The organism is Paraburkholderia sp. BGA-UO-ETr-F21 (genome assembly GCF_059567925.1).
Genome location: NZ_JCAQOY010000007.1, coordinates 1 through 113232, shown reverse-complemented (window position 1 = coordinate 113232; position 113232 = coordinate 1). Strand labels below are relative to the sequence as shown.

Here is a 113232-nt window from a genome sequence, read left to right as displayed (position 1 = left end):
TGGCCACCGTCCTCCTCATTCATCGTGATGCCGAGCAGGCCCTGCTCGGCCATCTGCCTCGCCACGTCGAACGCGAAACCGGGCTCATGCGCGCGGCGCAATGCGCCTTCGGCGAGTGTGTCTTTCGCGAACCGGCCCACAGCATCGGCAAACGCCCGCTGTTCCTCGTTTAACTGGAAATCCATGTCCCCTCTCTCCGTACAGACAAATAGTTTCGCAACCAGATTGATTCGGCTCATTATTTCAAGGTCCGCATTGACGCACTACTTCGCATACGGTACGTTGCCGTGAGTTTTTGGAACATCGACGTCATGACACGCACCATCCCGCCGCTCAATCCGCTTCACGTGTTCGAAACCGTCGCACGACTCGGCAGCCTGACGAAGGCCGCCGCCGAACTGTGCGTCACGCACTCGGCGGTCAGCCGCCAGCTCTCGACGATCGAGCAATATCTGGGCGTCGTGCTGTTCGATCGCGAGCCGCGCGGCGTGCGGCTCACAGCGGTCGGCGCGACGTATTACAAGGCCATCGGTCCGGCATTCGCGTCGATTGCCGCCGCCACCGAAAACATCGTCGGGCGCGCCGAGGACGAACCGCTGCGATTGAGCGTGTACAGCACGTTTGCGGCGAAGTGGCTGCTGCGGCGGCTGCACCGCTTCGAAGTCCTGCATCCGGCAATTCCAGTGGAAATCAGCACCACAGTCTCGCCAATCAACTTCAACGAAGTCGAGGTCGATGCCGCGATCCAGTTCGGCGATGGGCACTGGGAAGGCATCGACAAACATCATCTGTTCGACGACGTGATCGAACCAGTGTGCAGCCCCGCGCTGCTGCGCAAGGGCGCGCCGCTGCGCTCGATCGACGATCTCGCGCATCACCGGCTGCTGCAGTCGCGCTACCGCCGACGCGACTGGTTCGACTGGCTGAGGGAGGTGGGCAGGAGCGACCTCGAAAGCCTAGTCAAGCGGCAGCGCGGCGGTTTCCAGAATTCGCTGCTCGCGTACCAGGCGGCGATCGAAGGGCTCGGTATCGCGATGGGGCAAGTGCGCCTGCTCGCGAGCGACCTCGCGGCCGGCACGCTGGTCCGGCCGTTCGGGATGCCCGTGCATCGCGAACTCGCGTATTACCTGCTCGTCCCGGAGAATCGCCGGCGGTCGAGCCGGATCGACGCGTTCCGCGTGTGGCTGCTCGACGAGATCACGGCGATCCCGGACATCCTGTGACGCGCCCGCTAGACGAGCGGACGCAGGGTCGCGAGTTGCAACGCCTCGACGGACGCCAGCTCGTCGACGTGCCATAGCCTGTCGAGCAACACGTTCGCCGCCGCATCGCCGATGATCGGTGACGCCAGCTCGATAAACTTGTCGTTCAGCTCGGCGTCGCTGAGCGGCGCCTCCGGATCGCCGCGCCGATAAGGTGCGAACGCGCCGACCTTGCGACCGTCCGCGAGCGTCACCTCGACGCGCGCAGCGCGCATCTTCGGAAACGCGGCGGTCAATTCTCGATCGGCAACCAGCTCGACCTTGCTGAGCAACGCGCGAACATGGTCATCGCGAAGACGTTCCGGCTCGAACGCGCTCAGACGCACCGAACCGTAGACGGCGGCATGACTCAGCACGTAAGGCAGACTGAAGCGTGCTTCGAATGCTGACTGCGGATCGGCAATACCTGCCACGTCGAGCGCCGCCGCATAGGTGTGAACCGTTATCCGGCGAATCTCGCTGGCCGCGAAACCGTGCTCCTTCTGCGTGTCAAGCAACGCGTCGATCGCGGCGAATGTGTGGCCGCAACAACCATGACACTTTTGCGTGATGCGCGTGATGTTGAACTGTTCCTCCAGCCCGTCGGTCACGCCGAGCCAGTCGGGCGACGCGCACAGCGCAGCGCCGAATCCCGCGTCGCCTTCGAGAATGTCGGCGACGCCCGTCACGCCGGCCGCCGCGCCCAGGGCAGACGTCACGCCGACCCACGCGGCGTGCCCGGCGTGCAGCGCCTTCGTCATCGCGTCGGAGCGGAACGCCTGCTGCAAACCGGACGCAAAAGTTGCGGCCGTCGCCATTGCATGCAGCGCGGTCTCTGCAGCGCCGGGGTCGGCGAGCACCGCGCCCGCGCACGCTGCGCCGAAGCAGCCGACCGTGCCGGTCGTATGAAAGTACCGATAATGCGCGGGCTGCACTGCCGCGCCAATTCGCGTCGACACCTCGTAGCCCGCCGTGATCGCCTTCAACAGCGCTGCGCCGCTGGCCCCGCGATCCTCCGCGAGCGCGAGGGCGGCAGCCACCGTCGGGCAGCCGGGGTGATAAACCGCATCTCGAAAAATATCGTCGAACTCCACGGCATGAGACGCGCTGCCGTTGATCCACGCGGCCGTCGGCGCGAATGCGGTCGTCTGCATCGCCGGCAGGCTCGAACGCCCGTGCCCCAGTTCGGCAGCATGGGCCCGCCGCAACTGGAGCGCCGGCGCTGCGACCGTGCCGGGCAGCAACGCGGCGAACCAGTCGATCAGCGCGCGCTTCGCGGCGTGCTGCGCGTCCTGCGGCAGCGCAATCTTGCCCTGACGGGCGACGTAGTCAGCAAATCGGTCGAGCAGCATGAACAACACCTCTACGGTTGCGAACCGGTGCGGCGCGCGACGCGCCGCACGGTCCGGTTATGAACGCAATGGCGACACCCTGTCGAGAAAACGCGCGACGTTCTCGTTGAACCATTGCGGCACCTCGAACTGCAGCCAGTGCGCAGCCGGATGACGATGCACCTCGTTGCCCGCGCGCAGCGACTGCGCCCACTGCGCGCGGTCGTCCAGTTCGTGAAGCTGATGCGGATCGCGCGTGCCCAGTACGAGCCACAGCGGCGCCAAGGCACCCGCAAGCAATCCGCGCGTCGGATGGGTTCTCGAGATCGGGCGCGTGGCGGCGCACGTCGCAAGCACATGCCGCTCCATCAGCGCATTCAGGCCCAGCACCCAGCGCGCCGGGTCGGACAGCATGATCTCCTTCATCGATATCTCGATGCCGCGCGCGAGGCCGTGCTCGCGCGCCTCCGCCGCCGCGCGGGCCTGGATATTGGTCAGCAGCGGGGAAACCGGGCCCATGCCCGCCGGATTCACGATCGCGAGCGAGCGCACACGGGAAGGCGCGCGATTCGCCATCCACGCCGCGACGCACGCACCGAACGAAAACGCGACGATATCCACCTGCTCGATGCGAAGCCCGTCGAGCAACGCGAACAGTTCATCGGCGAACCCTTGCAGCGACGACATCGCCGTCGATGCGGACGACTCGCCGAAGCCCGGCAGATCCGGCGCGATCACACGCCGCGTGCGTGCGAGCGCTTCGACGTTCTCGATCCAGTGATACCAGCCGCCGTGGCCGCCATGTATCAGCAGGACCGCAGGGCCGCTGCCCACATCGACATAACTGACCCGGCTCTCGCGTGCCTGAGCGACCTTTGCGCGTGCGGCCAGACGGGCGAATTGTTCGTCGATCATAGATTGCTTCGCAACAGGTCGGCGTCGAGCAACTTGCCGCGCGTTTCCTTCATCAGCAGAAAGGTCACGAGACTGATCGCGGAACCCACGCACACGTAGATGAGAAACAGGTCCTCCTGATGGCGGCCCTGCAGCCACGTCATCAGATAGGGCGTAGTGCCGCCGAGCAGTGCAACGACCAGGTTGAACGGCAATCCGATGCCGAGCGAACGGATCTCCGCGCCGAAAATCTCGGCCATGACCGCGGGCGCGATCGCAGTGTACAGCGCGTACAGCACCATTCCGAACAGTTCGACGAGCGCGATCGACCAGAACGTGTTCCCGACCGACAGCACGACCGGGTACAGGAAGAACGTATACGCCGCGGCCGCCACGATCAGTTGCGGACGCCGTCCGAAACGGTCGGACAACATGCCGAACAGCGGGTGAACCACCGTGAACGCAATGAGGCTCATCGTACTGGCGGCATACGCGACGGACGGCACCGCACCGGCCCGATGGATCGCATAGACGGGAACATAGACGATGAACAGGTAAAACGCGAATGCGCCGAGGATACTCGTGCCGATCAGCGTCCACGTCTGCCTCGCGTACTGCGTGAACAGTACCTTGAGCGAACCATTGCGCGTCGAACCGCTCGCTGCGCTGCGCCGGAATGCTTCGGTCTCCTCGACGCGCGTACGCAGCCAGTATGCGAAGAGGCCCATCAGCGCGCCGATCACGAACGGAATCCGCCAGCCGAATGAGGCCATCTGCTCGTGCGTCAGCGATTGCGACAGCATCCAGGTGAGACCGGAAGCGCCGATCAGGCCGATGCCGGTGCCGAAGAACAGGAAACTCCCATGCAGGCCACGGCGGTTCGGCGGCGCCGTTTCCGCGAGAAACGAGCAGGCGGCCGCAAATTCGCCGCCGACCGACAGGCCTTGCAGCAGGCGCGCAACCGTCGCGACGATGGGCGCGCCAACGCCGATCGCCGCATAGGTCGGCACGACCGCGAGCAGCAGCGAACCGAGCGCCATCAGGATGACCGAAATCGTCAACGCGGCCCGTCGCCCATAGCGATCCGCGAATACGCCGAGCAGCCAGCCGCCGGCCGGCCGCATCACGAAGCCGAGGGCGTAGACACCGAATGCAGCCAGCAACGCCGAACGCTGGTCGGTAGACGGAAACAGTTGCGGACCGAAGAAAATCGCGAGGTTCGCGTAGATCGAGAAATCGAACCATTCGATCGCGTGCCCGATGCAGCCCGCGACACGTGTAAGCAAGACCGGTGACGGGTGTGTCGAGCCAGACGATAGCGTCGATACGACGTTCGACATAGTGTCTCCTGCTGTCATTTGAATGCCTGCGCAATATCCGGAACCGGCAGCGCTTGGGACGGTCTGCTTGGTACGACTCGATATTTCGCGGTCAGTTTGCCAGAGCAACGACGCAACGAGGACTTCCGATTAAGCACGTCGATATTCGAAAAACTCACACCGCACGCGCGGTACTCAGAGATGGATCGTCGACCCGACTCGTAACCTTCCTACCAATAGGTTAAGGCTACGCTGAAGAACCTGCGGTTCTGTGACATCCGAGTTCGCTGCTAAGTGAGATGATAAAAAGTGACTCAATTGCATCGATTCATAGGCGTTTAAGTTCGAATTCACCGCGCTTAAGCCCATTTTAGGCGGTCTCCTAGACCTTCGGACGGAGTTGCCCCATCAGTCGCGAGCGACTCATGTAAAGATTGGCCAGCGCCAGAGCAGCGAAAGCCCGATTGGCATTTTTCGCAAGTCCGCGATAGCGAACTTTGCCAAATCCCCAAAGCCGCTTCACCACCGCAAATACATGGGCGCGATCAAATCTGAAGTGCAACACCTTCCTCGTGTAAGGTGCGCACATGCAAAAAAGAAGAACGTATCAACAGCTTCAGCCTGAAGAGCGCATGACCATTGCAAGCATGAAGCAGCAGGGTTCGAGTGTTCGGGCCATGGCCCGAACACTCGGGCGCCCGGCATCAACTGTGAGCCGCGAGCTGACCAGAAACACTTGTTCTGCCGTGGGCTATGCGTCTGCGCCGGCGCAGTCGCTCAGCACGAGCCGACGCGAGGCTGCGCGCCNTACGAGATTGCGGCAACCAGCTTCAAACGGCCCGACGAACTTACGGTACAGCAACTCGCTGACCGGCTGGGTATCAGTACACACATGGTGTATTACTGGATCGGGCGCCAGGTTGTCCAGGCCCGCAAGCTCGATGGACGCGGTCCTTGGTGGATCACGCTCAATCGCACCAAAGAACAGCAACTGCGGCGTTGGATACGCACTTCAGGGCATCTTCAGCGCTAACATTCCAACACTCAACTGGCAGAGGTGCATTATGAAATCACCGTCGGTATCGCGGTAGGTCAGTCCATTCAGAAACCGTCGACAATGCCCGTGCCCGCGCCGGCCTGGGATAGCCGGCCCGACTGCAAGGTGTGCATGGATGTGGATGTGCCGGGCATGCTGGCGCTATACGAGCGCACCATTTGCGGCACGTTTTAAGCGGGCGGCTGTCGTACAGTCGACACACCCAGCGCATGCGCGGCATGGCGCGGATTGATCCGACATAAGCCGCTGTGCAATGCAACACGCTGCGCACCGGCAATCGTGGCCGATGTCGATCTTCAATCTTTGCTACATTTCTGCACACGCGCTGCATAAGCGTCCCTGAAGCCCTCGCTCATCGGCGCGGCGCGCGTGACCGAAATCTATCAAGAGGCCAAAGATGCGAATTCTAGTAGTAGGGGCGGGCGCCGTGGGCGGCTATTTCGGTGGTCGTCTCGCCGCGGCGGGCCAGGACGTGACCTTCCTCGTGCGCCCTGGCCGGGCGGAAAAGCTCAAGCGCGACGGACTCGTCATCAGGAGCGTGCGGGGTGATCTCACGCTGCGCGACCCGCAAACCATTCTCGCCGGTGTGAGCGCCGAGCCGTTCGATCTGGTCCTGCTGAGTTGCAAAGCCTACAGTCTGGACGACGCCATCGATTCCTTCGCGCCGCTCGTCGGCGAGTCGACGCTGATTCTGCCGATGCTCAACGGCATGCGCCATATCGAAGTGCTCAACGAAAAATTCGGCGCCGCGCGCGTGCTGGGCGGTCAATGCGTGATCGCCGCCACGCTCAATGCCGAGCAGCACATCGTGCATCTGAACGACATTCATGCGGTCACCTTCGGCGAACAGGGCGGCGGCACGTCGGAACGTGTCGCGGCGATCGCCGAGGCAATGGGCGGCGCGAATTTCGACGCGGTGGTCAGCGACAATATTTTGCTGCGCATGTGGGAGAAGTGGGTGTTCCTCGCCACATTGGCGGCCAGCACGTGCTTGCTGCGCGGATCGGTCGGCGATATTCTGGCTGCGCCGGACGGCAAACGCGTCATCGAAAATCTGCTGGGCGAGGCCCGCGCCGTGGCCGAACACAACGGTTTCACGATGGGCCCCGACTTCGACGCTCGCGCCACGCAGACGCTCTTCACGCCTTCGCCGCTCACCGCTTCAATGCTGCGAGATGTGGAAAATCACTCGCATACCGAGGCGGATCACATTCTCGGCGATCTGATTTCGCGCGGCGGCGACGCGCAAAAGGGCGAACACGGCTTATCGCTGCTGCGCATTGCCTATAGTCACCTGAAGACGTATGAAGCGAGGCAGACCCGCACGTCCTGAATGAAGCCGCGGCGCGAGACCTGGCAGGCACGGCCATAACAGCCTAAATATCTGAGGTGAAGCATGCCGAGTCCAACAGGATCAGTCCCCGCGCTGAGTGCCGCGTCGGCCACGATCTTCTCGATCGGGATCGTGTTTCTCGGCTACTGGGGCATGTATGAACCGACCGCGTGGCGAGTCGCCGACATCTTCGTGTTCGCGTCCGCGCTAATCGGCTTTGCTTGTCTCGGGCTCGTGCCGTGGGTCGCGACGAGTCCGGTCGAACCCGAAACCAGCGACAGGCGGGTGCGCATTGCGCGGCATCTGTTTCTCGCCGGTGTGGTGGCGATCTGGCTGGCGGTGGCGACATCGGTGATTTTCTAACGCCGCACTTCTACGAATCCATAAAGAACGCGCGCCTTGCAGGTCTGCAAGGCGCGCGTTTTCGTTGCCGTTTCAACAGACCGGCTTAGCGTTCGATCTGCCGGTTCCAGCGCGTGTCCCACTGTGCGCGGTGCGCGTTGATCGTGTCCCAATCCACCACTGTCACCTTGCGCACCAGATCTTCGACGTTGCCGAGGCTTTGCTGCATGGGCGGCGTCATCTTCGCGAGACGGTTGGTGGGAATCTGACGGCCGGCCTCGGCGGCTTTGGTTTGGGCCGGCGCGGAGAGCAGGAATTGCGCGAGCTTCTGCGCCAGTTGCGGATCCGGGTTGTTGTTGACCACGCACAGGTCGACTAGCAGCAACACCGGACCTTCCTTCGGATTCACATAGCCGACCGGAATGCCCTTGTCGGCCAGATCGCCCACGGCGGTCGGCGTCAGCGGGAACAAGCCCGCTTCACCGGTCTGGACCATTTCGGAGATCTTCGCCGAATTCGGCACATACTCGACCACGTTCGGTCCCACCGTGCTCGCCCACTTGGTGAAGCCCGGCTCCACGTTCTGCTCGCTGCCGCCCATCAGGCGGTTGATGGCGAGAAAGCCGTGCAGGCCGAAAGTGCTGCTCGAGGCCGACTGGAACACGACCTTGCCCTTGTATTTCGGATCGGCGAAATCCATCCACGAGGTCGGCGGCGCCCAGCCTTTTTCCGCAAACAGCTTCTTGTTGTAGGCGATCCCGGTCATGCCGAGCTGCACGCCCGCGCCCATGTCGTCCTTCATGCGCGCGAACGGATAGAGTTCCTTGAGCACTGGCGAGTCGTCGAGCTTCTTGCACACGCCCATGCTGACCGCGCGCGCCATCACGCCGTCGTCGAGAAACACCACGTGGATCTGCGGGCTGGCCTTGTTGGCCAGCAGCTTGGCGAGAATGTCCGACGACGTGCCCGGCACCACGACCACTTTCACGTTGTTGGCTTTCTCGAAGTCGGGCAGCACCTGACTCGTATAGGCCTTTTCCATCGGCCCGCCGTTCATGCCGATATAGATCGTTTTCGTTTGCGACCACGCCGGCGCGGCCGCGCCGAATGCACACAATGCGGCCAGCGCCGCGAGCGTCTTGAACAGTTTCATTGATGGGCTCCAGGGGTTCACTAAACGTTGACTTGGGCGACCGCAGAGGTCGCAACAGCAGAAAAGCGGCCAATCGAAAAAGCGTCGAGCGGCGTGGCGGTGGCGCCGTCGATGACGAGATCGGCGAGCACTTCGCCGACGCCCGGCGCGAGCAGAAAGCCGCCGCCTGAAAAACCGAACGCATGCAACAAGCGCGGCACGGTGCGGCTCGCACCGATGATCGGATTGCTATCGGGCGTTTCGCCTTCCACACCGCTCCACGTGCGGATCAGCAACGCCTCGCGCAATGCCGGGAGCAGCGCGCACGCATCACGCATCACGGCGCGCGTGGTTTCCGTCGACGGCTGGCCATACTCGCCGTCGCCATGTCCGCGTCCGCCGCCGATCACGCAATTGCCGCGCGCCACCTGCCGCGCGTAGATGCCGCCGCCATACACGCCCAGGTTGTGCGTGATGAAGAGCGGCAAAGGCTCGGTGACCCACATGTTCGGGTAGATCGGTTTCATCGGCACGGTCTCGCCGAAAAAGCCCGCAACGGTATTCGCCCATGCGCCAGCCGAGTTGATGAGCCAGTCGGCGCTGATGCGCATCTCGCCGGCGCGCAATTGAAAGCGCGTGCCGTCGTGATGAATGTCGGTGAGTTCGGTGTGTTCGCGCACGTCCGCGCCCGCGGCCCGCGCGGCCCGCGCGAATGCGGGCGAAACCAGGCGCGGATTCGCGTGACCGTCCGTCGCGCACAGCGAACCGCCAATGGCCGATGCGCCGAGCCATGGATAGCGCTGGCGGAACGCCGCACCGCTGATCAACTGCGCGTGCAGTCCGTAGTCGCGCGCCATCTCGGCCCATGTTTGCAGCGCATCGAGCGCGCTTTCGCTACGGGCGAGCCGCAAATGGCCCGACACCGTGAATTCGCCGTCGATGCCGATCAACTCCGGCAAGCGGTCCCAGATACGCCGCGCGCGGATCGCGAGCGGCATCTGTTCAACCGGGCGCCCTTGGCAGCGTACGCCGCCGTAGTTCACGCCGCTCGCCTGCGCGCCGCAATAGCGCCGCTCGAACAGGCCCACGCGCAGCCCGCGCTGCGCCAGCGCCAAAGCCGCCGATGAACCGACGAGGCCGCCGCCCGCGATCGCGACGTCGTAGTGCAGGGTGTCACTCATCGCGCGCCTCCACGGGAATGTCAGCGACGTCGTCGGCATACATGGCCGGCGAGAGCGGAATGGGTTTGACGGGTGGCTGGCTGCGCAAGCGGCCTACCGCTTCGAGGGGTTTGCCGGTTTCCTCGGAGAGCAGGGTGAGCGCGGCTTCGCCGCACATGCGCCCCTGACAGCGACCCATGCCGACGCGCGTGAGTGCCTTCAGCCGGTTGATCTCATTCGCTTCGCCGCCGCGGATGCAGCGCCGTAAAGTGCCCGCATCGATTTCTTCGCAGCGGCACACGGTCATGTCGTCGGGCCATTGCGACGCGCATTTCGCCGGTGGCGCGAAAGCCGTTTCGATGCCCTCGCGGAATACCGCGATACGTTTCAGACTGCGTTCGATCGATGCGGCGTCGGGCATGCCCGGTCCCCGTGGATGCGCGATGCCGAGATCGTCGAGCAGCGCCAGCGCTGCGCGGCGGCCGGCGAGTTCGGCGGCGTCCGCACCGGCGATGCCCGCGCCGTCGCCGGCGAGATAGAGGCCGCGCACGGAACTGCGTCCCGCCGCGTCCACTTCAGGGAGCCAGCAACGGTTGGTCGCGTCGAAACGGAAGCGGCAGCCCGCGAGATCCGCGAGTTGCGTTTCGGGCTTCAGGCCGAAGCTGACGCCGACCGCATCGCATGCGATTGTCTCGGTTGCCGAACCGTTACGTGCTGCGCGCCATTCGAGCGACTCCACACCATCCACACCGCGAATGCCGAGCAGTCTCACATCGCGCTCGATGCGCACGCCGCGCGTTTTCAGCCAGCCGACGTAGTACAGGCCTTTGGCGAAAGTGGACGGCAGGCGCGCGAGTTTCGGCGCCGCGGCGATCTGCTGCGCAAGCGGACTCGTGTCGAGCACCGCCACGACGTGCGCGCCTGCCTTCACGTACTGGTACGCGACGAGATACAGCAGCGGCCCGGTGCCGGCCAGCACGACGCGTCGGCCGATCGCGCAGCCTTGTGCCTTCAATGCGACCTGGGCCGCGCCCAGCGTATAGACGCCGGGCAGCGTCCAGCCCGGCACCGGCAGCACGCGGTCCGCCGCACCGCTCGCGATGATCAGATGAGAGAACGGCACGCGAAGCTCGCGTCCTGCATGCAGGGTATCGAGGTGGCCCGCTTCGCATGCCCACGCGAGCGTGTCGGGACGATAGTCGAGATGGGGCAGCAGCGCGGCCATGGTCGAATGCAAGGCGTCGGCCTTGTGCGCTTCGAAACCGTAGAGCGTTTTTTTCGAGCGCTCGAATCCGCCGTTGGCGGGCGGCTGCCGGTAGATCTGGCCGCCCCAGCGCGCGTTTTCGTCGATCACGATTGGCTTCACGCCGGCCGCGACCAGCGTCTCAGCGGCGCGCACGCCCGCCGGCCCGGCGCCGACGATCACGATGCGGCGTTCGTCGTTCATCGGGCGTCTCCGTTCGCGTCCGCAGCGCTGGTCTCGATAGCGACGCTGCGCGTGAGCACCCGCATGCCCTCGGTGACGAGCGTCGAGCACGCGCGCACGCGCTTGCCGTCTTCGGTACGCATCCAGCAGTCCTGGCATGCGCCGATCAGACAGAAACCCGCGCGCGGCGCGCCGCTGAATTCGCTTTCGCGCACGCGGCGTTGCTGCATCAGCACGGCCGTCAACAGCGTATCGCCTTGCAGTGCGGTGACTTCGCAGCCGTCGATAAAGAAGTGCAGCGGCTCACGCCGCGTTTCCGCAACGCGGATGAATTGCGGCTCGCAGCGCTCTGCGGCGGCATGAGTGGATGGCAAGGTGGACGGCATGAGAGCGTGGTCGGAAGAAGACATCAGTGCTGGCCGATCAGAATGCGGTTCAGGCCATACACGCGGTCGAGCAGCAGCATCGCGCCGCCGGTAATGAAGATCACCAGCGCGGAGACGGAGGCCATCATCGGGTCGATGGATTCGGTGGCGTACATGTACATGCGCACCGGCAGCGTGACGGTTTGCGGCGAGGTGACGAAGATCGACATCGTCAATTCGTCGAAGCTGTTGATGAAGGCCAGCAGCCAGCCGCCGGTAATGCCCGGCAGGATCATCGGGAAAGTGATGCGGCGAAACGTGGTCCATGCATCGGCGCCGAGCGAGTGCGCGGCGTGTTCGACGCTGCGGTCCAGTCCGCTCACCGAAGCCAGCACGAGCCGCATGACAAACGGCGTGATGATGATCATGTGCGCGAGCACGAGCCAGGCGAACGAGCCGGTCGCGCCGATCAGCGCGAAAAAGCGCAGCAGGGCGATGCCGAGCACGAGACCGGGAATCACGAGCGGCGACAGCAACAGGCCGTTGAGAAATCCGCGGCCCGGAAAGCGCGCGCGGCCGATGGCGAGCGCGGCGGGCAGCGCCACGATCAGCGACAACGTGGCCGAAGCGAACGCCAGTTTCAGGCTGTTAAAAAAAGCGCCGATGAAATCCGGGTAATTGAGGATCGCGCGAAACCAGCGCAGCGAGACGCCGTGCGTGGGCAGCGTGAGCGTTTCGTCGGGCGTGAAGGCGACCAGCACGACGATCACGAGCGGCGCGAGCACGAACGCAATCACGAGCGTGTGGAAAATCAGCGCAATAGGGCCGTTCTTTCTCATGATGTTTTCACTGAGTGAGCTGATAGGTGCGCTGATGAATTAGCCGAGGCTTCTGGTGTACTTACGTTCGAGAACGCGGTAGTACGTGAGCATCACGATCAGATTCGCGACCAGCAGGAGCAGCGCGATGGTCGCGCCGAGCGGCCAGTTCAGCGAGCCGAGGAATTCGTCGTAGACGGCGGTGGCGGCAACTTTCAGGCGCCGTCCGCCGAGCAGGCCGGGAATCGCGAAGGCGCTCGCCGACAAACCGAACACCATCAGGCTGCCCGACAGAATGCCCGGCGTGAGTTGCGGCAGCACGATACGGCGCAACGTGGTGGCGGGCGACGCCATCAGCGAAAGCGCGGCGTTTTCCGTTTGCGGATCGAGCTTCTGCAACGCAGTCCATACCGGAATCACCATGAAAGGCAGCATGACGTGCACGAGTGCAATGACAATCGCGAAGGTGGTGTATTCGAGCTTGTAGGGCCCGAGTCCGATGAGGCCGAACGCCTGATTCACGAGTCCGTTGGTGTTGAGCAGCATGCTCCAGCCGAAGGCCCGCACCACCACCGATACCAGCAGCGGCGCAAGTATCACCAGCAGGAACATCGAGCGATAAGGATCGCGCATGCGCGACAGAACGTAGGCCTCGGGCGTGCCGATCACGACGCACAGCAGCGTGACCAGAAACGCAATGCCGAACGTGCGCAGAAAGATGGTGTGGTAATACGACGAGCTCAGTACTTCCGCGTAATTGCCGAACTGAAATGCGGCTATGGGCCCGCTGGCCGGATCGAAGCGATAGAAGGTCAGCACCAGCGTCATCAGCAGCGGCACCAGCACGAGCGCCACGAACAGCAGAAATGCCGGCGCGCACATCAGCCACAATGGCAAAAAAGCATGCCATGACGCACGGCGTCCTCTCCCGGATTTCACGTCGCGGTTGTCGGTTGCGGGCAGCGTACTAGCCATGATGCGCGTCCCGTTGAACGAAGCGAATCGCGTCGCTGTTCCAATCCACGCCGACCGTCGCGCCTTCCGCCAGCGGCTCCGTGCCTTCGTTCTGGCAGCACACCAGCACTTCGCCGAGCCGGCTGTCCAGCCGGTACAACCACTGGCTGCCGAGGAAAAAGCGACTCGTCACGGTTGCCGGCACACGTCCCGCGTTCGGCGCGCACAGCCGCAGTTTTTCCGGACGGATGCACAAGGTCACCGCGTCGCCGACACCCACCACGCGCTCGCGCGCCGGCAACTGCGCCATGTGCCCCGTTTCCGCCAGGTCGTGGCCGAGGTCGATGCGGATCGCGTCGCCCTCGCGCGCCACGACCGTGCCCGGCAGCATGTTGGCCTTGCCGATGAACTGCGAGACAAAGCGATTCTCGGGGCGCTCGTACGCTTCGTACGGCGTGTCGATCTGCGTGATGCGGCCGGCTTCCATCACCACGACGCGATCGCTGATCGACAACGCCTCGGATTGATCGTGCGTCACCATGATGGTGGTCGTGCCGATCTTGCGTTGAATGCCGCGCAGTTCGAATTGCATGTCTTCGCGCAGCTTGGCGTCGAGATTCGACATCGGTTCGTCGAGCAGCAGCACGGGCGGCGCGATTACGATGGCACGCGCAATCGCCACACGCTGCCGTTGACCGCCGGAGAGTTCGCGCGGAAAGCGATGCGCGAGCGCGTCGAGGCGCACCAGCGCCAGCGCTTCACGGATGCGCTCCTTGCGCTCGGCCTTGTCGATGTTGCGCATTTCCAGCCCGAAGCCGACGTTCTCGGCGACGCTCATGTGCGGAAACAGCGCGTAGCTCTGGAACACAATGCCGAGGCCACGCTTGTTCGGTTTCATGTGCGTGATGTCGTGGCCGTCCAGCGTGATGCGGCCGCGCGTCGTTTCGACGAAGCCCGCGATCATCTGCAACGTGGTGGTCTTGCCGCAGCCGGACGGCCCGAGCAGCGAAACGAACTCGCCTTTTTCCACCGACAGGTTCACGTCCGCAACGGCGTGCAGTTCGCCGAACGATTTCGTGACGTCGGTAAGTGTGAGGAACGACATGATCTGACCTTTGGATGGTTCGACACCGGTTCAATCGACTACTGCCTCGATGACGCCGACTCTAGCCAGCCAAATTACGGTCAGTCAATTTCAAATTCCGTTTGGCGGTATAAGATTCATAAAAATTCCATTAGACGGAATGTATTTGTGGGAAGCGGATGGAACTGTTCCGCTCCATGGCGTCCGGAAAATCCCTATGAATCATGTGTGGGCTCGCGTGCGACGGGAAAGCGTGCGGGATTCCACATGCGGGTAAAACGCTTTATAGTGTTCCGGTCAATGAAATAATCGAGAGCCATGAAGATGAATGCTGCCGCCAAACGTGATACCGATACCGCAGCAGAGGCGGGCGCAGCGCCCGGCCCCGGCATGCTGGAACGCGCGTTCGCGGTGATCCGCGCCTTGTCCGAAGCTCAACCCGATGGCGGTCGCGTCACGCGACTGGCGAAAGCGGTCGGTCTGACGCAGGGCACCGTGCACCGCATCCTGCATGCGTTGATCGCGGAGGGCATCGTCGAACAGGACGAAAGCTCCAAGCTGTACCGGCTGAGCGTGGATTTTTTCGCGCTCGCGGCGCAGGCTGGCAATCCGAGCGGCATGCGCACGCTGTGCCGTCCCGCGTTGTTGCGGTTGTGCGCCAGTCTCGGCGACACGATCTTTCTGCTCGTCAAGAGCAGCTTCGACGCGGTGTGTCTCGACATTTGCGAAGGGCCGTTTCCGATCCGTTCGTTCACCGGCGATATTGGCGGGCGTGTGGCGCTAGGTGTCGGGCAGGGCAGTCTGGCGATTCTCGCGTTTTTGCCGGAGGCGGAGCGTGAGGAGATCATCCGCTTCAACGTGCCGCGAATTCGTGGCTACGGCGTGCTCGACGAAGTCTATTTGCGCACCGAGATCGAACGCGTGCGTCAGTTGGGCTACGCGGGGCGCAATAGCGGCGTGCTCGACGGCATGGCGGGCGTGGCGGTGCCGATTCTGGATCGCACCGGCGTGGCGGTGGCGGCGTTGAGCGTCGGCACGCTGGCCGCGCGCCTGGGCGACGACCGCTTGCCGATGGTGGTCGAACTGCTGCGGCGGCAGGCCGATGCGATCGGCCCGCAAACCAATCCGTTCGATGTCGCGTTGCGCAGGCCGATGCATGGCTTGTCGCGCGCCATGACCACCGAACGGATCACGGGATAAGCGCAGGCGAAGCAGCAGGCGTCACGCTCAAGCCACGAGCGTGACGCCCTTTGCGGCAGCGCGAAAACCCGCGCCGCCAGTTGCTGCTGAAAACCGCTTAGAACACCTTCACCGGCACGTTCACGACCAGCCGGTATTCCATGTTGTTGCCATCCGAGTAGTGGTACTGACTGTTGTGCCACATCGCGATGAACGTGACCTTCGTATCCTTGAAGCGCCCGCTTTGCAGCGTATAGCTCGGAATGAAACCGAACTCGTGATGGTGGCCGTGCACCGGCTCGCCGTTCTTCCAGTAGAGATCATGCAGTGGCGCCGACGGCGAAGCATTCTCCGCCGCACCCGCGGATGCGTCCGCGCCCCAGCCGTATTGCCCCCAGAACATCGCCTTGAGTCCCGGCACACCGGCGTACTTGCCGTCGAACGTATAGCGCAATTGCAGCGACTGTTCGTGCGGCGCGTTGTAGTCCACGTCCATCGAGTTGGTCAGGTAAATGCCGTTGGTCTCGTTGACGTAGTCGAAGAACTGGTCGCCGAGCACCTGCTGGTAACCGAGCAGCAGCGCATGCGGGCCGTGCTGCGCGGAAACCGACACGCTGTAGGCGTTGCTGTTGATGTGCCCCTGACGTGACGCGCCGGTGTCGTGCGTCGAGTAGATGTTCGCGAGCCCGCTCCACTTGATGGTGGTCGGATCGCCGAACGACTGCGCGACCGAGCCGTAGTACTGGCGCCAGACGTCGTCGGCCTGATCGACATACAGGGCCATTTCGCCGTTCTTCGCGTAGTGCCAGGTGCCGCCCACATACGTGAGGCGATCGATCCGCGTGCCGCCATACGAGGTGGTGAGATTGGTCAGGTTCGTGTGGCCGCGCGCGTCGACTTTCGTGAAGCTGCCGGCCTCGAGCGTGGTGTGCACGAGATCGTTGCTGACCATGGAAACGCCGAGGAAGGTCGGCGGCAGCGCGCGATTGTCGTGTGGTTCGAGGAACGGGTTGGTGACGATCTGCAGACCATACTTCACGACCGTTTCCGAAATGCGCCCCTTGATGTCGTACATGCCGGGGTAGGCCCACGCGAGTTGTTCCGAACCGCCGCCGTCCTTACCCACGTGCACCATGTTGCCCGCGCCGTTGCCGCCGTCGAGCTTGAGCGCGCCGAACAGCGAGGCATCCACACCGAAGCCGACCAGTCCTTGCGTGTAGCCGGATTCATAGTTGGCCTGCACGCCCTGAACCCACGCGTGACGGTAGAGGGTGTCAGGTGCCTGGAAGTAGTCGGAGTAATTACGAAACAGCAGATTCAGATGGCTGTCGGCGATAAAACCTTTGCTCGCCGCCTGGCTAGACAGCGGTGCGGGTGGCGTGACCGACTGATTGGCTTCGGCGTTGACGATGGCGTTGGTGGTGTCCGGTTGGTCGTTACGCACCTGGCCGCCCTGGTCCGCGCGGCGCTTGCCGGATGGACTGCTTTGCGCGACCGAGGGCTCCGGTGCATGTTGTGTCGGGGACGACAACGTTTGCGCGAGCGTTTGAGCTTTAGACGTTTCGGAGGTGGGCTCCGAAACGCCGTCGTCGGCATACGCGTTCGCGGCGAGAGTCAACGCGGGAAGCGTGAATGCGCAGTAGAAGAAAGTTGCTGTTCCGGTTTTTTTTGACCGGTTTTTTGATCGGGTATCTTTCATGGAATACGTCTCTGATTATTGTGGTGAACCTTTGGCCGGCGCTTAGCCAGTCCAAACGAATCGCTCAGTCCTGCTGATGACAGGACGAGCGAATCCAACGGCGCGACGGCCCGCCGCGTCGGAGAATACGGTTTTGACTTCTTGGGTTTTCTGCTCTAGCGGTGTTCCAGCGGCGCTTCCTTCGGGACGTCCCCCACGCGAATGCATGCGACGCGTGTCGCTTTGGCGCCGTGTGTGACAGGCTGCGGAATCTCCCGCGCGCAGGCTTCGATCGCATCCGGGCAGCGCGTGCGAAACGCGCAACCGGACGGCGGACTGAGCGGCGAGGCAATCTCGCCGCGTAACAGCAGATGACGGCGCGCGCGCTCCACCACTGGATCGGGGACCGGCACGGCAGAGAGCAATGCCCGCGTGTACGGATGACGTGGCGTGCCGTACACCTCGCGCTTGTCGCCAAACTCCATCACTCGTCCCAGATACATCACCAGCACGCGGTGGCTGATCGCTTTGACAACGGCCAGATCGTGCGCGACGAACAGCAGGGAGAGCGACAGTTCGCGTTGCAGATCACGCAGCAGGTTGACGATCTGCGCCTGGATCGACACGTCGAGCGCGGATACCGGCTCGTCGCAGATCACCAGTTGCGGCTCGCCGATCAGCGCGCGCGCAATGCCTACGCGCTGGCACTGGCCGCCGGAAAACTCGTGCGGATAACGGCGCAGATGCTGGGCGTTGAGGCCGACGCGTTCGAGCATGGTCAGCACGCGGCGTTGCACGTCGGCGCGCGCAATGTCCTGGCCGTGCGTCGTCAATGGTTCGGCGACGATCTGTTCGATCGTCATGCGCGGATCGAGCGAAGCGAGCGGGTCCTGGAAAATCATCTGCACGTCGCGGCGCAAACGCGACGTATCGCGTTGCGCGCCGGCCACAACGGTTTCGTCGCCGAGCCAGCGCACGCTGCCGCTCGCCACGGGAGCGAGCCCGATGATCGCGCGCGCAAGCGTGGATTTGCCGCAACCCGATTCGCCGACGAGCCCCACGGTTTCGCCGCGCCGCACGGTAAATGACACGCCATCCACCGCCCGCAGCGTCGCTTTGCCGGACCACGGAAAGCCGCCGCGCGGCACGCCGAATTGCACCTTGAGATTGTCGACGCGCAAGAGCGTTGCCGCGTCCTGATTTGCAGGAGGAGTGGTGTTCATACGTGTTGGGCCTCGAGAATTTCCGCTACCGGCCGATGGCACGCGCGCAGGGCGTCGGCGTGACCTTCCGCGGAAGTGAGACGCGGGCGCGACTCACGGCAGCGATCGGTGCAATATCCGCAGCGCGGCGCGAATGCGCAGCCCGCGCCGACTTCGCCGGGCAGCGGCGGATTGCCGGGGATGGTTTGCAGGGGGCGCTCGTCGTCATCGTCGGTCAGGCGCGGCAGCGCGTTCAGCAGCCCGAGCGTGTACGGATGCGTCGGCGCGGCGAACAGCGCGGCGGCGCTCGCCTGCTCGACGGTCTGGCCGGCGTACATCACCATCACGTCGTCGCACAAACCGGCCACCACGCCCATGTCGTGCGTGATCAGAATGATCGCCGTGCCGCGTTCCTGATTCAGTTCGCGCAAGAGTTCGATGATCTGCGCCTGCACGGTCACGTCGAGCGCGGTGGTCGGCTCGTCGGCGATCAGGATTTCGGGCTCGGAGAGCAGCGCCATCGCGATCATCACGCGCTGGCGCATGCCGCCGGAAAACTCGTGCGGATACATGTTGATGCGCCGCGCGGCGTCGGGAATGCGCACCGATTCCAGCGTTTCAATCGCGCGGCGGCGCGCTTCGCGGCGCGACATTTTGCGGTGCAGTTGCAACGTCTCGGTCATTTGCCGTTCGATCGTCAGGAACGGATTGAGCGAGGTCATCGGGTCCTGAAAGATCATGCCGATGCGGTCGCCGCGAATCCGGTTCAAGGCCGCTTCGTTCATGGTCAGCAGGTTTTCGCCGCGATAGGTCGCGGCGCCCGACACCTTGCCGTTGCCGGCCAGGAGGCCCAGCAGCGCCATCACGGTCTGGCTCTTGCCGGAGCCGGATTCGCCGACGATACCGAGCGTGCGGCCCGCCTCCAGCGAAAACGACACGCCTTGCACCGCGTCGACGGGTGCGCCTTCGCGGCGCGTAAAGCGCACGCTGAGGTCTTTGACTTCGAGTAGCGGCATGTCAACGGTCCTTCGGATCGAATGCGTCGCGCAAGCCATCGCCGACGAAATTCACGCAATACAGCGTCACGCACAGCATCACGGCGGGGCACAGCAGCAGCCAGGGCATCGATTCGAGCTTCTGCGCGCCGTCCTGAATCAGCACGCCCCAACTCGTCATCGGCTCCTGCACGCCGAGGCCGAGAAACGACAGCACCGATTCCGTCAGCACGATGTTCGGCACCGTCACGCTCGCATACACCACGACCACGCCGAACAGATTCGGCACGATATGGCGCGCGATGATCGAACGCGAACTCACGCCGATCGCCTTCGCGGCGTCGATGAATTCGCGCGAGCGCAGCGACAGCGTCTGGCCGCGCACCACGCGCGCCATGTCGAGCCACGAAAACGCGCTGATGGTGAGCACGACCAGATAGAACGCGCGGCCGAACATGGTCATCATCAGAATCGCGATCAGCATGTAGGGGATCGCGTACATCATGTCGACGATCCGCATCATCACCGCGTCGACGCGTCCGCCCAGATAACCCGCGGTCGCGCCATACGCGACGCCGATCAGCCCCGACACCAGCGTGCCGAGCAGGCCGACTTCGAGCGACACGCGCCCGCCTTGCAGCGTGCGCGCGAGCAGATCGCGGCCGAGTTCGTCGGTGCCGAACCAGTGCATGTTCTGCAGCGTGGGCGGCAGGCTGATCGCGCTCCAGTCGCTATCGATCGGATTATTCGGCAACAGCCACGGACCGGCCACGCAGGCGATCACGATCAGCATCAGCAGCACGAAACTGGCGAAGGCGGCGCGATTGCGCACGAAGCGCCACGTGGCGGTGGCGAGCGGGCCGCGCGAACGCGGCGCCCTTGCTATGGCCGCGAGCGGATCGAGCGCCGCGGCAGTCGATTGAAGAGAGCGGGGCATGGATCAGTACCGGATGCGCGGATCGAGCCACGCATAGGCGAGGTCGACCAGCAGATTGAACAGCACGGCGATAGCGGTCGTCAGCACGACGAGGCCGAGCACGAGGGTGTAGTCGCGATTGATCGCACCATTGACGACAAGCTGGCCGAGGCCCGGCAGCGCGAACACCGATTCGGTGACCACCGCCGCGGTGATCGACGAGATGCAGATCGAACCGAGCAGCGAGACGACCGGCATCAGCGCCGGCTTCATCGCGTGGCGCAACACGATCGTGCGGCCCGGCAAACCTTTGGCGCGCGCCGTGCGGATGAAGTTGCCCGACAGCACTTCGATCATGCTGCCGCGCATCACGCGGGCAATCGCGGCGACGTTGATGATGGTGAGCAGCACGATCGGCAGCACGCGATAGCGCCATTCGCCTTCGCCCCAGCCGCCGGCCGGCAGCCAGCCGTGCCCTTCGGAGGTCTTCAGCAGGATCGCGAAGATCCACACGAGCACCGGGCCGAGCACGAAAGGCGGCACCACGTTGCCGATATTGCCGAGCACCATCACGAAGTGATCGACGAAGCGGTCGCGCCGCACCGCGGCCACCGTGCCGAGCGCGACGCCGATCACGAGCGCGATCGGCACCGAGACGCCGCCCACGCCGAGGCTCACCGGCAACGCTTTCCACACCAGATCGTTGACGGTCCAGTCGGCATAGCGGAACGACGGCCCGAGATCGCCGTGCAGCAGCGAGCCGAGATAGTGGAGGTACTGCAACCACAACGGTTCGTCGAGGTGGTACTTGGCGTTGAGGTTCGCGAGGACGGCCGCCGAGAGTTGCTTCTCGGTGTCGAACGGTCCGCCCGGGGTGAGATGCAGCAGCAGATAGCACGCGGTGATCACGGCGAGAATCGTCGGGATCGCCCAGAGCGTGCGGCGCAGCGTATAGGCCAGCATGACGGTGCTCCCGCGCTTAGTGCTTGATCAGATACATGTCTTGCGTGGCGCGCTGGTCGACGTAGTTGGTCGACGTGTAGCCGCCCACATACGGTTTCACCAGCCGGTCCGCCGAGTACTGGAAGAGCGGCACCAGCGGATAGTCGTTCATCGCCAGATCGTGCGCCTGCGTGAGCAGAGCGGTGCGCTTCGCGTCGTCGAGCTGCTGGTTGGCCTGATCGACCAGCTTGTCGACTTGCGGGTTGCAGTAGCGCTGATCGTTCTGCACGCTGTTGCAGCGGATCAGATCGAAATACGACATGGCGTCGTTGTAGTCGACGAACCAGCCGTCGCGCGAGGCCTGCACCTTGCCGTCGTGGCGCTGCTTGAGCAGCACCTTGTATTCGACGTTTTCGAGCTTGGCGTTCACGCCGAGCTTGGTGCGCCATTCGGAAGTCGCGAACAGCGCGACTTTCTTGTGCAGGTCGTTGGTGTTGTAGGTGAGCGTGAACGTGAGCGGCTTGGCGTCCGAATAGCCCGCCTGCTTCAGCAGATTGCGGGCATAGTCCACGCGCTTGGGCATCGGCCAGGTGGACCACTCAGGCTTGAAAACGGCCGCGCCTTGCGTGCCCTTGGAAATCAGGCCGTACATGGGCAGTTCGCCGTCCGCGGTGAGGCGCTGGGTCAGCAGGTCGCGATCGAGCACCATCGAGAGGGCCTGGCGCACGCGCTTGTCCTTGAACAGCGGGTCGTCGTTGTTGAGGCTGTAGTAATAGGTGGCGATCTGCAGGCCGGTTTTCAGTTCGGAGCCGAACTGCTTGCTCACCTGCGCATAGATGCCCGAGGGGACTGAATACGTATAGTCGAACTGACCGGCCTGATACATGCGCATGGCCGTTTCGTCGTTTTCAATCGGCAGGTAGGTCACTTTCGTGATCACGACCTTGCTGGCGTCCCAGTACGTCTTGCTCTTCGTGCCCACCAGGCGGTTGCTCGGCTGCCAGTCTGTCAGCGTATAAGGTCCGTTGCCGACGAAGTTGCCCGGCCGGGTCCAGTCGCCGCCGAACTTCGTCACGACATCACGGTTGACCGGCGCCATGGTCGGCATGGCGGCCAGTTGCGGGAAGAAGGCGGCGGGAACTTCGGTGGTGACTTCGAGCGTGTACGGATCGACGGCGCGCGCCGCGAGGCTCGTGAGCGGCGCCTTGCCGGCGAGAATCGCCTTGGCGTTCTTCACGAATTCGACCAGCACGGTGTACTTCGAGCCGGTTTTCGGATCGAGCACGCGCTGCCATGCGTAGATGAAGTCCGCCGCCGTGACCGGCTGACCGTTGCTCCAGCGCGCATCGTGGCGCAGCTTGAACACCCACGTGTCCGGCCCGGTGCGCGTCCACGATTGCGCAACGCCCGGCACCACCGCGCCGGCTGCGTCGATGCGCGTCAGGCCTTCGAACAGGTCGAGCGCGATCGTGTTGCCGGTCCACGATTCGATATGCGCGGGGTCGAGCGATTCGGTTTCAGCCGGCACCTGGCGGGTGATTTCCTGGCTCGCGGCGAGCGTGACGCCGGCAGGTACGTTGACAGCAAAAGCGGACGGGGCAAACGAGAGGACGAGCGCGGTCAGCGCCGTCGCGTAGACGAACGGGGTTTTCATCGATTGAGATCGCAGGAAAGGTCGGGAGAGAAACGCGCTGGCGCCAGGGCCGGCGGGAACGGCTGCAAGCCCGTTTGCTTGCTGAAGCTGTACCTCACATAAACCGCCGCGAGCCACTCGCGATATTCATAAGCATTGCCGAGCGAAGCGGTCGCTCCGAACGCCAGTTGCGGCGCCAGTTGATATTCGCCCACGGCGCTGAGCGAATACGACACGCCGGTCTTGCTTTGGCCCGGATACTGCGCGCCGCTCTGCACACTGGTGCCGATCGAGTCCGCGTTGTTCGCTGCCGTACTCTGGCGGTTGGAACCGTCGTTGAGCGGGAAGTAATTCGACGCGTCCTCACGGTAATGCTGCACGCCGATCGAACCCTTCACGTCGTAGGTGAACGCGCCGTTGCGCCCGGTCCATTCGATCGGCAAGTTCAGGATCACGTATTGTTGCGGGCTGAAGTAGCCGCCCTGGCCGTACGTGAAGTACGACAGATTCTTGTTGTAGCCCATCAGCGTCGTATTCACACCGATCGTGAGCGTCTGATCGGCGTCTTTCAGCAGACGCGTGTAGACGCCGCCGCCGCCTTTGATGGCGGTATTGCTCGGCACGTTGTTGCCATCGTAGTACTGAAAGGAACCGTTTACGTACAGGCCGTTCGTGCCGTCGTCCCAGGCGAGGCTGGCGAGTCCGCCATTCGAGGTGACGCCGCCCCATTCGAGCCCGGAGCCGGAGTCGCGCGCGCCGGCGTAGGACAAGAGGCTGTCGGTCACCGCGCGGCGCGCGACGGCGAGCGAATACGACACCTTGTCGGTGATGACGCCGTTGTATTGGGCGCCGCCCACGATGTTCGTCTCGCGGAAACCGATCGGCGTCACGCCGATATCGCCGCTGAGGCTGCGGCCTTCGTAGCCGACCGACAGGCCCACGCCATTCGCCGTCTGGCTGCCGTACGTGTTGTTGCCCGCCTGGGCGGCTGTTTTGGATGCATCGCTCGATAGCCCCGAGCCGAAGCGCGCGAGCGTCGACACATTGGCGGCTGCGCTGCCGGCGTCGAGCGTGACAGGCGTTGCCGTGACGACGATATGGCCGTTGCCCGCCTTGATGCGCCCCTGAACGGGCGCTTCGATGTCGGTGAGGTTGGACAGGCCGTCCTCGCCTGTGCGGTTACGGAACACGATGCCGCCCGATATCGTGCTCGACTGCTCGCGGTTGACCTGCGCCAGTTCTTCCGCGACGCCGAGCGTTTGCGCGTTCGCCACGTTCGACGGCGCATAAGCGTTGCCATTGCCCGCGCCGTTCGCGCCGGGCTGCGCCGGGTAGTACGGCTGCGCATAACCGGTTGGCGGCTGCGGAATGTATGGTTGCTGTTGCTGCTGCGCGTAATAGCCCTGATTCGTGTAAGCCTGCTGCTGCGGCGGATACGGCTGATAAGGTTGCTGCGCGTAGGCCTGCTGTTGCTGTTGGGGATACGCCGGCTGGCCGTAGTAGGGCTGCTGCTGTTGCTGCGGATAGCCTTGCTGTTGTCCGTACGGCGCCTGCGCGTAGGCGGGCGCGTTACGGGTATTCTTCGACGCGCTTTGCTTCTTGCTGGTCCCGCGTTTCGTGCTTGTACCCGTGCCCGGCGCGCCATAAGGTTGCGCCTGCATTGAACCGGCGTTGGCCTGCGCTTCGCGCGCGGCCGGCGACATCGGCCACGGCGTGGCCGCATAACCATCCGGCGCGCCGTATTGCGGCTGCTGCGCGTAAGGCGCCTGCTGCGGATAACCCGGGTTGTACTGCTGCGGCGCCTGCTGCATCTGTGGCGCTTGCGCCTGCGTCGGCTGCTGGCCTTGACCCGGATAAGGCTGCAACGGCGCGCCCGACTGGCTCGACCCGTAGGCTTCCTGACCATAGCCGCCCGAGTTGCCACCCGACCCGCCGGCCGGACGCGGCGCGTTGTACGGAAGCGTGGCGGGCGCCGAGCCAGGCGCATAAGGCTGCGCGGGCGACGTATAAGGCGCGACGTAAGGCGCGGGTTGCGTAGGCGGCGGATAGTTCGGCACGGTCTGTGTCGGCAAGGAAGACTGCGAATACGGAAGCGCTGAGCGCGCGGCGTTGTAGCTGCCGCCGGCGAACGCGGCGTTGTCGGCGTCGGTCGCCGTGACGGTGGCGGTCTTGCCCTCGAAGGGATTGGTGCCCGGCAGCGGCGTCGCGCCGATCCGCCGCATCGCCACTTCCCAGCCGCGCGGCACGTTGCTCGCCGGGTTGCGCGGGGCGTTGGCCATCAGCGGCGTGTTGGCGGCCACGAGCGAACGTTGCAGATAAGTCGACGCGAGCGACAGCTTGCCTTCTGCGCGATACATGCGGCCGACGGTGGCCAGCACGGCAGGATCGCCTGGTGCCGCGTTCAAGGCCTGCTTCGCGAGCGACTCGGCGTAGCTGAACTGCTTTGCGCCGGCCGCGGCGGAAATAGTCGCTTGCAGCAGATTCAGATCGTCGGGCTTGCGTTGCAGCGCGACGCGATAGCTCGCGACCGCATTGCGGTCGTCGCCGGCACTCGAATAAAGGCGGCCGAGCGCGGCTTGCAGATCGGGATTGTCGGGCATGGCCGCGAGCCACGGCGCGATCACGTCGTAGGCACTGGCCAGGTCGCCGCGCTGACGCACCGCGTCGCACTGCTTGATGACGATGCCGAGATTCAGGTTGCCGAAGTCGGTGCGTTGCTGCGGCGTCAACTGCATCGCGGCGAGCCGGCGCATCACCATGCCGAGTTCGGCTTCCTGCGGCGTGGCCGACAGAATGCCCGCGTATTGCAGCAGCAAATCGGTGTTGCCGGGCGCCGCGTTCATGGCGGCGCGCACGAGTCCGAGCGCGCGGTTTGGGTCGCCGGCCTGGCTGTAAGCGGCGGCGATCACGCCGATCAGTTCGGCACTGTTGCCCGCGACCGGCTCCGCGGCCCGCAGCGTGGCGAGCGCCTGTTGCGTCTGGCCGCTGCGCGCCATGCGCGTAGCGAGATCGGCCTGTTGATGCACCCACAAGCGGTGCTGCAAGGTCGTCATCGCGTCGGTGCGCTGCGCGGCCGGAATGCGCTCGAGTTGCGCGAGACCGGCCGACCAGTCCTGCGTTTCCGCTGACAGCAACGCGCTCGCGTAGAGCGCATCGGTCATGTCGGGATGCGCGGCGAGCAGGCCGTCCATCATGCTGCGCGCGTTGGCGACCGCGCCCTGGCGCACGTAGATGCGCGCGAGGTCGAGCCGCAGCCACGGGTCGTCGGGCGTATTCAGCAGCGCGTCTTCGAAGAGGCTGCGCGCGTTGCCGAGATCGCCGCGCGCTTCGGCGGCGCGCGCTTGCGCAGCCTGCGCTTCGCCACGCAGACGGTTGATGCCGCCGGCCTTCGATTGCTGTTCGGCGTTCAGCTGATTGGCGAACTGCAGCGCCTCGTCGCCGCGGCCTTGCGCGGCGAGCGCGCCGACGAGGCCGCGCACCGCGTCCGGGTTGTCGGCCTGACGGCGCAGCGCCATCCGGTAGGCCTGCTCCGCGCCGACTGGGTCGCCGTTGGCGAGCAGCATTTCGCCGAGCAGGACCTGCGCGGTGACATCCGACGGATTCAGCGCGATTGCGCGCTCGAACAGCGACTTCGCCTTCGCGAACTCGCCGTTGCTGCGCGCGCCGATCGCGTCGCTCGTATAGGTCCAGTAGCTCGCGCTGTCGAGCGCGGTTTTCCAGCGCGCCGGATTGCCATTGCGCGACGCACGCTCCAAATAATTGCGGGCTTCGGCGAAACGCTCCTGCTTCAATGCGACGATGCCCATGCCGCCGAGCGCGTCGGTGTCGTTCGGGCTCGTGGCGAGCACCGAGGAGAACTTCGTGCGCGCCGTGGTCACGTCGTTGCGATCGAGCGCCGCGAAACCGTCGGCGATCGTGCGGCCGCGCGCGTCGACGGCGGCGTTTTCCTGCGAGCGCGCACGGGCCGCGCTGTCCTGCTGAACCATCGAATCGAAGCGCGCCTTGACGGCGGCGTCGTCGGTCGCGGTTTGCAGATAGGCTTGATAGAGGGGGGCGTCGGAGGGCCGCGCGTCGAGCCACAACAGCGCCTGGCGCCAGCTCTTTTTCGCCGACGCGCCGACCGTGCTGTCGCCCGCCAGCTTTTGCAGCCGCGCGATACCGTCGCGGCGCGTCACGTCGCGATAGGTCAGATGCTGCGCGTAGGCGAGGGCGTAACGCGGATCGTCGGGGTTGTCGCGCGCGAGCTGTTCGAGACCGCGGCGCGCCTGATCCCAGCCTTGCGGCGTGGCCGAGAGCGCCTGGTAATACTCGAGTTGCAATTCGGGCGTGGCCGGTTTGCCGGTCAGCGCGCGCTGATATTCCTGCACGGCGCTCGCGCTCTGACCGCTTTGCGCGAGCCGCCGCGCGTCGTTCACGGTCTGGTCGCGCAGGCTCGATTCACCCAGGCGCCGGCCGAGCTCATCCAGATTCGGATAGTTCGGCGCGGCCGCCTTCAGGCGCGCGAGATATTGCTGTGCGCCCGCGCCGTCCTTGCGGTCGGCGAGCACCATGCCCATGCCGAATAGCGCATCGGGCTGCTTGGGGTCGATGCGCAGCACCTTCAGCCATGCCTGCTCGGCGAGGTCGCCACGCTGATGCGACTGCCAGTACTTGCCCTGATCGATCAGCACGTTCAACGGATCTTTCGACGCCTGCGCGAGAGCGTCGGGCGAAACCGTCGCCACGCAGCAGACGGCGGTGAGGCTGAGCGCGAAGCGCAATGACAACGCGAGGGCGCTCAATCGCATGCGTTTCTCCAACTCGGCACAAGACGTCCGGCTTCGTCGAAACGATAGCGGCCGTCGATGAAACCCGTGCCGAACAAGCCCAGCACACGATCGTAGTAAACCGGTTCGCGGCCCGGCACGGCGGCCTCGAGCGCGGCGAGATGCGTGCGCGCGAGGCCGAGCCCGTGCTCGTCGCCGAGCCCCTTGAAATACGGCGCGAGCGCACCCCAGTAGCTGAGCGGTCCTTCGCCGCTCGCCGCGCCGGTGGTCGATGAGACCTTCTCGGGCGGAATGCCCGTTTGCGCGACGCGCGCGCGCATGCCGCCGAGCGCCGCGAGCCACGGTTTGGCGAGCGGATCGGCCGGCGAGGCGAGACCGGCCCACAGATAGACGCGAATCGCGTCGTAGCTGCCGGTGTCGCCGTTTTTCGGATCCACCACGAACTGGCCGTTCTGCCAGGCCGCCCAGTCGGGCGCGAAGCCTTGCGGCGCGGTGGTCTTGACGAGCTTGTATGCACTCTCGGCGAGCTTGCCCCACGGGCCGTTCGGCATCTCGTGCGCGAGCGCGCGCAGCACCGGCAGCGGCAGATAGCTCGGATTCAGGCGCGTCACCCCGCCGTTTTTGAAGCCTTGAGGCCCGGGCAGCAGCATCGGCCCGACACCCGGCAACGTGGTCATTTCCTGACGCGCGATCTGCGCGGCGAGCGCCTCGCCCAATTGCGTATAACCCGCTTCATGCCACAGGCGGCCCGCTTGCAGCAGATCGTAGGCGATCCACAAGTCGGAGTCCGAGGCGGAATTCGGATCGAGCACGCCGTACGAGCCGTCCGCTTTTTTGCCCCATTGCCACGACGGCAGCCGCATGTTTTGCGTGTCGAACTGATTGCCCGCGAGATTGGTGCGGGTCCAGCCGAGCAGGCGGTCGAAGGTGGCGCGGTCGTTGGCGACCAGCGCGAAGAAGAGTGCGTACGACTGGCCTTCGGAGGTGGTTTGCTGGGTCGGCGTGGAGTAGTCGATCACGCGGCCGTCGGCCTGCACGAAGCGTTCGACGAACGCGCGATAACCGCTCCAGTCGCCGCACGCGCCGGGTGCGGCGGTGCTCTGCGCCACTTTCACGATATTGCCGAAACTCGCCGACGCCGCCAGCCCGAGCGTCAGCGCGAGGCCGATTGTCTTGTTGATTCGAACCCGCATATCAATCCTATTAGTCCTTCAGGCGGCGCGCGGCGATCGAGCGCAGCGTCCGGTAGAACAGGCCCGCGATGATCAGCGCGGCGAGCACGCCGCCCAGCATCAACAGCAACGGATGCGACGACAGCGCCCAGCGCAGATACTCCTGCGGCGACAGGTGGCCGACGTAATACGCTTCGCCGTTCGAGGTGATGGTGACGGTGCGGCCGTGGATCACGGCCATCGCGCCTTGAATCTGCGGCAGCACGTCGGCGTCGAGCAGCGCCGCGGACAGGTCCGCGTCCGACTGCCCGGCCGCGCTCACCAGTGCGACGGCGCTGCGGTTCTTCTGCAGCGGCGATTCGAAACCGGTCAGCAGCGCGTCGCCGTTCGAACTCACCAGCGTCAGATCGGCGCGCGCGGGTGTGCGCTCGACGCCGCGTTCGCCATGCCACCAGTCCTCGAGTTTGAAGGCGATGTCGGAGAGCTGGAAGGTGCGCGAGTCGCCGTCGCTGGAGAACGGCATCGACTTCGCCCAGCGCTGCAACAGCGGTTGCTTGCCCGGCGCGCCGAAAATCAGCAGGTCCTTGTTGGCGAACTTGTCGGCGTCGTCGGCGGTGCCGACCGTCACGCCGTTCACCGGATAGCCGGTGGAGGTGCCCATCCGGCCCATGGTCAGCAGGTACAGGCTGTAGTCGCTCGAATCGGCGTCGTTCGGCAGGATCACGGCGGTCTCGGAGAGGTCCGCCATGCGCGTGAAAGGGAAACCGCTATTGGCGAACGCGGCCAGATCGGGCAGCGCCATGTAGTGCGGGAACGACGAGAGGTCGATCGTCGAGTTCGGGTCGATCGCGCCGACCACGTTGTCGAGCAGACGCCCATGGCATTCGCCGGTATTCGGAATGTCGTAGTAGAAGTGCAGGCGCACCTGCGCGCGCGGCGTCAGCAGCAGCGGCGGAATATGCACGGTGCGGCGCGCTTCGGCAGTCTTGTCCGGCAACACGCGGCCGAAGTAATGGCTCAGCTCGAACACCGAGGCGGATTCGGCCGGAATCGGCAGCGCCTGCACGAAGCCGTTGTTCACGCTCACGTTCAGCGAAGAACGATCGCGCAGCGGACGTACCGTGTAGCGGTAGCGCAGATCAATCGGCGCGCCCTTGGTGTGCCACATGAACAGATCGGGCGGCACGCGCAGATTCACGTGCACGGCGTCGGCGTCGTAGCCGGACACGGTCAGATCGCGCGGATCGGCAAGTTCGCCGAAATGCACCGGACGGTTGGTGGGCAGCCAGTTCGGCGCGTCGTACGGCGCGCGTGGCGTGAGTTCGTTCAGCTGCGTGATCGTCGCGCTCTGGCCGGTCAAGGTGTTCTGGCCAATGCCGAGCGACTTCGCGGCGGTTTTCAGTTCGGCCTCGGTGCGCCCGAGCACGAGCAGCAGCTTGCCGCGCGCCGGCGCTTCGCGATCGACCACGGCGATGGTCGGGCCGGAAATCGCCGGAATCGTGATGCCGGCCGGACGTTGATCCGAGGTGGCGAACACCACAGCGTTGCCCGACAGCGGCGCGTTGTCCAGTTGCGCCGGAAACACCGCGCCGCGATAGCCGGCGAGCGCGCCGAACCACGACGCCACGATGCCGCCCGCTTCGAGCGTGGCGTTACCCGGCTTTTGCGGGAACACGAACGGCAACTCGAGACGGCGCACGTCGCGGCGGTCGAAGAACGGCTGCGGCAACGCCGCCAGATCCGGCTTGCTGGCGAGCGACGCATACGTCAGATCGAGTGAACTCGCATTGCTGACGGTCGCCCACAGCGAGGAGTTGGCGGGGTCTTCGCAACTCGTCGTGTAATGGCCGATCAACTGCACGTTCAGGTGGTTGAACTCGGTGATGAAGCGCGGATCGATCGAGACATCGCGCGCCACCAGCATACCGGCCTGTTCGTGCGGCACGGGCAGGGTGGCGGCGACTTCGCCGTTCACCAGCACCTTGAGCTGCGAGATATTCGCGAGCAGCGCGGGCGAGTAGCTGTAGACCAGATGCAGGACCGCGCCCGTCACCACTTCGTCGCCGCGCACGGAGAACGCCACGCCGTTCTGGCCGTCGGTGCCGCGCAGTTGCAGCGGGTCGAGCGCGCCGAGGTCGGCGAAGGTCAGCGTTTGACGGCGGCCGCCCGGCACCAGCGTGCCCGGCTCGGCGGTGGTCGGCGTTTTGATGCCCAACGCTTTCACCGACGACGCGGCAAGCGCCGGCGTCGGCGTGGCCAGTTGAGCCTGCGCGATCGTGTTCGGATCGTAGGGCACCGCGGCACTCGGCGCGGGCACGCTACCGACACCGGTCGCGACCGCAGCAGCCGGAGCAGCGGACGTGGCCGGCGCGCCATGCACGGTGCCAGCCGCGCTCTGAATCGCGCCGGCCGAACTGGCGCCCGCAGCCGCCACGACTTCGGCCGCTGACGCGAGCGGCGCGGCGAATGCCGTCTGCAACGCGAGCCAGCATGCGAGGCCGCGCATCAGCCGATGCGAGCCGGGGCGTCCGATGCGGCGCGTCTGCAATCCAGTCCCACTGCGCTCGTGAATCGAGCGTTCGATGTTGCCCTTCGCCATCCTGTTGCGCATAGATCAGTCTTTGGTTTTTAGCTTCTTGACGTCCACTGGACGGCTTTTCATCGAACTGCGGAGGTCGGCATAGAGATGCTCGAACAGACCCGCGATGCCGCGGGCGCCGACCGTCAGCACATGCGACAGGCCGCGCAGGGGCGTGTCCTGCTGCCGTCCTTCCGCCCAGCCGGTCCAGGCGTCGGCACGTGCAAAGGTGGTCTTGACGAACTCGTATTCCTGTTCGCGCGTCATCGCCGAGAAGCGCAGACCCACGCGGCCCGGGGCGGTGAAGCCGACCGTGGCGGGGAATGCATATTCCTCGTCGCCGCGAAACAGCGACACGGTCACGCGCTCGTGCATCGGCACCTGGATCGCGGCGGGCAGCGCCACGCCGACGCCGCCTTCCGAGTAGTCGATGGTTTCGCAGGCAAGCGTGCGGCCGGTCGAGAATTTGAGCATCACGGGCATCTGCATCGCCACGCGGTGCACCGCGCGAATCTGCTTGCGCTCGCTCGCGGCGGCCACGCTCGCGCCGAGAATCAGCATGTTGTAGGTGGTCCAGCCGAGATTGAGGATCGTGGTCTGCACCACGCTGCGAATGTGCCAGTTGTAATAGATATGCACGATGCCCACGCAGAAGCCGATCAGGTTCAGCAACAGCAGGAACAGATACGGGCGCGAGATGGCCCAGTCGAAGTAGTTCTTCTCGATCTGGCCGCCCTTGGCCGTCACGTTGAACTTGCCGAGCTTCGGATTGATCAGCGCAAGCAGGGTCGGCGCGGTGATGTAGGAGGCCAGCACCGATTCGTACACTTCGGCCCAGAACGAATGGCGAAACGAGCGCTGCATGCGCGAGTTGGTGATGCTCGCGTGCATCATGTGCGGCAGCGCGTAGATCGCGATCGTGCCGGCCGCGGCTTCGATCACGTGCGCGTTGAAGAACAGATACGACAGCGGCGCGGTCAGGAACACCAGGCGCGGGATGCCGTAGAAGAAGTGCATCATCGCGTTCAGATAGCATAACCGCTGGCCGAACTTGAGGCCCTTGCCGGTGAGCGGATTGTCGATCCGGAAAATCTGCGTCATGCCGCGGGCCCAGCGAATCCGCTGGCCGATGTGGCCGGAAAGACTTTCCGTGGCGAGCCCCGCGGCTTGCGGAATCGCCAGATACGCGGTGGTGTAGCCGAGGCGGTGCAGCTTGAGGGCGGTGTGCGCGTCTTCGGTCACGGTTTCGACCGCGATGCCGCCGATCTCCTCGACCATGGTCCGACGCAGCAGCGCGCACGAGCCGCAGAAGAACGTGGCGTTCCACAGATCGTTGCCGTCCTGCACGAGGCCATAGAACAGCTCGCCTTCGTTCGGCACCTTGCGGAAGGTGCCGAGATTGCGCTCGAATGGGTCGGCTGAGAAGAAATGGTGCGGCGTTTGCAGCATTGACAGCAGCTTGTCGCGCAGAAACCAGCCGAGGCCGATCTGCAGGAACGAGCGGGTCGGAATGTGATCGCAGTCGAAGATCGCGAGGTATTCGCCGCTGGTGATCTTCAATGCTTCGTTAATGTTGCCGGCCTTGGCGTGGCGATTGTGCGTGCGAATGGTCCAGTTGACGCCGACCTCTTCGCAGAACGCCTTGAACTCGGGGCGGCGGCCGTCGTCGAGCACGTGGATCGAGATCTTCTCGGCCGGATAGTCGAGTGCGAGCGCGGCGTAGATGGTCGGCTTCACCACCGAGAGCGGCTCGTTATAGGTCGGAATGAAGACATCGACGCTCGGCCATTCGGCGCGCGAGGCGGGTAGCGGCATCGGCGTGCGCTTGAGCGGCCAGGCGGTCTGAAAGTAGCCGAGCAGCAGCACGATGGTCGAATAGACTTCAGCCGACACCAGCAGCAGACCCCAGGCGGCGTCGAGCGGATGTTCCCAGTAGGTGGTCGCGGTCAGCCGCCAGTACATATAGCGGCCTGAAGTCACCACCGACAGCATGATCATCACCATCGTCGCGTAGCGGCCTTGCAGACGGCGGAACATGAGGGCGGTGACGAAGCAGCAGGTCGCGAACGTCAACTGTTCGTAGAACGCGAGCGGCACGGTGAACACGAAGTACAGCATCACCAGCGCGAACAGCGTGACGAGTCCCGTGACGATGCGGCTGTTCCAGAAGCGCGCGTCGACGAAACGCTCGAGCCGCGACGGTTCCGCGGGCTCGAGACCCTGCGACGGTGTCGTGCTCATGCGACGTTCCTCGGCGAGACGGCGATCGCGTCGATGGCCGCCATGAGCCACGTGCCGCACGCGCGGAAATCGGCGGCCGCCTGGCTGAGCGGATCGTAGTGAATCAACGTGGTGTCGCACGCGAGCGCTTCGCTCACGCCTTCGTCCAGATGGATCACGCCCGGGAACAGCTTGGCGCCGAGCATCTGGCGCAGCACCTTGAGGACGTCTTTGGTCAGCTGGCGCGACTGGTCGATCTGGTTGATCACGTAGCCGTCGCCGCCGAACTCGGCGCGTGGCGCCGCGTAGGTTGCGATCAGCCGCTCCATCTGCGGAATCGCGGCGTACGAGGCGGCGTCGGCGAGCACCACGTTCAGCGCGAAGGTGGCCGCGCACAAGGCCGTGCGCACATACGCCGACGAACCCGGCGGCGTGTCGATGATCACGATGTCGGACGCTTCGAGGTGCAGGTTCTGCAGCGACTGCGCGAGCCAGCGCGGCTCCTGGTCGATATACGCTTCGAAGCGGCGGCGGTCGTCTTCGAGCACCGCGCCGTAAGGCAGCACGGTCACGCCGTCCACGCCGTCGAACATCACGCTCTGCCACGGGTCGCCCGTCAGCGTGGCGCGCGACAAACCGTCGATGCTGTCGAGCGGCACGCCGAAGTGCAGGCGCAGCGCGTTCTGCGGGTCGAGGTCGAGCGCGATCACACGCCGGCCGCTCGCGGCCAGCACGGAAGCGAGGTTGGCGGCGAGGGTGGTCTTGCCGACCCCGCCTTTGGCGGACACCACCGCGATAACTTTCATGAGCGACGAGGGCCGTTGACCAGCCACGAGTTGGAGGTGCGGGGCGCAGCGGCAGACGTAGCGCTGGAGGGAGCGGCGGCCGTTTGAGCGGGGACCCCGCGCAGACGGTCGAAGATGCCTTGCAGGGGCGCGGACTCGCCGCTGGCCGCGTCGGGTTGCGGCGGCGTGGGTTCGGGTTCCGGCGCGAAAAGCTTGCCGAGGATCGACGCAGCTTGTTGCGTCGGCGCGGCGGGTGCGGTTGCTGCCGGCAGCGTCGATGGTGCTGATGGTGCTAACGGCGCGCTCGTGTAAGCGCGCACCGGTGCCGGAGCGTGTGCCCAACTGGGGGCGACGGACGGAATCGTTTGCGCGATCGGTGTGCGCAAGGCGATGACGGGAGGCACGGAAGCGGGGAGTGCGGAAGCAGGTGCAGCAGAAACCGGAGCCGCAGAAACCGGAGCTACAGAAACCGGAGCCGCGGAAACCGGAGCCACAGAAACCGGAGCCACGAACGCGGCCGGCGATGCTTGCGCAGCCACCGTGCCCACTCGCGCAGCGCCGGCCACCGCCAGCGGCGCCGCATCATCTTTCGACTCGAGTTCGCCAAAGCGTGACGCGCCTCTCTGCGTGCTAGCCGGAGCGGCCACGGCTACCGGCGGAATATCCCGCCGATGCGATCGCGTGAATAACGGCGCTTTGGCGCGCGTCACGGACGCTGCATCTTTTGGCGTGGTGTCCTGACGATCGACAGCCACCGGTGACGCGGCCACCGGTGACTGAGGCTTGGCCTCGCGACGCTGCCCGATTGCGGGAATCGTCGGTTGGGTCAGATCGAGCGTGACTAATAGTGGCCAACGGGTGCGCGCCGAGCGCGCCTCGTTTTCGCGGCCGATTTCCTGGTACGCGTTGGCGTCGCCGCCAAAATGATCGAAAAGTTTCTCGATGTCGCTCGATGAACTCATAGTGCCGCCGTCTTGTTCATGACTAGCCTTGCCCCGATCCCAACTTGTGTTCGCGGCGCTATAACACGGGACTGCCTGTCCCGCCACTTCACGCGCACCGGTCTGGCGCGTTTCTCTACTGCCTGCTGTTGCCTGGTGTTGCTCGGTCTTGCCTGTGCTGCTTCGCCTGTTCGCTACGCGCTCGCAGCAACCACATCGCGGTGCGCCGCCCATCCCATTCAAACAGGATGACGGCCAAGACGAAATTCGATCGCGGTGTCCTCGCTATACCCACTCGTTTGCGCCACCGACAAACCTTGCGCGCCCAACGCACTCAACCAGGTCTGATAGACGCCTTCGAGAAACGCCGGCGTCCATGCGAGCGCATTGCCACCGAACGCCGGCAACGGCGCGCAGTAGTGAACGATGCGCAGCGACTCGGGTTCGTCCGCCAATTCGACGTAGCCCCAGTCCATCTCATGCCAGTACAGGTTCAAGGTGCGCGCGAGTTCGGCGGTCGAGTCGCAGGCGGGCAGCGGATGCGCCGCCGCGAACCGGGTGCCGACGCGATGCATCAGTTGGCGCAGTTCGTCGCGACCGATCTGCGCTTCGAACTCGCTTGCCAACGCGGTGAGCATGCCGCGCCACTGCGGCGAGATTTGGCGTTCCAGCAGGTAATCGAGAATTGGAACCATGTTTTCCGGGAAATGGCCGTTGCTTCGAGCCGCTTGAAATCGGCCGCTCACGGCCGAGCGCAAAGAAAAGTGTTATCGGGAAATCGCGTATTGCATCCGGCCTAGGTTACTTTTCTCGGGCTGTCTAGCCCGTTCACCACACTCCGAAGCAGTCTACTTAAGACATTAAGATTTAACCACTCTCCATTCGTCTGCGTATACGCGGATTCACTTACGATGGATGCAGATCAACGGGTAAAACTTGCTGCTTGAAACGGTGATTTGCCGAGCGGCCAAGGACGCCCGGTAAGAACGCGTCCGTGATGTTTGCATTAACGGCTTGTCTCACCGCTTATTTGAGCTGTTTCGTTTCGTCGTAAATGCAACGTTTCGCGCCTCGTGCGTCTTCGCCGAACTGATCTCACCGGCAATCTTCCCAAATCTTTCCATTTGCTTTCACACTCCAGGTTTTGCCCGCGCCCGTTAAGCTTGCGGACTTGCATCTCGCTGCGTGCGCCAAGGTCGTGAGTGGCACCCCCAGTGGCACCTCGTTACGATGCCGTTCGATTCATTCGTTGCAAATGTTCAATCCACTTAGCATTCTTCTCGTTACCATTCTGTCGGGGGTCATGGCAATCGCCGTGCTCGGATCGTTGTGGCGCGCTGCAATTCCCGGTGTCGGCTACTGGCTGTCGGCCAACGCCGCAGCGATCGTCGCGCTGCTCGCTTTCGCCTTGCAAGGGCATGCGCATGCGTCGCAGTGGCTGACCCTGGTCGCGTCCAACGTCCTGATGGCGGCTTCGCTGCTGCTGGTGCTGGAAGGTTGCCTGCGCTTTTTGGGGCGGCGCACGCGCCCCTGGCCGGCCTACCTCGGCCTCGTCGCGGTGCTGTTCGGCATTTCGTACTGGACCTTCGCCGCGCCGAACTTCAACGCGCGTGTCGCGGTGGTGTCGGCGTATCACGCGAGCCTTTGCGTCGCACTCGCCGTCCTCATGCTGCGTGGGCGTCCTTCGAACCGGCCGCGCTACAGCTATTACTTTGTCGCCGGGGCGGCGCTGCTCCTGGTTGCCGCGCATACCGCGCGCGGGTTCATGTATGGCCTCGGCTGGATGACGCAGGCCAGCCTGCTGCAGGTCTCGCCGTCCAACGTCCTGTTTCTCGCGCTCGGCATTCTGGCGTCGCCGTGCCTTTCGATCGGCGTCGTGATGCTCGCGCACGACCGCCTCGCGGAACGGCTCGAACGGCTCGCCAATATCGATGACCTGACCGGCGCGCTGTCGCGCCGCGCGTTTCTGGCGGCCGGCGACGCGCTGCTGGACGCGTCGCGGCGAAGCCGTTCGCCGTTGGCGATGGCGATCATTGACATCGACTCCTTCAAGGCCGTCAACGACAAACACGGTCACGCGACCGGCGACCAGGTGCTGAGCCACTTCGCCACGTTCATTGCACGCAACCTGCGGACGGGCGACGTGTTCGGCCGGCTGGGCGGCGAGGAATTCGGCGTGCTGTGCCCGGCCACCAGCGCTGCCGAGGCGGTGAGCCTGCTGGACCGGTTGCGGGCCGGCCTCGCCGCCACCGCGCCGCACGAGCGGCCGTGCGGGCTGCGCTACACGTTCAGTGTCGGCGTGGACCGGCTTCGGGGTGACGAGTCGCTCGCCCAGTTGATGGCGCGGGCCGATGGCGCGCTGTACGCCGCCAAGGCGTCGGGCCGCGATCGGGTGATGACCGCGTAGGGCGTAACGGGCCGGGGCCAGGATGAAGAATTTGCGGCGCTTTGTGTGCAAGGCATAAATATTTGTCAGATGTAAGCCGATAACCAATGGCAGAGTGATCGGAACCAGGCTGATGCCCATCAATACGCTTTCCACGTCGACGCACCACCCGTCCGATGCCGGTCTACGCGATCGCTTCCACCGGCGCTCGCTCGAGCACCAGCGTCCGCTTGCCACCGTGATCATGGCGTTTACGGTGGTCGCGTTCCTGTGCTTCATCGGAGCGCGCAATCTGGTCGATGGCCCGGCTGCGCCGCTCGCGTACCGGCTTGCGTGCGCGCTGCTGCTCGCATTTCTCGTGCTGGCGATTCCGCGTGCGAACTCGAGCTGGGTATTCGGCCTGATAGGTGTCGCTTACTCACAGGTATTGGTGGCGGGCCTCGCCATGAACATCGCCGGTGTCGCGCAACCGCTGTTGTGGGCGCTGCCGGCGATGGTCGTGATACCTGTCTGCGCCGCGCCGCTGTGGCTCACGCCCACGCATTACATCGCCGGCACCGCGCTTTTCTATGCGACGGCGGTCACGCTATTGTTCGGCGAGCCGCTTGCGCATGATGTCGGAGTCGTGGTGTGGATGTGGATGGCCGCGCTCGCCGCGCCGGCTTCCGCCGTGTTTCACTTCGGCTTTTACCGGTTTCGCCGCAACCACTTTCTGCTCGAAAGCCAGCTCGCCCAACTCGCGGCGACCGACCCGCTGACCGGCCTGCAAAACCGCCGTGCCTTCGTCACGCAGGCTGAACGGCGTCTCGACACCCTCGCGCCGGGGACGCGGGTCAGCGCGATCTTTCTCGATATCGACAACTTCAAATCCCTGAACGACCGCTTCGGCCATGCGGTCGGCGACCACGCGCTTTATCAGGTTGCCCAGGCGCTGATGGAAGAGGCCTCCGCGGACGACAGCGTGAGCCGGATCGGCGGCGAGGAATTCGCGCTGCTGCTGCGCGACGGGCTGACCGGCGCGCTGCATCTGGCCGAACGGCTGCGTCTGGCGATTGCCGCGCTCGAGCGGCCGGACGGCCGTCTGACCGCGAGCTTCGGCGTAGCCGAGCATCGCGGCGGCGAAACCATCATGATGCTGCTCGATCGCGCCGACGAAGCCCTGCTGCGCGCCAAGCACTCCGGCAGAAACCGCGTGTGCGCCGAGCGCGCGCTGCCGCGCGACGCGCTGCACCGGCTTGGCGAGGACGCAGTGGGCGAGGGTGGGGCGGCGGTCCGGCGGCATCGATGGGAGGATTACTACCTCACCTCGCATTTCCAGCCGCTCTACAGCCTGTCGCATCAGAAGCAGGTGGGCTTCGAGGCCTTGCTGCGCGGCGAGCAGGGCGACGGCACGCTGGTGCCGCCCGCGGTGCTGTTCGCGCCGAGGCCTTCCAGCGACGAAGGCGCGCTCGACCGTGCGAGTCACGCCGTGCATCTGGCCAATGCGCGCGGATCGCTGCCCGACGACGCGTGGCTCTTCCTCAACATTCTGCCGGCCACGTTCATCGCCGAAGGTTATGCGGATCAACTGGCGAAGATCGTGCGGGGCGTGGGGCTCGAACCTGAACGGGTGATTCTGGAGATTCTCGAGTCGCACGGCGGCAGCGTCGACGACATGTCGCGGGCGGCGGCGTTGTACCGCGAATACGGCTTTCTGATCGCCGTCGACGATTTTGGCGCGGGTCAGTCGAATCTCGACCGGTTGTTCAGAATCCGCCCTGACCTGGTCAAGCTCGACGGCGAACTGATTCGCGCGACGAGCCACGGCACCGAGCAGCCGATTCTGCCGAAGCTCGTTTCGCTGCTGCATCAGGCGGGCATGCTGGTGGTTGTCGAAGGCGTGGAGACCACCGAGGAACTGATTCTCGCCGTGGAATCGAATGTGGATTTCGCGCAGGGTTATCTGCTGGGCCGGCCGGCTGCGGAAATTGCGCGGCCGGAGTCGGTGCATCGGCGCATCGACGAGGCTTTCGACGTCATCGCGCATGGCCGCGCGCATCGGCATGCGTTGTTCGAATCCGAAGTGGAGCCTTACCGGGCCGCCTTGCGCGTCGCCGCCGATGCACTGCTGGCCGGCGTGGCCATGGAAGAGGCGTTCGCCTCGCTGGCCAGGTTCGAGCGGTGCATCAGCTGTTTCATTCTCGACGACTCGGGCAGGCAGGTCGGTCTGGAAGTGCCGGGGCCGGCCTCGCGCAGTGACGGCGCCTCGCTGCACCCCGTGGCGAATCCGCGCGATGCACGCTGGGACCATCGCCCGTATTTCCGCAATGCGGTGCTGTTGCCGGGCGTGGCGGTTGCCAGTAATCCTTATCTTTCGCTCGCGAGCGGCAGGCCGTGTATCGCGGTGACGCTGGCGTTGCAGTTCGCTGCCGGGCGCTCCGTGATCGGCGTGGAGCTGGATTGGTCGGCACTGGGGTTGCCGTGGCCTGCGAGGGAGTAGCGCGTATTCTCCCGCCGCGGGCCAGCGCGTTTGCGACCCGCGGACTCGCTCAATACCCGCCCTTTGGCGATGCCGGCGTCGCCGTCGTCTTTTTATACGACGCCGCCAGATCCGCCGCGGCGCGGCTCAGCAACCCTGTGTCGGTGCCAACGGCGACGAAGGTGGCGCCTGCGGCGAGATAATCGGCGGCTATCGCCGGATCGGGGGCGAGCACGCCTGCCGCCTTGCCCGCGTTTCGCACGGTACGGATGCCGTTACGAATCGCTTCGCGCACGCTGGCATCGCCGGGCTGGCCCAGCAGGCCCATGGACGCGCTCAGGTCCGCCGGACCAAAGAACACGCCGTCGACCCCATCCACGGCCGCAATCGCCGGCAAATTCTCCATGCCCTGCACGGTTTCCACCTGCACCAGCACGCACAATTCGTCTGCCGCAGTGTTCAGGTAATCCGGTATCCGGTTCCAGCGTGATGCGCGCGCCAACGCACTGCCCACGCCGCGAATGCCTTGCGGCGGATAGCGGGTGGCCGCGACTGCTTCGGTGGCCTGCTCGGCCGTGTCGATCATCGGCAGCAGGAGCGTTTGGGCGCCAATGTCGAGCAACTGCTTGATCAACGCCGTGTCGCTGCGCACCGGACGCACCACCGGATGCGAGGCATACGCGGCCACCGCCTGCAATTGGGCCAGCGTGCTGCGCACGTCGTTCGGCGCATGCTCGTTGTCGATCAGCAGCCAGTCGAAACCGGCGGTGGCCAGCAGCTCGGTGACGTAGGCGTCGGCGAGCGCGGCCCACAGGCCGAATTGCGGTTTGCCTTCGGCGAGGGCGCGCTTGAAAGGGTTTTGCGGTGTGGGCATGTCGTTATCAACTCAAACGAACTGAAATGGACTCAAACGAAGTTCAGGCCGATTCCGCCCAACGGGCCGTAGTCGACGTGAAACGTGTCGCCCGCGCGCGCGGCGATCGGGCTGGTGAACGAACCGCTCAGGATCACGTCGTTCGCGTTGAGCATTTCGTCGTATGGGGCGATTTTGTTGGCGAGCCACGCCACGCCGGTGGCCGGATGATTCAAAACCGCGGCCGCCAATCCGCTTTCTTCCACCGCGCCGTTCCTGTAAAGCAACGCGCCGACCCAACGCAGATCGACATCCATTGGACGCACGGGGCGGCCGCCCAACACGATGCCCGCATTCGCCGCGAAGTCCGAGATCGTGTCGTAGACCTTGCGCGGCGCTTTGGTGTCGCGGTCGAACTGTTCGATGCGCGCGTCGATGATCTCCACGGCCGGCGTCACGTAAGCGGTCGCGTCCAGCACATCGAACAGCGTCACACCAGGGCCCTTCAACGGCTTGCTCAATATGAACGCCAGTTCCACTTCCACGCGCGGCGCGATGAAGCGGTCCGCGCGAATATCCTGGCCATTCTCGATGAACATGCTGTCGAGCAACGGCGCGTAGTCCGGTTCGTCGATCTGCGAGGAACGCTGCATGGCGCGTGAAGTGAGGCCGATTTTGCGGCCTTTGATCACGTGGCCTTCGGCGAGTTTGAGTTTCACCCACTCGCGCTGGATCGCGTAACCGTCCTGCACCGTCATCTGCGGATAAGCGGCGGAGAAGTGACGCAGTTGAGTACGCGTTTTCTCGGCATGGTCGAGTTGCGCCGCGAGGTCGCGGATAGTCTGTTCGTCTAGCATGGTGAAGTCTCGATGAGGCGCTATTCAGCCTTCAGGCGTGCGTGCAGGTTGTTGTGTTTCCACGTGCCGGCTTCGCTGAACTCATTGATCTCCAGCGACAACGCGAGGCCGTGCTGTTCGAATTCAGCGGCGAAGTGCTGTTTGATCAACGCGAACAAAGCGTCGCCGGTGGCCTTTTTCACGGCTTCGGAGCGGCCCGCGCCAATCTTCAGGTTCGCATGCAGGAAGGCCGCGTCGGCGCGCCCGTCGGCGATGCAGTACTGTTCGCAGCGCAAGGCGCGCACGCGAATGCCGCCGAGCGGATAGACCCGCTGTTCGTTCTCGCGCTGCGTGTCGAGGCTATGCGCGAGCGCGTTGCACAGTTGGCCGATGCTTGCTTGATCGGCGAGATTGGCGCTGTATTCGAGTGTGAGATGCGGCATGGCGGGCTCCTTCTTGGCAACTCAGGCGGGCAGCGGCGTAACCGGGAAAATCGCGTTGATCTGGCCGGTGCCCGAACTGCCGAAGTACGGCGTGACGACTTCCACTTTGCCGTCGTAGCGATCCCAGCCGAGCGCGCCGAGCAGCATGGCGGTGTCGTGCATGCCGCCTTCGCCCCAGCATTTCTCGTTGTAGAGCGGCAACATCTCGCAGAAGGTCTTCCAGTCGCCGGCTTCCCACAACTCGACCACCTTGCGGTCCATCAGTTCGAGAAACGGATTCCACACCTTGTGCATGAACTGCTCCGCCGTACCGTTGTTGGCGAAGTGGTGGCTGAGCGACCCGCTTGCCAGAATCGCGACGGTGCCGTCGTAACGCTCCTCGATCGCCTTGCGCACCGCGAGGCCGAAACGCGCGCTCGTGGCGAGGTCGTGCCACACGCACCAGCCCGCTACCGATATGGCCTTGAAATGCTGATCCGCATTCATGTAGCGCATCGGCACCAGCGTGCCGTATTCGAGTCCGAGTGTGGTTTCGCTATGCGCGCGGCTCTTCACGCCCATTTCATTGGCGACTTCCGCGATCAGATTGCCGAGTTCGACGTTGCCCGGACACGCATACGGCATGTTCTTGATGAAATGCGGCAGTTCATTGCTCGTGTAGACGCCCTCGAACTTCGGCGCGCAATTGATGTGGTATTCGCTGTTCACGAGCCAATGCACATCGAACACGACGAAGGTATCCACACCCAGTTCGCGGCAACGCCGGCCGATTTCATGATGGCCGTCGATCGCCGGCTGCCGGCAGCCCTTATGGGGACCGTCGAGTTCGGACAGATATAACGACGGGACGTGCGTCACTTTTGCTGCCAATGCGAGCTTGCCCATCAAACCCCCCAGCGCGGAATGTGATGCGAGCCGAGCGATACGCAGACGTTCTTCGGTTCGAGGAACACTTCGTAGCTCCAGGTGCCGCCTTCGCGACCCACGCCGGATGCCTTGGTGCCGCCGAACGGCTGGCGCAGATCACGCACGTTCTGGCTATTGACGAAGCACATGCCGGCTTCGACAGCGGCGGCGACGCGCAGCGCGCGGCCCGTGTTCTCGGTCCAGATGTAGCTCGACAGACCATAGGAGATGTCGTTAGCGAGCTTGATCGCGTCGGCTTCGTCGTCGAACGGAATCAGGCAGGCGACCGGGCCGAAGATTTCTTCCTGCGCGATGCGCATGCGGTTGTCGACATCGACGAATACGGTGGGTTGCACGAAATTTCCTTTGCGCATGGCGTCGGGCAACTCAGGCATGGCGAGGCCGCCGCAGGCGAGCGTCGCGCCTTCTTTCGGGCCCAGTTCGATATAGCTGCGCACCTTCGCCAGATGGCCCTGGCTGATCATGGGGCCGACAATGGTGCTCTCGGATAGCGGATCGCCCACGGTCAAACGCTTCGCCCGCTCGATGAAACGCTCGGCAAAACGTGCATAGATGGAGCGCTGCACGAGAATGCGCGAACCCGCCGTGCAGCGTTCGCCGTTGTTCGAGAAGATCATGAACACGGCGGCGTCCAGCGCGCGCTCGAAATCGGCGTCGTCGAAAATCACGAACGGCGACTTGCCGCCGAGTTCCATGGAGAACTTCTTCAGCCCCGCGGTTTGCACGATGCGGTTGCCGGTTGCCGTCGATCCGGTGAACGACACGGCATGCACGTCCGGATGCGCCACGAGCGGCTCGCCGGTTTCCTTGCCGAAGCCGTGCACCACATTCAGCACGCCGGCTGGAATGCCGGCTTCGAGTGCGAGGTTGCCGAGCATCGAGGCCGTGAGCGGCGACAGTTCGCTCATCTTCAACACCGCCGTATTGCCGAACGCGAGGCAGGGCGCGACTTTCCATGTCGCGGTCATGAACGGCACGTTCCACGGCGAGATCAGCGCGCAGACGCCGACCGGATGAAACAGCGTGTAGTTCAGATGCGTATCGGTCGGATACGTATGGCCGTCCACGCGCGTGCACATCTCGGCGAAGTAGCTGAAGTTGTCGGCGGCGCGTGGCACGAGTTGCTTGCGCGTCTGCGAGATGGTCTGGCCGGTGTCTTTGGTTTCCGTTTCCGAGATCTCCGGCACATGCTTCGCGATCAGTTCTCCGAGCTTGCGGACCAGTTTCGCGCGTTCCGCGGCGGGCTTGCCGGCCCATGCGGGAAACGCGTTTTTCGCGGCGCGCACGGCGGCGTCGATTTCTTCCGCACCGCCCCGGGCCACCTCTGCGAGCACGTCTTGCGTGGCCGGGTTGACGGTCTCGAAGTAGTCTTTTGCGGCGCTGGCTTTACCGTCGATCAGGTGTTCGATTCGCATTGGCTTGTCCCCTGTAAAGCTGTCGATCAGGCGCGGTTGAAGTCCGCGTCGGATGCGATCGTATTGACGAGACGGCCAAGGCCGTCGATTTCGCAGACCACTTCGTCGCCCGCATTGACGTTGACAATGCCTTCCGGCGTGCCGGTCAGGATCACGTCGCCGGGCGCGAGGGTCATGAAGCTGCTCAGGTATTCGATCAGCGCCGGAATATCGGTGACGAGATCGCGCGTGTTGCCGTGTTGCTGGCGCGTGCCGTTCACGAACGTGCGCAACTCCAGTTGCGTGACGTCTTCGACATCCGCGGCGTCGACGAACCAGGGGCCCAGCACCGTGCCGCCGTCGCGATTTTTCACGCGCAGGTTGGGGCGGTAGTAGTTTTCCAGGTAGTCGCGAATTGCGTAGTCGTTGGCGATCATGTAGCCGGCCACATGCTGCATGGCGTGCTCGCGCGTGACATTGCGCGCGGTTTGCCCGATGACGACAGCGAGTTCGCACTCGTAGTGCATGAAGGTGACGTCTGCAGGGCGGCGCGTCGTGCCGCGATGACCGAGCACCGTGCCCGGTCCCTTGAGAAACACGAGCGGCTCTTCCTGTTTGCTGAACTGCAATTCCTTTGCATGCTCGGCGTAGTTCAAACCGAGCGCGAAGATCGTGCCGACTTCGATCGGCGCAAGCCAGACCACTTCGTCTTCGCGACGCACGCGGCCATCGGCGAGACGCACGCCATGGGCATGAGGATAAGCTTCGTGAATCGCGCCTGCATACGCAACGCGGCCGCGCATCATGGCTGTTCTCCCCGTTGTGCTCCGGCGGCGACGAACGACACCGTGAGCGGCGGCATTGCACCGATCGACATGGTGGCCGTGTCGCCGATATGCGCGACCCGCGAACCGTGCGGCACGCCGAGCGTGATGACGTCGCCCGCGCTGAGTGTCATGAAGTCGGTCACGTCCGCGAGCAACTGCGCCACGTTGCGCACCGACGACGCAGTGTTCGCACTGAAACTCGCGCCATGGTTAAGCGAAACGTTGATCGGCAACGCGTCGGGCGTCGGTATATGACGCGCTGCAACCACAGCAGGTCCGACGACGCAGAAGCCGTCGCGCGCCCGGAATCGCACCGACGGCCGGTACACGCTCGTATGCGGCACGCTGAGATCGGCGACCAGCGTGTAGCCGGCAATGTAGTGCCATGCCTGTTCCGCGCTAACGCGTGTTGCAGTGCGGCCGATCACGATGCCGAGCGACGCGCCGACTTCCACGCCCAACGCATTGTCCGGCACGACGACACGCGCGCGATGCCCGGCAAGCGTGTTGCGCGGCTTCAGATAGAGCACCGGCGCTTTGGGCGGCGCTTTATAGGGGGCGGCGTGCATCGCATCGCCCAACGCCGCGAGCGCGGCACGGTCGTTGAGCAAGGTTGCGTAGACAGCGCCGCCAACCGGCGCGCGGCACGCCATGCCGCGTGCGAGCAGCGCGGCCGCGGCGCTGGCATCCACATCGCGGGGCAGCGCCTCGCCTTCGGGATGCAGCAGGTGATCGGCAAGTGCAAACATATTCGACCTGTCTCTTGGCAAAAACACTAACATGTTAGTAGTATTGCGCTTGATATGATCCACGGTCAATAGCCTGTCGGCTGATCGCGGGTTTTCCCTTAAGTTTCGACGGCTGTTCTTTATCCTCTTCCACTATGTCCGCTTCCGCCTCGACCCGAGTTCTGCACCGCAACCTGCCAATGTTGCTGCTGCGCGCCAGAGAAAAGATGATGGAGCGTTTTCGCCCATTGATTACCGCGCATGGATTGACCGAACAGCAGTGGCGCGTGATTCGCGCGCTGAATGAACACGGTCCGATGGAACCGCGCCACATCTCCGATATCTGCACGATTTCGAGCCCGAGCATGGCCGGCGTGCTCGCGCGCATGGAGAGCATGGAACTGGTGACCAAGGAGCGCTTCGCGGAAGATCAGCGGCGCGTGCTGGTCTCGCTGACGGATACGAGCCGCGAACTGGTGCGCGTGATTTCCAAGGATCTCGAGGCGCATTACCGCGAGCTGGAGCGCAAGGTGGGACCGGAGATCGTCGAGCGCGTGTATCGCGCCGTGGACGATCTGCTGGCCGGTCTGGAGGAAGAGGACGAGTGAAGTAGCGGTTCAGCGGCTCGGCGGGCGAGCCGCGCGCGGGTTTTACCAGCCCTGAAAGCGTCTCCATTCCACGCTGTCGCCGTCCGGCGTAACCGCGTGGTACTCGGGAAACTGCGCGCCGGTCGCACACGCGTGATTCGGCAGGATGCGCAGTTTCATGCCGATCGGAAAGCGTTGCGTGATGTCGCCTGCGGTGTGAGGGGTCTCTCCAGTCGGGGAAAGAATGCCGTGTTCCTGATTGGCGCCGCTGATCAGATAGCCGGGCAGCGGCGTGCCGTTCAAGAGACACGGCTGGCCATAACCGAAATCGTGCGATTGCTTCGACGTGCCGCGATCGCGGCTCATCGCCATCCAGCCCGCGTCGAGAATGGCCCAGCCCTTGTCCTCCTGATGACCGATCACGGTGGCGAGCACGCTGAGCGCGATGTCGTCGAGCGCGCACACACCGACGTTGTGCATGACCAGATCGAACAGCACGTACACGCCGGCGCGCACTTCCGTGACGCCGTCCAGTTGCGTGGCGGCAAGCGCGGTCGGCGTCGAGCCGACACTCACCGCCGGGCATGCAATGCCGGCTTCGCGCAGCCGCTGCGCGGCGCGCACGCAGCCCGCGCGCTCCTGTTCCGCCAGCGCCGCTAGCGCCTCGGGCGTGTCGAGTTCGTAGCTGGAGCCGGCATGGGTCATCACGCCGCCTACCTTGACGCCGTTCTCATGGAGAATGCGGCCGACCTCAAGCAAGCTGTCCTGTTCCGGCGTGATGCCTGAGCGGTGGCCGTCCGTGTCTACTTCGATCCAGACCTCGAAGGTTTCGCCGTGCTGGTCGCCGAAGGCGGCAATGGCGGCAGCCGCAGTCGGATTGTCCACCACGAGCTTCAGATCGCACCCCTGGCGGCGCAGCGCGAGCGCTCGCGGCAACTTGGAAGGCGCCATGCTGACGGCGTAAAGAATGTCGCTGACACCCGCGGCAAAGAAAGCCTCCGCCTCCTTCAAGGTTGAAACGGTGATGCCGCGCGCGCCCGCTGCGATCTGTGCACGGACCACGTCGATGCATTTGGTGGTCTTCACGTGCGGACGAAACGCAACGCCGAGCGTGTTCATATGCCCCTGCATCCGCGCGATGTTCTTCTGCATTCGCGCAATGTCGATCAACGCGGCTGGGGTTTCGATCTGGTCGAGTTTCATGCTTTCACCGGGAAAATGGAGTCATGCAAGGTCATGCTGGTTCGCGCCGAAGCGCGCGAGCCACGGGACGAGCGAGTCGAGCGTCGGCGCTTCGATCTCGGGCGGCTGCGCACCGCTGACGAGCGGCAGGCCGACGCGGTTGTGCCAGTACGTGCGCAAGCCGACGGCGGCCGTGCCGAACATGTCGTAGCTGGAACCGGCTACGAATGCGGCTTCGTGCGCCGCCATGCCCAATTTATTCAGCGCGAGGCGGTAGGGCAGCGGGTCGGGTTTATACATGCCGGCTTCTTCGGCGGTGACGATGGCGTCCCAGCGAACCGGCAGCAGGTTGGCGGCTTGCGTGCCGAGGCGCGCGGAACAGTTGGTGACGATGGCCAGCTTGCAGTGCGGCTCAAGCGTTTGCAACGCGTCGAGGGCGCCGCTCCAGGGCGTAAGCGTCAGCCAGTCCGCCTCGAGCGCGAGCGCGGCGGATTCGGGCAGGCCGACTTGCGCGGCGGCTTCGCGCACCAGTTGTTCATACGCAATGTAGCGGCCACAGCCGTAGGTCAGGCGCAGATACGCGGCGCGCCATGCGCGGCCCGCCTGTTCGGAGCCGGCGGCGCGATTCCATGAGGTCCAGGAGTCGAGCAGGGCGGTCAGGAGGTCGAACAGGATCGCTTTGGGATAGGCGGCGGGCGCGGAAGCGAGAGTCATGATCTAACCGGTAAGAAACGGTGAGCTGATTATAAAGTTTGATCCACGTGGCGACGTTCAAATAGGCTAACTCATAGATTCAGTCAGACTGAATGCTTCATGCGTGACTTCGCTCGATCGGAGCGCGACACTCATCGCCGCCAGGGCGGCTGCGGCCTGAACCTGCTCTGCAAATACTGCATGAAATGGCGGGTGCGCGCCGGCAGCCCCGTCCGCTGATGCGTGAGCGCGATGACGTCGGCAGCGGGCGCTTTCCATTCCGGCAGCAAACGGATGAGCCTGCCCTTGGCAAGGTCGTCGGCCACGTCCCATTCGGAACGCAGGATCACGCCGCGGGCTTCGCATGCCCATTGGCGGATCACGTCGCCGTCGTTGCAACTCAGGTGGGCGGATACGCGCACGCTGCGACGCGTGCGGCCTTTGCTGAACTGCCACAGCGAGACGTCCTCGTTATTCTCGCGCAGCACGATGCAGGGCAGTTTGCTCAAATCGTCCGGAGAGTCCGGCGTGCCCATCCTCTTGATCAATGCCGGCGCGGCGCAGACGAAACGCGCATTCGGCGCAATCGTGTAGCCGACCAGGTTCGACACCGGCAACTCGCCGATATGCACGACGATATCGAAACGGTCGGTTGTCTCGGTCAACGGGCGGTCGGAGAGCGTGAGCGCGATGTCGACATCCGGATGTTGCTGTTGAAACTCGGCAATCGCGGGTGCGAGGTGCCGCCGTCCGAACCCCAGCGGCGCGTTGATTCTCAGCGTGCCGACGAGCCCGCCGCGGCGCATCTGCAAATCCTCGAACAGCGCGTCGAATTGCTGGACGAGCTCGGCGCCGCGTTCGCATAGCAACGTGCCTTCTTCCGTGAATTGCAGGCGGCGCGCGGAGCGGTTCACCAGTTGCGCGCCCAGTTTCTTTTCGAGTTGCTGAAGGCGCTGGGTGACCGCGGAGGGCGACAACCCCAGCTTTCGCGCCGCGGCGATCAGGCTGCCGTTTTCGCGCAGTGTCAACAGGAAACGGATATCGGCCGAGTCGTTCATGGCAGCAACGTTTGAGTTCGCAAATCTGGCAGCTTAAAGTGTTTGAATGCGCGCTTCCAGTTGGACTTGCGCATGCGCCGGCGAGTGCAGCCTGGTTTGCAAGGTAAAGTGACGCTTCTGTCACCCGGTAGGCGGCACGAGCCGCTAAAGTGCGCGTTTGCGCCGATTTCCGGTTACTTTCATTTGAAGAGAAGTCCAAATGCCGTTGTCCAATGGGCCGTCGAATGGCCTGTCAATCGATGCCGCGCAGAACAGCGCCTTGAAACAGGCGGTGTTTCTGCACACGGGCTGGCGTAGTGCGGGAACGTGGGTCTGGTCGCGTCTGCGCGAACTCGAGACCGTGACTGCCTTCTATGAACCGCTCAGCAATGTGCTCGCGGACCTGAGCCTCGCCGACGTTTCCGCGTCGCGTCCCACGCTGACTTCCGGGCACCCGCCGCTTGCCGCGCCGTACTTTGAAGAATACCGGCCATTTTTGCAGGAGAGTACCCGCGGTGTGGCCGGATACCGGAGGGGCTTCAGTCTCGATCGTTTTGCAAGCGAGCCGGACGCGGCGTTTGCCCCTATGCAAGCCTATTTGCACAATCTGTGCGAGCGCACCATCGAACAGAGCCGTGTGCCGGTTTTAAAGTTTTGCCGTTCGTCAGGCCGTCTGCCCTGGCTGAAGCAGGCTTTTCCGCGGGCCATGCACGTGGGCGTGTTGCGCAATCCGGCGTCGCAGTTCGCATCGGGATGGTTGCTCAGCCGGCAATGGAGCAATCCGTTTTTCGTGGCTGCGCCGTTTCGTGTGCTGGGGCTGAATCAGACGGATCCGCTGGTAAAGCAGGCTATCGAAATCTGCGGCGTGAGTTTGCCGCCTGCCGCGCCCACTTCGGAAGACGCTTATGCAGCGGCGTGCGAGCACTATGCGCGCACGGCTGAAGGCAATAACGCGTATCGGGCATTCGTCGCGTTGTGGATTCTTTGTGCGTTGCGCATGGCAGACGGGGTCGATCTGCTGCTCGACATCGACCGGCTTGGGGCCTCGCGCGACTACGCGCTGGAATTGAGCGCGGGGTTCGAAACGCAAAGCGCTTTGTCGCCCGACTTCGGCAACGCACGCGACCTGGTTGAAGAGACGCGTCGCAGCGTCGCACGCATGAACGGAATCGACGGACGGTCCATGCGCACGGTGCATTCCGCCGCGCTCAAATTTCTCAAGGCGCATGCCGGGGCAAACGCCGCCTTCGTGGAAGTGATCCGCGAGAAGATGGTGCTCGCCAACGAGTTGACCGACGCATGGCGCTAAGCATTCGCCGCGCGCGGTGACGGGCACTGAACGCGGCGAGGCGAACTCGCCGCCTGCCGCCTAGGCCGCCGCCGAAACGGCCGCGCGCAAACCCAGCAGGTAACTGTCGACCCCAAAGCCGCAAATCTGCCCTTTGACGATTTCCGCAAAGACGGATTGATGCCTGAACGCTTCGCGCGCGTGGATGTTCGACATGTGGACTTCCACCACCGGCACCGTCAAGATCGCCAGCGCATCACGAATGCCGTAGCTGTAATGCGTCCATGCGCCGGCGTTGATCATGACGCCGTCGGCGTTGTCCGTGAAGGCCTGATGGATGCGCTCGCACATGGCCGCCTCGCTGTTGGTCTGAAAGCTCTCGACCTGGACGCCCAGTTCCTTACCCAATGCCTGCAAGCTGCTATCGATTTCGGCCAGTGTCACCGTGCCGTATTGCACGGGGTCACGCTTGCCGAACATGTTGTGATTGATGCCGTGGAGCATCACGAATGTTTTCATGGAGCTTCCCTCGCGTGACGGAATTAGTGGTGTGGGCGGCGCGACGTCAATGGGCCGCGGCGACTGCGGGCGTCGTATCGATCGCGAGGCCCGTGTCGGCCGCTGCGGCGATCGCCTCGGTAATGCGCAGGTTCTGCAGGCCGTCGCTGGCGCTGACGAGCGGCTCTGCTTCTCTTCGAATGACACGCACGAAATGGTCGAGCTGAAGCTTGAGCGGATCGTCGCGGGTCATGTCGGCGACGCCGGTTTCGAAGGGTTTCCACCACGAACGATCCGCGGCTTCCCGATAGGTCTTCAGCCGCATGGTGGGCACGGCGAGCGAGCCGAAAGTGCCCGCGATCACATAGCAGTCTTCATCCGGATACGAAGGGTAAGCCTTGTTTTCCTGCGAGGTCTGTTCCCAACTGCGAGCGCTTGCCGCCGTGTCCGACAGCATGAAGCTGCCGAGCGCGCCGCTCGCGAAGCGCAGGTTGATCGCCACCGTGTCTTCGACTGGAAAGCCGCGTGTCGCGTGCGAGGAAAACGCCTGCACAGCGACGATATCGCCGCATAGCATGCGCAGGTTGTGCACCTCGTGGATCATGTTGAGCAGAATCGGCCCACCGCCCGGCTGGCGCCGCCATGGTGCGTCGGAGAAGTACTGGTCCGGTTTGAAAAAGACCGCGCTGCCCATCACCGCCACCAGTTTGCCGAGCCGGCCTTCGTCGATCAGTTGCCTTGCGCGGGCCATGATCGGACTGTGCGCGCGATGATGCCCGATCAGCAACGGCACGCCGCAGCGCTCGACCTCGCGGACCAGCGCCTCGGCGGCGTCGACCGTGGGCGCTATCGGCTTTTCGAGGAGCGTCGGCACGCCGGCCGCGAGGCAGGTCAACGCGTGCTCTACGTGCAACTGGTTCGGTGTGGCCAGAATCACGCCGTCCGGACGATCCCGTTCGAGCAGTTCCTCGAGCGTCCGGTAAAGCGGAACGCCGGCCTGGAAGGCGAGCGCTTGCGCCGCCGACGACGGATCGACGATCGCCGACAGCGTGCATGTGTCGCTCTGCTGGGCGACAGCCATGTGCGCGCGGCCGATGTAACCCGCGCCCGCTACGGCGATCCGGATCCGGTTCATGGGCGAATTCCTCCGAAGGTCGGGAGCGCGCGATTACGCGAGTGCTTTCTTCGCTTCAGCCATGGTCTCGGCGCGCATGCGCTCATAGCTGAGCTTGTCGATCGGCACCGCATTGGGCTCGCCCAGATCGCTCAGCTTGACGCGGTAGTTCTCGCGTGCGCTCCATGCGGTCACCGCTGCAATGATGGTGATGCCGAAGGTGATTGCCCCGATGATGAGCGGCACGTTATGCGATCCGGGCGGCGCGACATAGGCAAACAGCGCGGGCAGCAGGGCGGTGATCGTCGTGCCGATGTTCTGGCCGATGGCCATGGCGGAGACCCGTGAGCGGGTCGGGAACAGTTCCGGATAGAAGCTCGGAAAGGTGGCGTTATACCCCTGATAGATGATGCCCCACATGAGGATCGACATGACCATGGCGAGCGGCACGTTGCGGATGCTGATCGCGTAGAGGTAGCCGAACGAGAGCAGACCCGCGCCGAGCGCGCCGACGATTATCGGCAGGCGCCGGCCGATCCGGTCGGACAGATTGCCCACATAGGGAATCACCAGCACGGCGACGATGTTGCCGATCACCGGAATCCACAGATAGACGCTCTTGGAAAAACCGATGCCGTACGAAGCCTGCACCGCGTAGGCCGCGCCGAAGATCGTGGCAACGACCGGGATCACGTTCATCAGCGAGCAGCCGACCACGCGCAGCATATCGCCCCAGTTGTAGCGGAAGGCTTCGACAATCGGCGATTTGGGCACGTTGCCGCTCTCGTCTTCCTTGGCGAAGGCGGGCGTTTCGTGGACCTCGCGGCGAATGATGTAGCCGGCAATCAGCACCACCGCGCTCAACAGGAAGGGAATACGCCAGCCCCACGAATTGAACGAGCTCTCTTCCATGTAGTACGCGAGCGGCAGGAATACCGCGGCGGCGAGAATCTGGCCCGCCTGCACGCCTTGCAGCGTAAAGCTCGCGTAATAGCCGCGCCGTCCGAATGGTGCGTGTTCGAGAATCATCGAGCTCGCGCCCGAGATTTCACCGGCGACCGCGAAGCCCTGAATCAGGCGAAACACCACCAGCAGGGCGGGGGCGAGCAGCCCCACCTGGTGGTACGTGGGCAGGAAGCCGACCGCCATCGTCGAGAAGCCCATCAGGAACATGCAGACGAGCAGGACGTTCTTGCGGCCGTGGGTGTCGCCCCAATGCCCAAGCACCAGCGCACCGATCGGCCGCGCGACGTAACCGACCCCATACGTGGCGAGCGAAGCCACGATCGCGATCTTCGGATTGCCCGAGGGAAAGAACAGTTGCGGAAAGATCAGCGCCGCCGCCTGCGCGTAGATGAAGAAATCGTAGTACTCGAGCGCCGAGCCGATCCAGCCGCTGGCGGTTGCCTTGCGAGCCTGCGAGCGGTGCTCGTGGCCTCCCGCCGATGTATTCGTTTCCATGTCGTCTCCTGAACAGAAATGTTTAATCAGCTTCTACGGCTGGATTCATTTGCGCCCTGAAAGTGAAACTATGCAAGCCAGGATTTACCGGGGCACGGTCTGCGCGCGGTGCTCGAATGCTGCGATGCAGCGGGTGAATCCGCGCTCATAGGGTTAACCAGTGCCTGGTTGTCCGGAGTATTTGTCAGACCCACCTGGCTTGCCCGATCGGCCCGTTGAAGCTAGGGTAATGTGCTTCTGTACCGACACAATGCGGCCAAATGGAAAATCAGAATGCGCTCACAGCCAGCAATGAATCTTTCCTGCGCGACCTCCAGTTGTTCTGCAACATTGCCCGCCGGGGCAGCTTCGTGGCGGCATCGACTGACATGGGGCTGTCGCCCTCCCATGTGAGCAAGCGCCTTGCCATGCTGGAAGCAAGCCTCGGTGTGAAGCTCTTTCAGCGCACCACGCGCCGCGTCAGCATGACGAGCGACGGCGAGGCCGCTTTGCAGTGGGCGCAGAAAATACTCGAGGACGTGCAGGGTATGGCCGACGCGTTCGCCGACCGGCGCACCGAGTTGCGTGGTTTGCTGCGCATCAGCACGAGCTTGAGGCTCGGCCGCAAACACGTTTCGCCGATTCTGGCCATGTCGCGCAAGCGTCATCCGAACCTCGAGATCTGGCTGGAATTGCTGGACCGGCGCGCGGACCTCGTCGGCGAGAACTTCGATATCGACATTCGGGTGGGCGCAGTGCCGGAGCCTCACCTGATCGCGCACAAGATCGTGGAGAGTGCGCGAATACTCTGCGCATCGCCCGAATATCTGGAACGGCGCGGCGCGCCGGTCGAACTGGCCGAGCTGGCGCAGCACGATTGCCTCCTGTTTCGCGGGCGCGACGACCGCTTCGGCGTGTGGCGCCTGAGTGGGCCGGACGGCGAAAAGAGCGTGAAGGTGACGGGCAGCGTCGCGTCCAACCTCAGCGATATCGTCGTGCAGTGGGCGCGGGATGGCTTCGGCGTGGTGATGGTATCGATCTGGGATGTCGCCGAGAGCCTGCGTGCAGGCGAACTGGTGCGTGTGTTGCCTGACTACATGCAATCCGCCGACGTATGGGCGGTGACGGCGGAGCGGTTGTCGTCGTCGGCGAAGGTCCAGGTGTGCATCGAGTTCCTCAGGGAGCAGCTGACGAGCGGGCCACATGCGCTGGTGACGCGCGGCGTGGGCGGGTTCTGACGGGATTGGTCGTGACGCCGCGGGCGCCTGGGCGAGATCCACGTTCCAATACAGTTGTCACGCAGAAAACAATACAGTGAGGCGCGGTTTTATTTGGCTGTATCGGGAGTATGACCGGCACCGTCGATACAGTTGGCAAGTCTCAATGGAGCCTGCCGGCGAGCGGATGGCCGCTCAGGGTGGTGCGACGTAGCCCGATTTTTTGCCTATGACCCGGCGCTGGCATGCCGCGGTTGATCCCGAACACGAGGTAAGACATGAATGCAGTGAATGAACAAGCAAAGCTGTCGGTGCAGCAGTTGGGCCACTACATCGGCGGTGCGCCGGCCGCGCCCGCCAGCGGCCGTTTCAAGGACGTGTTCAATCCCGCCACCGGTAAGGTGACCGGCTCGGTCGCCCTCGCGTCGGTCGAGGAAGTGGATGCGGCGGTCCAGGCCGCCAAGGCCGCTTTTCCCGCGTGGAGCGAGACCGCGCCGCTCAAGCGCGCGCGCATTCTGTTCAAGTTCAAGGAACTGCTCAACCAGCATCACGACGAACTGGCCATGCTGATTACCCGTGAACACGGCAAGGTGTTCACGGACGCGCAGGGCGAAGTGGTGCGCGGCATCGAAGTGGTCGAGTTCGCGTGCGGCATTCCGAACCTGCTCAAGACCGATTTCACCGACCAGATCGGCGGCGGCATCGACAACTGGAATCTGCGTCAGGCGCTGGGTGTGGTCGCCGGCATCACGCCGTTCAATTTCCCGGTCATGGTGCCGATGTGGATGTTCCCGGTCGCGCTCGCCTGCGGCAACACGTTCGTGCTGAAACCCTCGGAGCGTGATCCGTCGGCGTCGCTGCGGATTGCCGAATTGCTGAAGGAAGCCGGTTTGCCCGATGGCGTGTTCAACGTCGTCAACGGCGACAAGGTGGCGGTGGATGCACTGATCGATCACCCGGACGTGGCGGCGCTGTCGTTCGTGGGCTCCACGCCGATCGCCGAATACATTCACACGGAAGCGTCGAAGCGCGGCAAGCGCGTGCAGGCGCTCGGCGGCGCGAAGAATCATCTGGTGGTCATGCCGGACGCCGATCTCGACCAGGCGGTCGACGCGCTGATCGGCGCGGCCTACGGGTCGGCAGGCGAGCGCTGCATGGCGATCTCGGTCGCGGTGGCGGTCGGCAACGTGGCCGACAAGCTGATCGAAAAGCTGGTGCCGCGCGTCAAATCGCTCGTCATCAAGAACGGCGAAAATCTCGACGCCGAAATGGGTCCGCTGGTTACCGCCGAACATAAGGCCAAGGTGGCCGGTTATATCGCCTCGGGCGAAGCGGAAGGCGCGAAGCTGATCGTCGACGGCCGCGCGCACGCGGTGGCGAGCGAAGACGGCTTCTTTATCGGCGGCACGCTGTTCGACCACGTCGGCACGGAAATGAAGATCTACAAGGAAGAGATCTTCGGCCCGGTGCTGGCGGTGGTGCGTGTACCCGATTTCGCGAGCGCCGTTGAGTTGATCAACGCGCACGAGTTCGGCAACGGCGTGTCGCTCTTCACGTCGGATGGCGGTGTGGCGCGTGCGTTCGGCCGGCAGATTCAGGTAGGCATGGTGGGCATCAACGTGCCGATTCCGGTGCCGATGGCATGGCATTCGTTCGGCGGCTGGAAGCGTTCGCTGTTCGGCGACCATCACGCCTATGGTGAAGAGGGTGTGCGCTTCTATACGCGCTACAAGAGCATCATGCAACGCTGGCCGGACAGCATTGCCAAGGGGGCTGAATTCACGATGCCGGTGGCGAAGTAGGTCTTCTGGCGAGTCTGCCGGAATGAGAAAGCCGCGCCTGGTCAGGCGCGGCTTTTTTGCATCAGGCCTTCACAATGGCTTGTTAAACGCCCGAAGACGAATCTTCTTCCACTTCGCTCAACACGGCGTTCTGCACGGCGACCGCGGGGCTCACATACGCGGGCGCCTGGCGTGGATCGTCGACGCTATAGCGCAGCCGCCCGCCTTCGACATACACACGCAACTGGCGGTACTTCACCAGATAGAGCAAGCCGACCACCGCCGCCGCGAATCCCGATGCCGCGCCCACGCCGAGCGCCCAGCGCGGGCCGAAACGGTCCGCGACCCAACCGACCACCGGCGCGCCGAGAGGCGTGCCACCCAACGCGATGGCCAGCAGAATCGCGATGACCCGGCCGCGCATGGCGGGCTCGGTGGAGAGCTGCACGAGACTGTTGGTAGAGGTCGTGAAGGTTTGCGTCGATACGCCGATCACGATCAGCACAAGGCCGAACAACACATAGTTCGGCATGAGCGAGGCCACGGTACAGCCCACGCCAAACACGCCCGCCGCGCCGAGCAGCAGCGCCATGCGCGGTTTCGCCCGGCGCGCGGCAAGCAGCGCGCCGGTCACGGAGCCGATCGCCATGGTCGAACTCAATACGCCGTATTCGCCGGCACCCGCATGAAAGGCGGTGACCGACATCGTCGAGATGAAGATCGGGAAATTCAGGCCGAACGTGCCGATCAGGAACAGCATCAGCAAAGCGGCCTTCAGGTCGGGACGCTTCCACACGTATTTGAAGCCTTCCACGAAACTGCCGCGTGAGCGCACCGCGCGCGGCTTCAGATGCAGTTCACTCACCCGCAGCATGCGCAGCGAACCGAGCACCGCGACGAAAGACAGCGCGTTGATGAGAAACACCCAGCCGGTGCCCACGGAAGCAATCAGCAGCCCCGCGATGGCAGGGCCGATCATGCGCGCCGCGTTGAACGAGGTGGAATTCAGCGCGACCGCGTTCGACAGATCGTGCTCGCCGACCAGATCCGACACGAAGGTCTGCCGTGCTGGCGAATCGAACGCGGTGACGCAGCCGAGCAGCCCCGCGAAGACATAGACCTGCCACAGTTGCACGAGCCCGGTGACGGTGAGGATGCCGAGGCCCAGCGCGAGAGACCCCATGGCCGCCTGGGTCGCGAACAGCAGCTTGCGACGGTCGAAGTGATCGGCGGCATAACCGGTCAGCGGCAACAGCAGCATTTGCGGCCCGAATTGCAGCGACATGACGATACCCACGGCGGTCGCGTTGTGCTGCGTGAGTTCCGTGAGGACGAGCCAATCCTGCGCCGTGCGTTGCATCCACGTGCCGACGTTGGAGACGATCGCACCGCTTGCCCAGACCCGGTAGTTGAAATTGCTCAGCGAACGGAAAGTGCCATTCACCGGGCTGTTCCCTGATGAAGGATGCGGGCGGCGTTCACGCTACGGCGCGGGTTCGAACTCAAGTTCATGCGTGCGATTGTTCGAGCAGATCGAGCACGTCTTGCGTCGTGCCGGTTTCGCCGACGCGCGGGAAGATGCGCGTGATGCTGTTGGCATGAGCGTCCGCATGGAGGTCGGTCATGGCGTCGACGACGAGCGTGACGTTCAGGCCAATTTCGTGTGCGTAGCGCGCGGTGGATTCGACGCCGATGCTGGTCGCCACGCCCACGAGCACCACCTGCGTGACGCCTTGCTCGCGCAGGTACGCTTCGAGATCGGTGTTCGTGAACGCGCCCCAGGTGCGCTTGGTGACCCGATGATCCGACGGCTGCGCGTTCAGTTCGGGCACCAGTTCGGCGAAATCCGCGGGGAACTCGCCCGTGTTGCGCGCCTGATCCGCGCGGCCCGGCGCGCCGCCGGCCACGTTGACGAGCACCACGGGCAGGCCGTGGCGGCGAAATGCCTGCGCGAGGGCGGCCGCGCATTCGACGACTGCGCCGGTGGGGTGCGCGGTGGGCAGCGCGACGATGCCGCGCTGCAAATCGATGACGATCAGTGCGGTCTTTGCATCCAGCGTGGTGATTGGCATGAAGGGCTCCTGGAGTTACGAGTCGATGAGGCGTTTGAGCAACTCGACGCCGACAGCGAGTTGTTGTTGCTCGGCCGCCGAGAAGCGTGTCTGGATGGTGCGAAACAGCCAGTCTTCGCGCGCCGCACGGCTGGCCTTGATCTTTTTGCGGAACGCGGGGGTGAGGGAGAGAACCGTTTGCCGGCCGTCGTTCGGATCAGGCGCGCCGCTGACCAGTCCGGCCGCTTTAAGTACCGACAGCGTCTCCCCCATGGACTGCGGACGCATGCCATGAGCACGCGCCAGCGCGGTGACCGTTGCCGGACCTTCGCGCTCCAGCAAGCCGAGAACCTGCACCTGTGAAGGGGTGAAATCGCCCACGTGCGACTCTTCGCGCAAGCGGCGGCGCAGTTTTCCGGCCAGCACGCGTAAGTCTTCCGCCATGCTGTGCACGGCTTCGGAATCGATTAATGGATCTTGCTGGGTCATGCCGCGATAGATATGAAGGCTACCTGTGAAGGTTACCTTCGTATATGTCTGGCGTCAAGTTGAGCTAGCCGATGCGCGCCGGTTGATCGGGCGTTCGGTGTCATGAAGGGGCGCTCACTTGTCTACTGCCCGGCGGCGATGTCAATATCGGGGAAGTTGTCCAGAACGACCACCCTCACCAACCTGAGTAACGTCTCATGCAACACGCTCCTGCCATCACTTTCCGGTTCGCCGGGCAGCACGAGGCGAACGCGATCCGCACCATTGAATTCGAAGCGGGGCAGCGCTTTTTCAGCGTCGATATGGCGGGGATCGCGGATGCGCCGCCTATGGATCTCGAACTCGTCGCCCGCAAGATAGCGGCACGGGAGATCATCGTCGCCGTCGGTGCCGACGCAACGTGCGTGGGTTTCGTGATGTTCGAGCCGCAACCCACGCGCATCTACGTGCAGGAACTCGACGTGCTCACCTCGCACGCCGGGCAGCGTATTGGCGCGGCGCTGATCGAGCAGGTCGCCGAACTCGCGCGTTCGCAACGACTCCCGCAAGTCATCCTGTCGACGTTTCGCGAAGTGCCGTGGAATGCGCCGTACTATCGGCGGCTCGGGTTTCGCGATATCGAAGAAGCCGAACTCGACGCAGCGCTGATCGAACGGCGCGATGCGCACATTGCGCGAGGACTCGATGAATCGAAGCGCGTTTTCATGCGGCGTGATCTTGCCTGAGGAGTCGTATGGCCGCGCTATGTTCGAACATAAAAAAGCGCGGCGGATGTGACCGGAACAGCTCATTCCTGTCGCACCTGCCGCGCCTTTTTTTCAACATCCTGCCTCACATTGGACGCTTTGAACCAGCCGTCCGACCTCCGCCGACTCAGCCTATAGCTTCGCCTTTTTCAGCTTGTTTTTCTGACGCTTATTCCACGGTTTCCAGCGCCGGGTAATCGACATAACCGGTTTCGCCACGGGCATAGTACGTCGCCGGATTCGGCTTGTTCAGCGGCGCATTCGTGGCGAAGCGGCGCACGAGATCCGGATTCGCGATGAACAGTTGACCCCACGCCACCGCGTCTGCCTCGCCGGCGTCGAGCACCTGTTGCGCGGTTTCCTTGGTGAACTTTTCGTTCGCGATGTAGGGGCCGCCGAATGCTTTCTTCAGTTGCGGGCCGAGACGGTCGTCGCCGAGCGCTTCACGTGCGGCGATGAACGCGATCTTGCGCTTGCCGAGTTCGCGGGCCACATAACCGAAGGTGCCGGCCGGATCCGAATCGCCCATGGTGTGCGCGTCGCGGCGCGGCGCGAGGTGTACGCCGACACGATTCGCACCCCACACGCCGATGCAGGCGTCGGTGACTTCGAGCAGCAGGCGGGCGCGGTTTTCGACCGGGCCGCCGTAAGCGTCGGTACGCTTGTTGGTGCTGTCCTGCAGGAACTGGTCGAGCAGATAGCCGTTCGCGCCGTGCACTTCGACGCCGTCGAAGCCGGCTGCCTTGGCGTTCTCCGCGCCTTTGCGGAATGCTTCGACCACGCCGGCGATTTCGTCGAGTTCCAGTGCGCGCGGCGTCACATAGGCGCGCTCCGGACGCACCAGGCTCACGTTGCCCTGGGCGGCGATCGCGCTCGGCGCGACCGGCAGTTCGCCGTTCAGGAACAGCGGGTCGGAAATGCGGCCCACGTGCCACAGTTGCAGAAAGATCTTGCCGCCGGCGGCATGCACGGCGCTCGTGACGAGCTTCCAGCCTTCAACCTGCTCCTGCGACCAGATGCCCGGCGTGTCGGCATAGCCCACGCCTTGCGGTGTGACGGAAGTCGCTTCGCTGATGATCAGGCCGGCCGTTGCGCGCTCGGCGTAGTACTTCGCCATCAGCGCGTTCGGCACGCGGATTTCTTCGGCGCGTTGGCGCGTGAGCGGCGCCATGATGATGCGGTTCGACAGCGTGATATCGCCAATTTGCAGCGGATCGAAAAGAGTCGGCATATGAGTTCACCTTTGACGGCGGGCATGTGGCCCGAGCGTGACAAAAATACTGCGTGATGAAAGAAGTGCGGAAAGAAGTGCGGCGATGCGGATCCGGCGCCTAGAGCCTCGTGTTCATGTGCTCGAGGAACGCCTGGATGACCGGTTCGTTGCGTTTGAAAAACACCCATTGACCGACTCGCTTCGACGTGACGAGCCCCGCGCGTTGCAAAGCCGCGAGGTGCGCCGACACGGTGGACTGCGACAGGCCGCAGGCCGCGTCGATCTTGCCGGCGCATACGCCGTGATCGAGTGGCAGTTCTTGGTCGGCGAAATGCGCGTACGGCTCGCGCAGCCAGCCGAGAATCTCCCGGCGAACCGGGTTGGCAAGCGCTTTGTGAATCGCGTCGATGTCGAGCGTCATTGGGGTGGGTTTCATGGTCTTCAACAACAGGCAGGCGCGGCGCCGGTTAGTGCGCAAACGCCTGCATCGTTACGTGACGAATTATATATCGTATTTTTACGATATGCATGAAGACACTACAGGCTATGGGGTGATAAGTGCGCCCACAGGTTCCGCACTCCGGCAGCGCTTCACCGCATGACAGCGTTGGACCGTCGCGGCTATATGCGAGAACGCTATTTGATCAGGATGCCTGCGCTTTATTCGTGCAGGTTTCGCTACATAAACAAGTCGCTGCGCGCTGCGTCCATGATCATCGCGACAGCCGGATGGCTGATTCGGCGCTCGATCGAAATGGCAAAGAATTCTTCGACGATCGAGTTGATCTGCCCGACCATCTTCAGATTGTGCTCCGCCTGTAGCTGACGCTCCAGCACGGTGGGTGCGAAAAGCAGGCCGCGGCCTTCACGACCGAACGCCATGGTCATCGCTCCGTCGTCGAACTCGCCGACGATGCGCGGCGAAATGGCATGCGAAGCGAGCCAGTGATCCAGCTTGCGGCGCACTGCGGATTCCGTGCCCGGCAGCAACACCGGCAACTGACCGAGCGACAGCGGAAAGCGCTTGCCGCCGCTTTGAATCAGCGCCTCTGCGCCAAAACAGCTGAGCGTCGAGCGGCCGAGCGGGTGATTGAACGCCTTGATGTTGACGTCGGCGGGAATGGGGGCGTCCGCGATGATCAGATCGAGACGGTGTACGGCCAGTTGGGCAAGCAGCGCGTGCAGTTTGCCTTCGTGACAGATCATTCGCAGCGACGTGGAGGCGCTCAGCGCCGGTTCCAGCAGCCGGTAGGCGATCGCCTTGGGTACCGAATCCGCGATGCCGACGCGAAACCGTGTTTGCGCGCCGGATTCGCTCTCGCGCCGCACGGCGCTTTCGAGTTCCGAGCCCAATGAGAATATTTCGTCCGCGTAGTCGAGCGCAAGACGGCCCGCGTCGGTCAGTTCGATCGTTCGCCCATTTTTCCTGAACAGCTTCTTATCCAGCGCTTCTTCGAGCAGCTTGATCTGCCCGCTGAGCGTTTGCGGCGAGATGTGCAACTGCTCCCCGGCTCGGACGATGCCGCCCGCGTGCGCCGCGACCCAGAAGTAATGCAGATGTTTGAAGTTCACGCGTCCTCCGCCAAATTCATAACACTACGGTTTATTCGAAGTGTTCGCATTAAAAATACGCATTTTTCGTTCCATCATGTTCAGTTACATTGAGGCCTCGTACTTAGGCGCCAGCGGGCGGCTAACGACAACTCACAGAGGTGACATATGGCATCGGTTGCGCAGCTCCTTCGCTCAAAAGCGTCACAGACAGTGTGGTCGACTCAGGCATCCGCTTCGGTTTACGACGCAATAGCGGTGATGGCTCACCGGAAGGTGGGCGCGCTGATCGTCGCACACCACGGTCGTATTGCCGGCATCGTGACAGAGCGTGACTACGCAAGAAAAATCGTTCTGATGGACCGCTCGTCGCGGCATACACCTGTGCGCGACATCATGTCGACGACTGTGCGCTACGTCAGTCCGGACCAGACAACCGAAGAATGCATGGCGCTCATGACGGCGGACCGGATCCGCTATCTGCCGGTCATTGCCGCAGCGCAGGTGATCGGCATGGTGTCGATCGGTGACCTCATCCAGAACCTGATTGTCGAGCAGGAACAGACCATTCAGCAGCTCGAGCACTATATCCACGGCAACAGCCTTCAGGCTGCCCAAAGCGGATTGCAGGCACGACGGGCTGCAAGTTTGACCAGTCAATAATATTACTGTTCGTAATGTTTTTGCGCGACCCGAGTGGCGCGCTATGCGGGCAGTTCCCTGACTTACCGAAAGAGGCTTCATATGTACACGCAGATCATCAATCGTCTTCGAAGTGCTGCCGGCGCGGTGACACGCGGAACAGCGGCGCTCGGTCTGGCCGGACTTCTTGCCCTTGGAGCCGTGGCCTCGAACGACGCCGAGGCGAAGCGCGTCGGCGGCAGTCAAAGCATTGGGCGACAGTCGCAGGCGGCGTCGCCGTCCGGCCAGGGGCAACGCAGCCAGCAGGCGCAACCCGCGCAGCAGGCAGGGCAGACACCAGCGGCCACCGGTGCTGGGCGCTGGATGGGCCCGCTCGCTGGTCTCGCCGCCGGCCTGGGCATTGCGGCGTTGCTCTCATCGTTCGGTCTGGCTGAAGGGCTGGCTCAAATGCTCTCGAATGCTTTGTTGATCGGCCTCGTGGTGCTCGCCGGCGTGATGCTGTTCCGCTTCATCGCCAATCGGCGTCGACCGAATCTGGCTTATTCAGGGGACCGGCAGCAAACGAATAACTCACCGTTTCTGAACCAGGTTGGACAATCGCGGCCTGACACGAACTTGCGCGACTGGCAACGAGCCGCGATGGGATCGACTGGCGCGGCGGGTAGCGTGAACGCACGGGAGCCCGCGCTCGCGGACCAGGCTGCATTTCTGGTAACGGCGAAGGCTATGTTCATGCGTCTTCAGGGCGCGTGGGACCGCAATGAGCAAGGCGATCTGTTCGAACTGACCACGCCCGAGATGTTCATGCGGCTCAAGCAGGACCTGGAGGCACGGGGCCACGAGCCGAGCCGTACGGATGTGACGCAACTCGAAGCCGAAGTGCTGGGCACGGAAGACACTGTTAATGAAACGCTGGTCAGCGTCCGCTTTTACGGGCAGATGCGGGAAGACGACGCGCAGACCGCCCAGCCGTTCCAGGAGATCTGGAACATCGTCAGGAGCACACAGGGCGACCAGGCATGGCGACTGGCGGGCATCCAGCAGATGGACCGCTAAAGAAACGCAGTTGGAACGCAGTTGAAACCGGCAGCGGCTTGCTGCCGGTTATTCCCTATCTACACCTCATTCTTGTCAGCCGATACTCGAGCGGCCGGACACTGTCAAAGAAGCCTACATCGAAGCCGTGGTCGCGTGATGTCTGGACAATGAATGTCTGGAGCGCTGCCGACAGGCGAACTGTGCGAGCCACAGACTCATTTTCGGAATGAAGCCAGGTGAACACGCAGGCGTTGACCTGCATCAACCGGCTGGCGTCTGGGTGAAATAGCCTGAGGTCAGTTATCCGCTGCCGCGATGCGGCGCGCTCGGCGATCTGACTGTCGGATACCCGGAGGTGGATGATGATCGATGCTGCATTCGCTAGACCACGCCGGTAAAAACCCTGCACGACATTCGAGGTTGCCGGAAATTACCTCGTTTACGCCTAAAACCGGAGACACGAAAAATGGAAGAAGATCTTGTTCAAAGGATAGAGTCGAATCCCAAGTACCGACAACTGGTGGCAACGCGTTCGTCGTACGGTTGGCTCCTGGCGGCAATGATGATGGTCGTCTACTACGGCTACATCCTGCTGGTTGCATTTGGCAAGAATCTGCTTTCCGCCAGGATTGGCTCGGGCGTGATGACCTGGGGCATCCCGATCGGGCTGTTCGTGATCGTTTTTACTGTGGCCATTACGGGAATCTACGTTCGGCGCGCCAACCGGGAATTCGATGACCTCACCGCTCAAATTCGCAGTGAGGTGCTGTGATGACTAAATTCCAACGTGGTTTGTGCGCATTGACGCTGTGTGCCGTGGCCGGCACGGTCTGGGCTGCAGGGGGTGACCTCGGCCAGTTGCAGAAGCAGCCGACCAACTGGACAGCGATATCGATGTTCGCTGTTTTTGTTGTGTTCACGCTGTTCATCACGAAGTGGGCCGCGAGCAAGACAAAATCGGCTGCAGAGTTCTACACGGCGGGTGGCGGAATTACGGGCTTCCAGAACGGGCTTGCCATCGCCGGTGACTATATGTCCGCTGCGTCGTTTCTCGGCATTTCGGCGGCGGTCTATTTGAATGGCTACGACGGACTGATCTATTCGATCGGCTTTCTGGTCGGATGGCCGGTCATTACCTTTCTGATGGCGGAGCGCCTGCGTAATCTTGGTCGCTTCACTTTCGCCGACGTTGCCGCATATCGTTTTCAACAGACGCCAATCCGCGTGTTCGCGGCATCCGGTACGCTGGTTGTGGTGGCGTTTTACCTGATCGCGCAGATGGTCGGCGCAGGCCAGTTGATCAAGCTGCTGTTCGGTCTGGAATACTGGGTCGCGGTTGTGATCGTCGGCAGTTTGATGATGGTCTATGTTCTGTTCGGTGGCATGACGGCGACCACATGGGTTCAGATCATCAAAGCGGGCTTGCTGCTGGCGGGCGCGAGCTTCATGGCATTCATGGTGCTGGCGCAGTTTCACTTCAATCCGGAAGCGCTGTTCGCCAAGGCGGTGGAGGTTCATGCGAAGAAGGACGCAATCATGGGTCCGGGCGCCTTTATCAAGGATCCGATTTCAGCGATCTCCTTCGGCATGGCGCTGATGTTCGGCACAGCAGGCCTGCCGCATATTCTGATGCGCTTCTTCACCGTGCCGAGCGCCAAGGAGGCGCGCAAGTCCGTGTTCTGGGCAACCACATGGATTGCCTACTTCTACCTGCTGACATTCATCATCGGCTTCGGCGCCATCGTTCTCGTCAGCACCAATCCGGTGTACAAGGATGCGCTCGGCGGGCTGCTGGGCGGCAACAACATGGCAGCCATCCATCTTGCGAACGCAGTGGGCGGCAACGTGTTCCTCGGCTTCATCTCCGCCGTGGCCTTCGCAACGATCCTCGCCGTTGTCGCCGGACTGACGCTATCCGGCGCTTCGGCGGTATCGCACGATCTCTACGCGACGGTGTTCAAGAAGGGTAAGGCCGCCAGCGAAAAGGAACTCGCTGTTTCGCGGATCACGACGGTAGCGCTGGGCATCGTGGCGGTGATCCTTGGCATTGCGTTCGAGAAGCAGAACATCGCCTTCATGGTCTCGCTGGCCTTTGCGATCGCGGCATCGGCAACGTTTCCGGTGCTGTTCATGTCGGTGTTGTGGAAGGATTGCACGACACGCGGCGCTACCATCGGCGGCTTTCTCGGGCTGGTGACAGCGGTTGGGCTGACGCTCGTCTCCAAGTCGGTGTGGGTGGATGTGCTCGGTCACAAGGATGCGATTTTCCCCTACACGTCGCCCGCTCTGTTTTCCATGACCGCGGGTTTTGTGGGGATCTGGCTGTTCTCGATTCTGGACAGGAGCGAGCGCGCACGTATCGACCGTGCGGGGTATCCGGCCCAGAAAGTCCGTTCGGAAACCGGTATCGGTGCGTCGGGCGCATCCGGCCATTGACCTGGGCGGACGCGGCACGAGAAGCCTCGAAATCATCCGGAGCTTCTCGTAACGCAACCGGGCGTTCATGGCGCGCAGCCGTCGTGACGCTATTGTTCAGGTACCCGCAATATCGCCGCTGCTGAAAGATGGTTCGCAAATCCTTTTGCGGGAGATGCCCATGTCGCATCGCGCCCTTGCCGGCCAGCGCCTGATCGCTTTGTTCGTGCTGGGCTGGCTGGTGTTCAACTATCCTTTGCTGGCGTTGTTCAACGACACGCGAACCTGGTTGGGCCTTCCGCTCCTGTACGGATATCTGTTCGCCGCGTGGGCGCTTTTCATCGTTTTGCTTGCCGCCATCGTCGAACAGGGGGCTTCGCGTAAAACATCCACGCGGGCCGTCGGATCCGAACCGGCATCGAAGGACTGAGATGCTGGACGGCTGGGTCATTGCACTGGCGTCGCTCGTCTATCTGGGTGTGCTGTTTGCAATCGCGTTTTATGGCGACCGGCGCGCGGATGCGGGCACGAGCATCATCAACAGCCCCTACGTCTACGCGCTGTCTCTCGCGGTCTACGCGAGTTCCTGGACGTACTATGGCAGCGTTGGTCGCGCGGCCAGAAGCGGCGTCGGCTTCATGCCGATTTATCTCGGCCCCACCCTGGTGGCGGCGCTGTGGTGGACCGTGTTGCGCAAGATGATCCGCATCAGCAAGAACAATCACATCACGTCGATTGCGGATTTCATGGCTTCGCGCTACGGCAAGAGCGCGCTGCTCGGCGGGCTCGTCACGCTGGTCGCGGTGGTCGGACTCGTGCCTTACATCGCGCTGCAACTGAAGGCCGTATCCGCCAGCGTCGCCGTCCTGACGCATGCCACCGGCATTGCCAGCGGGCGTGCCGAAGCAGGGCCCTGGTGGTCGGATCCAAGCCTATACATCGCGCTCCTCCTGGCGACGTTCACCATTGTGTTCGGAACGCGCCACCTCGATGCTTCCGAACGCCACGAAGGCATGGTCGCCGCGATCGCCTTCGAGTCTCTCGTGAAGCTCGTCGCGTTTCTAGCCGTAGGGGCGTTCGTCACGTTCGGAATCTACGATGGCTTTGGAGATCTGTTTGCGCGTGCGCAGGCGGTCCCCGCATTGAACGCCTTGCTGACGCTGCATGGCGGCGAGGCAGGCGCGGGCGGTGCGGCGCTTGGCAGTTGGGCGTCACTGATCGTGTTGTCGATGCTGTCGATCATGCTGCTGCCCCGCCAGTTCCAGATTGCCGTAGTGGAGAACATGGACGAAAACCACGTCGCGAAAGCCGTCTGGGTGCTGCCGCTGTATCTCCTCGCGATCAACGTCTTCGTGTTGCCGATTGCGTTCGGCGGAACGATGAATTTCTCCGGCGGTGCCGTGGACCCGGACATGTTCGTGCTGGCGCTGCCCATGCGTGCGCATCAACTGGCGCTCACGCTTTTCGTGTTCATCGGCGGGTTGTCGGCTGCGACCGGCATGGTGATCGTCGAAACCATCGCGCTCAGCACGATGGTCTGCAATGACATTGTGATGCCTGTGCTGTTACGCCTGCAATCACTGCAATCCGAGCGGCGCGCGAACTTCCCCGGACTGCTGCTCACGATCAGGCGCGCCGCGATCGTGCTGCTGATGATGCTTGGCTATGCCTATTTCCGGCTTGCCGGCGAAGCGTACGCGCTGGTCTCGATCGGCTTGATTTCGTTTGCGGCGGTCGCGCAGTTCGCGCCTGCGATGCTCGGGGCGATCTACTGGAAAAACGGCACCCGGCTCGGCGCGCTGACCGGCTTGAGCGCGGGATTCCTGCTATGGGCCTACACGCTCTTGCTACCTTCGTTTGCCGAATCCGGCTGGTTGCCGCGTGGCTTTCTCGCGCACGGACCGCTCGGCATCGAGTGGCTCAGGCCGCGGCAACTGTTCGGTCTGCACGGACTGGACGAAGTCTCGCATGCGCTTTTCTGGAGCATGCTGGCGAACGTCGCGGGCTTTGTCGGCGTGTCGCTCGCGAGCGGGCAGAGCGTGGTCGAAAAGACCCAGGCTGCCTTGTTCGTCGACGCCTATGCGCACACCGGCGACGTGCTCCGCCCGGACATCTGGCGCGGCAGCGCCTCGACCGAGGCGGTGCTTGAGCTGTTGCGGCGCTTCCTCGGTTCAGCTGCTGCCGACGACGCATACGCGCGCTTCCACCACGAACGTGGTGGCACGAACTCGCCCACCGCGGACGCCGACCTCGTGCGCTTCGCGGAGAGGCAACTTGCCGGGGCGATCGGCGCGGCGTCGGCGCGGGCGATGATAGCGACGGTCGTCGACGAGGAGCCGCTCGGGTTGAACGAAGTGATGGCGATACTGGATGAAACCTCTCAGGTCGTCGCCTACAGCCACCAGCTGGAGCAGAAGTCGCGCGAGCTGGAGAGTGCATCGGCGGAACTCAAGGCAGCCAACGCGCGGCTCAGCGAGCTCGACCGTATGAAGGACGATTTCATCTCGACGGTCACCCACGAATTGCGCACACCGCTCACGTCGATCCGCGCGTTCTCGGAAATCCTGCGCGAGCATCCCGATCTGCCGGCCGCGAAGCGCGGCGAATACCTCGATATCGTGATCAAGGAGAGTGAGCGGCTCACGCGGCTCATCAACAATGTGCTTGACCTCGCCAAGATGGAATCGGGCAGCGCGCAATGGCATGCCGAGCCGCTCGACCTGAAGCAGGTCATCGAAGACGCGGTGAACGCTACCCGCCAGATTTTCGCCGAACAACGCATTGCGCTCGAACTGGACCTGCCGGCCGCGGTGCCGCTTGTATTGGGCGATCACGACCGTCTGATGCAGGTGGTGCTCAATCTGCTGTCAAATGCGGCGAAGTTCTGCGACCGTGCCGGCGGGCGCGTCGCGGTGCGGCTCGTCCGGGTGGGCGCAGCGTTACGCGTCGAGGTGCGCGACAACGGTCCCGGCGTGCGTGCGCAGGATAGGGAACTCATCTTCGAGAAGTTCCGGCAGGGAGGCGACACGATCAGCGGCAAGCCGCAGGGCACCGGCCTCGGACTGCCGATCAGCCGCGAAATCGTCCGTCATTTCGGTGGTACGCTGAGGTTGGAAAGTGCGCTGGGAGAGCCGGGAGAAGTAGAGGGCGCCGTGTTCGTGTTCACGCTACCTCTCGCGAGCGCGAAGGAGACAACGTCATGACCTATAAAGTCCTCATCGTGGACGACGAACCGAACATCGTCATCTCGCTGGAATTCCTGATGACCGAGTGTGGCTACGAAGTGGCGATTGCGCGGGACGGAGCGCAAGCCCTTGAGCAGATGGCCGCGTTCCAACCCGACCTCGTGCTGCTCGATGTCATGCTGCCGTTGCGCAACGGCTTCGAGGTCTGTCAGACGATTCGCGAAAACAGCGCATGGAATCGAACGAAGGTGGTGATGTTGTCGGCGAAGAGCCGCGACCTCGAGGTGAGCAAGGGCCTCGCGCTCGGTGCCGATGCGTACATCACCAAGCCGTTCTCCACGAGGGAACTGGTCGAGCAGGTGCGTTCGCTGCTCGCTCGGCATGACCGAAGCGACGAATGATCGTCACAATGATCGCCAGACGTCGGTTTGGCATCGCATTGACGCTGCTGTTCGCAGTGCAGGTGCTTATTGGCGCCGCGATTCTTGCGTCTCTCGCGCTCGACATCCCCAACGCGCAGCGCGCGTGGTTGCGCGAGATGCTGCTGCAACGGGCCGCGGTCTGGATCGCCCTCTCAACGCTGCTGCTGTTCGCACTGGGCTTCGGCCTGAAAGCGCTGTTCGACGCCTATATCACACCGGTCGCGCGACTGGCTGAAGACGCCGTGCTGCTCGCGGCCAACCCTGGGCACCGCATCACGGTGCGGGGCGCGCGCGACGTGCGCGTTCTCGTCGAGAAGCTGAACGCGCTTGCCGCCGCACATCAAACGCTGCACAGCGACGTACAGGAAAAAATCGAACTCGCGAGCCGAGCGCTCGCCGAAGAAAAGAACCGGCTCGCTGCGCTCATGGCGGAACTCGCGCTGAGCGTCCTGGTGTGCAATATCGACGGGCGTATCCTGCTTTTCAACACTCGCGCGAGGCAATTGCTGCGAACCGGCCATCAGGGCGTCTCGGCCATCGGGCTTGGGCGCTCGGTTTTCGGCGTGATCGAGAGCGGTCTCGTCCTGCACGCGCTGGAACAAATCCAGCACCAGTTGCAGGACCCGCGCGACGACATGGCGCCACCCGTATGCTCCTTCGTTGCCACGCTCGCGGATGGGCAAATCGTGCGCGCGCACATGGCGCCCGTGTTCGATAGCGTCCGCGCACTCAATGGCTTCGTGCTGACGCTGGAAGACATTACGCGCCACGTCGAGGCGGATAACCGGCGCGACGCACTGGTGCAGTCGCTGACGCAAGACACGCGGGCAACGCTCGCGAATATCCGCGCGGCGGTCGAGACCATCCAGACCTTTCCGGACATGAGCGGCGCGAAGCGGACTCAGTTCACCGCCATCATCGGCGACGAATCGATGCGCCTCGCCGCTCAGATCGAGCGCGCGGTGCAGCAGGGCAGCAACGCTACGGACAGCCGTCGGGAACTCGAAGACATGCGTGGCACTGACCTGATCGCTTTACTGCTGCGGCGCATCGGGGGGCCATCACTGCGCGTCACGGCCGGCGACACCATCGACGCCACCTTGTGGCTCAGGGTCGACAGTTACGCATTGACGCAGGCGCTCGCCTATCTATCGCGGCGGCTCGCGGCTGACGCGGGCGTGACCGAACTGCGCTTCGATTTGCAGCGCGCCGATCGGTTGGCGCATCTGGATCTCGTCTGGAGCGGCGCGCCGTTGCCCGCCGACACGTTAAGGGCGTGGGAGCACGCACCGCTTCCGGTCAGTGCTGGCGGCCTGGCGCTTACGCTGAATTCGGTGATCGCGCGCCACGGCGGCGAATCGGTATATCGTTGCGAGCCGGCCGAGGGCAGGGCGCGCTACCGCGTGATGCTGCAAGCCGCCGAACCCCGGAGTGCGTTCGATATTGCACCGCCGCCGACAGGCCGGCCCGAATTCTACGATTTCGATCTTTTTCATCAGCCGGGACAGAGCGCCGAGATCGATCAGTGCCTGCTCTCGCAACTCAGCTATACGGTGTTCGACACCGAGACCACCGGGCTCGATCCCGCCGCGGGCGACGAAATCATCTCTATCGGCGCCTTGCGCATCGTCAATGGACGATTGCTCCAGCAGGAAACGTTCGACCGGCTGATCGAGCCAAGAGGCGAGCTGAGCGCCGAATCGACCCGTATTCACGGCCTCACCCACGCGATGCTCAAGGGACAGCCGCGGGTCGAAGCAGTGCTGCCGCAGTTCCGCGATTTTGCGGCGGACACCGTGCTCGTCGCGCACAACGCCGCGTTCGACATGCGATTTCTGCAAATGCTCGAAGCGAGGACCGGCGTGGCGTTCAGGCAGCCGGTCCTCGATACGCTGCTCCTGTCGCAGGTGATCCACCCTCATCAGCCCGGGCACTCGCTCGAGGCGATCGCCGCGCGCCTCGGCGTGCCGGTGATCGGCCGGCACACCGCGCTCGGCGACGCCATCGTCACCGGCGAGGTGTTCCTGCGGATGATCCCCTTGCTGGCGGAGAAAGGCATAGTCACGCTAAAAGATGCCCGCGATGCCGCGCAGCAGACCCTTTACGCGCGAATCCGCTACTGAGGAGTGCACACTCGATGGATGATTCCGCCACCTCCGGGCCCGATGCTGTTTTCGACCCGCAAACCGTCGCGGGTCGCGCGCTCGCGCACGACCTGCGACACGCTCATCGCAGCATAGCCGACGCGAACGATGCCGCGTCTTTGCAACTGGCCGCTGCGACGGTGCGCAGGCTCGTGCATTGCGCGGTCGGCGAGGCGGCTCCGGCACCGCTCACCGGACTTTTCTCCACGCTGAACGACCAGATCACGCGCCGCGCAATCGAGTTGACCTGCGCCGGGACACGCATGCAGGAAGCGCGCTGGTGCTGGATCGCGCTGGGCAGCGAAGGGCGTCAGGAACAGACGCTGTCGAGCGACCAGGACAACGGCATCATTTTCGCTGGCAGCGGTGGCGCCACGGCCCTGCGCAAACAACTGTTGCCGCTTGCGCTGCGCATCAATGAAGCGCTCGATGCCTGCGGCTTTCCCTTGTGCACCGGGCAGATCATGGCGAGCAATCCGCAGTGGTGTCTCGACCTGCACGAATGGCGGGAGCGCTTCGCGACATGGATCAGCGAGGGCGACCCGCAGGCGCTCCTTAACGCGAGCATTTTCTTCGACCTGCGCCCCCTCTATGGCGCCTTCGATCTGGCCGAGGCGCTCGCCGACTGGCTCGAAGAGATCGCGCCGGACAATCCGCGCTTTCTTTACCAGATGGCGGAGAACGCATTGCGGCGCAAGGCGCCGCTCGGCGTGGTGCGTGACTTCGTGGTCGAGAAGGGGGGCGAATTCGCCGGCACGCTCGATCTCAAACTGCACGCCGCGACGCTGTTCGTCGACGCGGCCCGGATCTACGGCCTCGCCCTTGGCGCCCGCACGAGCAATACGGCGGATCGCTTTCGACGGGCTGGAGAGGCGCAACGCCTGGATCAGCGCGACGTGGATTCCTGGATACAGGCGTTTTATTTCATCCAGAAGCTGCGCCTCGAAAATCAGCAGCGCTGTTATGAGCGTGGCTTGCCCATGCACAATCACGTCCATCCAGACGAACTGGGCCCGCTGACACGGCACGCTCTGCTCGACACGCTTCGCCAGGCGCGTGCCTTACAAAAGCGCCTGGCCTTGGACTACCTCGACACGGGTCGAGGGCTTTGAGCAAACCCAGCGACTTGACGCGCAGATAGAACGCAATCCGGCGCGTCCCGAGCACATCATCACCGAGTCGGGCGTGGGATACCGGCTGGTCGGCGTGCTTTGAATTTCACGGGATTTTTATGCGGTCTGCTGCAATCGTTTCGCGCTCTTTACGAGGTCCTCCGTATACTGAGTGACTGGTTTTTCGACGTGGAAAAACCGCGAAATTGGCAGGGGTTCATATGGCATTCAAACAAACCAAGGGCGGTATGACCGTCGAGGCTTGCGTGTTTCCCGCTCCGGGGCACATGTTCAAAGGCGCCTTGCGCGTAACGACCATCAGACACGACAAACAGATCCAGCAGATCACCGGGCGCGGCTGCGGACGGCCGATGCCCAGTTCCGCGCAAGCGCTGGCATTGGCCGAACTCGAAGCGCGCCGCGTGCTCGGCGTCTGACAAGCCATGACACCGTCACGACAGGCCATGATGTTCAGGGGGCTGTGCAAGCTCATCGCCATCGTTTTCGTCACCAACCAGGTTCTCACAACGCTTTTCACGTACGCCACCCAGCAACTCGACGCCGCGTTGCCGTCCGACTCCCTGTGGATTTTCAGCTGTCTGACCTGCGGGCTGGTGACGCTGTGGTTGCAGTCCGACGCGCGGCGCGCATTCGGCTTCGCGCGGGAAAAGGGTTTTGTGAAGACCGGCGCCGACGGCAAGCGGGATCTGCAGATCGCCGCGGACTGCCCGAAGCGCTGGCTCGTGATCCTGCATGTCGAACTCAATCCGGCGGCGATCCAGGCATAACGGCGGACTGGCCGTATCTCGGCGGGCCGCGTAAAAAGGCTGATACTTTTTACACGGCGTTAATGCGGCGTTAGCTAAGCTCGAGTTACACACTGATCGACCCCCGGGATTTCTCGATGATACGAATGCTGATTCCCGTCCTCGACCATAGCGGCGCCGTCGAGGCTGCGCGCTACGCCGCGTTCATGTTCCTCGAGCGTGGCGTCACGGAGGTCGAACTGCTGGAAGTCCTCGAACCGGTCGGGGAGGGGCGGGCGGCAGCCTTCCACTCACGTAGCTCCCTCTTGCGTCACGAGAAGCAGATCATGCTGAAAGCGTTGATCGACGCCCGCACGATTCTCGAAGAAGCCGGTGTGCCCTACCGCTGGAAACGCGTCTTCGGCCACCGCACGAAAGCGGTTGCGGATTACGCGGCCACGACCCGGCCCGACGTGATGGTGATCGACGCGAGCCATATGGGCTTCTTTCGCAGGCTGGCCGTGCTCGCGTCGCTGTCGAGGCGCACGTTCACGCCGGTGACGATGGTGCATTGAATGGCAACAAAACCGGCCTAGTGCGACACCTGCTGTTGTCCCGGTTTCCGAGGGTCGGCAAGCTCACTGTCGGACCATCCGCCGCCCAGATCGCCGATCAACGACGCCGCGTCGAGCAGCCGTGTTTGCTGCACGTTCAACGCGGTCTGCTGAAGGTTCAACTGCGTGGCCTGCGCGGTCGCGACGGTTGTAAAGTCCACCGTGCCAGCCTGGTATTCATTGCGCGCGATCTCGGTGCCGCGCGTCGCGTCGCGTACCGCGCGCTCCAGCACCTCGGCTTGCTGCGCGAGGATACGCAAGCCGGCGAGGTCGTTCTCCACGCCCTGAAACGCCGTCAACACCGTGCCGCGATAATTGGCTAGCGCCGCGTCGTAAGACGCTTTGGCCGCGTCGACCTGCGCGCTGCGCTGCCCACCGTCGAACAGCGTCTCGCTCGCCTGGCCGCCCAACGACCAGACATAGTTGGCGATATGCAACAGGCCGTTCAACGGCGACTGCGTGAAACCGTCCAGCGCGGATAGCGAAATAGTCGGGTAATAGGCGGCGACGGCCACCCCGATCGCGGCGTTCTGTGCCGCCATTTGCCGCTCGGCGGCGGCAATGTCGGGCCGGCGCTCCAATAGCGTGGATGGCACGCTGACCGGAATGGACGGCAGCGTCGGCAGCGTGGTGTTCGTGGGCACGTCCAGTTCTTCCGGATTCCTGCCGACCAGCACGGCGATCGCATGAACGTATTGAGCGCGCGCGACACCCAGCGCAATCAGACTCGATTGGGCCGACTCCAGTTGCGTTTGCGCGCTCACCAGATCGGAGGGCGGCACGGTGCCGGCCTTGTCCTGCTCCGCGACCACGCGCAACGATTGCTCGAACGCCTCGACGGTGTGCTTGAGCAAGTCGATATTGACATCCGTCACGCGTAGATCGATCACCGCGTTGGCGAGCGCGATCTGTTCGGAAAGTGTCGCGTTGGCGAGCGTTGCCTGGCTTGCCTGCGCGGTCGCGGCGCTTTCCTCGATATTGCGGCGCACGAGGCCCCATAGGTCGGGCGCCCAGCTCGCGTTGGCTTCGAGCGAGCCGGCGTTGTTGATGCGCTGGAAGCTGCTCGCGCCCGCACCGCCCAGCAGACTGCTGCTCAGATTGCCCGTCGAAGAACGTTCGCGGGTCGCCGATCCGGTAATGCCGATGGTGGGGAACAGGGCGCTGCGCGCGAGCCGCACTTCGGCCAGCGCCTGCTGGTAGTTCGCATAGCTCTGGCGCACGGTCTGGTTCGACACCGACACGAGCGGTTCGAGTTCGTTGATGAGCGGGTCGTTGAAGGCGGTCCACCAGTCTCCCTTCGGGCGTTCGGCGGCAGGCTGCGCCTCGGTCCAGCCGGGCAGTTCTTTCCACGCGGCGGGCGTCGCGACGGGCGGCCGATGGTAATCCGGGCCGACCATGCAGCCGCCCGTCAACACGGTCGATAACGCCAGCAATGCGCCGGCGAGTCTGGTGGGGGAGATCGTCTTCATCATGCGCTCGTATCCGGTGCTTCTCCGCGGCGATTCCATGGCAGGCGCGCGGACCATTTCGCGAGTCGCGCGCGTAGCCGGTCGAGGTACAGGTAGATCACCGGCGTCGTGTACAACGTGAACACCTGGCTCACGAGCAGGCCACCCATGACCGTCACCCCGAGCGGCTGGCGCAACGATGCGCCCTGACCGATGCCGATCGCAAGCGGCACCGCGCCCAGCACGGCGGCCGCGGTCGTCATCATGATCGGGCGCAGCCGCACCACGGCGGCCTGGTGAATCGCATCGCGCGCATTCATGCCTTCATGGCGTTGCAGCTGGATCGCGACGTCGACCATCATGATGCCGTTTTTCTTGACGATGCCGATCAGAAGGATGATGCCGATCATCGCGATCACCGAAAACGGCGTGCCGAAAATCAGCAGCGCGAGGGTCGCACCGATGCCGGCCGACGGCAGCGTCGACAGGATCGTGAGCGGGTGAACCGTATTCTCATACAGCACGCCGAGCACGAGGTAGACCACCACCAATGCCGCGAGAATCAGCAGCGGGACGGCGCCCATGGACTGCGCGTAGGCCTGCGCGGCGCGCGCGAACGCGCCGTGCACCGACGCGGGCATGCCGATGTCGCGCTCGGCCTGCGCAATGAGCTGGCCGGCTTCGCTCAAGGATCCGCCAGCCGGCAGATTGAACGAGATGGTGCCGGCCACGAGGCCGCTCTGGTGATTCACCTGGGTGGCGGTGTGGCTGTTCGAGAAGGTCATCATGGCGGCGAGCGGGACCATGGTTTCGGCCGCGGTGCTGTCGGCGCTGCCGCTGGAATTGCCGCCCTTGCTGTTAGAGATGCTGTTGGTCTGCTGGTTCGCTTCGGCGTCGGCGTTCTGCGAGTTGGTATTGGCACTGGCACTTGACGCGCTGCTGACGGCCGCCGTCTGCTGCATGGCTTTGACGGTGGCGCGGGACATCTGCGTTTGCTGCGTGCCGTTCGCGTTGCCGGCGGCCGTGCTGAGGAAGATCTGGTTGAGCGCCTGCGGATACTGCCAGTAGGCCGGCGCGACCTCCATCACCACGAAGTACTGGTTCAGAGCGTTGTAGATGGTGGACACGGTGCGCTGGCCGAAGGCGTCATACAGCACGTTGTCGATCTGATTCGGCTGGAAGCCGTAACGCGCGGCGCTCGCGCGGCTGAAATTCACGTAGGTCTGCAAGCCGTTCTGCTGGAGGTCCGAGTTCACGTCTTCCAGTTTCCCGCGATATTTGCCGAGTTCGGTGACGAGTTTCGGCACCCATGTGAAGAGCGCGTTCGCGTCGTCGCTGGTCAGGGTGTACTGATATTCGGCCGCGGCCTGGCGCCCGCCGATCTGCAGATCCTGCTGCGCCTGCAGGAAAAGCCGCGCGCCCGACACGGCATTGAGCCTGGGGCGCAGCCGGTTGACCACCTCCGTCGCCGACAGATGGCGTTGCGCGAGCGGCTTGAGTTCGATGAAGACGTTGGCCGTGTTCAGCGCGCGCCCGCCGGTGAAGCCCGCCACCGACGCCACCGCCGGGTCCTGCTTCACGATCGCCTGCAATTGCGCGAGCTTCTTTTCCATGGCGTTGAACGACACGCTCTGATCGGCAATGATCTGGCCGATCAGGATGCCGGTGTCCTGTTCCGGAAAGAACGTCCCGGATAGCAGACGGACCAGGAACACGTTGAGCACGAGCAGGCCGATCAAGAGCAGGACGACCGCGAGCGCATGATCGAGCGCCGCCGCGAGCGAGCGGGCATAGGCGTTCTTGAAGCGCTCGAACTGCGCCTCGGCCCAGCGCGCCCAGCGCGCCTCTACATGCATCGTGCGCTCGCGGCTGAGCAGGTAGGCGCACATGACCGGCGTGATGGTCAGCGAAATCAGCAGCGAGAGCAGGATCGCAATCGAGAGCGTGACGGCGAACTCATGAAACAGCAGCCCGACAATGCCGGGCATCAACAGGATCGGCAGAAACACCGCGATTAGCGAGAGGCTCATCGAGATCACCGTGAAGCCGACCTCGGCGCTGCCGCGCAGCGCGGCTTCCTTGGGATCGAGCCCGGCTTCGAGATGACGCACGATGTTCTCCAGCACCACCACGGCGTCGTCGACCACGAAGCCGGTGCCGATCGTCAACGCCATCAGCGAGAGGTTGTCGATGCTATAGCCGAGCAGATACATCGGTCCGAACGAACCGACGATCGACAGCGGCAGCGCGACCGCCGGAATCAGCGTGGCGCGCGGCGACAGCAGGAACACGAAGACCACGCCCACTACCAGCAGCACGGCGATGAACAGCGTGCGCTCGGTGTCGGCCACCGAGGCCCGCACCGACTCCGAGCGGTCGATCGCGACGTTCACGTGGATCGCGCTCGGCAACGCGGCTTCGATGATCGGCAGGCGCGACTGGATCTGCTGGACCGTCTGCACCACGTTGCTGCCCGGCGTCGGATAGACGATCACGAGCACGGCCGACTTGCCGTTGTAGAGCCCGGCGTTGCGGATGTTCTCATTCGAATCGCGCACCTGAGCGACGTCGCGCAGCAGGACGGGCGCGCCGTCGCGATATGCGATTACCACGTCGCGATAGGGCGCGGCCTTGCTGATCTGGTCGTTCGACGTGACCACATATCGCTGCTCGCCCTGGTCGATATGACCTTTCGCGCTATTCGCGTTTGCCGCGCCGATCGCGGCGCGCACGTCTTCCAGGCCGATGCCGTAGCTGTTCAGCTTGCCGGGTTCCAGTTCGACGCGCACCGAGGGCAATGCGCCGCCGCCGAGCGTGATCTGCCCGACGCCGTCGACCTGCGATAGCTGCTGCTGGATCACCGAATCGGCGGAGTCGTAGAGCTGGGCTTTGGTGAGCGTGTCCGAGGTCAGCGCGAGCACCATGATCGGTGCGCCGGCCGGGTTGTACTGGCGGTAGGTGGGATTGCTGCGCAGCGTGGTGGGCAGGTCGGCGCGCGCGGCCTGGATGGCGGCCTGCACGTCGCGCGCCGCGCCGTTGATATCGCGGTTCAGACCGAACACGACGATGATCATCGACGAGCCCACGTAACTGATCGAGGTGAGCTGGTTCACGTCGGCGATGGTGGCAAGGCGCCGCTCCAGCGGCTCGGCGACCGTGGCGGCCATGATCTCGGGACTCGCGCCCGCCATGTTCGCCTGCAGTGCGATCACCGGAAACGCAATGTTCGGCAGCGGCGCGACCGGCAGGCGGAAATAGGCGAGCGCGCCGGATATCAGGATCGCGACCGCCAGCAGCGCGGTCGCCACCGGGCGCCGGATGAAGAGCGCCGAGAGGTTCACGGCGTATTCTCCGGCGGCGCGGCCGCGCCTTCGCTGGCCGCGCGGCGCCGGCTGTTCACGCGCTGCGCGAGGCGGTCGAAGAACAGATAGATCACCGGCGTCGTGAACAGCGTCAGCACCTGGCTGAGCATGAGCCCGCCGATGATCGCGAGGCCGAGCGGCCGGCGCAGTTCCGAGCCGGTGCCGGTGCCGAGCAGCATGGGCAGCGCGCCGAGCATGGCCGCGAGCGTGGTCATCAGGATCGGCCGGAAGCGCAGCAGCGACGCTTCGAAAATCGCTTCATGCGCCGGCTTGCCATGCACGCGCTCCGCTTCGAGCGCGAAGTCCACCATCATGATCGCGTTCTTCTTGACGATGCCGATCAGCAGCACGATCCCGATGATGCCGATCACGTCGAGATCGTTGCCCGCGATCATCAACGCGAGCAGGGCGCCGATGCCGGCCGACGGCAGCGTCGAGAGAATCGTCACCGGGTGGATATAGCTTTCGTACAGCACGCCGAGCACGATATACACGGCGACGAGCGCGGCGATCAGCAGATACACCTCGCTCGTGAGCGAATCTTCGAATGCCTGCGCCGCGCCCTGGAAAGACGACGTGATCGACGGCGGCAGGTTCACCGCGCGCTCGGCGTCGCGGATCTGCGCGACCGCGGCGCTCAGCGACGCGTCCTGCGCGAGGTTGAACGAGATCGTCACCGCCGGGAACTGGGCGAGATGGCTGATCATCAGCGGCGATTGCGTGATGCTGATCTTCGCGATGCCCGACAGCGGCACCTGGCCGCTGCTGCTCGTTTGGCTCGGCAGATACAGGTTGCCGATCGACTGCACGGTGGGCAGCGTTTCGGGCTTCGCCACGAGAATCACGCGATATTGGTTGGACTGCTGAAAGATGGTCGAGACGATGCGCTGGCCGAGCGCGTCGTACAGTGCGTTGTCGATCGTGGCCGCGGTGATGCCATAGCGCGCGGCGAGTTGCCGGTTCACTTCGACGTTCACGCTCAGACCGTTGGTGTTCAGGTCGCTCGTGACGTCCGTGATCGCGGGAATCTGCTTCATGCGCGCGATCAGCGCGGGCACGTACTGATTGAAGGCCTGCTGGTTCGGCCCGCGCAACACGAAGTTGTACTGGTTGCGTGAGATCGAGGTGTCGAGCGTCAGGTCCTGTTCCGGTTGCAGATACAGCCGAATGCCGGGCACCTCGGCGACTTCCTGCTGGATCCGGCGGCCGATTTCCGCGGCGCTCGCCGAGCGGTCGTCGCGCGGGCGCAGATTGATCAGGAAGCGGCCGTTGTTGAGCGTCGGATTGGTCCCGTCGATGCCGACATAGGAGGTGAGCGACACCACGTCGGGGTCCTTCAGGATCGCATCGGCGAGAGCGCTCTGACGCCGGACCATCGACGTGTACGACACCGAGTTGTCGGCCACGCTGATGCCCTGGATCACGCCGACGTCCTGCACCGGGAACAGGCCCTTCGGAATCACGATATACAGGATCGCGGTAAGCGCGACGGTGACGAGTGCGACCACCAGCGTGAGCGTCTGGTGATCGAGCACCCAGCGCAGGCCGCGTTCGTACGCCGCGAGCGTTTTGTCGAACAGGCCTTCGCTGAACCGCTCGAAGCGGCTTGGGTGGCGCTGCGCCTGCGCGCGCAGGAGACGCGCGCATAGCATCGGCACGACGGTCAGCGAGACCACTGCCGAAATCACGATCGTTACCGCGAGTGTGATCGCGAATTCGCTGAACAGCCGGCCGATCACGCCGCCCATGAACAGCAGCGGGATCAACACTGCGATCAGCGAGACCGTCAGCGAGAGAATCGTGAAGCCGATCTGCCCGGCGCCTTCGAGCGCGGCTTCGAGCGGCGTCTTGCCTTCCTCCAGATAGCGCACGATGTTCTCGATCATCACGATCGAATCGTCGACGACGAAACCGGTCGCGATGATCAGCGCCATCAGCGAGAGGTTGTCGATCGAATAGTTGAGCTGGTACATCACCGCGAGCGTGCCGATCAGCGACACGGGCACGGAGATGCTCGGAATGATCGTGGCGGGCACGTTGCGCAGGAACACGAAAATCACCAGCACGACGAGCACCACGGCGAGCACGAGTTCGAACGCGGCGTCCGAGACAGACGAGCGGATCACGCCCGTGGTGTTCGCCACCACCGTGACTTGCAGGCCGGCGGGCAGCGTCGATTCGAGCGCCGGCAACTGCTTCATGATCTGGTTCACCGTAGCGATCACGTTCGCGCCCGGCTGGCGCTGCACGTTCAGCACGATGGCCGGCGTGCGGTTGTACCACGCCCCGCGCTCGACGTCCTGCGCGGCCTGGCTCACGCGCGCGACATCGCGCAGATACACCGGCGCGCCGTTCTGATAGGCGATCACGGTGGCCAGGTAGTCTTGCGGGTCGACGATCTGATCGTTCGCGTTGATCGTGTAGTCGAGTTCCGGTCCGTCGAAATTCCCTTTTGGCTGGCTCACATTGACGTTGGCGAGCAAGGTGCGCAGATCGTCGAGATTCAGGCCGTAGGCGGCGAGCTTCTGCGGGTCCGCTTCAACTCGCACGGCCGGTACGTTGCCGCCGGCGGTCGTGACGAGACCGACGCCGGAGACTTCGGAGATCTTCGTGGCGAGGCGATTGTTGGCGGTGTCCTGCAACTGCGTGAGCGACATGGACTTCGACGTGACCGCGAGCGTGAGGATCGGCTGATCGGCCGGGTTGACCTTCGCGTAGGTGGGCGGCGCGGGCAGCCCGGTCGGCAAAAAACTGTTGGCGGCGTTGATGGCCTGCTGCACGTTCTGTTCGGCAATGTCGAGACTCAGCGAGAGATCGAATTGCAGCGTGATTACCGACGCGCCTTCCGAACTGTACGAGACCATCTGCTGCAAGCCCGGAATCTCGCCGAGTTGCACTTCGAGCGGCGCCGTGACGGTGGTCGCCATCACGTTCGGGCTGGCGCCCGGGTAGAAGGTCTGGACCTGGATGGTCGGATAGTCGACGTCGGGCAGCGAGGAAACCGGCAGGAAGCGCACCGCGACCAGGCCGACGAGCACGAGCGCGACCATCAGCAGCGACGTCGCCACGGGCCGGAGGATGAACAGGCGGGAGAAGTTCATCGGCGGGTCGGCGGACTACGAAGCCATGGACGCCGCGCCGGGCGCTGCCGCCGCCGGCGTGCCGCTCGCGGCGGACGCGGGCGCCGCAGCCGGCGTCGCGCCTGAAGCGGCTGGCGGGCCCGAAGCCGGCGTTGCGCCTGAAGCGCCCGAAGTGCCCGCAGCCGGCCGGGCCGCGGATGCCTTGATCTTCACGCCGTCGCTCAAGCGGTCCATGCCGTCGGTCACGACCACGTTGCCGGCGGCGAGCCCTGACGTAATCACCGTGTGCTGGCCATCGCCCGGTCCGAGCGTGACCTTGCGCACCGATACCGTATTGTCGGCGTTGACCAGATACACGTAGTCGCCCGGCGCGCCGTTCTGCACCGCGGGCGTCGGCACCAGCACCACGTCTTGCAGCGTGTCGACCAGCAGCTTGACGTTGACGAACTCGTTGGGGAACAGCGCTTCATCGTCATTGGCGAACGACGCGCGCAGCGTGACCGTGCCGGTCGCCGTCGCCATCTGGTTGTTGATCGCGTACAGCGTGCCGGTCGCGAGCTGACGGGAGTTGTCGCTGCTGAACACCGTGACGGGGAGCTGCGCGCCTGCGTTGGTGCGGCGCAGCACCTTGTCGAGCGCGGTTTGCGGCACCGTGAACTGGACCGTGGTCGGCTTCATCGTCGTGATGACGGCAATGCCCGGCTGGCTCGACGCGGTGACGTAGTTGCCCGGATCGACGAGGCGCAGTCCGACGCGGCCCGCCACCGGCGCGGTGATATGGCAGTAGATCAGGTCGAGCGCGAATTGGGCGATGTTGGCTTCGTCGGCCTTGATCGCCGCTTCGTCCTGCTGGACGAGAAATTTCTGATCCGCATAGGTCTGCTCGGCGATCGACTTGCGCTCGTTCAGTTGCGTATAGCGCGCGAGATCGGCGCGCGCCTGGGCGAGCGCCGCCTTGTCCTTGGCGAGTTGAGCTTCGGCCTGGCGCTTGCTGATTTCGTATTGGCGCGGATCGATTTGCGCGAGGAATTGACCTTTCTGCACGTCCTGCCCTTCGCGGTAGCCGACGGCGGTCAAGTAGCCGCTCAGTTGCGGCAAGACGGTGACGGTGGCGACGGGCGTGACCGTGCCCAGCTCGCTCAGGATTTCCGGCATCGATCCGGTGGTTGCGGCGGCGACCGTCACGACCTGGGGCGCTACAGTGGGTTTGGGCGCCTTCGAGCGCAGCAGATGGAACGCCACCAGCGCGATCAGCGCCAGCAGCACGACCGCGAGTACGAGGCGGCCTCTTCGGGGGCGCCTCGCCTGGATTGACGGCGCTTCGCTCATGACCGCCTCCCGCGGGACTCGTGGCACCCGGCGAACACCGCCCATGGACGGCCAGGCCAATTGCTGTCGAAGCGCGTCATACGAACTCCCAGGATGGGTATCGCCGTTGCCGGCGACAGGAATCCAGACAATCAGTAGCAGAGTCTATCCGACTGTGGAGCTATTTCTCGCGGCATCGCCTGGACGGGGGTTTCGGTTTGTTACGGTAAGTCGACGAGACCTAGGTGTGACGGGGCCACTCCTGAAGCGTCGTGCAAAGAGGAATAAGGGGATAGGGCGATACGGCACGCGTGGACGGAAAAGTTACCCACAGAAAATGTTCATATCCTTGTGGACAAGTCCTGGCCAAGCGGGCTAACTGGTTGAGCACAGAGCGATTTCTTCGGCATGACAGGGAATGCGCTTACTCCACCGGCGAGGCGAGCAGCGACACCGGCACGCCATGGCAACTCACCCTGCCGACGATCGCCGCGCCGAGACTCGCACTGGATTTGGCGTGCGCGTCGAACGACGTGATCCCTCTGTCGGCCCGCAGAATGTTGATGGGCCATGACGGCCGGGACAGCCGCTCGTGCGCGAAAGCGCCGACCCACAACGGTGTGGCGGACGTGCCGTTTTCCACGGCGTAACCACTGGGCCAGAAGCGCAGCACGTCGCGTTCGTCGCGCGTGTTGCCCGGACGCATGAAGACCACCGAGGAGGGCACGCCATTGTTCAGCTTCGGCAAGACCGGCAGCGACACGGCCGCCACATTGGGCGAGGCGAGCGAGAGCAGGCTGTGCGCCGACACGTCCGTGCCCTCCACCCAACCGTGGGCGCGCAACTGCCCGCGGATCGAATCGAGGTTCGAGGCCCACTGCAGTGTGAGCGGCTCCATGCTGTCGCCGCCCATATCCGAGCGGTAACACGGCAGACGTTTCCACACGGAGAGCGTCCACTGCGCCTGGGTGACCAGCACGGGCGGCGGACGCAACGCCGTATCCGGCGGCGGCGCGGGCATGGCCACGCCGAGTTGCACGCCCACGCTGACCAGCATGACCAGCAGCACCACCACCGGCATGAAGGTGCGCTCGGGCGGCGTCTCCGGGTGCCGCCACATTGCGGTCAGCGCAACGATCGCCACCCAGATGTAGGCGAGCGCGGCGCCGCCGATCGCATCGGATACCCAATATTTGCCGAAGTACAGTCCCGCGAGCGCGACCACGATCACGACGATCGCGCTCGCGGCCGCCACCATGACGCCTTCGAGCATGCCGACCCGGCGCGCCAGCAGGAACGCGAGGAAGCCGTACACGATAACGGTCGCGGCGACGTGATCGCTCGGAAAGACATACGCGCCGACCATCAGATCATTCGGCGGCGCGCGGTGCATGGCGAACTGCAGCGCGAAGATCAGCAATTGGGAAAACACCACTGCCGCGAGCCAGTAGCCCATGGTGCGCCAGCGCCGTTCCAGCAGCATCCAGATCACGACCGTCACGATCAGCGCCGCAAGCGTGATGCTGCTGCCGAGCGTCGAGAGTCCCGCGAGAACGGTGTCGCTCCAGGGCGTGCGTACCGATTGCAGGAAGTGATAGACCGAGAGGTCTACTTGCGTGAGCGGATCGCCGCTGAGAACGTCTTCCAGCACGCCGAAGAACAGTGCGCCGGACACGATTACGACCAGCGACGTCAGCAGGATGCTGCTGGCGTCCGGTGTCGAGGGGTCGAGCATCTTGCGCGCGAAACGGCCGAACGGCCCGGGGTGCCGGCAAGCCCAGGCGCCCACCTGAAGCCCGGCCGCGTTCGACCATGCATTGGCATGCGAGAGCAGCACACGCGCGGCGCGAAAGCTTAGCCAGACGATACCCACCAGCAACGCGATGATCACCACGAGCCGGAACGACACCGCGCCGGCCAGCAGCACCGAAGCGCCGAAGACCATGCCGGGCAGGATGTGGGCGGGCGCCCAGATTAGCGCCGAGAGCACGTTCATGCCGTAGAAAAGCAGTGGCGGCATGCGCAGCATGCCCGCCACTACCGGCACGATCGCTCGCAACGGGCCGATGAAGCGCGCCAGCACGACGCTCTTCGCGCCATGTTTGCGAAAGAAGCGGTGGCCAGTCTCGAGCACTTCGGGATGTTTGCGGAACGGCCAGAACTGGACGATCCGGTCTTTATAGCGGCTGCCGAGCCAGAAGCTCATGCCGTCGCCGGCGATGGCGCCCGCGATGGCCCACACGAAAACCCAGCCAAGGCTGAGCGACCCGGTGCCCGCCAGCGCCCCGGCGAGAAACATTGCGGTGCTGCCCGGAATGAAGGTGCCGATAACGGCGACAGCCTCAAGAAACGCCGCAAGGAAGATGACCGTGAGTGTCCAGCCCGGGTGGCCGGCCAGCAGATGCAGGAGGTGAACGTAAGCGTGCTCCATCGTGTGCGATCAGCCGTTTCTGGCATAACGATTGATCATAACGCGCACGGCGGCCGTCTTATTCCTTTTTAGAAACCGGCATCCTGTGAAGCAGGCGAGGGTTCGCGAAGCGCGCAGTCAATCGCTCGACCTAGCGCCGCGAACGTGAATGCGTGTGGCGATCCGCATGGCGGTTGCGGTTGGCAGTGGGAGTCGGACGTTCAGATTTCGTCGCTGAATTCGTCGAGGAAACGTTGCAGGCGGGCATGGCGGATGCCGGCCAGCCGCGCACCCGTGGCCGTCTGAAAACCCTCGGACAGTTTGAGCAGCTTGGTATGGAAATGGTCCAGCGTGAAGCGCGTGTCATCCAGTGGGCGCTGTGTTGCGTGTGGATCGGCTGGGTCGTACAAGGCGCGGCCCATCCGCCCGGCAACGTAGAAGCAGCGCGCCACGCCCAGCATGCCGATCGCGTCGAGCCGGTCGGCGTCTTGCAGCGTTTTCGCTTCGAGTGTGGTCGGCGTGACGGCTGCTGAAAAACTGTGTGCTTCGATGGCGTGCGCCGTCGCCTGAACCTGCGCTTGTGGCCAGCCGAGCGACGCCAGCACGCGCGCCGCTTTTTCCGCCGATAGTCGCGAGGCCTGCGCGCGCAGCGGCGAATTCTTTTCGACCGCTACGCAGTCGTGTAGCAGCGTGGCGGCGAACAGGACCTGCGCATCGCCGCCTTCTTCCGCGTGGATCGACGCTGCGTTTTTCCAGACGCGTTGCAGATGCGAGGTGTCGTGCGAGCCGTCGCCGTTGTCGTCGCCCGCGTGCGGCAGGAGGGTTCGGGCCAGTTCCTGGAACGGGGCGAAAGGGGCGAAAGGGTCGAGCGAGGCGGGTGTTATCGAAGGCATCGAAGCGGTCTGCGAAGAAAACCGTCGATTATCGCGTATAGTCCGTCGCGCCCCGATTTTCACTTCTGAACGAAGCGGGCTCGGCGGTCGTCATACTGTTCGAGTGGTCGCCGTGCTGACACCGCGGCCGCGCAATTCGACGATGTAACGGAGTGGCCATGAAGACAGTATGGGGCGGTATCGTAGCGTCGGCGCTTATGATCGGCTGCACCGCGACAGCTTACGCGCAGCTTGTCGCTCGACCGGCCAACGCCGGCGGCTTCGGCTTGAATGGCGTGCAGTCCAACGGGCTCAACAACACGGGCGGCGCGGCGGCGACGGGCCTGGGGGCGGGCGCCGGCACGAGCGGGGCGCCGGCCGTGGGAAGGACAAGCGGCGCGGGGGCAGGCCACGCACTCAGCAACATGCGGGCAAACGGCACGAACCTGAACGAAAGCCCGGACCCGCGTGCGCCGCCTCTCGCCGGAAGGCCATTGCCGCCGAATTAGTCAGCAAGCGGCGCGCGTCCGTCGCGTGATGCCCGCGTATAAAATGCACGCCTCTGCAACCGGATCCGATTCAAATCAGAGGGAGGTTGGCATGGCGTACGGCGAGCACAAATACAAGGTGTCGGTGCAGTGGACCGGCAATCGCGGAAGCGGCACGTCGGGCTACCGTGACTACGGGCGCGATCATGTGATTGCCGCGGGCGACAAACCCGAGCTTCCCGGGTCGTCGGACGCGGCCTTTCTCGGCGACGCCAAACGTTGGAATCCGGAGGATCTGCTGGTCGCTTCGGCGAGCGCCTGCCATCAACTCTGGTATCTGCATCTATGCGCGGACGCCGGCATCACTGTCACCGCGTATCGCGACCATGCCGAAGGCACCATGCTCGACGATCCGAAGCAGGGCCGTTTTTCACAAATCGTTCTGCGCCCGCACGTCGTGATTCGGGCGGGCGGCGATACCGAACTCGCCGCGCACTTGCATCACGTCGCGCACGAGAAGTGCTATATCGCGAACTCGGTCAATTTTCCGATTTTCTGCGAGCCGGTCATCGAAATCGAAGGGCATTGAGAGCGTCTTGCCCGGCTGCGCTTTGAAGCAGTCGTGCCCGGCCGCTCTTTCAGAGGCGGCATGCCTTGGCGGCTTCTCAACGATTGCCGTCGAGCAGATCGCCAAGCAGTTCGTCGAACGCGGCTTGCGCGTCTTCGAGTTCCTGCAGCGCCGCGTCGAATGTTTGCAGCGCGAACTGCGAAGGCGTGCCGCTGCCGGCGGGCGGGAATTGCGATTGCAGCGACGCAAAGGCCGACTGCACCCGCTGCGTGGCGGTCAATACGCGCGTCATCGCGGCGGTTTCTTCGGCTCGTGCCTGTTCGTGATCCATGAGAACTCCAGATTCGTCGGGTCGGCTCGCGCCGTTTCAAAGGCGTGACTATGCCACGTTCGCGTTCAGGATAGCGGCAAGCCGCCATTGGCTTTTACCTCTCGTAACGACAGCGCCGATTCCACCGATGTCACGCCTGGCAGGCTGCGCATCTCGTCGCGCATGAAGGTGCCGTAGTCGTCGAGGTCGCGCGCCACCACCTGCAGGATGTAATCGGCGCTGCCCGACACGTTGTGACACGCCAGAATCCGTGGGATGGCCTGCACCTCGCGCTCGAAGCGCGTCGCCACCGCGCGATCGTGCACGGCAAAACGGACATAGACGAAGGCCACCACGCCAAAGCCGAGCGCGGAGCGCGACAACATGGCGCGGTATTGGTCGATATACCCGTCGTTTTCGAGGCGCTTGAGACGGCGCGCGCACGGCGTTTCGCTCAGGCCGACCGTTTCGGCCAGCCGCGCGTTCGACATGCGCCCGTCTTTCTGCAGCGCGGCGAGGATTGCGCGATCTGTTTTGTCGAGGTCGGTTGTCATGGCTCGGCGATGTCAATGGCGGTTTGGAGGAAAACATAAGCCCAAGCCGTAATGTTAGCGCATTCCTCCAAATCCAAAGATACTGGGCCAGTAATTCGCCAACAAACCCTCCGCCGGCAATTGCAAGATAGAGCCCTGAAAAACAGGAGCCTCTGATGATTTCCGCACACCTGCTGGCCGTCTTTATCGCCGCGCTTTTCGTCGTGTATGCCGTGCCGGGGCCGGACATGGCGCTGGTGCTGCAAACCAGTATCGGACGCGGTGCGCGCAGCGGTTTTGCGGCTGCTGGCGGACTGGGTCTCGCGCGCGCCACGCACGTAACGCTGTCGGCGTGCGGCGTGGCCGCGCTGTTGCGCAACGCGCCGTGGTTATACGACGTGGTGCGCTATGGCGGCGCGGTTTATCTCGCGTGGGTGGGCATCCAGATTTTTCGTTCGCCGGTGTTCGCGCTGCCTGACGGCGGCACGGCGAACGCCGCGGCGGGCGCTGCCGCAAACGGCGAGTCGCGCCCGCTGCGGGCTGCTTTCGTCAAAGGTCTGCTGACCAACTTGCTGAATCCGAAAGCGCTGTTGTTCTGTTCGGTGCTGCTGCCGCAGTTCGTGCGCCCGGAAGCGGGGCCGGTGGCTTTGCAGATGGTCGAGCTAGGCTTGGTATTGCTCGCCATAGGCGCGTGTTTCGACGTGATGTACGCGATCGGCGCTGCGCGGATCGCCAATTGGATGCGCGCTCATCCGCTGGCGCAAACGCTGCAGCGCTGGACCTTCTCGGCGGCGTTGATCGGCTTTGCGCTGCGGCTTTCGCTGGACTGACGCGGCGCGAAGGCACGACGAGAAGCGCCGCGCTACGCATGGCGTTGGCGGATCGCTTACTTGTTCAGCTTATGCTCGCGCCGCGAACGGTCCTCGATGATTTTCCTGCGATGCTTGTCTTTCATCTTCTTCCAGCTTTTGCATTCGTCGCGAGTGCGCAAACAGCCAATGCAGAAACCGGTTTTGCCGTCGAATTTGCAGATGTCGATGCAGGGTGAAGTAATGCTCATGGCGAAGGGCAATTAAGGAAAGGACTCGAAGACTCTCGCACGCGCCGTGCCCGCGCGCCAAGTGATTGTGTTAATAAAGCCGATAGAGCGCCATACCTCATTCGTCGCATGACAATCACCTGCTTACTCATCGTTAATGAAGACTTTTCTGCTTTATGCCGTGACCGCCGTTGCTGAAATTGTCGGCTGCTATTTGCCGTGGCGCTGGCTGAAAGAGGGCGGTTCGATCTGGCTGCTCGTGCCGGGCGCGCTCAGCCTCGCGTTGTTCGCCTGGCTGTTGACCCTGCACGGTACCGCCGCAGGCCGCGTTTATGCGGCTTACGGCGGTGTGTACGTGGCGGTGGCGATTGCCTGGCTGTGGGGCGTGGACAAGGTGCGGCCCACGCTGTGGGACGCGGCCGGCGTCGCCTTTACGCTGGCCGGCATGGCGATCATCGCGTTCCAGCCACGCGTTTGAGCTGACACCGGGGGCGCGGCCCGCACGTGTTTGCCGCGTTCTTCAAACGTCTCTCACCAACACTCATTCCGCGATTGCACAGACCCGGAAACCGTGCGGAACGCGCGCCTTACTTGATGCCGCCGAGATAGTCGAGCTTGCCGAGGTCGACGCCGTTGTGACGCAGAATGTCGTACGCCGTCGTGACGTGGAAATAGAAGTTCGGCAGCACGAAACCGAGCAGATACGACAGGCCCGTGAACTCGATCGGGCCCGTGCGCATTTTCAACGTGATCTCGCGCGTTTCCGAACCGTCGATCTGTTCCGGCTTGAATTCCTGCAGATAATCGATCGTCTTTTGAAGGCGGGCAGTCAGTTCATCAAAAGTCTGTTCGACGTCGTCGAACTTCGGCGCCTCGACGCCGGCCAGACGCGCGGCGCAGCCCTTCGCGGTGTCGCTCGCGATATAGACCTGGCGCGTGAGCGGCAGCATGTCGGGTGCGAGCCGGGCGGTCGTGAACACCGTAGGCTCGATCTGCTTTTCGGCAGCGTGCGCTTCTGCTTTGCCCAGAATGACCTGCAGGTTTGTCAGGCCGCGGATCAACACGGGCAGTGATGCTTGATACATCGAAATTGACATGGGGCTTCCTCTGATTCTTTGATCGTGCGCGCGGCTGGCGCGCGAGGCAACGTAACGGCTGGATTGCCGCTGCAGCATCATAGCGCGAGCGGTGGCGTATGCGTGTCGGTGCGGCGCGGCGCTGGCCATCCGGACAACTGCCGCGCACGCCGGAACTGTGTTTGAATGGATTGGTCGGACGGTTTGACGAGGTCCCTGAAACAGTAACTTGCCGCCGGCTTCGGGCAACGAGGTCGTGCAGGCGTGTGACGTGCTCGGTCCACTGTGTGGATCGCGCCGTCACGCTAACTGGAGAGTCGACACCATGGTCAACAAGCACCCGCTGCCAGGCAGTGAACGAACAGTGGAACAGGGTTCGAAAGTCGTGGGGCAATGCGATCCGGCGCAGCGGATCGAGGTGTTCGTCATGTTGCGCCGACAGCAGCAGGCGCAGTTCGACGCGCTGATGAGCAAGATCGAATCGGGCGATCCGGGCGTCAAGCCGCTCTCGCGCGAGGCGCTTGCCGCAGACTACGGCGCTGCGCCGGACGACATCGCCAAGGTCAAGGCCTTCGCCGCGGAACACGGGCTGACCGTGGTGCGCGAAGATCCGGCTGCGCGCTCGGTCGTGCTGGGCGGCACGATTGCCCAGTTCCAGGATGCGTTTTCCGTCAAGCTGGAACATTACGAACATCACACGGCCGGGCAGTTCCGTGGGCGCACCGGCCCGATCAGCGTGCCAGACGATCTGCGCGGCGTGGTGGAAGCCGTGATGGGCCTCGACAATCGTCCGCAGGCGCGGCCGCACTTTCGCATCCGGCCGCCGTTCCAGCCGGCCCGGGCCCATCAGGCTTCCTTTACGCCGCCGCAACTCGCGTCGCTCTACCATTTTCCGCAAGGCGATGGCGGCGGCCAGTGCGTGGGTATCATCGAACTGGGCGGCGGCTACAACACGGCCGATCTCAAGTCCTACTTCGCGAGCCTCGGCGTCGCGTCGCCCACGGTGAAATCGGTCGGCGTCGATCAGGGCAGCAATCAGCCGAGCGGCGATCCGAACGGACCGGACGGCGAGGTGACGCTCGATATCGAGATCGTCGGCGCGATCGCGCCCGGCGCGAAGATCGCGGTGTATTTCACGCAGAACAGCGACTCCGGTTTCATCGACGCGGTGAGCCGCGCGGTACACGACACGACCAACAAGCCGTCGGTCATTTCGATCAGTTGGGGCGGCCCGGAGTCGAACTGGACCAGCCAGTCGATGCAGGCCTTCAACAGCGTGCTGCAGTCGGCCGCGGCCCTCGGTGTCACGGTATGCGCGGCGTCGGGCGACAGCGGTTCGAGCGACGGCGTGAGTGGCGGCGACCAGGTCGACTTCCCGGCTTCGAGCCCATATGTACTGGCCTGCGGCGGCACGAACCTGACGGCGTCGGGCACTTCGATCTCGCACGAGGTAGTGTGGAACGACGGCGCGCAGGGCGGCGCGACCGGCGGCGGCGTGAGCCATGCCTTTGCGGCGCCGACGTGGCAAAAGGGCTTGTCCGCCACGTCGTCGAGCGGCGGCAAGAAGGCGCTCAGCGGGCGCGGCGTGCCGGACGTGGCAGGCGACGCCTCTCCTGTGACCGGCTACAGCGTATTGATCGACGGTACGCAGACGGTGGTCGGCGGCACCAGTGCGGTCGCACCGCTGTGGGCCGCGCTGATCGCGCGTATCAATGCGGCCAAAGGACAGCCGGCCGGGTTCATCAATCCCAAGCTGTACAAGACGCCGGGCGTGTGTAACGACATCACGCAAGGCAACAACGGCAGCTTCGCGGCAGCCACGGGCTGGGACGCCTGCACGGGGCTCGGCAGTCCCAATGGTCAGAAGGTGGCGGCCGCACTATAGTCTGCAACACACGCCCCGAAGCAGGTCTGCTTTGGGGGCGACGTACAAGACGTGAACGAACCCATGGAGCGATCATGACGAACACAGAGTCAGCTTCCGTTAGTCCGCAGTCGTCGCACAATGCTCATGCTTCGGCTGCACCGGCTGCACCGGCTGCACCGGCTGCACCGGCTGCACCGGCTGCACCGGCCGCGGCACCGGCAGCGGCCAGCTCGCCGCACAAAGCCGGCGATCAGCCGTTCTTCGATCCGGTCGCATACGGTAACGGGCCGGACGATTCCGTCACCGATATCGCGGAGACCGCTGCGATCACGCATCATTCGGTCACCATCGGCGGGCGCAAGATCAACTACACGGCGACGGCGGGACACCTCGTGATCGTCGACCCGAGCAGTTCGCAGCCGGAAGCCCGGATGTTCTACGTGGCGTTCACGCAGGACAAGCAGAAAGAAGAAGCGCGGCCGCTCACGTTTTTCTATAACGGCGGGCCGGGATCGTCGTCGGTGTTCGTGCTGCTGGGCTCGTTCGCGCCGCGTCGCATCAAGACGTCGATGCCGAGCTTTACGCCGCCCGCGCCCTATTCGATGGAAGACAACCCGGACAGTCTGCTGGACAAAAGCGACCTCGTCTTCATCAATCCGGTCGGCACGGGCTACTCGGCGGCGATCGCCCCGAAGAAGAATCGCGACTTCTGGGGCGTCGATCAGGATGCCGACTCGATCAAGCAATTCATCAAGCGCTTTCTGACCAAGAACAACCGTTGGAACTCGCCCAAGTACCTGTTTGGCGAGTCGTACGGCACGGCGCGTAGTTGCGTGCTCGCTTACCGTTTACACGAAGACGGCGTCGATCTGAACGGCATTACGCTGCAATCGTCGATTCTCGATTACACGCAATCCGGCAACCCTGTCGGCACGCTGCCCACGGCGGCAGCGGACGCGTGGTATCACAAGAAGCTCGGCATCGCGCCGCGGCCAACCGATCTCGGCACGTTCGCCGAAGAAGTCGCGCAATTCGCGCGCACCGACTATCTGGCCGCGCTGCGTAAATTTCCGACCACCGATTCGGCAACGGTCGAAAAACTCAGCGAATACACCGGGATCGATAAAACAACCTTGCTTGCCTGGAGTCTGGATATCGCGTCGTACGACAGCCGGGGTAATTCGCTATTCCTGACTACGCTGCTGAAATCCAAAGGTCTCGCGCTCGGCGAATACGACGGCCGCGTAACGGCGATCGGCACGGGCATTGCCGGCAAGATCGACCCGAACTCCGGCGGCAACGATCCGACCATGACGGCAGTCACCGGCGTCTATACGACGATGTGGAATGTGTATCTGAACGAGCAGTTGAAATACACATCGAATTCGTCATTCACCGACCTGAACGATCAGGCTTTCCAGTACTGGGACTTCAGTCACATCGATCCGACAGGCGCGCAGAAGGGGGTGGACGCGAAGGGCAACATCATTCTGTACACCGCCGGCGACCTTGCCGCCGTCATGGCGCTCAATCCCGATCTGAAGGTGCTGTCGGCCAACGGCTTCTTCGATTACGTGACGCCGTTTTATCAAACCGTGCTCGATCTGCAGCAGATGCCGCTGCTCAGTCAGCAGGTCCGGCAGAATTTGTCGGCGCGCTTTTATCCGTCGGGGCATATGGTCTATCTCGACGGCGGATCGCGCACCGCGCTCAAGGCGGACCTCGCGAAGATGTACGAAACCACCGTGTCCGACACGCAGGCCATGTTCCGTATTCGTGCGCTGCAGGCGCGTGTGCCGAGGTAGCGTCACATTGACACGGAGCGTGGCGGACGCCTCTCGTGTGGAACGCGCGGTATTGCGCGTGATTCGCGAGCGGCGTCCGTAAGCGGGAAGGGGGATTGGCGGCGCGCGAGGGGCGCCGCCGCCGGTTGCTGCCGTCTATGAAACCCGCAGATTGCGATCTATGCACGCAGCGCGCATACGTAGGCTTTCTTACATAAGCATTTTGAGTGTGTTTTAATTAGTCTGCGAATTGAACTATTGCGTGCCGCTCCCGGCGCGCCGACGAATGAACGCAGGCATTGCAGACAGGCGTCGCACTCAACACCTCAGCGACCCGACCGGTAGTACGTATGAAACGGCCGCGGCGGCGCTCGCACGCCGATGCCGCGCTGCGCGTCCTTCGCGCGGCGCGCGCATCGTGCTCGCACTCGGCTCGGCGGCGCTACTCGCTGTGTGCATGGGCGAAGCCCGCGCACAGGGCACTGGTATGCTCGACGAACGTGTTACGCAGCAGTCGGTGGGCGAGACGATTTGCCGCCCTGGCTATGCTGACACGGTCGCGCCGCCGTTCGACGAACTGATGGCGCACAAAGACCGCATGCTCGCCGCGCGCGGCATCGACGCGGACAATGGCGCTGCCTTCGCGCTCGATCGGCGCGTGCCGATCGTGCTCGGCGGCTCGCCGGACGCTCCCGCCAATCTCGATCTGTTACCGTGGGCGGGCCACCAGGGCGAGCGCCGCAAGGCGCGCGCCGCGGTCATGCTCAAGCGCTGCGTCTGCGAAGGCAAAATGAGTCTCGCCGAAGCGCAGGCCGCGATTGTCGGCAACTGGTCGGTCGTTTATTCGGGCTTCGGCCAGACGTCTTGCGACGTGAGCCGGCTCGACGTCGCCACGGGCGGCGATATTGGCCGCGGCGCCGGGCACGACAACCCGCCATGAGGGCGGCCGATTCGCCTGCGTCGCCAGTTTCGTTCATTCGCCCGGCTTGCGGTTCGCAAGCCCGCCCCCATCTTGTTTTCGGAGAATCATCATGATCCATTCACGTGTTGCCGTCATGGCGCTTTCGTTTGGCTGCCTGTTCGGTAGCAGCGCGGTGTTCGCCGCTGAGCCTGTTCGTTGCGGTCAAGCCGGGGCGCTGCAGATTCGCGGCGATGTGCCGGCGGCGATCAGCTTCGACGTGTACCGCCAGTTGCGGCCGTTGAGCGCGCAACGTGTTGCGCTGTTCCAGTCCGCGGGCGAGGTGAAGCGCCTGCCCGACGGTCTCGCGGTATGCGAAGTTGCCGACGACGGTGTCGACGATCCGTCCGCGGTGCTGGTGCAGTTGCCGCAGGGCAAGAACACGTGGTGGGTCAGCGCGGCCAACGTGCAAGCGGCGGACTGATCGCGACGATCAGCCCGCCTTTTGCGCACGTCCCCCGCAGGATGCCGTGGCGATGCGTGGCCGCGGTCCGGTTTTCGCGCCCACGCATTGCGTTCGACGCGTTTGCCGGGTCTGTACCGGAAAATGAAGCGCTGTTTTGCTATTTTTGACACCGCTTATTCAGGTACAGTGCATTAACGGAGATTTGAGTTCCGTTTTTACTACGCTGTGTCACATCGCTTTTGCTGTGATTTATGGCTATCCTGAACACAGGACGAAATTCGCAGGGGAGAATTAAATGCTTGCCTTCTATTTGTCATTGGCTGCCTTGGGCGCTGCCGGCGCCGCATTGATCCGCCAACTTGCTGCCGCGCAGGCGAAACAGCGTGCTGCATTGCGCCCCGTGCGTGTTGAGGGCACAGGGCGCAACGCGCGCCGAGGGTAGGCTGCATGAACCTGATCGTTCGCAACATCGCCCAGTCGTGTAGCGAGCAGGAAGTGCGGGAATTCCTCAAGCACGAACTCGGGCATTACGCGAAAAACATCGAAGTGGTCGACGCCGGCAAGCCGGGCGCCTACGCCACGGTCGAACTTGACGCCGAAGTGCCCTATGTGGGCGAGGTCATCGCACGGCAGATTCAGGGCAAGCAGTTAGGTGGTCTGGCGCTGGAGGCCAGCGCCGATCTGTTCACCGACGAACCGCCGAAAGCTGAGTGAGCTGACGCGATCGAGCGAGCCTGAATCTGGCGAGCAAGACGACCGCGCTTCGGCTGACGCATAGCCGACATGACAACGCCGCTGCATTGCGCGCGTCAGCTGCACACCCATCACTTTTTCAATCTTCGCTTGCCTGTACCGGCCAGTCGAACGGCGTGTACGGCAACGCCCGCTTATGACGCGTGGCGTCGTAATAGCGCAGGATGGTCGCGCGCGCCGTGTCGCTCACCGGTTTGCCTTCCAGAAAATCGTCGATCGCATCGTACGGGATGCCATAGGCATCTTCATCGGGTCGTTGCGGACGCAACATCTCGAGGTCGGCGGTCGGCACCTTGTGCGCCAATTCTTCCGGCGCGCCTAGCGCCTTCGCGACCGCGCGCACACGACGCTTGTTGAGCCCCGCGAGCGGCAGCACGTCGGCGCCACCGTCGCCGAACTTGGTGAAGAAGCCCATGACCGACTCGGCCGCGTGATCCGTGCCGATCACCACACCGGCCCGCGCACCGGCCACCGCGTATTGCGCAATCATGCGTTGCCGCGCCTTGATGTTGCCATGCACGAAGTCCTGTTGCGATCCGTCCTTGAATAGCACGCCGCTCTTGTCTAGCGCGGCAAGCATCGAGTCGGCTGCGGGCTTGATGTCGATGGCGAGATTTTCGTCAGCGCGAATGAAGCGCAATGCCTGTTGGGCGTCGGCTTCGTCTTTCTGTTCGCCGTAAGGTAGACGTATTGCGACGAAGTGTGCGTCGTACTCCTCGGCGCGCAATCGTTCGACCGCGAGTTGCGCAAGCCGGCCGGCCGTTGTCGAGTCCACGCCGCCACTGATTCCGAGCACGTATGTTTTCAGGCCGCTGCTGCGCAGATAATTCGCGAGAAAAGCGACCCGCCGCTCGATTTCTGATTCGGCGTCGAAGCCGGCGCTAATGTGCATTTCTTGAGAAATGTCCGCCTGGCGTGCGACTGGATCGTGTTGCGTCATGATTCCTTTTGCTCCTTGCGCGCTCGCGCATGTTAGGCACGTTTAACGTTGCGCGCGCAACGGCCGAAAAAGGCACAGCCGCGCGCCGGTAAGACGGCAGTTTTTTGGTTGATACGCTGCGCCGCATCCGTTTTTCAGAGTTTATTCGCCGTCGATTAGCTTTAAATCAACTTCGCGTCGCTTTCAATTTGTCGCGCGGGACAGCAAATGTGTCCGGGTATTACAGCTATATATCCGAATCGTCGAAACTTCATCGACAGATTGCTATGTGCTTAGTAACATCCTCGGTCTGAGAGCGCCGCGTAAGCCGGCGGGCAGTCAATAATAATCAGGTTTGCTCCAATAAGCGATGAACTACTCCAATCGGCCTGGCCAGCCTGTAGTGGACCGCCTGACCTTCGCGTCGGTAGATCGTCCGCGCGACGCGTCGCGTCATTTGTATCGACTCACCGTGCGGAGCGTCACGCGCAAATTGCCTTCTTTTCTCCGTCTAACGCAAGCGCTGGGCGCCGCGCTTTGCGGGTTGTCCTGCGGCACGGCGATCGCCGCCTCGGCACACGCTGCAGCGTCGGCGGCGCACGTGGCGAATCGTCCGCAGGCGAGCGTCAGCGCGTCCGCTGTCGCCGCGCCCGATGCCGCCGGCGTGGTCGATCCGCGCCGCGCATTCATCCTGCGGGACGTGTTCGCGCAGAGCGTCACACGTAAGCTGGTGGTGCCGGCGGCGGAACAGCGCGCCTATGCGGATCGCTTGCAAGCAGTGCTCGACGCGCACATGCTGGGCGATTTATCGGGCGAGTATGTCGTGCTGGTCGATCGAAACGCCAATGTTCAGGCGCTCTTCATCTATTTTCGCGCCGCGCCGGCGGATGTCTGGCAGATGATCGGCGCGTCGCCGGTTTCGACCGGGCGGCCGGGCGAGTATGACCACTTCGTCACACCGCTCGGCGTGTTCGAACATACGCCCGCCAACATGGATTTCCGCTCGGAAGGCACGCAGAACGAAAACCATATTCGTGGTTACGGCAAACGTGACATGCGGATCTTCGACCTTGGCTGGGCAGAGGGCGAGCGCGGCTGGGGAAAAGGCGGGATGTCGCAGATGCGCTTCCAGATGCATGCCACCGACCCTGACCGACTCGAACCGCTGCTCGGCATTCGTCATTCGAAAGGTTGCGTGAGGATTCCCGCGTCGCTCAATACGTTTCTCGATCACTACGGCATTCTCGACGCCGAGTATGCGGCGCTCGTCGAGTCGGGTAGATCGCTGTGGGTGTTGAAGAGCGATCGTCAGGTGACGCCGTGGGCAGGGCGCTACATCGTCGTGGTGGATTCGGAACGCAAGAGCCGCCCGGCATGGGCGCCCGCGCCTGGCGGCAAGGCGCGCGCCAATGTGCCGGCCGGGGCGGACACGGCGGATTGATGCGCGGTCGCGGCGCTGAATGTGGGCGTGCCAGTCCGTTTGGTGCGGGCGCGTCACCTTGTTCAGCGAGAGTACGCCAGCCCCGTTTGGCGTGATCGCGTCGGATCGTTCAGCGAGAGTGTGCCAGCCCGTTTGGCGTGATCACGTCAGCTCGTTCAGCAAGAGCGTGCCAGCGCCCTCAGCGCGAGCGTGCCAGCACCACGCCCACCAGCGCCACGGCGAAGCCGGCGACCTGCACCGGCAGCAGTGTCTCGCCGAAGCCCGCATACCCTTCGAGCGCGGCGAGCGGTGGAGCGAGAAACATCAGCGCGGTGGCGCGGGCCGCGTCTCCACGTCTGACCATCCACACGAGCAGCGTGACGCTGATGCCCGAGAGCATCACGATGCCCCACGCCAGCGACGCCCACAGCGTAGGCGACGCAATCCAGCGATGCTCACCGAGCGCCAGCACGAGTACGCCCGCGACGAGCGCCGCGCCCAGGTTTTGCACCGCGCTCGCGCTGCGAATATCGGCCTTGGCAAGCGAAGTCTTCTGAAACAGCGTGCCCGCGGTAATCGCACCGATCGCGGCGATCGAGATCGCTACGACCAGCCAGGCGGGCGCGCTGCCGTGCGGTGTCGCCGGGCTGGCCGCCGCCAGCTTCGGTTCGAGCACCAGCACGACGCCGGCGAGGCCGAGCGCCATGCCGCTCCAGCCACGCCGCGACAACCGCTCGCCGAAGAGCGGCGCGGCGACGGCAGCCGTTGCGAGCGGTTGAAGCGCGCCGAGCAAAGCCATCACACCCGCGCTCAAGCCTTGGGCGACGGCCCAGTAGCCGGCGCCGAGATACACGCCTTGCAGCAGCGCGCCCGCCACCAGATGTTTGCCGAAGTCGCGCCTGCCCGGCCACGCGGCGTGTGCCGCCAGCGCGGCCAGCGCAAAGATCAGCGCCGTGCCGCCGAAGCGCGCGAGCAGGAAAAGATTGGGATCGGCATAGGGCGTGATCGCGCGGGCGACCACGAAACCGGTCGACCACAACACGACGAAGACGGCGGCGATTAAAGAAGCGAGCATCGGAAAGGGTGGTGCAAAAAGCCGCTATCTTGTCGGGATAGGCGATGCGTGTCTTGTTTGAAGCTGCAATCGGCGGGGCAGTGCAAGGCAACGCGTAAGGCAACACAACGCGCAAGGCGACGCACCGCAACGCGGGTTGACACCCCGCCGCATGTCCCCCACCAACGCCATCACCACATCAGCAGCACAGTCCCCGCACCGAGCACGCCACCGCACACGGCGCACGCCCACAGCAGCGCGCGCGTGCGCCGGTATTCCCGGCCGATCTCCGCCATGAGCTGCGCATTCTGCTGCGGCTTGCGCGCACGATCATGCTCATGCTGCAGATACCGAACCGCCAGTTGCGGCACGCGCGGCAGCATATGCGCGAGGTGCGGCAACTCGCGCGTGATCCGCTTGATCCAGCCGCGATGGTCGATGTCGCGCCGCGCGATCTCCGCCAGCACGCCACGCGTGATATTCCATGTGTCGACGCCGGGATGCAGCGCACGCGCCAGCATTTCCGCTTGATGAAACGAGCGTTGCGCGCTCGCGAGCCGCCCGGGCACCGCGCCGTCGAACGGATGCACCGCGTGCAGCAGATGATGAAACAGTGAACCCGCCGAGCGGTCTTCCGGCTCGGCCGCGAAATGCGCTTCCGCGCGCGTGCGCAACTCAGCTTCGAGCACCTCGGCGCGTGTGTCGTGCGGCACGTGGCCGGCATCGCGATGCATTTCGGCGAGGCGCGCGTAGTCCTGGTCGAACAGCGCGGTTGCGCCATGCACGAAGAACTCGCGCTCGCCGGTCGAGAGGCTCGACATGATCGAAAACTCCGCCAGCACGAGACGCCCGAGCGTGTCCGGTTCGACGCTCACCCGCACGCGGCGCGCGTCGAGTGTGGCGTGGAAGAAGCCATGTTCGAACGCCTGCTCGGTCACCACTTCGACGATATGCGCGGCGAGCGGCGCGAGTTTGATGTGATGCGCGTGCAGACCGGGCAGATCATTCGCCGGCAAGGTGCTGACGCGTTGCATCGTCAGCGTGTAGTGGGTGCAGAGATCCCAGATCACGCCCGGCACGACGATGCGCGCGTCGCCGTCGAAATGATGGCCGGTCTGGCTCAGATTGGCGGCTTCCGCGCGCAGATCGAAGCGGCGCAGGATGTCGTCCGTGAAGGTCTGCGCCTGCGCGCGCAGTTGCAGGCGGCGCGCGGTGCCGGAGAGCTTCTCCAGCCAGCGCGCGACCCAGCGTAGCAGCGCGAGTTCGTCGCCGATCTGCTGCAACTGGTCGGCGCGCACGAGCTTGATCGCCACTTCGCAGTGACCGTTCACCGGCGCGAGCAGCCGTGCAAAATGCGTCTGTTCGGCGAAGCCGCCGCTTACCGGCACCAGATCCACGGCGCTGAAAAGCGTGGCGAGCGGCTTGCCGAAGGCGCGCGCGAGTGCCTGTTCCGCCTCGCGCGGCGGCAGCGGAGCTTCCATGTGATCGATCGCGTCGAGCGCGTCGTGCAGGGTGCCGGTCGCGAGTTCGGGCCGTTCGATCAGGGTTTGCGCGAACCGCCCCGCCAGCGGCCCGAGTGCGGGCAGCACGCCGTTCAGGCTCTGGCCGCCGCGGCCTGCCGCGTGCAAGCGGCCGACCAGCCCGATCATCCAGTGCAGCTTGTGATCTTGCGGAGCGGCAAGCCAGATCAGGCGAGCGCCGTAACGCAGCGCGTGGAACAGCAACAGTAGACGGCGAAACAGTGGCGGCATCGGCAGTTCGGTTGACGGGCCGCGCGGCGTTCAAAGCTATCGAAGGATCTGCGCGCGCGGCCTGGGCGTTCAGGTTAGCAGGTAAGCGCGCCGAGGGGAGCATCGCCGCGCGTCGCGTAATACAATACGCCGGCCTTCTCAAACCGTGGCGAAACCCAAGCGTGCCGGCTTCCGGCCTTTTATCGATGCTCGCAGAACAACGTCACCAATACATCCTGGCGCAAGTCGCCAAAACGGGCGCGCTTTCGGTCGCGGAACTGGTACGCGAATTGAACGTGTCGCGCGAAACCATTCGCCGTGACCTGAACGCGCTGGCAGGGCGCGGCCTGCTGGTCACGACTCACGGCGGCGCGCTGTCGAGCGACCGGCGCGAGCCCGACCTCGACACACGCGAAGCGGCGAACGCCGGCGCGAAGCGCGCCATCGGCGAGCGCGCGGCGGAGTTCGTGCCGGACGGCGCGTCGCTGATCATCGATTCGGGCAGCACCACGCAAGCGGTGGCGCGGGCGCTGCTCGACCGGCATCGGCTGTCGGTGTACACGAACGACTGGCGCATCGCGCTGCTGCTCGGCCGGCGTAACGACAACCGCGTCACGCTGCTGGGCGGCGAACTGTCGGATATCGAAGACGCCACCTTCGGGCTCGATACGGTTCATCAACTCACGCAGTACCACGCGGACTTTGCGTTCATCGGCGCGGGCGGGATTTCGCCGGACGGCTATCTGACCGACTACAGCCGCATGGCCGCGGAGGTACGTAGCCGCATGATCGCCGCCGCTGACACGGTGGTGATCGTCGCCGATCATTCGAAGTTCGGCCGCGTGACGCCGGTGCGCATCAACGGTATCGAGTCGGCGCGTTACCTCGTGACCGAACTGGCTCCGGAGCGCGCTCTCGGCAAGGCGATCACGGCGCATGGCCCGGAAATCCTGATCGCCTGAGCGTGCCACGGCGAGCCTGTCTATTTCACAGGGATGCCGAGCCGTTCGGGCTTGTGGCCGATCGCGGCCGCCGCGTCGAGCAGTTCGCTCGCATCGATCGCGCCGATGCCACCCAAGCGAAACGATTCCACCTGAGTCAGTTTGCCCGGAACCCGCAGGGAGCCCTGGCACGGCACGAGCGTGCCGGGCGCCGCTTCGACTGTGATCGTCCCGCTGCCTTGAAGCGGTGTGCATGCATAGTCATTTTCGCCATGTACGATCTTCACCGGGTCGGCGCATGCGCTGTCGGTAAAGCGGCCGAACGCGGCGTCCCGCGAATCCCAGCCGCGCGGCAGTGCGTCGCGCGTCCGCGTGGAAGTGGTGAGCGGGCCTGGCCGTCAACAGGTTCGGGTCGTTTCGATGGATCACACGAGCCTCCACAATTGTCTGAAAAGCGCCGCCGCCGAGACCAGATGACGAAAAGATTCATTTGGATATTATTGGCGAATTGTGTCATTTTTTGGAATTGAGCAGAATCGTCATGGCGTTGTCATGGAAACCTGTGATCCTTGCCGTGCCCGTTCAGGCATGGCTGGCAGCGCGAGCGTCGTAGGTGGGCTGTAAGTCGGGCAGGAAAAGAGGGAACAAGAAGCAGCAAAGTTGTTGGCAATCTGCAATCCGCATGATCCGCACACGGCTTGATGCGGGCAACACGCAAGCGGCGCGGCGCTACCGCCGTTCAATCACAACAGGTATCGGGATATCCCGACCGTCTGGTTTTTTGCCTTTCGGAGAAAGCGACATGACAAAGACGAATCCCCTTCACGCTACGGCCGGTCTCGCACGCAAACTGTTGCCGGCGCTGGTCGCCGCGGCAGCCTTCGGCGCCACGGCCATGCAGGCGCACGCGGCCGACGCCGTGGTGCTTTACACCGCCGACGGCCTCGAGAATCTCTACAAGGACGTGCTGCCGGCCTTCGAAAAGAAGGAAGGCGTGAAGGTCAACATCGTCACGGCGGGCAGCGGCGAAGTGGTGAACCGCGCCACCATCGAAAAAGATCAGCCTAAGGCGGACGTGCTCGTCACGCTGCCGCCGTTCATCCAGCAAGCCGACCAGAGCGGCCTGCTGCAGGCTTACCAGAGCGCCAACTACAAGAACGTGCCGGCGATCGCCAAGGCGTCGAACGGCGCGTGGGCGACCTTCGTGAACAACTACTTCTCGTTCGCGATCAACCCGGAAGTCACCAAGACGGCGCCGAAGACCTTCGCCGACCTGCTGCACCCGGACTTCAGCGGCAAGGTTGCCTACTCGAACCCGGCCACGGCGGGCGACGGTATGGCGGTGATCATCCTGACGTCGTCGCTGATGGGCGAAGACAAGGCGTTCGACTATCTGAAGAAGCTCGAAAACAGCGCCAAGTTCCACACCAAGGGCACGGGCTACCTCGACGTGCTGCTCTCGCGTAACGAAATCGCGGTTGCCAACGGCGACCTGCAAATGGATCTCGACGACGCGGCCAACGGCGGCCTGTCGCTCAAGCCGATTTTCCTCGCGCACGAAGGCGGCCAGCCGACCACGTTCCAGCTGCCGTACGCAATCGGCCTGATCAAGAACGGTCCGAACCAGGCCGGAGGCAAGAAGCTGATCGACTACCTGATGTCGACGGAAGTGCAGTCGAAGGTGCCGGACATCTTCGGTATTCCGGGCCGTACCGACGTGCCGCTGGCAGGCAAGAACGGCGAAATCGTCAAGCAGGCGATCGCCGGCGTGAAGCTGATTCCGGTGGACTGGACTCAGGTGATGGCCAAGAAGGCCGACTGGACCGCGCGCTGGAAGAATGAAGTGATCGGTTCGTCGGGCAAGCAGATCGAAGTGGTCAAGCCGAAGTAAGCCGTCGTTCGTCACGCAATCGACCTCACTCGGGACTAAAAGGGGTGGCGTCACAGAGTCAGGCGGCGCTTTCGGGACTCGCTCCCGAGGCGCTGCATCAGCATTAATCCAGTTGGAGGATGAACCCGGTGAATACGGCCAGTCTTGCTCACCCAGGCGCGCTCGGCGCCTCACCGGACGCGCTCGATGCCGCGCGTTCGAATACGCCGGGCGGCGTGCAGATCGACCATCTGACGGTGCGCTTCGGTTCGCGCACGGTGCTCGACGATCTGTCGCTGACCATCCAGCGCGGCGAGTTGCTCACCGTGCTGGGCCGCAGCGGTTGCGGCAAGACGACCTTGTTGCGCTTCATCGCCGGGTTTATCGAAGCGGATGGCCTGTCCGGTACGCTGACCGTGGCCGGTCACGACCTCACGCACGTGCCGCCGCACAAGCGCAATCTCGGCTTGCTGTTTCAGAGCTATGCGCTGTTTCCCCATTTGTCGGTATTCGAGAACGTCGCCTTTGGCTTGCGTGCGCGCCGCACACCGGCCAAAGACGTGGCCCGGCGGGTCGCCGATGCGTTGAAGCTGGTACAACTCGGCGACGCCGGTCACGTGATGCCCGCGCAGCTGTCGGGCGGCATGCAGCAGCGCGTGGCGCTCGCGCGCGCGCTGGTGATCGAACCCGACGTACTGTTGCTCGACGAACCGCTTTCCGCACTCGACGCCAATCTGCGTGCATCGGTGCGTTCCGAACTCAAGGCGCTGCATGAGCGCCTGCCGAATCTAACGATCGTCTGCGTGACGCACGATCAGGACGACGCGCTGGTGCTGTCCGACCGCACGCTGCTGATGCGCGAAGGCCGCATCGCGCAACTCGGCACGCCGCAGCAGTTGTACGACACGCCGGCCGACGGGTTTGTCGCGCGTTATCTGGGCGCGGCCAATCTGCTGCCGCCGCAGATCGCGTTCAGCATGAGCGACGCGCGCTATAACGAGCGCGAGCGCGTGGCCTGTCTGCGTCCCGAGGCGTTGCGTATCGTGCCGCTCGGCGAAGGGCACTTGCATGGCACGATCGCCTCGGTTGAATGGTACGGCGCGGTGTTGTCGATATCCGTTGCACTGGACGCCATGCCCAACGAGCCGGTGCTCGTCACCATGCAGCGCGGCCACGGCATGATGCCGGAGAAGGGCGCGCGTGTTTCCCTGCGTTACGAGGCTGACGATGTCGTCCTTATCAACCCCTGATACGCCCAACCCGCTCGGCACGGCCGCCGCCGATGCCGCCGCCGCGCGCCGCAGCGCCAGCGCCGCCTCGCATAGCGCCGCGGTGAAGCGCCGCGAACGCGTCGCGCAATGGCATTTGCTGTTCATCGCCGTGGTCGTGCTCGGGCCCTTGGTGATCTATCCGCTCGTGCGTCTGGTGCTGCTCAGTCTGACCGGCCCGCACGGTTTGAGCCTGCACGCCTATTCGGCGTTCTTCGGCAATCCGGAAACGAGCGGCGTGATCGGCACGACGCTGTGGATCCTGTTCGCCAGTGCCGGGCTCGCGTCGCTGCTTGGCGTCGCGCTGGCGTCGATCCTGTTTTTCAAGCCGTTCCCCGGCGCGCGGATGATCACGCGTTTTCTCGAACTGTTCGTCGCGTTCCCGTCGTTTCTGGTCGCGTTCACGTTGATCTTTCTGTACGGCTCGCAAGGTTCCGTCAGCATCGGCTTGCAGCGGCTTTTTCATCTGCAGGCGCCGCCGCTCGATTTCCTGTTCGGCGTAGGCGGCGTGATTCTCGCGGAAGTCGTGTTCTACGCGCCGTTCGTGGTGCGTCCCACGCTGGCTTCGTTCGCCACGCTCGACATGCGCCTGATCGAAGCCGCCCGCAGTCTCGGCGCGAACGGCTGGATGGTCGCATTCAAGGTGATCCTGCCGCTCGCATGGCCGGGCATCGCCGCGGGCACGATCCTCTGCTTTCTGCTCACGCTCAACGAGTTCGGCATTCTGCTCGTGCTCGGCAGCGCGCACCTGATCACGCTGCCGGTGGCGATCTACAGCTCCGCCACGGTCGATCTCGATCTGCCGACCGCCGCGGCCGGCGCGGTCGTGATGCTGATCATGTCTTTGTCGCTGTACGCGTTGTACCGCCAGGTCAACCGTCGCAAGGTGAAAGGAGCGGGCCATGGCCGTTGAACTCGACCCGACCGTTTTGCCGGTCATGCACAAGAAAGCCCGGCCGGTGCGCCGCAGCCTGGTGGTGCGCATGCTCGGCGGCCTGTTTCTCGGTTTTGCCGCATTGCTGTGCTTCTGGCTGTTCGTGTTGCCGGTGCTGGTCGTCGCGCTCTCGAGCGTGGCCGCGCACTGGTCTGGCACGATCCTGCCCGATGGCTTCAGCATGCGCTGGTTTGAGCGTCTCGGTTCGAGCGATTTCGACGCGCTCACCACCAGCCTCGAAATCGGCATGGGCGTCGCGGTGCTTGGCACGATTCTCGGCCTGTGGCTCGCGCTCGCGCTCGAAGGGCGTGACCGCCGCGGCCTCGGCGCCTTCGTCGACACCATTGCGATGATGCCCAACGGCGTACCGAGCGTGGTGCTCGGGCTCGCGGTGCTGATCGCGTATCACAAGCGTCCGTTCGATCTGTCGAGCTCCGCGGCGATCGTCGTGTTCGTGCAGCTCGCACTGGTGCTGCCGTTCTGCTACCGCTGCGCCGCCGCCGCGTTGCGTCCGGAGCTGACGATTCTGCGCGAAGCGGCGGCAAGCCTCGGTGCGCCGCCTTCGATGGTGTTGCGCCGGGTCGTGCTGCCGCAACTGGTGCCGGCGATCCGCGCGAGTCTCGCGCTGGGTTTCGCACTCTCGCTCGGCGAACTCGGCGCCACCCTCACCGTGTATCCGCCGGGCTTCGCGACGGTGCCGATCGTGGTCGTCGGGCAGGTGGAGCGCGGCTATTACCTGCCGGCCTCCGCGCTGTCGCTGATTCTTCTGCTGGTCTCGCTGGCTGCGCTGTTGTTGATCGCGGCGCGTGTTCCGCGCCGTCGGGCGGACTGACGGGCAACTTCTGATGCGTCAGCAGGCGCGCCTCGACGGCGGGCCTGCACTAATCGATGTGGCAAAAATTGTCGAAATGACCGAATATATGCAAACTGCTTCTGTCGATCCGATCGAGGTTGTGCGCAGGCATTCGCTGACCACGCTGGTTCGCGACGAAATCGAACGGCACATCATCGAGGGGGCGCTCGCGCCCGGCGACAAGCTCAACGAAGCCGACTGGGCGACGCGGCTGCAGGTGTCGCGCGGTCCGGTGCGCGAGGCGTTTCGCGCGCTGGAGCAGGCCGGCCTCGTGCGTACGGAGAAGAACCGCGGCGTGTTCGTGCGGACGGTGTCGCTGGCGGAAGCCGACGAGATTTACGCGGTGCGCGCGGTGCTGGAAGAGGCGGCGTGCCGGATGCTGGCGGTGAGTATCGATGCGCGCAAGCTCGCGGAGTTGCGCGATTGGCTCGACGCCATGCGCGCGGCGCTCGACGCCCAGGATCACGATGCGTACGCGCGCGCGAATGTGGCATTTCACGATGCGCTGGTAGCGGCATCGGGCAATCTGAAGCTGTATGAGACATACCGAAGGCTGGTGTGCGAGTTGAGTCTGTTTCGGCGTGCCGCTCTGGTCGTGCATGCCGATGCGATGGAGCGCTCGCTGGCCGAGCATCGCGCGATCTTGACGGCGCTGGCGTCGCGCGAGCCCGAGCAGGCCGCGGCGTTGATGCATGCGCACGTGAACGGCGGCTTGCAGCGCGCCCATGCGGCATGCGAACCGGAAGGAACGCTGGGCGTGGTGCGGATGCCGCCGGCATCGAACGAATAAAAGACTGGCAACTGACTGACCACAACACGCGTGCCCCGCACGCATGGAAGGCAACGATGGCAAATACGAGCACAGGCACGAACACAGGCACGAACGAACGCACGATCGAAGTCAACGGCCGCCGCTACCGGCTACCTTCGCAACCGACGGTCGTGGTGTGCGTCGACGGTTGCGAGTTCGACTATCTCGAAGCCGCGGTCGCGGCGGGCGTTGCGCCGTTCATCGGCAAGATGCTTAAAGGCGGCGGCGCGTTCAAGGGCGACTGCGTGATCCCGTCGTTCACCAACCCGAACAATCTCTCGATCGTGTGCGGCGTGCCGCCTTCGGTGCACGGCATCTGCGGCAATTACTTCTGGGATCCGGACGCGAACGGCGGCGAGGGCGCGGAAGTGATGATGAACGATCCCGCGTATTTGCGCGCCGGCACCTTGCTGGCCGCTGCCGCCGAAGCCGGCGCCGCGGTGGCCGTGGTCACCGCGAAAGACAAACTGCGCCGGCTGCTCGGCTGGCAGTTGAAGGGCATCTGCTTCTCGGCGGAAAAAGCCGACAAGGTAACGCTGGAAGAAAACGGCATCGACGAAGTCCTTGATCTGGTCGGCTTGCCGGTGCCCGACGTCTACAGCGCGGGGTTGTCCGAGTTCGTGTTCGCCGCCAGCGTGCGGCTCGCGCAAACGCGCAAGCTCGATTTGATGTATCTGTCGACGACTGATTACATCCAGCACAAGTTCGCGCCCGGCACCGAGGGCGCGAACGCGTTCTACGCGATGATGGACGGCTATCTTGCAAAGCTCGACGCGCTCGGCTGGGTGATCGGCCTGACCGCCGATCATGGCATGAACGCAAAGCACGATCCGCAGACCGGCGAGCCGAATGTGATCTATCTGCAAGACGTGCTGGACGAGTGGCTCGGCGCCGGCCGCGCGCGTGTCATTTTGCCGATCACGGATCCGTACGTGGTGCATCACGGCGCGCTCGGCTCGTTCGCAACGATTTATCTGCCGCGCGATGTCAGCGTCGCGCAGGTGATCGAAAGGATCGGCGGCATGCAAGGGATCGAAACCGTGCTCGACAACCGCGCGGCGTGCAAGCGCTTCGAACTGCCGAATGACCGCGTCGGCGATATCGTCGTGGTCAGCACGAAGCATGTCGTGCTCGGCACACGGCGCGATGAGCACGACCTGTCGGGCCTGACCGTGCCGTTGCGCTCGCACGGCGGTATCTCCGAGCAGGAAGTGCCGCTGCTGTTCAACCGGCGTGTCGAAGGGTTGCCGTCCAGCAGTGCCGGCAATGGCGGCAAGCGACTGCGTAACTTCGATATCTTCGACATTGCCTTGAATCGCGTGTCGGCATCATGAACGCCACGCTGCGGGACCATCCGGCTTTTCGGGCGGAAGCGCTGCGGCTCAAAGGCGAACGCGTGACGCGCTCGCGCACGCTCGACGTGTTCGATCCTTATACGGGAACACGCGTGGGTACGGTCCCGTTGGCGAGCGTCGACGACGTGCGCGCTGCGTTCGAATATGCGGCAGCCTATCAGGCTCAGCTCACGCGTTACGAACGCTCGCAGATTCTCGAACGCGCGGCGGCGCTCATGCGTGAGCGCACCGAAGAGGCATCGGATCTGATTTCGCTCGAATCCGGTTTGTCGAAGCAGGACTCGCGTTACGAGATCGGCCGCGTGGCCGATGTGTTCAAGTTCGCCTCAATCGAAGCGTTGCGTGACGATGGGCAGAGCTTTTCCTGCGATCTGACGCCGCATGGCAAGAAGCGGCGCGTGTTTTCACAGCGCGAGCCGCTGGCGGGCGTGATCGTCGCGATTACCCCGTTCAACCATCCGATGAACCAGGTTGCGCACAAGATCGCGCCGGCCATCGCGACCAATAATCGGGTGGTGCTGAAACCGTCGGAAAAGGTGCCGCTGTCGGCGCTCTATCTCGCCGACGTTCTATACGAAGCCGGTTTGCCCGCGCCGATGCTGCAGGTGCTGACCGGCGACCCGCGCGAAATCGCCGATGAATTGATCACGCATCCGTTGGCGGAGCTCGTCACGTTCACGGGCGGTGTGGCGATCGGCAAATACATTGCGGGAAAGGCTGCTTACCGGCGCGTAGTGCTGGAGTTGGGCGGCAACGATCCGTTGATCGTGCTCGAAGACGCCGATCTCGACCGCGCGGCGACGCTTGCCGTGCAGGGCTCGTACAAGAACTCCGGGCAGCGGTGCACCGCGGTCAAGCGGATGCTGGTTCAAAAGAGCGTGGCTGCGGACTTCACCGATCTGGTCGTCGAGAAGACGCGGGCCTGGTCTTTCGGCGATCCGTTCGATGCGTCGAACCAGATGGGCACCGTGATCGACGTCGCCGCGGCGCAGCTCTTCGAGACACGTGTGAACGAGGCGGTGGCGAGCGGGGCGCGTCTGCTGGGCGGCAACCAGCGCAACGGCGCGCTATACGCGCCGACGGTGCTGGACCGCGTCGATCCTTCCATGACACTCGTGCGCGAGGAAACCTTCGGGCCGGTGTCGCCGATCATCACCTTCGACACGCTCGACGACGCCATCCGCATCAGCAATGGCACGCCGTTCGGGTTGTCGTCAGGCGTGTGCACAAACCGGCAGGATGCGATCACGCGGTTCATCAACGAATTGCGCGTGGGGACGGTCAACGTATGGGAAGTGCCCGGCTACCGGATCGAGCTGACGCCGTTCGGCGGCATCAAGGACTCCGGGCTTGGCTATAAGGAAGGTGTTCAGGAAGCCATGAAGAGCTTCACCAATCTGAAGACCTTTTCATTACCGTGGGAGTGATAGCGTGGCATTGAGTGTGAAGGACATCCGTTCCCTGTTTGAACAGTACGGCAATCTGGCTTATAGCGGCGAGCCGGTGACGCAGCTCGAACATGCCTTGCAGAGCGGCTTTTTGGCGGAAGAGGCTGGCGCTGACGAGGAACTGGTCGCCGCGGCGTTTCTACACGACCTCGGCCACCTGCTCAATCTGCAGGGTGAGACGCCGACGGAGCGGGGCATTGACGATCTGCATCAGTATTTCGCGCTGCCGTTCCTGCGGCCGGTGTTGTCGGAGGCGGTGTTGGAGCCGATTCGGCTGCACGTCGACGCCAAGCGCTGCCTGTGCGCCATCGACGATACCTATTTTGGCCAGCTTTCCGCCGATTCCGTGCGAAGCCTGGAATTGCAGGGCGGCATCTTCAGCAAGGAGGAGGCGGAGGCGTTTCTGCAGAAGCCTCACGCGGAAGACGCGTTGCGCCTGCGCAGATGGGACGATCTCGCCAAGGAAGAGAACCGCGCGACGCCGGATCTCGCGCACTATCTGGGCGTTGTCGAGCGAGCGATGCTTAAACACGCGGCTGTTTGAACCGCTTGAGGGTGTTTGAGCTGCTTGAACTGTTCAAGGTCTGTTTGAGGGTGGTTTGAGGGTGGTTTGATTGAGGCGGCTTTGGCCCTATGCGCGCTTCCTCGTCTTCTGATTCGTTCGTCGTTTCCGCATCGTTTCTGGCGCAATCCATGCATATCAAAATAACGCTTGCAAGGTGCTGGCCGGCTCGCTAGAATCTCGCTCTTTCGTGCTTCGGAGAACGGAGCGCGGGGGGCGGGAGAGCCAGTAGTGGCAAGGCTTTCAGCGGAGTGGGCGGGTTGAGAAAGTTAGAAAAACCTGTTG

98 protein-coding genes and 3 pseudogenes (1 of these 101 only partly in view) are annotated in these 113232 nt (G+C 63.9%); 43 read left to right on the top strand and 58 right to left on the bottom strand.

What is annotated here, in order from left to right:
• Window positions 1-185: the beginning of an acyl-CoA dehydrogenase family protein gene (locus AC57B1_RS05415; RefSeq protein ID WP_496416882.1), read on the bottom strand. It extends 964 nt beyond the left edge of the window; the window shows 185 of its 1149 coding nt (coding positions 1-185); the start codon lies at window positions 183-185; its stop codon lies beyond the left edge, outside the window.
• A gap of 126 nt (window positions 186-311) precedes the next feature.
• On the opposite strand from AC57B1_RS05415, the gene gcvA reads away from it, so the two are divergent.
• Window positions 312-1223: a transcriptional regulator GcvA gene (gene gcvA / locus AC57B1_RS05410; RefSeq protein WP_496416881.1), complete on the top strand. Its 912-nt coding sequence runs from the start codon at window positions 312-314 to the stop codon at window positions 1221-1223.
• Window positions 1224-1231: 8 nt separating this feature from the next.
• Here gcvA and AC57B1_RS05405 read toward each other — a convergent pair whose 3' ends face one another.
• From AC57B1_RS05405 to AC57B1_RS05390, 4 genes and pseudogenes are all read right to left on the bottom strand, one after another.
• Entirely contained in the window at window positions 1232-2593 is a 1362-nt protein-coding gene (locus tag AC57B1_RS05405; RefSeq protein WP_496416880.1) for an MmgE/PrpD family protein, read from the bottom strand.
• Between the two features lie 57 nt (window positions 2594-2650).
• Window positions 2651-3487, bottom strand: a complete 837-nt coding sequence (locus AC57B1_RS05400; protein ID WP_496416879.1) for an alpha/beta fold hydrolase — start codon at window positions 3485-3487, stop codon at window positions 2651-2653.
• Window positions 3484-4806, bottom strand: a complete 1323-nt coding sequence (locus AC57B1_RS05395; RefSeq protein ID WP_496416878.1) for an MFS transporter — start codon at window positions 4804-4806, stop codon at window positions 3484-3486. The genes AC57B1_RS05400 and AC57B1_RS05395 overlap by 4 nt, the downstream gene beginning before the upstream one ends.
• A 361-nt stretch (window positions 4807-5167) precedes the next feature.
• A pseudogene (locus AC57B1_RS05390) lies at window positions 5168-5323 on the bottom strand (IS5/IS1182 family transposase); the annotation flags it as partial.
• A gap of 49 nt (window positions 5324-5372) precedes the next feature.
• Here AC57B1_RS05390 and AC57B1_RS05385 point away from each other — a divergent pair.
• From AC57B1_RS05385 to AC57B1_RS05375, 3 genes and pseudogenes are all read left to right on the top strand, one after another.
• Window positions 5373-5591 (top strand): annotated as a pseudogene (locus AC57B1_RS05385) (helix-turn-helix domain-containing protein); the annotation flags it as partial.
• 648 nt (window positions 5592-6239) lie between these two features.
• Complete coding sequence (gene panE / locus AC57B1_RS05380; protein ID WP_091807043.1) at window positions 6240-7175, top strand: 2-dehydropantoate 2-reductase; 936 nt, start codon at window positions 6240-6242, stop codon at window positions 7173-7175.
• Window positions 7176-7238: 63 nt separating this feature from the next.
• Window positions 7239-7538 carry a hypothetical protein gene (locus tag AC57B1_RS05375; protein ID WP_408342380.1) on the top strand — a complete coding sequence of 100 codons (300 nt, stop codon included), beginning with the start codon at window positions 7239-7241 and terminating at the stop codon, window positions 7536-7538.
• Window positions 7539-7623: 85 nt separating this feature from the next.
• Here AC57B1_RS05375 and AC57B1_RS05370 read toward each other — a convergent pair whose 3' ends face one another.
• The 7 genes from AC57B1_RS05370 to AC57B1_RS05340 are packed head-to-tail and all read right to left on the bottom strand — an operon-like array spanning window position 7624 to window position 14477.
• Window positions 7624-8670 (bottom strand): ABC transporter substrate-binding protein, encoded by a 1047-nt coding sequence (locus AC57B1_RS05370; RefSeq protein ID WP_091807047.1) that lies wholly within the window; start codon window positions 8668-8670, stop codon window positions 7624-7626.
• A gap of 20 nt (window positions 8671-8690) precedes the next feature.
• Window positions 8691-9830 carry an NAD(P)/FAD-dependent oxidoreductase gene (locus tag AC57B1_RS05365; RefSeq protein WP_091807050.1) on the bottom strand — a complete coding sequence of 380 codons (1140 nt, stop codon included), beginning with the start codon at window positions 9828-9830 and terminating at the stop codon, window positions 8691-8693.
• On the bottom strand, window positions 9823-11256 hold the full coding sequence (locus tag AC57B1_RS05360; protein ID WP_496416877.1) for an FAD/NAD(P)-dependent oxidoreductase: 1434 nt from the start codon (window positions 11254-11256) through the stop codon (window positions 9823-9825). The genes AC57B1_RS05365 and AC57B1_RS05360 overlap by 8 nt, the downstream gene beginning before the upstream one ends.
• Window positions 11253-11645, bottom strand: a complete 393-nt coding sequence (locus AC57B1_RS05355) for a (2Fe-2S)-binding protein (RefSeq protein WP_496416876.1) — start codon at window positions 11643-11645, stop codon at window positions 11253-11255. The genes AC57B1_RS05360 and AC57B1_RS05355 overlap by 4 nt, the downstream gene beginning before the upstream one ends.
• Window positions 11645-12439 carry an ABC transporter permease gene (locus AC57B1_RS05350; RefSeq protein WP_091807057.1) on the bottom strand — a complete coding sequence of 265 codons (795 nt, stop codon included), beginning with the start codon at window positions 12437-12439 and terminating at the stop codon, window positions 11645-11647. Before AC57B1_RS05350 ends, AC57B1_RS05355 begins: the two co-directional genes overlap by 1 nt.
• 39 nt (window positions 12440-12478) lie before the next feature.
• Window positions 12479-13393 (bottom strand): ABC transporter permease, encoded by a 915-nt coding sequence (locus AC57B1_RS05345; protein WP_496416875.1) that lies wholly within the window; start codon window positions 13391-13393, stop codon window positions 12479-12481.
• Window positions 13386-14477, bottom strand: a complete 1092-nt coding sequence (locus tag AC57B1_RS05340; RefSeq protein WP_408342388.1) for an ABC transporter ATP-binding protein — start codon at window positions 14475-14477, stop codon at window positions 13386-13388. Before AC57B1_RS05340 ends, AC57B1_RS05345 begins: the two co-directional genes overlap by 8 nt.
• Window positions 14478-14780: 303 nt before the next feature.
• On the opposite strand from AC57B1_RS05340, the gene AC57B1_RS05335 reads away from it, so the two are divergent.
• Window positions 14781-15656, top strand: coding sequence for an IclR family transcriptional regulator (locus AC57B1_RS05335; RefSeq protein WP_091809165.1), 876 nt, complete (start codon window positions 14781-14783; stop codon window positions 15654-15656).
• A 97-nt stretch (window positions 15657-15753) separates the two neighbouring features.
• Here AC57B1_RS05335 and AC57B1_RS05330 read toward each other — a convergent pair whose 3' ends face one another.
• The 13 genes from AC57B1_RS05330 to bcsD form a co-directional block, all read right to left on the bottom strand.
• On the bottom strand, window positions 15754-17334 hold the full coding sequence (locus tag AC57B1_RS05330) for an OprD family outer membrane porin (protein ID WP_496416874.1): 1581 nt from the start codon (window positions 17332-17334) through the stop codon (window positions 15754-15756).
• A 155-nt stretch (window positions 17335-17489) separates the two neighbouring features.
• Window positions 17490-18536: an ABC transporter ATP-binding protein gene (locus AC57B1_RS05325; protein WP_408300027.1), complete on the bottom strand. Its 1047-nt coding sequence runs from the start codon at window positions 18534-18536 to the stop codon at window positions 17490-17492.
• Entirely contained in the window at window positions 18533-19531 is a 999-nt protein-coding gene (locus AC57B1_RS05320) for an ABC transporter ATP-binding protein (RefSeq protein ID WP_091807068.1), read from the bottom strand. Before AC57B1_RS05320 ends, AC57B1_RS05325 begins: the two co-directional genes overlap by 4 nt.
• A gap of 1 nt (window position 19532) precedes the next feature.
• A complete protein-coding gene (locus tag AC57B1_RS05315) occupies window positions 19533-20447 on the bottom strand; it encodes an ABC transporter permease (RefSeq protein ID WP_496416873.1) in 915 nt (304 codons plus the stop codon).
• A 3-nt stretch (window positions 20448-20450) separates the two neighbouring features.
• Complete coding sequence (locus AC57B1_RS05310) at window positions 20451-21389, bottom strand: ABC transporter permease subunit (protein ID WP_091807070.1); 939 nt, start codon at window positions 21387-21389, stop codon at window positions 20451-20453.
• Window positions 21390-21405: 16 nt separating this feature from the next.
• Entirely contained in the window at window positions 21406-23022 is a 1617-nt protein-coding gene (locus tag AC57B1_RS05305; RefSeq protein WP_496416872.1) for a peptide ABC transporter substrate-binding protein, read from the bottom strand.
• Window positions 23019-27788 carry a cellulose synthase subunit BcsC-related outer membrane protein gene (locus AC57B1_RS05300; protein ID WP_496416871.1) on the bottom strand — a complete coding sequence of 1590 codons (4770 nt, stop codon included), beginning with the start codon at window positions 27786-27788 and terminating at the stop codon, window positions 23019-23021. Before AC57B1_RS05300 ends, AC57B1_RS05305 begins: the two co-directional genes overlap by 4 nt.
• Window positions 27779-28960, bottom strand: a complete 1182-nt coding sequence (gene bcsZ / locus AC57B1_RS05295; protein ID WP_496416870.1) for a cellulose synthase complex periplasmic endoglucanase BcsZ — start codon at window positions 28958-28960, stop codon at window positions 27779-27781. The genes AC57B1_RS05300 and bcsZ overlap by 10 nt, the downstream gene beginning before the upstream one ends.
• 10 nt (window positions 28961-28970) lie before the next feature.
• Entirely contained in the window at window positions 28971-31550 is a 2580-nt protein-coding gene (bcsB, locus tag AC57B1_RS05290; protein ID WP_408348297.1) for a cellulose biosynthesis cyclic di-GMP-binding regulatory protein BcsB, read from the bottom strand.
• Window positions 31551-31553: 3 nt separating this feature from the next.
• Entirely contained in the window at window positions 31554-33758 is a 2205-nt protein-coding gene (gene bcsA / locus AC57B1_RS05285) for a UDP-forming cellulose synthase catalytic subunit (protein WP_496416869.1), read from the bottom strand.
• Entirely contained in the window at window positions 33755-34543 is a 789-nt protein-coding gene (gene bcsQ, locus AC57B1_RS05280; protein WP_091802461.1) for a cellulose biosynthesis protein BcsQ, read from the bottom strand. The genes bcsA and bcsQ overlap by 4 nt, the downstream gene beginning before the upstream one ends.
• A complete protein-coding gene (bcsP, locus tag AC57B1_RS05275; RefSeq protein ID WP_496416868.1) occupies window positions 34540-35484 on the bottom strand; it encodes a cellulose biosynthesis protein BcsP in 945 nt (314 codons plus the stop codon). The genes bcsQ and bcsP overlap by 4 nt, the downstream gene beginning before the upstream one ends.
• 218 nt (window positions 35485-35702) lie before the next feature.
• Window positions 35703-36158, bottom strand: coding sequence for a cellulose biosynthesis protein BcsD (gene bcsD / locus AC57B1_RS05270; RefSeq protein WP_091802456.1), 456 nt, complete (start codon window positions 36156-36158; stop codon window positions 35703-35705).
• Between the two features lie 560 nt (window positions 36159-36718).
• On the opposite strand from bcsD, the gene AC57B1_RS05265 reads away from it, so the two are divergent.
• Together AC57B1_RS05265 and AC57B1_RS05260 are read left to right on the top strand one after the other, a co-directional pair.
• Window positions 36719-37870, top strand: coding sequence for a GGDEF domain-containing protein (locus AC57B1_RS05265; protein WP_496416867.1), 1152 nt, complete (start codon window positions 36719-36721; stop codon window positions 37868-37870).
• Between the two features lie 112 nt (window positions 37871-37982).
• Window positions 37983-40328 carry an EAL domain-containing protein gene (locus AC57B1_RS05260; RefSeq protein WP_496416866.1) on the top strand — a complete coding sequence of 782 codons (2346 nt, stop codon included), beginning with the start codon at window positions 37983-37985 and terminating at the stop codon, window positions 40326-40328.
• A 49-nt stretch (window positions 40329-40377) separates the two neighbouring features.
• Here the strand turns inward: AC57B1_RS05260 and hpaI are convergent, their stop codons facing one another.
• The 7 genes from hpaI to AC57B1_RS05225 are packed head-to-tail and all read right to left on the bottom strand — an operon-like array spanning window position 40378 to window position 46336.
• A complete protein-coding gene (gene hpaI, locus AC57B1_RS05255) occupies window positions 40378-41181 on the bottom strand; it encodes a 4-hydroxy-2-oxoheptanedioate aldolase (RefSeq protein WP_496416865.1) in 804 nt (267 codons plus the stop codon).
• Window positions 41182-41213: 32 nt separating this feature from the next.
• Entirely contained in the window at window positions 41214-42017 is an 804-nt protein-coding gene (gene hpaH / locus AC57B1_RS05250; RefSeq protein WP_496416864.1) for a 2-oxo-hept-4-ene-1,7-dioate hydratase, read from the bottom strand.
• 20 nt (window positions 42018-42037) lie between these two features.
• Window positions 42038-42439 (bottom strand): 5-carboxymethyl-2-hydroxymuconate Delta-isomerase, encoded by a 402-nt coding sequence (locus AC57B1_RS05245; protein ID WP_496416863.1) that lies wholly within the window; start codon window positions 42437-42439, stop codon window positions 42038-42040.
• A gap of 21 nt (window positions 42440-42460) precedes the next feature.
• Window positions 42461-43324, bottom strand: coding sequence for a 3,4-dihydroxyphenylacetate 2,3-dioxygenase (hpaD, locus tag AC57B1_RS05240; RefSeq protein ID WP_496416862.1), 864 nt, complete (start codon window positions 43322-43324; stop codon window positions 42461-42463).
• Window positions 43324-44781 carry a 5-carboxymethyl-2-hydroxymuconate semialdehyde dehydrogenase gene (gene hpaE / locus AC57B1_RS05235; RefSeq protein WP_408348313.1) on the bottom strand — a complete coding sequence of 486 codons (1458 nt, stop codon included), beginning with the start codon at window positions 44779-44781 and terminating at the stop codon, window positions 43324-43326. The genes hpaD and hpaE overlap by 1 nt, the downstream gene beginning before the upstream one ends.
• Window positions 44782-44807: 26 nt before the next feature.
• Window positions 44808-45566: a fumarylacetoacetate hydrolase family protein gene (locus AC57B1_RS05230; protein WP_496416861.1), complete on the bottom strand. Its 759-nt coding sequence runs from the start codon at window positions 45564-45566 to the stop codon at window positions 44808-44810.
• The gene (locus AC57B1_RS05225; RefSeq protein WP_408348319.1) at window positions 45563-46336 is read right to left on the bottom strand and encodes a fumarylacetoacetate hydrolase family protein; all 774 of its coding nucleotides are present in this window, start codon (window positions 46334-46336) and stop codon (window positions 45563-45565) included. Before AC57B1_RS05225 ends, AC57B1_RS05230 begins: the two co-directional genes overlap by 4 nt.
• 179 nt (window positions 46337-46515) lie before the next feature.
• Here AC57B1_RS05225 and hpaR point away from each other — a divergent pair, with 179 nt between their 5' ends.
• Window positions 46516-46923 (top strand): homoprotocatechuate degradation operon regulator HpaR, encoded by a 408-nt coding sequence (hpaR, locus tag AC57B1_RS05220; RefSeq protein ID WP_408348322.1) that lies wholly within the window; start codon window positions 46516-46518, stop codon window positions 46921-46923.
• A gap of 42 nt (window positions 46924-46965) precedes the next feature.
• Here hpaR and AC57B1_RS05215 read toward each other — a convergent pair whose 3' ends face one another.
• From AC57B1_RS05215 to AC57B1_RS05205, 3 genes are all read right to left on the bottom strand, one after another.
• On the bottom strand, window positions 46966-48105 hold the full coding sequence (locus AC57B1_RS05215) for a DSD1 family PLP-dependent enzyme (protein WP_496416860.1): 1140 nt from the start codon (window positions 48103-48105) through the stop codon (window positions 46966-46968).
• A gap of 21 nt (window positions 48106-48126) precedes the next feature.
• Window positions 48127-48798, bottom strand: coding sequence for an HAD family hydrolase (locus tag AC57B1_RS05210; protein ID WP_496416859.1), 672 nt, complete (start codon window positions 48796-48798; stop codon window positions 48127-48129).
• A 131-nt stretch (window positions 48799-48929) separates the two neighbouring features.
• Window positions 48930-49835, bottom strand: coding sequence for a LysR family transcriptional regulator (locus AC57B1_RS05205; RefSeq protein WP_496416858.1), 906 nt, complete (start codon window positions 49833-49835; stop codon window positions 48930-48932).
• A 199-nt stretch (window positions 49836-50034) separates the two neighbouring features.
• On the opposite strand from AC57B1_RS05205, the gene AC57B1_RS05200 reads away from it, so the two are divergent.
• Window positions 50035-51123, top strand: a complete 1089-nt coding sequence (locus AC57B1_RS05200; RefSeq protein ID WP_496416857.1) for a hypothetical protein — start codon at window positions 50035-50037, stop codon at window positions 51121-51123.
• A gap of 60 nt (window positions 51124-51183) precedes the next feature.
• Here the strand turns inward: AC57B1_RS05200 and aroQ are convergent, their stop codons facing one another.
• The 3 genes from aroQ to AC57B1_RS05185 are packed head-to-tail and all read right to left on the bottom strand — an operon-like array spanning window position 51184 to window position 54175.
• Window positions 51184-51621: a type II 3-dehydroquinate dehydratase gene (gene aroQ / locus AC57B1_RS05195; RefSeq protein WP_408300768.1), complete on the bottom strand. Its 438-nt coding sequence runs from the start codon at window positions 51619-51621 to the stop codon at window positions 51184-51186.
• 46 nt (window positions 51622-51667) lie between these two features.
• Window positions 51668-52735, bottom strand: a complete 1068-nt coding sequence (locus AC57B1_RS05190; protein ID WP_496416856.1) for a Gfo/Idh/MocA family protein — start codon at window positions 52733-52735, stop codon at window positions 51668-51670.
• Between the two features lie 33 nt (window positions 52736-52768).
• Window positions 52769-54175: an MFS transporter gene (locus AC57B1_RS05185; RefSeq protein WP_091802402.1), complete on the bottom strand. Its 1407-nt coding sequence runs from the start codon at window positions 54173-54175 to the stop codon at window positions 52769-52771.
• 260 nt (window positions 54176-54435) lie between these two features.
• Between AC57B1_RS05185 and AC57B1_RS05180 the strand changes: the two genes are divergently transcribed.
• Both AC57B1_RS05180 and AC57B1_RS05175 read left to right on the top strand, forming a co-directional pair.
• On the top strand, window positions 54436-55392 hold the full coding sequence (locus tag AC57B1_RS05180; protein WP_496416855.1) for a LysR family transcriptional regulator: 957 nt from the start codon (window positions 54436-54438) through the stop codon (window positions 55390-55392).
• A 257-nt stretch (window positions 55393-55649) separates the two neighbouring features.
• Entirely contained in the window at window positions 55650-57173 is a 1524-nt protein-coding gene (locus tag AC57B1_RS05175) for a CoA-acylating methylmalonate-semialdehyde dehydrogenase (RefSeq protein WP_408300764.1), read from the top strand.
• An 82-nt stretch (window positions 57174-57255) separates the two neighbouring features.
• Here AC57B1_RS05175 and AC57B1_RS05170 read toward each other — a convergent pair whose 3' ends face one another.
• The 3 genes from AC57B1_RS05170 to AC57B1_RS05160 form a co-directional block, all read right to left on the bottom strand.
• On the bottom strand, window positions 57256-58596 hold the full coding sequence (locus AC57B1_RS05170; RefSeq protein ID WP_091802397.1) for an MFS transporter: 1341 nt from the start codon (window positions 58594-58596) through the stop codon (window positions 57256-57258).
• A gap of 64 nt (window positions 58597-58660) precedes the next feature.
• A complete protein-coding gene (locus AC57B1_RS05165) occupies window positions 58661-59224 on the bottom strand; it encodes an isochorismatase family protein (RefSeq protein WP_496416854.1) in 564 nt (187 codons plus the stop codon).
• A 15-nt stretch (window positions 59225-59239) separates the two neighbouring features.
• Window positions 59240-59692 (bottom strand): MarR family winged helix-turn-helix transcriptional regulator, encoded by a 453-nt coding sequence (locus tag AC57B1_RS05160; protein ID WP_408300760.1) that lies wholly within the window; start codon window positions 59690-59692, stop codon window positions 59240-59242.
• A 197-nt stretch (window positions 59693-59889) separates the two neighbouring features.
• Between AC57B1_RS05160 and AC57B1_RS05155 the strand changes: the two genes are divergently transcribed.
• Entirely contained in the window at window positions 59890-60417 is a 528-nt protein-coding gene (locus AC57B1_RS05155) for a GNAT family N-acetyltransferase (RefSeq protein WP_496416853.1), read from the top strand.
• A gap of 190 nt (window positions 60418-60607) precedes the next feature.
• Here the strand turns inward: AC57B1_RS05155 and AC57B1_RS05150 are convergent, their stop codons facing one another.
• The 3 genes from AC57B1_RS05150 to nhaR all read right to left on the bottom strand — a co-directional run bounded on the left by AC57B1_RS05150 (window position 60608) and on the right by nhaR (window position 63223).
• On the bottom strand, window positions 60608-61669 hold the full coding sequence (locus AC57B1_RS05150; protein ID WP_091802386.1) for an alkene reductase: 1062 nt from the start codon (window positions 61667-61669) through the stop codon (window positions 60608-60610).
• A 100-nt stretch (window positions 61670-61769) separates the two neighbouring features.
• The gene (locus AC57B1_RS05145) at window positions 61770-62072 is read right to left on the bottom strand and encodes an ArsR/SmtB family transcription factor (RefSeq protein ID WP_091802383.1); all 303 of its coding nucleotides are present in this window, start codon (window positions 62070-62072) and stop codon (window positions 61770-61772) included.
• Between the two features lie 257 nt (window positions 62073-62329).
• Window positions 62330-63223 (bottom strand): transcriptional activator NhaR, encoded by an 894-nt coding sequence (gene nhaR, locus AC57B1_RS05140; protein WP_408348347.1) that lies wholly within the window; start codon window positions 63221-63223, stop codon window positions 62330-62332.
• Between the two features lie 147 nt (window positions 63224-63370).
• On the opposite strand from nhaR, the gene AC57B1_RS05135 reads away from it, so the two are divergent.
• The 12 genes from AC57B1_RS05135 (at window position 63371) to AC57B1_RS05080 (ending at window position 75481) form a co-directional block, all read left to right on the top strand.
• Window positions 63371-63865: a CBS domain-containing protein gene (locus tag AC57B1_RS05135; RefSeq protein ID WP_091802377.1), complete on the top strand. Its 495-nt coding sequence runs from the start codon at window positions 63371-63373 to the stop codon at window positions 63863-63865.
• 81 nt (window positions 63866-63946) lie between these two features.
• Window positions 63947-64900: a Tim44 domain-containing protein gene (locus tag AC57B1_RS05130; protein ID WP_496416852.1), complete on the top strand. Its 954-nt coding sequence runs from the start codon at window positions 63947-63949 to the stop codon at window positions 64898-64900.
• A 448-nt stretch (window positions 64901-65348) separates the two neighbouring features.
• Window positions 65349-65654 carry a DUF485 domain-containing protein gene (locus AC57B1_RS05125; RefSeq protein WP_091802368.1) on the top strand — a complete coding sequence of 102 codons (306 nt, stop codon included), beginning with the start codon at window positions 65349-65351 and terminating at the stop codon, window positions 65652-65654.
• Complete coding sequence (locus AC57B1_RS05120) at window positions 65654-67318, top strand: cation acetate symporter (RefSeq protein ID WP_177205110.1); 1665 nt, start codon at window positions 65654-65656, stop codon at window positions 67316-67318. The genes AC57B1_RS05125 and AC57B1_RS05120 overlap by 1 nt, the downstream gene beginning before the upstream one ends.
• Before the next feature lie 67 nt (window positions 67319-67385).
• A complete protein-coding gene (locus tag AC57B1_RS05115) occupies window positions 67386-67727 on the top strand; it encodes a hypothetical protein (protein ID WP_496416851.1) in 342 nt (113 codons plus the stop codon).
• 1 nt (window position 67728) lies between these two features.
• Window positions 67729-70500 carry an ATP-binding protein gene (locus AC57B1_RS05110; RefSeq protein ID WP_496416850.1) on the top strand — a complete coding sequence of 924 codons (2772 nt, stop codon included), beginning with the start codon at window positions 67729-67731 and terminating at the stop codon, window positions 70498-70500.
• Window positions 70497-70883, top strand: a complete 387-nt coding sequence (locus AC57B1_RS05105; protein WP_496416849.1) for a response regulator transcription factor — start codon at window positions 70497-70499, stop codon at window positions 70881-70883. Before AC57B1_RS05110 ends, AC57B1_RS05105 begins: the two co-directional genes overlap by 4 nt.
• An 8-nt stretch (window positions 70884-70891) precedes the next feature.
• The gene (locus tag AC57B1_RS05100) at window positions 70892-73027 is read left to right on the top strand and encodes a 3'-5' exonuclease (RefSeq protein WP_496416848.1); all 2136 of its coding nucleotides are present in this window, start codon (window positions 70892-70894) and stop codon (window positions 73025-73027) included.
• 14 nt (window positions 73028-73041) lie between these two features.
• Entirely contained in the window at window positions 73042-74160 is a 1119-nt protein-coding gene (locus tag AC57B1_RS05095) for a DUF294 nucleotidyltransferase-like domain-containing protein (RefSeq protein WP_408348363.1), read from the top strand.
• A gap of 221 nt (window positions 74161-74381) precedes the next feature.
• A complete protein-coding gene (locus AC57B1_RS05090; RefSeq protein ID WP_408348366.1) occupies window positions 74382-74597 on the top strand; it encodes a hypothetical protein in 216 nt (71 codons plus the stop codon).
• Between the two features lie 6 nt (window positions 74598-74603).
• The gene (locus tag AC57B1_RS05085) at window positions 74604-74948 is read left to right on the top strand and encodes a hypothetical protein (protein WP_496416847.1); all 345 of its coding nucleotides are present in this window, start codon (window positions 74604-74606) and stop codon (window positions 74946-74948) included.
• Window positions 74949-75073: 125 nt separating this feature from the next.
• The gene (locus AC57B1_RS05080; protein WP_496416846.1) at window positions 75074-75481 is read left to right on the top strand and encodes a universal stress protein; all 408 of its coding nucleotides are present in this window, start codon (window positions 75074-75076) and stop codon (window positions 75479-75481) included.
• Window positions 75482-75498: 17 nt separating this feature from the next.
• On the opposite strand, the gene AC57B1_RS05075 is transcribed toward AC57B1_RS05080, so the two are convergent.
• From AC57B1_RS05075 to AC57B1_RS05050, 6 genes are all read right to left on the bottom strand, one after another.
• Entirely contained in the window at window positions 75499-76992 is a 1494-nt protein-coding gene (locus AC57B1_RS05075; protein ID WP_496416845.1) for an efflux transporter outer membrane subunit, read from the bottom strand.
• Window positions 76989-80309, bottom strand: coding sequence for an efflux RND transporter permease subunit (locus AC57B1_RS05070; RefSeq protein WP_496416844.1), 3321 nt, complete (start codon window positions 80307-80309; stop codon window positions 76989-76991). Before AC57B1_RS05070 ends, AC57B1_RS05075 begins: the two co-directional genes overlap by 4 nt.
• On the bottom strand, window positions 80306-83431 hold the full coding sequence (locus tag AC57B1_RS05065; RefSeq protein WP_408181904.1) for an efflux RND transporter permease subunit: 3126 nt from the start codon (window positions 83429-83431) through the stop codon (window positions 80306-80308). Before AC57B1_RS05065 ends, AC57B1_RS05070 begins: the two co-directional genes overlap by 4 nt.
• A 15-nt stretch (window positions 83432-83446) precedes the next feature.
• Window positions 83447-84739 carry an efflux RND transporter periplasmic adaptor subunit gene (locus tag AC57B1_RS05060; protein ID WP_496416843.1) on the bottom strand — a complete coding sequence of 431 codons (1293 nt, stop codon included), beginning with the start codon at window positions 84737-84739 and terminating at the stop codon, window positions 83447-83449.
• A 403-nt stretch (window positions 84740-85142) separates the two neighbouring features.
• On the bottom strand, window positions 85143-87149 hold the full coding sequence (locus tag AC57B1_RS05055) for a bifunctional DedA family/phosphatase PAP2 family protein (RefSeq protein ID WP_496416842.1): 2007 nt from the start codon (window positions 87147-87149) through the stop codon (window positions 85143-85145).
• 200 nt (window positions 87150-87349) lie between these two features.
• Window positions 87350-88021: an HD domain-containing protein gene (locus tag AC57B1_RS05050; protein WP_496416841.1), complete on the bottom strand. Its 672-nt coding sequence runs from the start codon at window positions 88019-88021 to the stop codon at window positions 87350-87352.
• A gap of 158 nt (window positions 88022-88179) precedes the next feature.
• Here AC57B1_RS05050 and AC57B1_RS05045 point away from each other — a divergent pair, with 158 nt between their 5' ends.
• Complete coding sequence (locus AC57B1_RS05045) at window positions 88180-88509, top strand: hypothetical protein (protein ID WP_496416840.1); 330 nt, start codon at window positions 88180-88182, stop codon at window positions 88507-88509.
• A 91-nt stretch (window positions 88510-88600) separates the two neighbouring features.
• Window positions 88601-89077, top strand: coding sequence for an OsmC family protein (locus AC57B1_RS05040; protein ID WP_408348395.1), 477 nt, complete (start codon window positions 88601-88603; stop codon window positions 89075-89077).
• 76 nt (window positions 89078-89153) lie between these two features.
• On the opposite strand, the gene AC57B1_RS05035 is transcribed toward AC57B1_RS05040, so the two are convergent.
• Together AC57B1_RS05035 and AC57B1_RS05030 are read right to left on the bottom strand one after the other, a co-directional pair.
• A complete protein-coding gene (locus AC57B1_RS05035) occupies window positions 89154-89387 on the bottom strand; it encodes a hypothetical protein (protein WP_091802324.1) in 234 nt (77 codons plus the stop codon).
• A gap of 65 nt (window positions 89388-89452) precedes the next feature.
• Complete coding sequence (locus tag AC57B1_RS05030; protein ID WP_012426651.1) at window positions 89453-89920, bottom strand: Lrp/AsnC family transcriptional regulator; 468 nt, start codon at window positions 89918-89920, stop codon at window positions 89453-89455.
• Between the two features lie 155 nt (window positions 89921-90075).
• On the opposite strand from AC57B1_RS05030, the gene AC57B1_RS05025 reads away from it, so the two are divergent.
• Window positions 90076-90729, top strand: a complete 654-nt coding sequence (locus tag AC57B1_RS05025) for a LysE family translocator (RefSeq protein ID WP_496416839.1) — start codon at window positions 90076-90078, stop codon at window positions 90727-90729.
• Window positions 90730-90785: 56 nt separating this feature from the next.
• Here the strand turns inward: AC57B1_RS05025 and AC57B1_RS05020 are convergent, their stop codons facing one another.
• Entirely contained in the window at window positions 90786-90959 is a 174-nt protein-coding gene (locus tag AC57B1_RS05020) for a DUF1289 domain-containing protein (RefSeq protein WP_496416838.1), read from the bottom strand.
• 136 nt (window positions 90960-91095) lie between these two features.
• On the opposite strand from AC57B1_RS05020, the gene AC57B1_RS05015 reads away from it, so the two are divergent.
• Window positions 91096-91416: a YnfA family protein gene (locus tag AC57B1_RS05015; protein ID WP_408348401.1), complete on the top strand. Its 321-nt coding sequence runs from the start codon at window positions 91096-91098 to the stop codon at window positions 91414-91416.
• A 109-nt stretch (window positions 91417-91525) separates the two neighbouring features.
• Here AC57B1_RS05015 and AC57B1_RS05010 read toward each other — a convergent pair whose 3' ends face one another.
• Window positions 91526-92035, bottom strand: coding sequence for a DUF1993 domain-containing protein (locus AC57B1_RS05010; protein WP_408348404.1), 510 nt, complete (start codon window positions 92033-92035; stop codon window positions 91526-91528).
• A gap of 304 nt (window positions 92036-92339) precedes the next feature.
• Here AC57B1_RS05010 and AC57B1_RS05005 point away from each other — a divergent pair, with 304 nt between their 5' ends.
• The 5 genes from AC57B1_RS05005 to AC57B1_RS04985 all read left to right on the top strand — a co-directional run bounded on the left by AC57B1_RS05005 (window position 92340) and on the right by AC57B1_RS04985 (window position 97743).
• A complete protein-coding gene (locus AC57B1_RS05005) occupies window positions 92340-93899 on the top strand; it encodes a S53 family peptidase (RefSeq protein ID WP_496416837.1) in 1560 nt (519 codons plus the stop codon).
• Between the two features lie 74 nt (window positions 93900-93973).
• Complete coding sequence (locus AC57B1_RS05000; RefSeq protein ID WP_496416836.1) at window positions 93974-95686, top strand: S10 family peptidase; 1713 nt, start codon at window positions 93974-93976, stop codon at window positions 95684-95686.
• A gap of 265 nt (window positions 95687-95951) precedes the next feature.
• Window positions 95952-96605, top strand: a complete 654-nt coding sequence (locus AC57B1_RS04995) for a hypothetical protein (RefSeq protein ID WP_408348413.1) — start codon at window positions 95952-95954, stop codon at window positions 96603-96605.
• 91 nt (window positions 96606-96696) lie between these two features.
• Window positions 96697-97047, top strand: coding sequence for a hypothetical protein (locus AC57B1_RS04990; RefSeq protein ID WP_091802299.1), 351 nt, complete (start codon window positions 96697-96699; stop codon window positions 97045-97047).
• Window positions 97048-97476: 429 nt separating this feature from the next.
• Window positions 97477-97743 (top strand): hypothetical protein, encoded by a 267-nt coding sequence (locus tag AC57B1_RS04985; protein WP_091802295.1) that lies wholly within the window; start codon window positions 97477-97479, stop codon window positions 97741-97743.
• A 118-nt stretch (window positions 97744-97861) separates the two neighbouring features.
• Here the strand turns inward: AC57B1_RS04985 and nadE are convergent, their stop codons facing one another.
• Window positions 97862-98722, bottom strand: coding sequence for an NAD(+) synthase (gene nadE / locus AC57B1_RS04980; RefSeq protein ID WP_496416835.1), 861 nt, complete (start codon window positions 98720-98722; stop codon window positions 97862-97864).
• 349 nt (window positions 98723-99071) lie between these two features.
• Between nadE and AC57B1_RS04975 the strand changes: the two genes are divergently transcribed.
• The gene (locus AC57B1_RS04975) at window positions 99072-100142 is read left to right on the top strand and encodes a L,D-transpeptidase (protein WP_496416834.1); all 1071 of its coding nucleotides are present in this window, start codon (window positions 99072-99074) and stop codon (window positions 100140-100142) included.
• Window positions 100143-100320: 178 nt separating this feature from the next.
• On the opposite strand, the gene AC57B1_RS04970 is transcribed toward AC57B1_RS04975, so the two are convergent.
• On the bottom strand, window positions 100321-101196 hold the full coding sequence (locus tag AC57B1_RS04970) for a DMT family transporter (RefSeq protein WP_496416833.1): 876 nt from the start codon (window positions 101194-101196) through the stop codon (window positions 100321-100323).
• 170 nt (window positions 101197-101366) lie between these two features.
• Window positions 101367-102926 carry an ABC1 kinase family protein gene (locus AC57B1_RS04965; RefSeq protein ID WP_496416832.1) on the bottom strand — a complete coding sequence of 520 codons (1560 nt, stop codon included), beginning with the start codon at window positions 102924-102926 and terminating at the stop codon, window positions 101367-101369.
• A 185-nt stretch (window positions 102927-103111) separates the two neighbouring features.
• On the opposite strand from AC57B1_RS04965, the gene AC57B1_RS04960 reads away from it, so the two are divergent.
• Window positions 103112-103867: a DeoR/GlpR family DNA-binding transcription regulator gene (locus AC57B1_RS04960; protein ID WP_408348429.1), complete on the top strand. Its 756-nt coding sequence runs from the start codon at window positions 103112-103114 to the stop codon at window positions 103865-103867.
• Window positions 103868-104013: 146 nt separating this feature from the next.
• On the opposite strand, the pseudogene AC57B1_RS04955 reads toward AC57B1_RS04960, so the two are convergent.
• Window positions 104014-104275 (bottom strand): annotated as a pseudogene (locus AC57B1_RS04955) (2-aminoethylphosphonate--pyruvate transaminase); the annotation flags it as partial.
• A gap of 373 nt (window positions 104276-104648) precedes the next feature.
• Between AC57B1_RS04955 and phnS the strand changes: the two are divergent.
• From phnS to AC57B1_RS04915, 8 genes are all read left to right on the top strand, one after another.
• The gene (phnS, locus tag AC57B1_RS04950; protein ID WP_408348432.1) at window positions 104649-105737 is read left to right on the top strand and encodes a 2-aminoethylphosphonate ABC transporter substrate-binding protein; all 1089 of its coding nucleotides are present in this window, start codon (window positions 104649-104651) and stop codon (window positions 105735-105737) included.
• Between the two features lie 128 nt (window positions 105738-105865).
• Complete coding sequence (phnT, locus tag AC57B1_RS04945) at window positions 105866-106966, top strand: 2-aminoethylphosphonate ABC transport system ATP-binding subunit PhnT (RefSeq protein ID WP_408300706.1); 1101 nt, start codon at window positions 105866-105868, stop codon at window positions 106964-106966.
• The gene (locus tag AC57B1_RS04940; RefSeq protein ID WP_408300704.1) at window positions 106944-107897 is read left to right on the top strand and encodes a 2-aminoethylphosphonate ABC transporter permease subunit; all 954 of its coding nucleotides are present in this window, start codon (window positions 106944-106946) and stop codon (window positions 107895-107897) included. Before phnT ends, AC57B1_RS04940 begins: the two co-directional genes overlap by 23 nt.
• On the top strand, window positions 107887-108750 hold the full coding sequence (gene phnV / locus AC57B1_RS04935; RefSeq protein ID WP_091802269.1) for a 2-aminoethylphosphonate ABC transport system, membrane component PhnV: 864 nt from the start codon (window positions 107887-107889) through the stop codon (window positions 108748-108750). The genes AC57B1_RS04940 and phnV overlap by 11 nt, the downstream gene beginning before the upstream one ends.
• Before the next feature lie 76 nt (window positions 108751-108826).
• Window positions 108827-109561: a phosphonate utilization associated transcriptional regulator gene (locus tag AC57B1_RS04930; protein ID WP_496416831.1), complete on the top strand. Its 735-nt coding sequence runs from the start codon at window positions 108827-108829 to the stop codon at window positions 109559-109561.
• 56 nt (window positions 109562-109617) lie between these two features.
• Entirely contained in the window at window positions 109618-110916 is a 1299-nt protein-coding gene (gene phnA, locus AC57B1_RS04925; RefSeq protein WP_496416830.1) for a phosphonoacetate hydrolase, read from the top strand.
• Window positions 110913-112364, top strand: coding sequence for a phosphonoacetaldehyde dehydrogenase (phnY, locus tag AC57B1_RS04920; protein WP_408348441.1), 1452 nt, complete (start codon window positions 110913-110915; stop codon window positions 112362-112364). Before phnA ends, phnY begins: the two co-directional genes overlap by 4 nt.
• A gap of 4 nt (window positions 112365-112368) precedes the next feature.
• Window positions 112369-112929, top strand: a complete 561-nt coding sequence (locus AC57B1_RS04915) for a phosphonate degradation HD-domain oxygenase (RefSeq protein ID WP_408348444.1) — start codon at window positions 112369-112371, stop codon at window positions 112927-112929.
• Window positions 112930-113232: the final 303 nt, after the last annotated feature.

What these genes read in the sequence shown, in the direction of transcription:
- AC57B1_RS05320 (WP_091807068.1), bottom strand. Translation starts at nt 19,531, where the DNA reads ATGCCGCTACTCGAAGTCAAAGACCTCAGCGTGCGCTTTACGCGCCGC.
- AC57B1_RS05100 (WP_496416848.1), top strand. Translation starts at nt 70,892, where the DNA reads ATGATCGCCAGACGTCGGTTTGGCATCGCATTGACGCTGCTGTTCGCA.
- AC57B1_RS05105 (WP_496416849.1), top strand. Translation starts at nt 70,497, where the DNA reads ATGACCTATAAAGTCCTCATCGTGGACGACGAACCGAACATCGTCATC.
- AC57B1_RS05005 (WP_496416837.1), top strand. Translation starts at nt 92,340, where the DNA reads ATGGTCAACAAGCACCCGCTGCCAGGCAGTGAACGAACAGTGGAACAG.
- AC57B1_RS04990 (WP_091802299.1), top strand. Translation starts at nt 96,697, where the DNA reads ATGATCCATTCACGTGTTGCCGTCATGGCGCTTTCGTTTGGCTGCCTG.
- hpaR (WP_408348322.1), top strand. Translation starts at nt 46,516, where the DNA reads ATGTTGCTGCTGCGCGCCAGAGAAAAGATGATGGAGCGTTTTCGCCCA.
- gcvA (WP_496416881.1), top strand. Translation starts at nt 312, where the DNA reads ATGACACGCACCATCCCGCCGCTCAATCCGCTTCACGTGTTCGAAACC.
- phnY (WP_408348441.1), top strand. Translation starts at nt 110,913, where the DNA reads ATGAACGCCACGCTGCGGGACCATCCGGCTTTTCGGGCGGAAGCGCTG.
- AC57B1_RS05145 (WP_091802383.1), bottom strand. Translation starts at nt 62,072, where the DNA reads ATGACGCTCGACATCGACGCGATTCACAAAGCGCTTGCCAACCCGGTT.
- AC57B1_RS05350 (WP_091807057.1), bottom strand. Translation starts at nt 12,439, where the DNA reads ATGAGAAAGAACGGCCCTATTGCGCTGATTTTCCACACGCTCGTGATT.
- AC57B1_RS05075 (WP_496416845.1), bottom strand. Translation starts at nt 76,992, where the DNA reads ATGATGAAGACGATCTCCCCCACCAGACTCGCCGGCGCATTGCTGGCG.
- AC57B1_RS05065 (WP_408181904.1), bottom strand. Translation starts at nt 83,431, where the DNA reads ATGAACTTCTCCCGCCTGTTCATCCTCCGGCCCGTGGCGACGTCGCTG.
- AC57B1_RS05300 (WP_496416871.1), bottom strand. Translation starts at nt 27,788, where the DNA reads ATGCGATTGAGCGCCCTCGCGTTGTCATTGCGCTTCGCGCTCAGCCTC.
- AC57B1_RS05375 (WP_408342380.1), top strand. Translation starts at nt 7,239, where the DNA reads ATGCCGAGTCCAACAGGATCAGTCCCCGCGCTGAGTGCCGCGTCGGCC.
- nadE (WP_496416835.1), bottom strand. Translation starts at nt 98,722, where the DNA reads ATGACGCAACACGATCCAGTCGCACGCCAGGCGGACATTTCTCAAGAA.
- bcsP (WP_496416868.1), bottom strand. Translation starts at nt 35,484, where the DNA reads ATGAGTTCATCGAGCGACATCGAGAAACTTTTCGATCATTTTGGCGGC.
- phnA (WP_496416830.1), top strand. Translation starts at nt 109,618, where the DNA reads ATGGCAAATACGAGCACAGGCACGAACACAGGCACGAACGAACGCACG.
- AC57B1_RS05155 (WP_496416853.1), top strand. Translation starts at nt 59,890, where the DNA reads ATGCAACACGCTCCTGCCATCACTTTCCGGTTCGCCGGGCAGCACGAG.
- AC57B1_RS05050 (WP_496416841.1), bottom strand. Translation starts at nt 88,021, where the DNA reads ATGCCTTCGATAACACCCGCCTCGCTCGACCCTTTCGCCCCTTTCGCC.
- AC57B1_RS04985 (WP_091802295.1), top strand. Translation starts at nt 97,477, where the DNA reads ATGAACCTGATCGTTCGCAACATCGCCCAGTCGTGTAGCGAGCAGGAA.
- AC57B1_RS05230 (WP_496416861.1), bottom strand. Translation starts at nt 45,566, where the DNA reads ATGATGCGCGGCCGCGTTGCGTATGCAGGCGCGATTCACGAAGCTTAT.
- AC57B1_RS04975 (WP_496416834.1), top strand. Translation starts at nt 99,072, where the DNA reads ATGAACTACTCCAATCGGCCTGGCCAGCCTGTAGTGGACCGCCTGACC.
- AC57B1_RS05060 (WP_496416843.1), bottom strand. Translation starts at nt 84,739, where the DNA reads ATGAGCGAAGCGCCGTCAATCCAGGCGAGGCGCCCCCGAAGAGGCCGC.
- AC57B1_RS05185 (WP_091802402.1), bottom strand. Translation starts at nt 54,175, where the DNA reads ATGGAAACGAATACATCGGCGGGAGGCCACGAGCACCGCTCGCAGGCT.
- AC57B1_RS05055 (WP_496416842.1), bottom strand. Translation starts at nt 87,149, where the DNA reads ATGGAGCACGCTTACGTTCACCTCCTGCATCTGCTGGCCGGCCACCCG.
- AC57B1_RS05015 (WP_408348401.1), top strand. Translation starts at nt 91,096, where the DNA reads ATGAAGACTTTTCTGCTTTATGCCGTGACCGCCGTTGCTGAAATTGTC.
- AC57B1_RS04960 (WP_408348429.1), top strand. Translation starts at nt 103,112, where the DNA reads ATGCTCGCAGAACAACGTCACCAATACATCCTGGCGCAAGTCGCCAAA.
- AC57B1_RS05245 (WP_496416863.1), bottom strand. Translation starts at nt 42,439, where the DNA reads ATGCCGCATCTCACACTCGAATACAGCGCCAATCTCGCCGATCAAGCA.
- AC57B1_RS05360 (WP_496416877.1), bottom strand. Translation starts at nt 11,256, where the DNA reads ATGAACGACGAACGCCGCATCGTGATCGTCGGCGCCGGGCCGGCGGGC.
- AC57B1_RS05325 (WP_408300027.1), bottom strand. Translation starts at nt 18,536, where the DNA reads ATGAACACCACTCCTCCTGCAAATCAGGACGCGGCAACGCTCTTGCGC.
- AC57B1_RS05035 (WP_091802324.1), bottom strand. Translation starts at nt 89,387, where the DNA reads ATGGATCACGAACAGGCACGAGCCGAAGAAACCGCCGCGATGACGCGC.
- AC57B1_RS05175 (WP_408300764.1), top strand. Translation starts at nt 55,650, where the DNA reads ATGAATGCAGTGAATGAACAAGCAAAGCTGTCGGTGCAGCAGTTGGGC.
- aroQ (WP_408300768.1), bottom strand. Translation starts at nt 51,621, where the DNA reads ATGAAAACATTCGTGATGCTCCACGGCATCAATCACAACATGTTCGGC.
- AC57B1_RS05010 (WP_408348404.1), bottom strand. Translation starts at nt 92,035, where the DNA reads ATGTCAATTTCGATGTATCAAGCATCACTGCCCGTGTTGATCCGCGGC.
- AC57B1_RS05190 (WP_496416856.1), bottom strand. Translation starts at nt 52,735, where the DNA reads ATGAACCGGATCCGGATCGCCGTAGCGGGCGCGGGTTACATCGGCCGC.
- AC57B1_RS05200 (WP_496416857.1), top strand. Translation starts at nt 50,035, where the DNA reads ATGCCGTTGTCCAATGGGCCGTCGAATGGCCTGTCAATCGATGCCGCG.
- bcsA (WP_496416869.1), bottom strand. Translation starts at nt 33,758, where the DNA reads ATGAGCACGACACCGTCGCAGGGTCTCGAGCCCGCGGAACCGTCGCGG.
- AC57B1_RS05265 (WP_496416867.1), top strand. Translation starts at nt 36,719, where the DNA reads ATGTTCAATCCACTTAGCATTCTTCTCGTTACCATTCTGTCGGGGGTC.
- AC57B1_RS05045 (WP_496416840.1), top strand. Translation starts at nt 88,180, where the DNA reads ATGAAGACAGTATGGGGCGGTATCGTAGCGTCGGCGCTTATGATCGGC.
- hpaI (WP_496416865.1), bottom strand. Translation starts at nt 41,181, where the DNA reads ATGCCCACACCGCAAAACCCTTTCAAGCGCGCCCTCGCCGAAGGCAAA.
- AC57B1_RS05085 (WP_496416847.1), top strand. Translation starts at nt 74,604, where the DNA reads ATGACACCGTCACGACAGGCCATGATGTTCAGGGGGCTGTGCAAGCTC.
- bcsD (WP_091802456.1), bottom strand. Translation starts at nt 36,158, where the DNA reads ATGGTTCCAATTCTCGATTACCTGCTGGAACGCCAAATCTCGCCGCAG.
- AC57B1_RS05395 (WP_496416878.1), bottom strand. Translation starts at nt 4,806, where the DNA reads ATGTCGAACGTCGTATCGACGCTATCGTCTGGCTCGACACACCCGTCA.
- phnV (WP_091802269.1), top strand. Translation starts at nt 107,887, where the DNA reads ATGGCCGTTGAACTCGACCCGACCGTTTTGCCGGTCATGCACAAGAAA.
- AC57B1_RS05080 (WP_496416846.1), top strand. Translation starts at nt 75,074, where the DNA reads ATGCTGATTCCCGTCCTCGACCATAGCGGCGCCGTCGAGGCTGCGCGC.
- hpaH (WP_496416864.1), bottom strand. Translation starts at nt 42,017, where the DNA reads ATGCTAGACGAACAGACTATCCGCGACCTCGCGGCGCAACTCGACCAT.
- AC57B1_RS05020 (WP_496416838.1), bottom strand. Translation starts at nt 90,959, where the DNA reads ATGAGCATTACTTCACCCTGCATCGACATCTGCAAATTCGACGGCAAA.
- hpaE (WP_408348313.1), bottom strand. Translation starts at nt 44,781, where the DNA reads ATGCGAATCGAACACCTGATCGACGGTAAAGCCAGCGCCGCAAAAGAC.
- AC57B1_RS05110 (WP_496416850.1), top strand. Translation starts at nt 67,729, where the DNA reads ATGCTGGACGGCTGGGTCATTGCACTGGCGTCGCTCGTCTATCTGGGT.
- AC57B1_RS05040 (WP_408348395.1), top strand. Translation starts at nt 88,601, where the DNA reads ATGGCGTACGGCGAGCACAAATACAAGGTGTCGGTGCAGTGGACCGGC.
- AC57B1_RS05025 (WP_496416839.1), top strand. Translation starts at nt 90,076, where the DNA reads ATGATTTCCGCACACCTGCTGGCCGTCTTTATCGCCGCGCTTTTCGTC.
- hpaD (WP_496416862.1), bottom strand. Translation starts at nt 43,324, where the DNA reads ATGGGCAAGCTCGCATTGGCAGCAAAAGTGACGCACGTCCCGTCGTTA.
- AC57B1_RS05115 (WP_496416851.1), top strand. Translation starts at nt 67,386, where the DNA reads ATGGCGCGCAGCCGTCGTGACGCTATTGTTCAGGTACCCGCAATATCG.
- panE (WP_091807043.1), top strand. Translation starts at nt 6,240, where the DNA reads ATGCGAATTCTAGTAGTAGGGGCGGGCGCCGTGGGCGGCTATTTCGGT.
- AC57B1_RS05125 (WP_091802368.1), top strand. Translation starts at nt 65,349, where the DNA reads ATGGAAGAAGATCTTGTTCAAAGGATAGAGTCGAATCCCAAGTACCGA.
- AC57B1_RS05335 (WP_091809165.1), top strand. Translation starts at nt 14,781, where the DNA reads ATGAATGCTGCCGCCAAACGTGATACCGATACCGCAGCAGAGGCGGGC.
- AC57B1_RS05315 (WP_496416873.1), bottom strand. Translation starts at nt 20,447, where the DNA reads ATGCCCCGCTCTCTTCAATCGACTGCCGCGGCGCTCGATCCGCTCGCG.
- AC57B1_RS05000 (WP_496416836.1), top strand. Translation starts at nt 93,974, where the DNA reads ATGACGAACACAGAGTCAGCTTCCGTTAGTCCGCAGTCGTCGCACAAT.
- bcsQ (WP_091802461.1), bottom strand. Translation starts at nt 34,543, where the DNA reads ATGAAAGTTATCGCGGTGGTGTCCGCCAAAGGCGGGGTCGGCAAGACC.
- AC57B1_RS05090 (WP_408348366.1), top strand. Translation starts at nt 74,382, where the DNA reads ATGGCATTCAAACAAACCAAGGGCGGTATGACCGTCGAGGCTTGCGTG.
- bcsB (WP_408348297.1), bottom strand. Translation starts at nt 31,550, where the DNA reads ATGCGCAACAGGATGGCGAAGGGCAACATCGAACGCTCGATTCACGAG.
- AC57B1_RS05260 (WP_496416866.1), top strand. Translation starts at nt 37,983, where the DNA reads ATGCCCATCAATACGCTTTCCACGTCGACGCACCACCCGTCCGATGCC.
- AC57B1_RS05340 (WP_408342388.1), bottom strand. Translation starts at nt 14,477, where the DNA reads ATGTCGTTCCTCACACTTACCGACGTCACGAAATCGTTCGGCGAACTG.
- phnS (WP_408348432.1), top strand. Translation starts at nt 104,649, where the DNA reads ATGACAAAGACGAATCCCCTTCACGCTACGGCCGGTCTCGCACGCAAA.
- AC57B1_RS05345 (WP_496416875.1), bottom strand. Translation starts at nt 13,393, where the DNA reads ATGGCTAGTACGCTGCCCGCAACCGACAACCGCGACGTGAAATCCGGG.
- AC57B1_RS04940 (WP_408300704.1), top strand. Translation starts at nt 106,944, where the DNA reads ATGTCGTCCTTATCAACCCCTGATACGCCCAACCCGCTCGGCACGGCC.
- AC57B1_RS05405 (WP_496416880.1), bottom strand. Translation starts at nt 2,593, where the DNA reads ATGCTGCTCGACCGATTTGCTGACTACGTCGCCCGTCAGGGCAAGATT.
- AC57B1_RS05150 (WP_091802386.1), bottom strand. Translation starts at nt 61,669, where the DNA reads ATGCCGACTCTTTTCGATCCGCTGCAAATTGGCGATATCACGCTGTCG.
- AC57B1_RS05355 (WP_496416876.1), bottom strand. Translation starts at nt 11,645, where the DNA reads ATGTCTTCTTCCGACCACGCTCTCATGCCGTCCACCTTGCCATCCACT.
- AC57B1_RS04930 (WP_496416831.1), top strand. Translation starts at nt 108,827, where the DNA reads ATGACCGAATATATGCAAACTGCTTCTGTCGATCCGATCGAGGTTGTG.
- AC57B1_RS05030 (WP_012426651.1), bottom strand. Translation starts at nt 89,920, where the DNA reads ATGACAACCGACCTCGACAAAACAGATCGCGCAATCCTCGCCGCGCTG.
- AC57B1_RS05365 (WP_091807050.1), bottom strand. Translation starts at nt 9,830, where the DNA reads ATGAGTGACACCCTGCACTACGACGTCGCGATCGCGGGCGGCGGCCTC.
- bcsZ (WP_496416870.1), bottom strand. Translation starts at nt 28,960, where the DNA reads ATGCGGGTTCGAATCAACAAGACAATCGGCCTCGCGCTGACGCTCGGG.
- AC57B1_RS05120 (WP_177205110.1), top strand. Translation starts at nt 65,654, where the DNA reads ATGACTAAATTCCAACGTGGTTTGTGCGCATTGACGCTGTGTGCCGTG.
- AC57B1_RS05310 (WP_091807070.1), bottom strand. Translation starts at nt 21,389, where the DNA reads ATGCTGGCCTATACGCTGCGCCGCACGCTCTGGGCGATCCCGACGATT.
- AC57B1_RS05330 (WP_496416874.1), bottom strand. Translation starts at nt 17,334, where the DNA reads ATGAAAGATACCCGATCAAAAAACCGGTCAAAAAAAACCGGAACAGCA.
- AC57B1_RS05210 (WP_496416859.1), bottom strand. Translation starts at nt 48,798, where the DNA reads ATGACTCTCGCTTCCGCGCCCGCCGCCTATCCCAAAGCGATCCTGTTC.
- AC57B1_RS05305 (WP_496416872.1), bottom strand. Translation starts at nt 23,022, where the DNA reads ATGAAAACCCCGTTCGTCTACGCGACGGCGCTGACCGCGCTCGTCCTC.
- AC57B1_RS05215 (WP_496416860.1), bottom strand. Translation starts at nt 48,105, where the DNA reads ATGAAACTCGACCAGATCGAAACCCCAGCCGCGTTGATCGACATTGCG.
- AC57B1_RS05135 (WP_091802377.1), top strand. Translation starts at nt 63,371, where the DNA reads ATGGCATCGGTTGCGCAGCTCCTTCGCTCAAAAGCGTCACAGACAGTG.
- AC57B1_RS05370 (WP_091807047.1), bottom strand. Translation starts at nt 8,670, where the DNA reads ATGAAACTGTTCAAGACGCTCGCGGCGCTGGCCGCATTGTGTGCATTC.
- AC57B1_RS04970 (WP_496416833.1), bottom strand. Translation starts at nt 101,196, where the DNA reads ATGCTCGCTTCTTTAATCGCCGCCGTCTTCGTCGTGTTGTGGTCGACC.
- AC57B1_RS05130 (WP_496416852.1), top strand. Translation starts at nt 63,947, where the DNA reads ATGTACACGCAGATCATCAATCGTCTTCGAAGTGCTGCCGGCGCGGTG.
- AC57B1_RS04995 (WP_408348413.1), top strand. Translation starts at nt 95,952, where the DNA reads ATGAACGCAGGCATTGCAGACAGGCGTCGCACTCAACACCTCAGCGAC.
- AC57B1_RS05180 (WP_496416855.1), top strand. Translation starts at nt 54,436, where the DNA reads ATGGAAAATCAGAATGCGCTCACAGCCAGCAATGAATCTTTCCTGCGC.
- AC57B1_RS05400 (WP_496416879.1), bottom strand. Translation starts at nt 3,487, where the DNA reads ATGATCGACGAACAATTCGCCCGTCTGGCCGCACGCGCAAAGGTCGCT.
- AC57B1_RS05160 (WP_408300760.1), bottom strand. Translation starts at nt 59,692, where the DNA reads ATGACCCAGCAAGATCCATTAATCGATTCCGAAGCCGTGCACAGCATG.
- AC57B1_RS04965 (WP_496416832.1), bottom strand. Translation starts at nt 102,926, where the DNA reads ATGCCGCCACTGTTTCGCCGTCTACTGTTGCTGTTCCACGCGCTGCGT.
- AC57B1_RS05205 (WP_496416858.1), bottom strand. Translation starts at nt 49,835, where the DNA reads ATGAACGACTCGGCCGATATCCGTTTCCTGTTGACACTGCGCGAAAAC.
- AC57B1_RS05225 (WP_408348319.1), bottom strand. Translation starts at nt 46,336, where the DNA reads ATGTTTGCACTTGCCGATCACCTGCTGCATCCCGAAGGCGAGGCGCTG.
- AC57B1_RS05095 (WP_408348363.1), top strand. Translation starts at nt 73,042, where the DNA reads ATGGATGATTCCGCCACCTCCGGGCCCGATGCTGTTTTCGACCCGCAA.
- AC57B1_RS05165 (WP_496416854.1), bottom strand. Translation starts at nt 59,224, where the DNA reads ATGCCAATCACCACGCTGGATGCAAAGACCGCACTGATCGTCATCGAT.